Origin of the sequence: Novosphingobium aquae (assembly GCF_037572715.1) — a bacterium.
GTDB lineage: Bacteria > Pseudomonadota > Alphaproteobacteria > Sphingomonadales > Sphingomonadaceae > Novosphingobium > Novosphingobium aquae.
Genome location: NZ_JBBHJY010000003.1, coordinates 113,713 through 227,893, shown reverse-complemented (window position 1 = coordinate 227,893; position 114,181 = coordinate 113,713). Strand labels below are relative to the sequence as shown.

Sequence of the window (114,181 nt, the reverse complement as noted above, 5' to 3'; positions counted from 1 at the left end):
CGTCATCACGCCAGTCGGGCAGCAGCTCATCAAGCGCCTTGGGATCAACGACCGCACCCGAGAGGATGTGCGCGCCAACTTCGCTGCCCTTTTCCAGGATACAAACCGAAAGGTCAGCATTGACCTGTTTGAGGCGGATTGCCGCGGCCAGGCCAGCCGGCCCACCGCCTACAATCACCACGTCATAGGGCATCGATTCGCGTTCGATCATCGTCTTTTCCCGTATTCGTCCCGCAATCCGCGCGGTTCACGGCCTTGCGCCTTGATTGCTGCGCGCAGGCAGGTCAAGGGTCAAGGCGATGGTGGTGGGATCTCAACAGGTGCTCGCGGGCAATATCACGGCTGCAGTGGAGTGGTGGCGCGATGCCGGCGTCGATTGCGCCTTTGCCGATGAGGCGACCGCCTGGATCACCCCGGCCGAGCCGGAACCCGCACCCGGCCAAGATCGCCCGGCCCCGGTCGCGAAATTTGCCGCTCCGCCGCCCCCGCCCCCGCCCCGCCCGAAAATTGGCGGCGATCCGGCAGTCTGGCCGAAGGATCTCGATGCGTTTCGCCAGTGGTGGCTGGAAGAGCCGTCGCTTGATGGCGGGCAGCTTGCGCGCCGGATCGCACCATGCGGGGGCCCTGGCGCGCCGCTGATGGTGCTGGTCGAACAGCCCGAGCAAGAGGACGGTGATCAGCTCCTTTCTGGCAAGCAGGGCAAACTTCTCGCCGCAATGCTCGCCGCGATGGGGATTGATCGCAAATGTGTTTATCATGGGTCGGTACTCGTCCGCCACACACCGCTCCCCGATATACCGGCGTTGGCCGAGGCAGGGCTTGGGGAAGTGACCCGGCACCACGTCCATCTGGCCGCCCCACAGCGCCTGATTGTCTTCGGTGCGAACATCCTGCCGCTGCTTGGCAACGATCCGGCGCAAAGCGCTCAAAGTTTACGCTCCTTTAACCATGAGGGGCGGACAATTCCCTTGCTCGCGGTGCATGGCCTCGATGCAATGGTGCGCCCGACCGCGAAAGCGGCGTTCTGGCGCAAGTGGCTGGAGTGGGGCCAGTCGGAAGAGATCGGGAAACAATCGGCGTGACACAGTTCAGGACGATACTGCTGGCAGGCGTAGGCACCGCGATGGTGGCGGGTATTTCCGCGCCGGCACAGGCCAATTCCGCCGCGATCGAATATTTCCGGGGCCGGGCCGATCGCACCGCCGTGCCGAGCCTGCTCAGCGCTGACGAGCGTGCCTATTACAGCGACCTGTTCGGCGCGATCGACAAGGCCGACTGGGTCAAGGTCCAGACCATGCTGGCGCAAAAGCCCGATGGCCCTCTGCACCTTGTCGCCAAGTCCGAATATTTCCTCGACGCGCGCAGCCCGAAGATCGATCTTGCCGCGCTGGATGGCTGGCTGGCGCAGGGGACGCAGCTTCCCTCGGCCGAACAGATCGCCTCGCTCGCCGCCAAGCGCGGTTCGCTGTCGGTCCCTTCTCTGCCTGAGAGCCAGCGCTTCATCAGCCTGCAATCCAGCCCCAAGCGCCTGCGTCCGCGTGACACGAATGACGGGACGATGCCAGCATCGATATCTGCCGCGATCACCGCCAAGATCAAGGCCGACGATCCTGCCGCCGCGCGCCTGCTGCTGGACGGCATCGACAGCGCGCTCAGCCCCAATGCCCGCGCGGAATGGCGCACCAAGATTGCCTGGTCGTTCTATATCGAAAATCAGGATGGCAACGCCTTTGCCCTCGCCCGCACCGCCGCCGATGGCGCCGGTCCGTGGGTGGCGGAAGGCCACTGGACCACCGGGCTTGCCGCTTGGCGTCTGGGCGACTGCCAGGGCGCAATCGATGCCTTCACCAAGGCCGCCGACCTTGCCGAGAACAGCGAACTGAAAAGCGCCGCCTATTACTGGCAGAGCCGCGCTCATGTGCGGTGCCGCCAGCCGGAAAAGGCGAGCACGCCGCTGCGAATGGCCGCGGCGCGTGATGAGACCCTTTATGGAATGCTCGCCGCCGAATCGCTCGGCCTGAAGATTCCCGAAACCCATGCCGGCGCTGATTTCAGCCAGACTGACTGGCAGAAGCTGCGCGAAGTGCCCAACGTGCGCGCCGCAGTGGCGCTCGCCGAGATCGGCCGCGACGGCCTTGCCGATGAAGTGCTGCGCCATCAGGCTCGCATTGGCGAGCCTTCGCAGTATCAGCCGCTGACCCGGCTGGCGCGCGATCTTGGCCTGCCTTCAACCCAGCTGTGGATGGCGTTCAACGCGCCCAGCGGCGGCCAGCCCGAACGCGCCATCCGTTATCCGACGCCGAAGTGGACGCCCTCAACCGGATGGCGCGTCGATCCGGCGCTGGTCTATGCCCACGCCTTGCAGGAATCGGTATTCCGGACCCGGGCGATCAGCCCCGCTGGCGCCAAGGGCCTGATGCAGATCATGCCGGCAGCTGCAAAGGATCGCGGGCCTGAACTCGGCATTGCTGGCTCGGCGGCGGACCTCGCCAAGCCGGAAGTCAACCTCGCCTTCGGGCAGGCGCACCTTCAGGCGCTCAAGAACGCACCCGGCACGCAGGGCCTGCTGCCCAAGGTCATGGCCGCCTACAACGCCGGACCGCTGCCGATCTCCCGCTGGAACAGCGAAATCCGCGATGGCGGCGATCCGCTGCTGTGGGTTGAATCGATCCCCTATTGGGAGACGCGCGGCTACGTGAACATCGTGATGCGCAATTACTGGATGTATGAGCGGCAAGCCGGCGGACCATCGGAAAGCCGCATGGCGCTGGCGCAGGGGCTGTGGCCCACCTTCCCCGGCCTCACAGGCAGCGAAGGCATGCGCATGGCCGCCAACGGAACGCTTATTCGTGGCCGTTGACCCGTCGCGGCTGTTCAAGCCGATCAACATCGCCCTGCTCACCGTTTCGGACACGCGCACGCCCGAGACGGACACGTCCGGCGACATCCTGGCAGAACGGATCAAGGCCGCCGGGCACAACCTGGTGTTCCGCGCGATCGAGGTCGATGATGCGGCTCGTGTCGTCAGCCGGCTTAACAACTGGCTCGATGATCGTGCGGTTGACTGCATCGTCACCACCGGCGGCACCGGCCTGACCGGCCGCGATGTGACGCCCGAAGCGCTCGAACGCGTCAAGGCATCGAGCGAAGGCAAGGACATCCCCGGCTTCGGCGAACTGTTCCGCTGGATCAGCTATGGCACCATCGGCACCTCGGCCATCCAGAGCCGCGCCATGGCCATCGTCGCGCGTGGCAAGTACATCTTCGCCTTGCCCGGATCGAACGGCGCGGTGAAGGACGGCTGGGACGGCATCCTCGCCGAACAGCTCGACAGCCGGAACAGGCCCTGCAACTTCGTCGAACTGATGCCGAGACTGAAGGAAGTCTGAGCGCGCGGCGAGCCTACGTGGCTTGCCAATTTGTTCCGTTTATGTTCTGATACGGCGATGTCCCGCTTCGACATCACCCACGGTCGCGGTGCGCAGTCTGCGCAGGTGCCGCAGCGTTTCGGCCTTGCCGCGCGTGTGGCCGATGGTGACTGGCTTGATGAACGCGAAACCGTTGATGACGGTGCGCCGAAGCTGCGCACGACGGTTACCGAGGAAGCGGCGCGATCGATCATCAGCCGCAATACTTCGCCCGACATTCCCTTTGACCGCTCGATCAACGCCTATCGCGGCTGCGAGCATGGCTGCATCTATTGCTTTGCGCGCCCGACCCATGCCTATCATGACTTGTCGCCTGGGCTCGATTTCGAGACGAAGCTGTTCGCCAAGCCCAATGCGGCAGAGCTGCTGCGCGCGGAACTGGGGCGCAAGTCTTACCGCCCTGCCCCGATTGCCATGGGCACCAACACTGATCCGTACCAGCCAATCGAAGGGCGATACGGCATCACCCGCCAGATTCTCGAAGTCTGCCTTGAGGCGCGGCATCCGGTGACTATCACTACCAAGAGTGACCGGGTGCTGCGCGACATCGATCTGCTGGGTGAGATGGCGAAACTGACCCTCGTCGCGGTCGGCATTTCGGTTACGAGCCTTGATCCGCGCTTGTCCATGTTGCTCGAACCGCGTGCGTCATCTCCGGCCAAACGCATGTCAGCGCTCGGCAAGCTGGTTCAAGCGGGTGTGCCGGTGCACGTTTCCATTGCCCCCGTCATCCCGTCGATTACCGACGAATTCATCGAAGGCATCCTCGAAGGCGCGGCGGCCGTTGGCGTCACATCGGCCAGCTGGATCATGCTGCGCCTGCCGCACGAGGTCGCGCCGCTGTTCCGCGAATGGCTGGCGGCGCACTATCCGGACCGGGCGGGCAAGGTCATGTCGATCGTCCAGTCGGTGCGAAGCGGCAAGGATAACGACGCCAACTTCTTCAGTCGGATGAAACCGCAAGGAGTCTGGGCCGACCTGTTCCGCACCCGCTTCCGGCTTGCCACCCGGCGTTTGGGAATGAACGAAGCGCGGCTGGAGCTCGACAGCACGCAGTTTCGGCGGCCTGCGGTGGGCGGCCAGATGCAGCTATTCTAGGCCGGGCGGTAACGCACCAGCCGGCTGTCCTGCACCGCCGCCGTGCGGTGATCGACGACCTCGGCCTTGTATTCGGGGTCGGTCACCAGCGCGAGGAAAGCGCCGGCGGTGGGGAAGCCCATGACGAAGACCTTGTCCCATTCGAACTGTGCGGGGCCGGTAATCATGCTTTCGAAAGTGCCTTGCCATGCAATGCCCCCGCCGAGCCGCTCGATAAACGGCACTACGCGGGTGAAATATTCTTCGAATGCCCGCTCGCCGCTCCAGCCCAGACCAGCGCAGGGGTGGCCTTCGGAGTATAGGGCGGCCCCCCGAAAGCGGATCATGTTGAGCAGGTGCACCGGTTCATCGCGCGGAAGCGACTTGAACAGGTCGAAGTTCTCGCGGCTGGGATTGACCCAATCCATCGTGCTCAGGCCACCAGCCGCAGGTGCGCCGCGCCGCGCCGGGCGCTCAGCACGGGATTGCGCAGGCCGTCGATCATGGTCAGTCGGTCGACCAATTCGGAATCGAGCTGGAAGTCTGCGCCCAGGCGCATTGTCGGATCTTTCGACCCACCTGTACGCAGAACGGCGATCACTTCACCGGTTGCTTCGGCAGAGCGCGGCAACAGCATCGCGAGTTCGGTGATCGCCTCGATCCGGTCGATCTCCAGCCGCAGTTCCATGCGCGCCGCCTGCTTGGCTTCGGCGAGCGGCTGGGCGCTGCGCACGGTGATGCGCGGCGGTTCGTCCGGGCTGGGTGCGTCGAGTTCGACCTGCAGCAGAATACAGGTGCCGTCGCGCGCCCATTCGAGGAAGCTCGGCACCAGCGATTCCTCGAAGCACGAGGCGGAGAACTGGCCTGAGGAATCCGAGAAATCGGCCATGCAGAAGTCCTTGCCGCGCTTGGTCTTGCGCCGCTGTACGCCTTCGATCATCGCCGCCATCGTCGCCGGCAGTCGGCCGCCACCCGGCACGCCGCTCTGCATCAGGCTGGCATAGGTCCGCGCGCCGTTGGAATTGGCGATTGCGCGCCATTGTTCGACCGGGTGGGCGGCGAAGTAGAAGCCGAAATTCTCGCGCTCCTTGGCCATCTGTTCGGCGCGGCTCCACGGCGGCACATCGGCCAGCCGCAGCGCTGGTGCGGCATGATCATCCCCGCCGAACAGCGCGGCCTGCCCCGAATTGCGGCTGCGCTCGGCCTCGTCCGCCACTGCTAGCAGCATGTCGGCATTGGCCATGACCCGCGCGCGGTTGCTGTCGAGCGCGTCGAACGCCCCCGAGGCGGCGAGCCCTTCCAGCTGGCGGCGGTTCATCGAGCCATAGGGCGCGCGCTTGAACAGGTCTTCAAGGCTGGTGAACGGCCCGTTCGCCTCGCGCTCGGCAACGATGGCGTCCATCGCCTTTTCGCCGACATTGCGGATGCCAGCCATACCATAGCGCACCGCCAGCCCCTCGTCGGTCTGATCGACCGAGAATTCGGCCTCCGAATGGTTGATGTCCGGCCCGGCGAGCGTGAGGCCTGCGCGGCGCATGTCATCAACGTAGACCGCCAGCTTTTCCGACTGGTGCATGTCAAAGCACATCGATGCGGCATAGAATTCGTGCGGGTAATGCGTCTTCACCCAGGCCGTCTGATAGGCGAGCAGCGCATAGGCGGCGGCGTGCGACTTGTTGAAGCCATAGCCTGCGAACTTGTCGATCAAGTCGAACAGTTCGTTGGCCTTGGTCTTGTCGATGCCAGACAGTTCCTTGCAGCCATCGACGAAGCGTTGGCGCTGGGCGTCCATCTCCGCCTGAACCTTCTTGCCCATTGCGCGGCGCAGCAGGTCGGCATCGCCGAGCGAATAGCCGGCAAGGATCTGCGCGGCCTGCATGACCTGTTCCTGATAGACGAAGATGCCGTAGGTTTCCGCGAGGATGCCTTCGAGCTTTTCGTGCGGATATTCAATCGCTTCCAGGCCGTTCTTGCGGCGACCGAACAGCGGAATATTGTCCATCGGACCCGGGCGATAGAGCGAGACGAGCGCGATGATGTCACCGAAATTGGTCGGCTTCACCGCCGCAAGCGTGCGGCGCATGCCTTCCGATTCCAGCTGGAACACGCCGACCGTGTCACCGCGCTGGAGCAGCTGATAGACCTCGGCATCGTCCCATGACAGCAGGCCAAGATCGATCTCGATCCCGCGCCGGCGCATCAGCTGGATCGCCTTTTGCAGCACCGACAGTGTCTTCAGGCCAAGGAAGTCGAACTTGATCAGGCCCGTGTCCTCGACATATTTCATGTCGAACTGGGTCACCGGCATATCACCGCGCGGATCGCGGTAGAGCGGCACCAACTGGGCCAGCGGGCGGTCGCCGATCACCACACCGGCGGCATGGGTGGACGAGTTGCGCGGAAGGCCTTCGAGCTGCATGGCCAGATCGACGAGGCGTTTCACTTCCTCGTCATTCTCGTACTCGCGGCGGAATTCGGCGACACCGTTCAGCGCGCGCGGCAGCGTCCACGGATCGGTCGGATGGTTGGGCACCATCTTGCACAGCCGGTCGACCTGGCCATAGCTCATCTGCAGGATACGCCCAGTATCGCGCAGCACCGCGCGGGCCTTCATCTTGCCGAAGGTGATGATCTGGGCGACGTGATCGTGGCCGTACTTCTGCTGGACATAGCGGATCACCTCGCCGCGGCGGGTTTCGCAGAAGTCGATATCGAAGTCCGGCATCGACACGCGTTCCGGGTTGAGGAAGCGTTCGAACAGCAGGCCCAGTTTCAACGGATCAAGATCGGTGATCGTCAACGCCCAGGCGACCACCGAACCTGCGCCAGACCCACGCCCCGGCCCCACCGGAATGTCGTTATCCTTGGCCCACTTTATGAAGTCGGCAACGATCAGGAAGTAGCCGGCGAAACCCATGCCGTTGATGACGTTGGTTTCGAAATCGAGCCGGTCGAAATAGGTCTGGCGATCTGCCGGATCCATCTCGCCATAGGGCTCAAGCCGCGCTTCAAGGCCCTTGCGCGCATCAGCGATCAGCATCGCCGCTTCGCCTTCCTTGTCACCGGCAAGGCTGGGCAACAGCGGTTTGCGCTTGGGCGGCATGAAGGCGCAGCGCTGGGCGACAACGAGGGTGTTGGCCAGCGCTTCGGGCAGGTCGGCGAAGAGCTCGCGCATCATTGGCTCGCTCTTCACCCAGGCGTCACGGCTGGTGCGCGGGCGTTCGGCGGCGTCGATGTGAGTCGAGCTGGCGATGCAAAGCAAGGCATCGTGCGCGGCGGAGAAATGCGGCTCGGCGTAATTGGCGGGATTAGTCGCCAGCAGCGGAAGATCGCGGGCATAGGCGAGATCGATCAGCGCCTCTTCGGATGCTTCCTCGATCGGATCGTTGCGGCGCGCGATTTCGATATAGAGCCGGCCGGGGAACAGCGCTTCCAGGCGTTCGCACAGGTGCTCCGCCTCATCCTTGTGACCTTCCGCCAGCAGCCGCGCAAGCGCGCCCTCGCCAGCGCCCGCGAGCGCGATCAGGCCATCGGTGCGGCCTTCAAGGTCGGACCAAACGACATGCGGATCACGTTCCAGAGGGCGATCGAGATGCGCGCGGCTGACGAGGTGGCACAGGTTGTTCCAGCCGTGCTCGTTCTGGGCGAGCAGCGCCAGCCAGTCGATAATCTTGCCGTCCCCCCGGCACACGCCGAGGAAGGCGCCGATCAGCGGCTGGATGCCGATATCCTTGCAGGCCGAAGCAAACTGCATCGCGCCGTAGAGCCCGTTGCGATCGCACATGGCGATGGCGGGAAAGCCGCGTTCCTTCGCCAGCTTGGCGATCGCCTTCGGATCGATCGCGCCGTCCAGCATGGTATAGCTGGAGAACACGCGCAGCGGGACGAAGGGAACGTAAGCCATTCGGCTACTATGGTCGGCAGGACGCCGGGTTCAAGGGCAGATGCGCTGGCGTTGGGGAAAACCGGGCGACCCGCCTCAGAGAAGGGCCTCGATATCCGCCGCAATGGACTTCGGCTTGTCCGTCGGACCATATCGCCGCACGACCTTGCCATCGCGACCGATCAGGAACTTGGTGAAGTTCCACTTGATCTTCTTGGTGCCGAACAAGCCCGGAGCCTCCTGCTTCAGCCAATGATACAGCGGTGTTTCGCCATCGCCATTGACCTCAACCTTGCCCATCAGCGGGAAGCTGAGGCCAAAGTTGACCTTGCAGAATTGGTCGATTTCCTCCGCCGTGCCCGGCTCCTGCCCGCCGAACTGGTTGCACGGAAAGGCGACGACTTCAAACCCGCGCTCCCCGTATTGCTTCCACAGTTCCTCCAGCCCGTCATACTGCGGGGTAAATCCGCACTTGCTGGCGGTGTTGACCACCAGCAGGACCTTTCCCAGCTTGTCGGCCAGGCTGACTTCCTGACCATTCGGCAGGCGGGCGGAGAAATCGGCAATCGTCGTCATTCCAGCACCCCGTCATGCAGGCGGACCACGCGGTCCATCGCGTAGGCCATCCGTTCGTTGTGAGTCGCCACCACAGCCGCGCTGCCATTGTCGCGCACCAGCTTGATGAATTCGGCGAGGACCTTGTCGGCCGTGCCTTCATCGAGGTTGCCGGTGGGTTCATCCGCCAGCACCAGCGCCGGCTTGTTCGCCAGCGCCCGCGCCACGGCGACGCGCTGTTGCTCGCCGCCCGAAAGCTTGTTGGGCCGGTGGTCCAGCCGCTCGCCCAGCCCCAGCACGCCCAGCAATTCGCGCGCCCGGACGTCACAGTCGGCGCGCGGGGTGTCGGCGATCATCTGCGGGATGATCACATTCTCCAGCGCCGAGAAGTCGGCGAGCAGGTGGTGGAACTGATAGACGAAGCCGATGTGATCGCGCCGCAGCGTGGTGCGTTCGTCACCATCGAGCGCGGAGGCATCCTGCCCCGCAATCAGGATGCGCCCGCCGAATCCGCCTTCGAGCAGGCCGATGGCCTGCAGCATGGTCGACTTGCCCGAGCCTGACGGGCCGAGCAGTGCAACGATCTCGCCGGGGCGAACCTCAAGGTCCACGCCCTTGAGCACGTCGATGCGGACATCGCCTTGCTCGAAGCTGCGGGTCAGCTTGTCCAATTTGACGACGGGATCACTCATAACGCAGCACCTGCACAGGATCGGTGCTCGCCGCGCGGTAGGCGGGGTAGAGCGTGGCGAGGAAGCTCAGCCCGATCGCGAGCCCGACGATGCCGACCACCTCAATAGGATCGGTACGCGCCGGCAGTTCGGTCAGGAAGCGGATCTTCGGGTCCCACAGCGATTGCCCGGTGAGCAGCTCTATACCCGTCACGATCGGCTGACGGAAAATGAGGATGATGAAACCGAGCGCGAGGCCGGCGAGCGTTCCGGCCGTGCCGACCACCGTGCCGGCAGTCACGAAGGTCCGCAGCATCGATTTGCGCGTTGCGCCCATGGTCCGCATGATCGCAATGTCGCGCGACTTGGTGTGAACCATCATCGCCAGCGAGGAGAGGATGTTGAACGCCGCGACCAGCACGATCAGCGACAGCGCGAAGAACATGGCGACGCGTTCCACCTGCAGCGCCTCGAACAGGCCCGAATTGATCGTCTTCCAGTCGGACACCACCGCCTGCCCTTCCAGCTTCGCGGCAATCGGCGCGAGCGTTTCGGCAGCGGTATCGGCGTCGTCGGTCTTCACCTCGATCATGCCGATTGAATCGCCGGTCAGCAGCAGCGTCTGCGCGTCCGCCATCGGCATGACGACAAAGCGTTCGTCATAATCGTAGATGCCGATCTCGAAAATCGCGTCAACGCGGTAGGCAATCTCGCGCGGGACCGTACCGAATGGGGTCGAGCGGCCCTGCGGGTTGATGATCGTGATCGTATCGCCGACACGTGCGCCCAAGTTTTCCGCCAGCCGCGACCCGACCGCCACGGCGCCGGATTCTGGGACGAGGCCGGACAAGTCGCCATCGACGACTTTCGGCTTGATCTTGGCAATGTCTTCAGGGGTGTTGCCGCGCAGCAGGATCGCCTCCACCCGGCCGTTGAACGTGGTCAGCAGCGGCTGTTCGATCAGCGGGGCGGCCTCGGTCACGCCGTCGGTGGCCTTGATCTGCTTGAGAATGTCCTGCCAGTTTTCCAGCCGGCCACCGTAAGCCTGAACGATGGCATGGCCGTTGAGCCCGACGATCTTGTCGACCAGTTCGGCGCGAAAACCGTTCATCACGCTCATCACCACGATCAATAGCGCGACCGAGAGCATCACGACGATGACGCCGATCGAGGCAACCAGCGCGATCATCCGCTCCCCCTTGCCGGGCAGCATGTATCGCTTGGCGATCATCCATTCGAAGGGGGAAAGCAGCAAGAGGTCCAACTTCCTTTTCGCTGGCGGGCAGATTTTCGCAGCGCAACCGGCATTTAGGGCGCTCCCCCGCACAGGGCAATGGTGAAGCGCAAAGCGGTGCTTGCCTTTCCCCGGCAAGCGGGCCAAAGCGCGGGCCAGGCAAGGTCCGGTGCGAATCCCAATGAACCTCACTCATCCCTTTTTCGACGCAGATGGCGACAAGCTGCGCGAAGAATGCGGCATTTTCGGCGTTATCGGCGCCAAGGACGCGGCGTCCATCACGGCGCTGGGGCTTCACGCCCTGCAGCACCGCGGGCAGGAAGCCTGCGGTATCGTCAGCGTGGACGGTGCCGATTTCTATGCCCGCCGCGGTATCGGTCACGTGGCGCAGGTGTTTTCCGGCCCGGCCATGTTCGCCGAGCTGCCCGGCACCATGGCATCGGGCCACGTGCGTTATTCCACCACCGGCGGACAAGGCCTGCGCAATGTGCAGCCGCTCCACGCCGATCTGGCGCGCGGGGCGTTTTCCATCGCGCATAACGGCAACATTTCCAACGCGATGGCGCTCAAGCGCGAGCTGGTGAACAAGGGTTCGATCTTCCAGTCGACCTCTGACACCGAGGTCATCATTCACCTCATCGCTACCAGCCGCTATCCCACGCTGCTCGACAAGTTCGTCGATGCCCTGCGCATGGTTGAAGGCGCCTATTCACTGATCTGCACCACGCCCAAGCGCATGGTTGCCTGCCGCGATCCGCTGGGCATCCGTCCGCTGGTCATGGGCAAAATGGGCGATGCGACGATCTTCGCCAGCGAAACCGTGGCGCTCGATGTTATCGGTGCCGATTTCGTCCGCGAAGTTGAACCCGGCGAAATCGTCGAGGTCCGCATCGATGGCCGGGTCACCAGCCATCGCCCGTTCGGCAATCATGCAGCGCGCCCCTGCATTTTCGAGCACGTCTATTTCAGCCGCCCGGATTCAGTTACGGGTGACCGTTCGATCTACGAAGTGCGCAAACAGATCGGCGTCGAACTGGCCAAGGAAACCCCGGTCGAAGCCGATCTGGTAATCCCCGTGCCAGACAGCGGCGTACCGGCCGCCATCGGCTATGCGCAGCAATCGGGCATTCCCTTTGAACTTGGAATCATCCGGTCACACTATGTCGGGCGCACTTTCATTCAACCGGAAGACGGTGCCCGTCATGCCGATGTAAAGCGCAAGCACAATGCCAACCGCGCGCTCGTTGCGGGCAAGCGCATCGTGCTGATCGACGATTCAATCGTGCGCGGCACCACCAGCCTGAAGATCGTGCAGATGATGCGAGATGCCGGCGCTGCCGAAGTGCACATGCGCGTCGCCAGCCCGCCGACCAACAATTCGTGCTTCTACGGCGTCGATACGCCCGAACGCAGCAAGCTGCTTGCCGCGCGCATGGACATTCAGGGCATGGCGGAATTCATCCATGCCGATAGCCTCGCCTTCGTTTCGATCGACGGGCTTTACCGCGCAGTTGGTGAAGCCAAGCGCGATGCGGCAAAGCCCAGCTATTGCGATGCCTGTTTCACCGGCGATTATCCGACGCGTCTGACCGACCTGATCGAAAAGGAATCGCCCGACCAGCTTTCACTGGCGGTTGACGAACTGACATGAGCGATCTGCCATTTGCCGGCCAGCTCGCCCTCGTCACGGGATCGAGCCGGGGCATCGGTGCGGCCACTGCCGAAGCGCTTGCTGCTGCCGGGGCGCACGTTATCCTCACCGGACGCGATACCAAGGCGCTCGAAGCGGTCGAGGAACGCATTTTTGCCGCCGGCGGCCATGCCACCATCGCACCGGTTGATCTTGCCGAACCAGACGGGATCGCCCGCCTCGCCGCTGCCCTGCGCGGCCGTTGGCAGACGCTCGACATTCTCGTGCTCAACGCCGCGGTCCTGCCGCAGCTGATGGCTGTAACGCAGATCGAATCAGCCGGGTTCAACAAGGCGTTAACAACCAACGTCCTGGCCCAGCAGGCCCTGCTTGCCGCCTTCGATCCGATGCTCAAGGCCAGCAAGGATGCGCGGGTGATCGCGGTCACTTCCAGCGTGGCAACCAAGCCCCGCGCCTTCTGGGGCGCCTATGCCGCGAGCAAAGCCGCGTTCGAAACTCTGCTGCTTTGCTACGCCGAAGAAGTAAAGAATATCAGCAAGATACGGGTCACCATTGTTGATCCGGGCGCGACCCGCACTGCGATGCGCGCCAAGGCCTATCCGGGCGAAGACCCGCAGACGGTCAAGCTTCCCGCGGAAGTTGCTGAACAGGTTGTTGCGCTGCTTGGTAAACAATTTGCCACCGGCAGCCGCCAATCCGTTAACACTGCTTCATAAACTCCGCGCAACCGCAATCTGGGATAATGCTTGCAGCGGACGCAAAGGGTCGCGTGCGCTTGTTGTCCGGTTTCCCGCTTTCGGGAGGTCGGCCTGCCAACACCGGAGCACGGCAATGAGCACAGACTATCTCGCCCCAGATCGCTATCATATCGCGGCACAGGAAGATCGCTGCGCCCCGCGTACGCGCATCCAGATTCCCGGCAGCTTCCGCGCGTCGGGCATGCGCAGCTTCACCACGGTCGTGCATGACTTGTCACTGGGCGGCTTCTGCTGCTCGGCGATCAACCGCCTGCACCCCGGATCGGTCTGCTGGCTGACCCTGCCCGGACTCGAAGCCCTGCCCGCCCAGGTGGTGTGGTGGGACAACAGCCTGGCCGGCTGCGCCTTCGAAAATCTGCTCAGCCCGATCGTCCACGACAATATCCTCGCCCGCTGGCGCGGCGATTCCGTCTATCGGCCCATCCTGTAAGCGTCCAACGCCCGATTGCGGGCGAAGGCGTGGTCCACGATCCGATCTGGATAACCAGAGGGTCGCACCGTGGGATCGTGGATCACGTCATCCCTGAGCTTTGCCAGTTCGGGCACCCATTTGCGGATGTAGCCGGCGGCATCGAACTTCGGACTTTGCGTCAGCGGCGCCATGATCCGCACGAACATGTTGGCATCGACCCCGCTTCCGGCTGACCACTGCCAGTTCACCGAATTCTGCGCATAGTCGGCATCGACCAGCGTATCCCAGAACCACTCTTCGCCACGCTTCCAGTCGATCAGCAGATGCTTGATCAGAAAGCTGGCGGCAATCATCCGTACCCGGTTGTGCATCCACCCGGTCGCCCAAAGCTGGCGCATCCCCGCATCTACAATGGGATAGCCGGTACGCCCCTGTTGCCATGCCTTGAGGTCAGCCTCCGCTTCCGGGCCGCTGCGCCAGGTGAAGTTGTCAAACTCCGCCTTGTATGATTTCGCACCGTAATCCGGGAATTGCTGGACCACGTTCGTCGCATAGTCCCGCCAGCCGATCTCGCCGAGGAAGGTGCTGGTGCTGCCTTTGTGCGAAGCGACTGCATGCCAGATCGTGGCGGGCGAAATTTCCCCGAAATGCAGATGCGGAGACAGGCGTGATGTACCCTCGACCGATGGCAGGTTGCGCTGGTCGGCATAGCGGGAGACCTTATCGGTGAAGTCCTCCAACCGCTCTGCCGCGCCGGCCTCTCCGGGGTTCCATTCGCTGAGAAAACCGCCGGCCCAGTCGGGTTTGGTCGGGAGCAGGTTCCAGTCGGCAAGATCTTCCGACTTCGGCCAGCTTTCCGGGGCGGACAGCTTCCCCAGCGCGGGCAGCGGATCGGGGGGCGGCAGGGTCTCGCTCAGCGCTCGCCAGAAGGGCGTGAATATCTTGTAGGGCGTCCCGCCGCCGGTCAGCACCGATCCCGGCGGCGCGAGGTAATTGCCATGATGAAGGTGCAAGTCGAGCGCCTTGGCCACCGCTCGCTCGGCATTGCGCCACCACGGTTCGTAGTGATGCAGGCCGTGAACCTCGCGCGCGCCGGTCTCTGCCGCCAATTCCGCCAGCACATCGCCGCTCGCTCCCCGGCGCAGCAAAAGCCGCGATCCCAGCTTTCGCAAGTCCGCATCAAGGCTGGCGAGCGAATGGTGCAGCCACCAGCGCGAAGCTCCGCCCATTGCGCGATGCTTGGGCGTGTCGTCGTCGAGGACATAGACCGGAATCACCGGTGCGCCGCTTTCAGCCGCAGAATGGAACGCAGCCTGATCGGCAAGGCGAAGGTCCCGGCGCAGCCAGACGATTACGGGGGCGGTCATGGGTTTGGCTTTCGCAGGGTCACAGTGAATTGGCCAGACGCGGGTGAGCCAAGGAAGCGCTGGTCGCGTAGGATGATGTGATCATCGTGGAGTTCTGCAACCGGCATCCGGCTCCAGAACAGGAATGCCTTCGCGGCAGGGTCGCTCTTCGACCATTCGGTGATGCGGGGGTCGGACATGTTTGTGGGGCCAAAGTCTTTGTAGTCGGACCAGTGGCGCTCATCAGTAATTGAACTTTGAGCGGCCCCAAAGAATTCCGGCCGGTCAATAACGTACCTTTCTCCATCGTCACGCCATAGGACTTCTCTTCGCCAGAACGCGATTGGCACTGGATTGTAAACTTGGACATTGGGGCCATCATATCGGAGCCCTTTGAAGGCCCCGGTGGTTATCGCCATGTTCAGCAGAACGTAGGCGCATATCCCTATCAATGCGCGTTTCGCTGGTTTCCGCCACTGGTCGGCCCCAGCCCGCTCCCTGCGTCGGGACAGCCAGATCCCGGCCCCAAGCATTGCCAATATCCACGGATCAACGATGAAGAGCGCATCCCCGTAGAACCACTGGTGCGAGAACGGTTCAAGCAGGCGGATGCCGTAGCTGTTCAGCCAATCGAAGAACGGGTGCGTGAGGATGCCGATGTAGCACAGCGCGATCAGCCAGCCGGTGTGGACCGGAAGCCTACCCTCGGGCCTTTTCCCCCGCCTCGCCTGCCAGCGATCGAAGGCAATCAGCAGCCCCGCCAGCACCAGTGGCAGCAGCACCAGCGCAATCGGCCCGTGGGTAATACCCCGCCGCATCGCGAGCGATTCGACGCCGTAGAGCACGCAAGGCGCATCGATATCCGGCAGGTTCGCCGCGATGATCAGCGCCGGCATGGCCAGCCCCGTCTTGCGCTTGAGCCCCGCCTGACCGAGCGCCGCGCCGATCAGCGAATGGGTGAGATTATCCATCGCCCGTGGTTGGCAACATTGCCGCGCGCTTGCAACCTTTGGCGAACCAATGCCTTATTGCGGACATGGATACGCCGCTTCCCGCCGAAACTGTCATCCTGCCAAAACGCGGCTGGCAGATCGATTCCCGCCATGCGGTACTGGCGGGCGCGATGTGTTGGATCGCTTTCGCGCTGATCACTTGGCTCGTCCATTCGGGCCGGACGGGCGCCTTCGACGATGCTGGACTCCGGCTGTTCCGCGGCGATGGCGACCTTGCCTTGGCCGGCTCGCCTGCATGGGCCGAAGCGGTACGGGATATAACTGCGCTTGGCGGCGGCGTCCTGCGCACGATTGTCCAGCTTGGGGCCTTCGTCGCGCTGTTCTTCCTCCGGCTGCGGCGCGAGGCGGTGCTGATGGTGGTGACGATCCTCACCGGCCTCGCCATCGAACTGGCGATCAAGGACCTCGTCGGCCGCCCCCGCCCTTCCCTCGTGCCGCACTTGGTCGAAGCCGGCGGCATGAGCTTCCCGAGCGGACACAGTTTCAATTCGGCGCTGGGCTTCATTGCCATCGCGCTCGCTTTTGCGACCTACAGCGTGCGGCGGCGGGTGCGTTGGACGCTGATCGGCTCAGCTGCCGTCCTGTCAATGCTGGTCGCCTCAAGCCGGGTGGCTCTGGGCGTCCATTACCCCAGCGACGTCATCGCCGGCTGGCTGGGCGGCGCCGGCTGGGCCTTCCTTGCCGAGGCGCTGTTCTACCGCCCCGCAAAAGCCATTGCTGACGCCGTACCCGAAAGCCCCTAGAGGTCCGGCCCGGTCGGCTCCACCGTCCAGGTCTGGCCCTTGGCGAGCAACTTCGCGAGGTTTGCACTCTTGCCCTCGTTCATCCGCGCGTCCTGTTCGAGAACGGCGGTTTCATAAGTCGGGCGCGGATCGTCATAGATCACGCCGAGCGCCATCGGGTATGGCCCGAACGGCATTTCGACCAGCATGTGCGCGACCGAGCGGTTGGTGACGTCATGGACGATCACGCCCGCCGCCTGCCAATCGCCATCGACGATATCGACAACCTTGAGGTTCAGCGCATCGATATCGAGCGCAATGCCCTGCGTGCCGCCGTTGAACAGCATCGGTTCGCCGTTTCTCAGCCAGAGCTGGCGCGCCTCGGCACCCTTGGGAGCGGCGAAATCTTCGAATACGTCCTTGTTGTAGACGATGCAGTTCTGGAAGATCTCGATGAACGCTGCACCCTGATGGCGGTGAGCGGCCTTCAGCACTTCGGGCAGGTTCTTCGACACGTCAAACCCGCGCGCAATGAACCGCGCGCCGGCGCCGAGAGCGAAGGCGCAAGGCAGCATCGGCCGGTCAACCGAGCCGCCCGGAGTCGTCGGGCTGGTCGTGCCAGTGCGGCTGGTCGGCGAGTACTGGCCCTTGGTCAGACCGTAAATCTCGTTATTGAACAGCATGATCTGGCAGTTCAGGTTGCGCCGGATCATGTGCATCGTGTGGTTGCCGCCGATCGACATGCCGTCGCCGTCGCCGGTTACCAGCCAGACATCGAGGTTCGGATTGGCCAGCTTGATGCCGGTGGCGAACGCCGGCGCGCGGCCGTGGATCGTGTGGAAGCCATAGCTCGACATGTAATAGGGGAACCGGCTGGAGCAGCCGATGCCCGATACGAACACCGTGTTCGACGGGTTCGATCCGAGTTCAGGCAAGGTGCGCTGCACCGCTTTCAGGATCGCGTAGTCACCGCAACCGGGGCACCAGCGGACTTCCTGGTCCGATTCCCAGTCCTTGAGGGTGGTCGTGAAGGGGGTCATGTCGTTCATTCGTCGACTCCCACAGGGTTGGGAAGTTGCATGTCGTTCGGTTCCACTTCGTCGCCGCCGGCATTGCCGGGAACGCCGTCGAAGTAGGTCGCAATGGCGGCCTCGATCTCGGCAATGGCGAAGGGTTGGCCCGACACCTTGTTGAGCGGCTGGGCATCGACGAGGAACTGGTCGCGCAGCACAGTCTTGAACTGGCCGGTGTTCATTTCGGGCACCAGGATCTTGTCATAAGACTTGAGCAGTTCGCCAAGATTGGCGGGCAGCGGCCAGATGTGGCGCACGTGGATATGGCTGACGTCCATACCCTTGCTACGTGCACGGCGTACGGCCTGATGGATCGGGCCGAAGGTGGAACCCCAGCCGACCACGGCGAGCTTGCCGCCTTCCTTGCCGAGCGTCACTTCCTGCACGAGGATCGACTTGGCGACGCCATCGACCTTGTCCTTGCGGGCATCGGTCTGCAGCTGGTGCGTGGCGGGCGAATAGTCGAGATCACCGGTTTCAGGCGCCTTCTCGATCCCGCCGATGCGGTGCATCAGGCCCGGCGTGCCCGGCTTGATCCACGGGCGCACACCGCGTTCATCGCGCTTGTAGGGCAGCACCTTGCCATCAGGGCCGTTGGCCTCCTCAAGGAAAGTTACGGGGAACGGCTCGAACGAATCCGGGTCCGGCACGCGCCAAGGTTCAGCGGCATTGGCGATGTAGCCATCGGTCAGCAGCATGACCGGGGTCATGAAAGTCGTGGCGATGCGACACGCCTCGATCGCGCAGTCGAAGGCATCCGACGGCGAACGCGCGGCGATGACCGGCAGCGGGGTATCGCCGTTGCGGCCATAGACCGCCTGATAGAGGTCGCTCTGCTCGGTCTTGGTCGGCAGGCCGGTCGAAGGGCCGCCGCGCTGCGAGTTGATGATGACCAGCGGCAATTCGGTAATCACCGCAAGGCCCATCGCCTCACCCTTGAGCGCGATGCCCGGGCCCGAGGACGAGGTCACGCCCAGCTGGCCGGCATAAGATGCGCCGATCGCCGCGCAGATCGCGGCGATCTCGTCTTCCGCCTGGAAGGTGGTGACGCCGAATTCCTTGAGCTTGGCAAGGTTGTGCAGGATCGAACTGGCCGGCGTGATCGGATAGCCGCCGAAGAACATCTTCAGACCCGCAAGCTGCGCGCCGGCGACAAGGCCATAGGCAATCGCGTCCGCGCCGGTAACAGTGCGATAGAGGCCGGGCGTCGATGCCGCCGGATCAACGTGCACCTTCTTGACCTGCCCGCCGATTTCCGCCGTCTCGCCGTAAGCATGGCCGGCGTTGAGCGCGGCGATATTGGCATCGGCCAGCACCGGGTTCTTGGCGAACTTGCCCTTCAGCCATTCGATCAGCGGCGCGCGGTCACGGTCGAACATCCACAGCGCAAGGCCAAGCGTCCACATGTTCTTGCAGCGCAGCGCTTCCTTGTTGCCAAGGCCGAACGGCTTCACCGATTCCAGCGTGAGCGCGGAAATGTCGAAGGCCAGCAGGTTCCACTTGGACAGGCTGCCATCGTCAAGCGGGCTGACCTCGTACTTCGCCTTTTCGAGGTTGCGCTTGGTGAACTCGCCGCTGTCGGCAATGATGAGCCCGCCTTCTTTCAGCGCCTGAACGTTGGTCTTCAGCGCCGCCGGGTTCATCGCCACCAGCACGTCGGGCTGATCGCCCGCAGTTTCGATCGCGGTCGAGCCGAAGTTGATCTGGAATGCCGAAACACCGAACAGCGTGCCCTGCGGCGCGCGGATTTCGGCGGGAAAGTCCGGGAAGGTCGCAAGGTCGTTGCCGGCCAGCGCGGTCGACAGGGTGAACTGCCCGCCGGTAAGCTGCATGCCATCGCCGGAATCTCCGGCGAAACGGACCACTACTGCATCGGGTTGTGCTGCGCTTGGCGCGCTGCCTTGACTATCGCTGTCGGCCAATACTGTTGCCATGATCTTCCTCTGCTGGCGGCTTGCGCTTCCTGCCTGTGGGCCTGCCCTATGCTCTCCCGCCCGGCCGCGCACGACAGAAAATCTGTTCACCGCCAAAGCTTGTTCCTGCAAACTCCTGCAAAGCCTACTAGTCAAGCGTGGAATGGCCGCTTACCTGTCCATCCCCGGCACGCCCCGGCGTTTTTCCCCAATCGGAGCATTTGCATGACGGATTACAGCGCCCTTCCCTATCGCCCCTGCGTGGGGGTGATGCTGGTCAATGCAGAGGGCCAGGTCTTCGTCGGCAAGCGCATCGACACGCGCGGCCAGCCGGATGAGGGCGGCGTGTACTGGCAGATGCCGCAAGGCGGGATCGACGATGGCGAGGACCTGCACGCTGCCGCCCTGCGCGAGCTGTGGGAAGAGACCGGTGTTGGCGAACACCACGTCACCCTACTCGCCACAACCCGCGAGGAGCTGCTCTATGACTTGCCCGAGGAACTGCTCGGCAAGCTGTGGAAGGGCAAGTATCGCGGCCAGCGCCAGCATTGGATCCTCGCTCGTTTCACTGGTGCGGACGAGGACGTGAAGCTTGATGCCCACGATCCCGCGGAATTTGACGCGTGGCAGTGGATGGAGCCTGACCTGCTGCCCGAGGTGATCGTGCCGTTCAAGAAGCGGGTCTATCGCTCTGTGCTGGATGAATTCCGGGCGTTGATCTGATCAATTCTCACTGACCGTGGGCGAAGGCTTCACTGCCTCGGCGGTCAGCACGCGGGGGCTTGGGCCCTTGGCAATCGCGGCGGACAGCGACTGCACCTGCGAGCAGTCCTTGCCGCAAAGGCCCTGCAGCCGGGTCAGGTTGCGGCGTGCCTTTTCGACCGCGCCCTTTTCGACCAGTGCGGTGCCTTCTCCGGCAATCGCGTCAAGGTTCTGCGGATCGCTGACCAGCGCCTTGCGATAATAGTGCAGCGCCTTGCCCTGCAATCCCTGCCGGCGGGTGGCTTCGGCCAGATCAAGCGTGAGCAGCACAGAACCCGGCTGGACGGTCAGCGCGGCCTCAAACGCATCGATTGCGGCATCGATGTTACCAGCCGCCAGAGCCGATTTGCCTTCAGATTGCAGCGCTGCGGCGCGGGGTTCGAGCACCATCGGCGCGGCAGAATATAGCACGCTCGACGACAGGGCGAGAGCCAGCGACAGGGCCAGCGCGGCGGGAGTGTAACGCATCAAAATCTCTCCAACCCGGGGCCGGTGAACCGCAGGGGCATCATGGGGTTCAGCGGTGGTCATTGGGCAAAGGCTAACATGGCGAAGATAAACTGGCGATGAAAAATCCGTCGGTCCCGTCATGCTGCGGGGTCAGCCGCAGGCCCGGTCCGCGCGGACGTCCGGCGGGCAGATCGATCGGCTCGGAGCGCCAGCCGGGATGATCGGCTAGGAAATTGCCGACCTGCCCCGCACCTTCGCCGTCAAGCAGCGAGCAGGTGACATAGACCAGTCGCCCGCCCGGCCGCACCAGCTTGGCCCCGGCAGCAAGCAGCCGCGATTGTAGCGCCATCAGCCGGTCGAGTTCCTTCGTCGTCAGCCGCCAGCGCGCCTCGGGATTGCGTCGCCATGTGCCGGTGCCCGAACATGGAGCATCGACCAGCACGGCATCGGCGCGCCGCTGCCAGCTGTCGAGCGAGGCCAGTTCGCGGCCCGGATCGAGCAATTGCGTGGTGATGATGGTCGCCCCGGCCCGCTCGGCGCGCGGCGGCAACTGCGAGAGGCGGCGGCGATCTGTGTCGCAGGCGATGATCTCGCCCTGGTTCTCCATCGACGCGGCGAGCGACAGGGACTTGCCCCCGGCCCCGGCGCAAAGGTCGATAATCTTTTCCCCCGGCCGCGCCTGTACCGCATTGCAGGCAAGCTGCGAGCCGGCATCCTGCACTTCAATCGCGCCAGACAGGAAGGCATCCCACTTGTCGATCGGCAGGCCGGCGGGGAAGCGCAGGCCGTTTGGCGCGATGCTGGGTTCGCCCGGTTCGGGCAATTCCAAAGGCTCGGTCTTCAGCCGGTTGATCCGTACGTCCAGCGGCGCGCGGTCGAGCAGCGCTGCGATCTCTCCGCCGCCCAGATCGGACGCGGTCAGCGCCTGCGTCAGCCACTTGGGTGCCGCGCCGCCGCCCGCCATCGATTCACGAATGCCGATCGGTGCCGGACCATGCGGTGAACCGTCGAATAGCGCAGTCAGCTCGGGATTGCCCCAGGCCAGCCGCAGCATGGCCGAGCGCCCGGTCTGCGGCACATCACCGCAAGCGCGGATCGCCGAATAGACCAGCTCGCGCACCGCGCGGCGATCCTTGCTGCCGGCAAAGCGCCGCGTGCGGAACCATTCGCTGACGATGCGATCCGCCGGCGCGCCCCCCGTGCGAGCGGCGGCGATGACGAGATCGAGGATTTCGATTCCGGCCTGGACCCGTGCAGCCGGGGTCATGCTGAAAGATCAGCCACGAGTGGGATAGTTCGGCGCTTCTCGGGTGATCGTAACATCGTGGACATGGCTTTCGCGAAGGCCCGCGCCGGTGATCCGCACGAACTGCGCCTTGGTGCGCAGGTCATCGATCGTGGCGGAACCGGTGTAGCCCATCGCCGCCTTGATGCCGCCGACGAGCTGGTGAATGACGTCCTTGGCAGGTCCCTTGTAAGGCACCTGACCTTCGATTCCTTCAGGCACCAGCTTCATCTGGTCCTTGATATCGCCCTGGAAATAGCGGTCCGCCGATCCGCGCCCCATCGCCCCGACCGACCCCATGCCGCGGTACGACTTGTATGCGCGGCCCTGATAAAGGAACGTCTCGCCCGGTGCTTCCTCGGTGCCGGCCAGCATGGAGCCGACCATGATCGAGCTGGCCCCGGCGGCAATCGCCTTGGCCGCATCGCCCGATGTGCGCAGGCCGCCATCAGCGATCACCGGCACACCGCACTTGTTGGCTTCTTCGCAGGCATCCATGATCGCGGTGAGCTGCGGTACGCCGACACCGGCAACGATGCGCGTGGTGCAGATCGAACCGGGTCCGATGCCAACCTTGAGCGCATCTGCACCGGCATCGATCAGCGCACGCGCCGCTTCGCCCGTGGCAATGTTGCCGGCAACAACCTGTGCGGAATTGGAGAGCTTCTTTACGCGTTCAACGGCGCGGGCAACGTCCTTGTTATGGCCGTGCGCGGTATCGATGATGATCACGTCGCATTCGGCGGCGAGCAGTGCCTCGGTCCGTTCGAAGCCCTTGTCGCCCACCGTGGTCGCAGCGGCAACGCGCAGGCGGCCAGTGTCGTCCTTGGTGGCATTGGGATAGGTCACGGCCTTTTCCATGTCCTTCACCGTGACCAGACCGATGCAATGATAGGCATCGTCAACCACCAGCAGCTTTTCGATGCGGCGCTGGTGCAGCAGACGCTGGGCATCGACCTGGCTGACGCCGGGGCGCACCGTGGCGAGGTTCTCATGCGTCATCAGTTCGCGCACGGGCTGGCTGGGGTTCTGGGCAAAGCGCACGTCGCGGTTGGTCAGAATGCCGACCAGCTTGCCGCCCGCTTCCACCACCGGGATACCGCTGATGCGGTTCGCCGTCATGATCGCCTGCGCCTCGCCCAGCGTGGCATCCGGGCCGATGGTGATCGGATTGACCACCATGCCGCTCTCGAACCGCTTGACCGCGCGGACGGCGGCGCACTGTTCGTCGATCGTCAGGTTACGGTGCAAAACGCCGATGCCGCCCAGCTGCGCCATGACGATCGCCATGTCAGCCTCGGTCACGGTGTCCATGGCTGATGAAATCACCGGAATATTCAGCGATATCGACCGCGTCAGCTGCGTGCGGGTATCCGCCATCGATGGCAGGATATCGGACTCGGCCGGACGCAGCAGCACGTCGTCAAAGGTAAGGCCGAGGGGGATGTCGAGGTTTGCCACAGGTACCGTCCGCTGGGAGAATCGTGGCGGCCCATGTAACCAAGCGAGGCCATTTGGGCTAGTGGCTTTGCCGGACGTGTTTTTGGCGGGCGGAACGGGGGAAGCGCTGGACACGGAATGTCGGCTTGAATGCGTGGAGCGAGCGCGGGTTTTGCGTGTGGCCGCAAGGGGTTGCATGCCGGTTGTGGGTTTCGGAGTGTGACCTTTCGGATTCGTACGGCTTCGTTGACTTTGGGTGTCTGTTTGAATGGCAGGCGCGCCAAAGCCAGTTTCGCATGGCTTGGAGTTTGTAGGACAGCACGTTTCACCATCCCCATCGTCGCCCCCGCGCAGGCGGAGCCCATCCGCCGTCGCCTGTTGCCTATAGGTATTCGTTTGAACGGATAGCTCGGATGGGTCCCCGCCTTCGCGGGGAGGACCGATTTGGCTATTGATTCGACCAAGCGCTAACCGAACCACTCCACCCAAGCGCCATGCGCGTGAGCCTCGCCCAGCAGCGCTTCCTCCTCTCCACCCGGCCAGAAGCGGCAGCGCAGTTCGTGGCGGAAGGTCTGGCGGTTGGTTTCGACTGTCACCCATGCCAGGGGCCTTTCCGCCGTCGCCCGCGCGCCCGCCTGCGCCATCGCAGTCTCTATCCGGGCGCGGCCGTTCTCGGGGATATATTGCCAGACAATCGAATGAAACAGCACGCGGGTGACACCCTCGGCCTGCGGCTCAGCCAACCGCCGCTCCACCCAGTCGGCGGCGTCCATCTGATCCACATCGGGCGGCTGCTGCGCGGCGAGCGCGATGGCGGCGTCGATCCGTGCCAGCCGCTCGGGAGCGTCGGGCCAGACGTAGGATTTGAGCCGCAGCGCCTCCGCCGGATCGGCAAGGTCAATCGGCTGTATATCGCAGCCCCGGATCGAGACGATCTCCACCGGCGCGTCTGGCTGCGGCGGACCGCGCCATTCCGGGCGGATCAGCATCGGTGACCCTTCCACCCCCGCCATCACCCCGCAAAGGTCAAAGGCAAAGCGGTCCATCATCGTGTTGATCCCCGCGCTCGATCCGATTTCGTTCAGCTCGAATCGCGGGCCGAGCCGCCCGGAAAGCCAAAGCAATTGCGCCATGATGCCCGCCGAGCGCCCTGCCTCGTTCGTCTGCGGCGGCCCGGCGAACCATGCCGCCAGCGCCGCGTCATGGTCTGCAACAACCGCTGCGACCACAGCCTCGATCTCATCCGCGTCGGTCATTTCGCCGCGATAGACCAGACCCAGCCGCTGCTCCGCCCCCGTCAGGTGGAGGTAGTGAAGCCCGCCAGCCAGCCGCAGCGGCATCGCGTCTTCAAGGCTCAGCCCCGGCCATTCGCGCATCCGCTGGCCGACCTTGCTCGGCCCGGCCAGAAGCGGGATGAAGGCGCGGACCAGCCGCCCGGTGCACGGCGCGCCGTTGCGGGTGGCATGGTCGGCCTGCCATTCGAGCGTGCGCACGACATTCTGTTCTTCCATCACGATGTCATGAGTTGACCTGTCGGTATCTGGCATATGTTGCCCTTTCGCGCGGCTCGCCCTAAGGCGCGCGCCATGTCCAAGCCGCTTATCTTCGCCGTGCCCAAGGGGCGCATCCTCGACGAGGCGCTGCCGCTGATGGCGCGTGCCGGTGTGGTGCCCGAGGCCGAGTTCCATGACAAGAACAGCCGCGCGCTTTCCTTCGCCTGCGAAGCGCCCGACATGGCAGTCATCCGCGTGCGTGCTTTCGACGTGGCGACTTTTGTGGCGCACGGCGCGGCGCAAGCCGGTATCGTCGGATCTGACGTGGTAGAAGAGTTCGCCTTTTCCGACCTTTACGCGCCGGTCGACCTCGATATCGGGCACTGCCGCTTGTCAGTTGCCGAACCGGTTGGCCAGCAAGGCGGCGGACCTGTCAGCCACCTGCGCGTCGCCAGCAAATATCCCAACCTCACCCGTCGCCACTTCGAAGGCATGGGCATCCAGGCCGAAGTCGTGAAGCTGAACGGCGCGATGGAACTGGCGCCGGGGCTCGGCCTTGCCAGCCGGATCGTCGATCTGGTGTCCACGGGCCGTACGCTCAAGGACAACGGGCTTGAGGAAACCAGCGTAATCCTGCCGGTCTCCGCCCGCCTGATCGTCAACCGCGCCGCGCTCAAGACCGATGCCCGCGTCGGCGCGCTGGTCGATGCCTTCCGCGCTGCCATGGGCACAAGGGACGCGGCCTGATGCTGCGGCTGAATACCCGCGATGCTGGCTTTGAGCAGGCCTTTCGCCGGTTGGTCAATGACCGCCGCGAAAGCGACGACGATGTCGCGCGCGATGTGCAGATCATCCTCGATGACGTGCGCAACCGCGGCGATGAGGCATTGGCCGAACTGACCGAACGGTTCGACGGCCATGTCCTTGCCAGCGATACCGACTGGTCGATATCCTCCGAGGCCTGCCGCGAGGCTTTCGACATTCTCCAGCCGGACCTGCGCGCCGCGCTCGAACTCGCCGCCAAGCGCATCCGCACCTATCACGAAGCCCAGCTTCCAGCCGACCGCGACGAGACTGACAAGCACGGGGTTCGCCTTGGCGCACGGTGGAATGCGGTTGATGCCGCGGGCCTGTACGTTCCGGGTGGCCGCGCGGCCTATCCATCGTCGCTGTTGATGAACGCGATCCCGGCCAAGGTTGCCGGGGTGGAACGACTCGTCGTCGTTACCCCGACACCCAAGGGCCAGATCAACCCGCTCGTCCTCGCCGCTGCACACCTTGCCGGGGTGGACGAGGTGTGGCGCGTTGGCGGGGCGCAGGCTGTCGCCGCGCTGGCCTATGGCACCAAGCGGATCAAGCCGGTCGACGTCATCACCGGCCCCGGCAACGCCTGGGTGGCCGAAGCCAAGCGCCAGCTTTTCGGCGTTGTCGGCATCGACATGGTTGCCGGGCCAAGCGAAATCCTCGTCATCGCAGACGGCAAGAACGACGCCGACTGGATCGCCGCTGACCTGCTCAGCCAAGCCGAGCACGACCCCACCGCGCAGTCGATCCTGATCACCGACGATCCGCTGTTCGCCGATACCGTGGCTGACCGCGTGGGCGTCGAACTCGCCATGCTGCCCACCGCGCGCGTCGCGGCCGAGAGCTGGAAGACGCACGGCGTGATCATCGAAGTGGCTTCGCTGGACGAGGCCCCCGCCCTTGCCAACGCGCTTGCCGCCGAACACGTTGAAATCGCCACTGACGATCCCGAGGCGCTGTTCAGGCAGATCCGCCACGCCGGTTCGGTGTTCCTTGGCCGTCACACGCCCGAGGCCGTGGGTGACTATGTCGCCGGGCCAAACCACGTGCTGCCCACCGGGCGGCGCGCGCGCTTTTCATCGGGCCTTTCGGTGCTCGATTTCATGAAGCGCACCAGTTTCATCCAGTGCGATGCAAAGTCGCTCGGCAAGATCGGACCCGCAGCCATTGCGCTGGCCGATGCCGAGGGCCTACCCGCGCACGCCCGCTCCATTGAAGTGAGGCTCGGCATATGAGCAAGTCCCGTTCCGCCGCCCGCCTTGCCGCTGTGCAGGCGCTGTACCAGCACACCATGGAAGACACACGCCTGCCGCGCCTGCTCGATGAATTCCACCAGCACCGGCTGGGCGCGGAGATCGAGGACATGCAGTTCGAGGAAGCCGAAACGCAGTTCTTCGACGACATCGTCAGCGGCACGATCGCCCGCCGCGACGAAATCGACGCGCTGCTTTCCGAGCGCCTGGCCGAAGGCTGGTCACTGGCACGGCTCGACCGCACCATGCTGCAGATCCTGCGCGCTGGCTCCTACGAACTGATGGCCCGCGCGGACGTGCCCACCGGCAGCGTGATCAGCGAATACCTTGACGTCGCCCACGCCTTCTTCAACGCGCGCGAGGCGAAGTTCGTCAACGGCGTACTGGATGCCGTGGCAAAGGCTGTGCGCTGAGCGGCGAATTCGCCTTCATTGAAGCTTTGCGGGCGCTGGCTGTCCATCCCGGTGCGCGCGGGTTCAATGATGATGCTGCCGTGCTGGAACTGGGCGGCGAGACGATCGTGCTCACCCATGATGCGATGGTCGAGGGCGTACACTTCCTCTCGGGCCAAGACCCCGCCGATGTCGCGTGGAAGCTGGTTGCGACCAATGTGTCCGATCTTGCCGCCAAGGGTGCCGAACCGATTGGCGTGCTGCTGGGCTATCAACTTGCGCAGGATGACGCCCGTTTTGTTGCGGGCCTCGCCGAGGCGCTGGATCACTATGGCGCGAAGCTGCTCGGCGGGGACACCACCGGCGCGAACGGGCCGCAATCACTGGGCCTCACCGCAATCGGCCGCGCGACCTTTACGCCGGTGCCATCGCGCAGCGGTGCGCGGCCTGGCAATGCAATCTGGCTCACCGGATCGCTCGGCGGAGCCATGGCCGGGCTGGAGGCCCTGAACGCCTGCTCGGGCGACAGCGCCGCCTATCGCCGCCCGCAGGCCCGCCTTGCCGAAGGGCTGGCGCTCGCCCCGCAGGTTACCGCAATGATGGACGTTTCCGACGGCCTGCTGCTCGATGCCCTGCGGATGGCGACCGCCTCTGCCGTTACCTTCGCCATCGACAGTGCCGCCGTGCCCATCGCCGTGCCCGAACAGCGCCGCGACGAGGCCTTGCGCTGGGGCGACGATTACGAGCTGCTGTTCACTCTGCCCGCCGGAGTGCTGCCGGCCACCCCGGCCACGCAGATCGGCGAAGTGTTGCAACGGTCCGAAAACGCGCTGCTTCTGGACGGAAAGCTCCTTTCCCCGGGCGATCGGCCCGGTTTCGTCCACAGCTAAGGGAAAACCGGGCGATTTGGGCTTGCGCAGGCCCCGGTGCCACTTTAGCCCTCCGCCCCGGGTGACTCCAAAAATCAAAAACGGGTCGCTTTTCGAGAGGATTCTTAAACAGGAGGGGCAACACCGTGAGCCTAGTCACGATCTCCATTATCCTGGGTCTGGTCGCCGTAGCATACGGCGCGTTTACCAGTACCCAAGTGCTCGGCGCTTCTGCCGGCAACGCAAAAATGCAGGAAATTGCTGCGGCCATTCAGGAAGGCGCTCAAGCCTATCTGAAGCGCCAGTACACCACCATCGCCATCGTCGGCGTGATCGTGGCGGCAATCGTCGCTTTCGCCCTTGGTACGATTTCGGCCACCGGCTTCATCATCGGCGCAGTGCTTTCGGGCGTGGCGGGCTTCATCGGGATGAACATCTCGGTGCGCGCCAACGTGCGGACGGCGGCTGCGGCGCAGACCGGCTTGCAGCAGGGCCTGACGCTGGCGTTCCGCGCCGGTGCCATCACCGGCATGCTGGTCGCGGGGCTCGCGCTCCTCGCCATCGCCGGGTTCTACTGGTACCTGACTCAGGTGGCAGGCTATTCGGTGGGCGGCGATGACCGCACCGTGGTCGATGGCCTTGTCGCCCTCGCCTTTGGTGCCTCGCTGATCTCGATCTTCGCGCGTCTTGGCGGCGGTATCTTCACCAAGGCCGCGGACGTCGGCGCCGATCTCGTCGGCAAGGTCGAAGCAGGCATCCCCGAAGACGATCCACGCAACCCGGCTGTTATCGCCGATAACGTGGGCGACAACGTGGGCGACTGCGCCGGCATGGCTGCCGACCTGTTCGAAACCTATGTCGTCACCGTCGGTGCGACCATGGTTCTCACCGCGCTGCTGCTGAAGGGCGTTGCCAATCTGGAAGCGCTGATGGCGCTGCCGTTGCTGATCGGCGGCGTGTGCATCGTCACTTCGATCATCGGCACCTACTTCGTTCGCCTCGGTGGCGGCAAGAACATCATGGGCGCCATGTACAAGGGCTTCCTGGTGACGGCCGTGCTGTCGGTTCCCGCCATCTGGTGGGCGATTGGCTATGCGCTGGGCGGCATGGAAACGGTGATCAACCCGGGCGCGGCCCAGGAATTCACCGGGCGCACGCTATTCTATTGCTCGTTCCTGGGTCTGGTCATCACCGGCCTGATCATCTGGATCACCGAATACTACACCGGCACCAATTATCGCCCGGTGAAGTCGATCGCCAAGGCATCGGAAACGGGCCACGGCACCAACGTGATCCAGGGTCTGGCCATCAGCCTTGAAGCCACCGCCCTGCCGACCATCGTCATCTGCGGCGGCATCATCATCGCTTATCAGCTCGCCGGTCTCATGGGCATCGCCTATGCGGCAACCGCGATGCTGGCGTTGGCCGGCATGGTCGTGGCGCTCGACGCTTACGGCCCTGTCACCGACAACGCTGGCGGCATTGCCGAAATGGCCGGCCTCGACGATTCGGTCCGTGAAAAGACCGACGCGCTCGACGCCGTGGGCAACACCACCAAGGCCGTGACCAAGGGCTATGCCATCGGTTCGGCTGGTCTTGCCGCGCTGGTGCTGTTTGCTGCCTACACGACCGACCTCAAGGAGTTCTTCCCGAACCTTGAAGTCAACTTCAGCCTTGAAAATCCCTATGTCATCGTCGGGCTTCTGCTCGGCGCCCTGCTCCCGAACCTGTTCGGTTCGATGGGCATGACCGCCGTTGGCCGCGCTGCGGGTGACGTGGTCAAGGACGTGCGCGACCAGTTCAAGAACAACCCGGGCATCATGACCTATGAGACCAAGCCGGACTATGCCCGCACGGTCGATCTGGTCACCAAGGCGGCGATCAAGGAAATGATCGTTCCGTCGCTGCTGCCGGTGCTGGCCCCGATCGCGGTGTACTATGTGATCACCTGGGTGGCCGGCGATCAGGCGGCAGGCTTTGCCGCACTGGGTGCCATGCTGCTGGGCGTCATCGTTGGCGGCCTGTTCATCGCCGTTTCGATGACCTCGGGCGGCGGCGCATGGGACAATGCCAAGAAGTACATCGAAGACGGCCACCACGGCGGCAAGGGCTCTGAAGCCCACAAGGCTGCGGTGACCGGCGACACGGTCGGCGATCCCTACAAGGATACTGCCGGTCCTGCCGTGAACCCGATGATCAAGATCACCAACATCGTCGCGCTGCTTCTGCTCGCGGCGCTGGCGGCACACTGATCTGACATTTCCGCTTCGCGAAAAACAATGCCCCGTCCGGTTCGCCGGGCGGGGTTTTTGTTTGTCGAGTTCATGCAAAGAAAAGGTGAAGGGGTTCACGCAGAGGCGCAGAGGAAGAAGGGGAGACGCAGAGGGGCATCGCTCGCGGCTATGCCGCTTTCATTCTCTGACGGTACGGATCAAGTGAAAGCGGATTGATGAAGGTGCCTTGCGGCAAAGCGCGACATCTCTGCGCCTCAATTTTTTCTCTGCGCCTCTGCGTGAACCCCTTCTAAAACAACTCCGCAAAAGCCCCCGCCCCCATCGGCTTCGCACCAAGGAAGCCTTGCCAAGCCGAGCACCCCTCAGCCTCAACCGCCGCGCGCTGGGCCTCGTTCTCGATACCCTCGGCCAGCACGCCTAGGTCCAGCGCGCGCGCCATGGCGACGATGCCGCGCAGCACGGCCAGATCACGGGAATCTTCGGCGATCCCCTCGACCATCGTCCTGTCTAGCTTGAGCTTCTGCAGCGGCAGCAATTTCAGGTAACGGAAGTTGCAGAACCCCGCGCCGAAATCGTCGAGCGCCACGCCCATGCCCTGCCCGACCAGCGTGGTAAGCGAGCGGCGGGCCAGCGCAATGTCCCAGACCAGCGCCTGTTCGGTGACTTCGAGGACGATCCGATCCGCCGCCATGCCGCTGCGCGCGACGATGCCGGACAGGACTTCGGCGTAATTGTCCGCCGCCAGATCGGCCGCCGTCACGTTGATCGACAGGTGCAAATGATCCGGCCAGCTTGCCGCCAACTTGCAGGCCTTGGCCGCGATATGGTGCGAAAGCTGCGCCACGTGATCCGCCCGCTCGGCAATGGCGAACAGCGCGCCTGCACCGATCAAGCCAAGTTTGGGATGCTGCCACCGGGCCAGCGCTTCCGCCCCGATTAGCGCATCGCCCGGCAGCGCATATTGCGGCTGGAACAGGATCTCGATCTCGTCACGGTCAATCGCCTGCAGCAGGTCGGCATCAAGACGCGCGGCGCTGCGGCCCACGCCTGATACCTTGCCTCCCACCCAGCCGATCCGCTGTGATGATTTCTGCCCCAGCGCCGATTGCGCCTGCCCCAGCCGATCAAGTACTGATTCGGCATCCTCGCCCGGCGCCGCCCGCAGCAGGGCAAGTCGGGGTGAGAGCCGCATGTCACCCGCCTGCGCGCCGATGGGCCGCGCGACCGCCTCAGCCAGCCCCTCGGCGATGATCGCCCAGCGTTCACGGCTGCAGGCTTCGCGCGACGCCAGCAGGAAACTGCCACCGCCAATCCGGGCGGCGAACCACGCGGCGTCGATCTCGCTACCGGCGTAATGGGTCAGCCGCGTAGCAACCTCGGCCAGCGCGCCATCGCCGGCGCTCGCGCCCCAGGCGAGGTTGATCGCATCAAGCCGCGGGAAAGCGAGTAGCAGCGCGTGCACCGGCCCTTCATCCAGCCAGCGCCCCAACTGCTGGCGCGCGGCATCGGGGCCCATCAGGCCGGTCAGCGCGTCACGTTCAGCCAAGGCAAGCACATCCATGGTCCCGGCCATATCCCTAATGGTTTGCAAAATGTTCAAGACGCAGCGATTCGTTGCCAAATTCCGGGGCACCCGATACGAGGCACGCACCATGGGCAAGGACTTCAAACTGGCGCTGGTCGTATCCGATACGGCCAAGGCGCAGGAAGGCGCAGAAGCGCTGCGCGGCGCACATGACTGGGTGCGTGCGGACAAGGCCGACGCGCTGGTCGTACTGGGCGGCGATGGCTTCATGCTGCACGTGCTGCACCGGATGCTCGATCATGGCCGGGTGGTGCCGGTCTATGGCGTGAACCTGGGCACTGTCGGCTTCCTCATGAACCGCCATCGCGGCTCGCGGCCGATTGCCGAGCGGGTCGCCCGCGCCCGCGAAGTGGCTGTCGTGCCGCTGGAAATGCGAGCCCGAACCATCGGCGGGAAAGAGCACAAGTACTACGCCATCAACGAGGTGTCGCTGCTGCGCGAAACCCGCCAGACCGCGAAACTTGAGGTCAAAGTCAACGGCAAGGTCCGCATGGCCGAACTGGCGGGCGACGGCGTTCTGGTGGCAACGCCCGCCGGCTCCACCGCTTATAACCTCTCCGCCAACGGCCCGATCCTGCCGCTCGGTTGCGGCATGCTGGCGCTCACCCCGCTCAGCCCGTTCCGCCCGCGCCGCTGGAAGGGCGCGATTCTGCCTGACAGCGCCGAGGTGTGTTTCTGCGTGCGCGAACCGGACAAGCGCCCCGTCGCCGCCGTGGCCGACCAGAAGGAAGTGCGCAACGTCGCCGAAGTCCACATTTCCGTGGCGCGCCAGCACCAGCTGACCCTGCTTTTCGATCCCGGCAAGTCGCTTGAGGAAAGGATTTTCGCAGAACAGTTCCAAGTGTGAACTTACCCTGTTGCCAAACGTATCAGCGCTGCTATAGGCGCACCCCTGCCCCGGCATTGACCGCAGTTGCCGGGTTTGTTCCCTGATAGCTCAGCGGTAGAGCTCTCGACTGTTAATCGAGTGGCCGTAGGTTCGAATCCTACTCAGGGAGCCATTTTTCTTCATCGCAATCAGCCGCGGCGATTCCGCACCTTGGTCTGTCAAGCGATGTTCCCAGCAGCCTGTGATGCTGCCCATCGAAGATAGAGACCATGACTTTCAACACGACTTTCACGCTGCTGGGCGATGCCCTGACCGCCCGTGGCTATGCCGCGCCCACCGCCGTTCAGGCCGCCGTGCTCGAACCCGAAGCGGTCGGCCGCGATTTGCTGGTGTCCGCGCAGACCGGCTCGGGCAAGACCGTCGCATTCGGCCTCGCCATGGCACCGCAACTGCTCGACGATGGCGGCCGAGCGCGTTTCGCCATGGCGCCGCTGGCGCTGGTTGTTGCTCCGACCCGCGAACTTGCCCTGCAGGTCAGCCGCGAGCTTGACTGGCTGTTCACCGCTACCGGCGTACGCGTTGCCACCTGCGTTGGCGGCATGGACCCGTCGAAGGAACGCCGCGCGCTGAGCCAGGGCGCGCATATCGTCGTTGGCACCCCCGGGCGCCTACGCGATCACCTTGAGCGCGGCTCGCTCGACCTGCGCGAACTCTCGGTCGCCGTCCTCGACGAGGCCGACGAAATGCTCGACATGGGTTTCCGCGAAGACCTTGAGGAACTGCTCGACGCCACACCCGAAGGCCGCCGCACGCTGCTGTTCTCGGCAACGATGCCCAAGCCGATCGTCGCGCTCGCCAAGCGCTATCAGCAGGACGCGCTGCGCATCTCGACCGTTGATTCGGAACGCGGACACGGTGACATTGCCTATCAGGCGATGGCCGTTGCGCCGGCTGACATCGAAAACACCGTGGTCAACGTCCTGCGCCTGCACGAAGCCGAAACAGCGATGCTGTTCTGCGCCACGCGCGACAATGTCCGCCACCTTCACGCCAGCCTGACCGAGCGCGGCTTCGCTGCCGTCGCGCTTTCAGGCGAGCACAGTCAGAACGAACGCAACCACGCCCTTCAGGCCCTCCGCGACCGCCGTGCCCGCGTCTGCGTTGCCACTGACGTTGCCGCGCGCGGCATCGATCTTCCCACCTTGTCGCTGGTCGTCCACGTCGAAATCCCGCGCGATGCCGAAGTGCTCCAGCACCGTTCAGGCCGTACCGGACGTGCCGGCAAGAAGGGCACGGCGATTCTTATCGTGCCTTACCCGCGCCGCCGCCGGGTCGAATCCATGCTGCGCGATGCCCGCGTTCCGGCCGAGTGGATCAACGCACCGTCGGCTGCCGAAATCCGCGCGGCTGATAGCGAGCGCCTGCTTTCCGCCCTGCTCGCGCCGGTTGAGGCCGGCGAAGGCGACCGCGAACTCGCCGCGCGCCTGCTCACCGAGCGCAGCGCCGAAGATATCGCCGTGGCCCTCGTCCAGGCGCACCGCTCGCGTCTGCCCCAGCCCGAGGAACTGCTCGCTGCCGAGGCTTCCGCCCCGCAGCGCGGTCCGCGCCCGGGCTTCGAAGGCAGCTCGTGGTTCCGGCTCAACGTCGGCCGCCGCCAGAACGCTGATCCGCGCTGGATCCTGCCGCTGCTGTGCCGCCGCGGCCATGTCAGCCGCACCGATATCGGCGCGATTCGCCTCACGGCGGACGAGACACTGTTCGAGATTGCCGGCCCGATGGCTGCGCGCTTCCTCGATGCCGTGAAGCGCACCGCCGAAGAAGATCCCGATGTCGAGATCGTCGCCATCGAAGGCAAGCCGCGTGACGAAGCGCCGCGTTCGCACGAAGGCCGCCGTGACAATGCTCACGGTAATCGATCGTACCGCGATGGCCCCCGCAATCACGGTCCACGCGACAATGGCCCGCGGGGCGATGGTCCTCCCCGTTCCGGCCCAGGCGGCAGCGGCGGCAAGCACGCGCCGCGCGCACAGCGCAAGTTCGTCCACCGCAAGGGCCCCAAGACGCCCAAATGATCGCGATCCACGTCGATGCCGATGCCTGTCCGGTAAAGGAGGAGATCTACAAGGTCGCCTTCCGGCATGGCGTTCCGGTTACCGTGGTCAGCAACAGCCCGATCCGCGTGCCGCAGCACGAACTGATCAGCCGCATCGTTGTCAGCGATGGCTTTGACGCCGCGGATGACTGGATTGCCGAGCGCGCCGCCCCCGGTACCGTCTGCATCACCGCGGATATCCTGCTCGCCGACCGCTGCTTGAAAGCCGGTGGCACCGCGATTTCGCCCACCGGCAAGCCCTTCACGCTCAATTCCATCGGGAGCGCCATCGCCACCCGTGCGATCATGGCCGACTTGCGCGCGGGCGGTGACGTTATCGGCGGTCCGGCCCCGTTTTCAAAGACCGACCGCTCACGGTTTCTGTCCGCGCTGGATGAAGTCCTGGTTCGGCTGAAGCGCCGCGGCTAGGCCCCGTTCAGCAGCGACGCGATATGAGCGATGCCTGCGGGACTCGCGGCATGATCCTTCATGCTGTCCAGCACCGGATCGACCTTAACCCCGGGTGCCGTTTCCAGCACCGCCGGATTGCCGCCCCACCACTGCATCCGGCAGGATCGGCGCGCGATGCGCCAGCCTTCTGGGTGGCGGACCAGACGGTCCTCGTACCAGCCGGTCGATTCGAACATCGATCCACCTTGCGGGACAGTCCGGATGAAACGTCCGTGGACATAGCTGATCGATGAGGCGTCATTCCCCGAAACCGAAACGTGATGATTGGTCGTGACGTGCTGGGTTGAGGCAAAGGATTCATGGATCATGGCAAAGGCGGCTTTCAGGTCTGTCCGGCCTTTCCACACCGCCTGCCCACCAAAGTCCGCCGTGATATCTTCGGTGAAAACCTGGTCGAACAGGTCCCAGCACTGGCTATCGACGGCGATGGCGTAAAGGTTGAGGCAATTGACGATGGCAGAAATCTCGGTGGCTTCAGCCATTGTGCTTCTCCCGGTTCAGATGGTGACGACGATCTTGCCGATCTGCTGGTTGCTCTCCAGTCGGCGGTGCGCCTCGACAATGGCTTCAAGCGGATAGATGCTGTCGATCAGCGGGCCCAGCGAACCGCTCGCCAAGCGTGGCAACAGCCAATCGATCATCCTTGCCCGCGCGCCGGCATCGCGAACGATGCTGTCAGCAGAAAACCCCCGGACGGTCAGATTGGCGAGCATCATGGCCGGCAACGGCAGTTCCACCGTGTAGCCGGCAAGCATGCCATAGGCGATAACGATGCCGCCCGGTGCGACCGCCGGGATCATGGCCGCCAGCGGCGCGCCGCCCAGCGCATCGAACAGGATCCGGACTCCCTGCCCGCCGGTAAGGTCCAGCAAGCGCGTAGCCACATCTTCTTCATCGCTGGCAATAACGTGTGCCGCGCCGGCAGCCAGCAGCGCCTCCGCCTTCTCACGGCCGCGCGTGACGGCAATCGGAAAGGCCCCGCAAGCGTTGGCGAGCTGGATGGCGGCGATACCGACCGACGAAGAGGCCGCAGTTATCGCGACCACATCGCCCGGCGCGATGCTGCCCGCGGCAATGAGCGCCCAAGCGGTGCCGCATTGCATCCAGCTTGCCGCCGCCTCCTCGAAGGTTTGCGACTGTGGCACGGGCACCAGCATTTCGGCTGGATAGACAATCTCTTCCGCATGGGTGCCAAAGTCTTCCATCGACAGTCCGTAGAGTGTCGCAACCCGGTCGCCGACCTTCCAGTCGCTGACCCCTGCGCCGATTGCCGTGACAATTCCGGCGGCTTCATAGCCAATCCGGCTAGGAAACTGGACGGGGCCCATGGCGCCGCTGCGGAACAGGGCCTCCACACGGTTGAGGCCAAATGCCGCGACGGCAATCCTGACTTCACCCGGCCCGGGATCGCGGACTTCGGCTTCGTCAAGCGAGAGAACTTCCGCCCCGCCGAACGCATGAAACCTTACGACGCGGGCCATCAGAGCTTGAACCCGCCGCTGGCGTCGATCGTCTGCGCAGTGACCCAGCGGCCAAGCGGCGAAGCGAGGGCGAAGACAATGTCGGCAATCTCTTCGGGCGTGCCGAAGCGCCGCAGCGCCGTATTATCGGTAACCGCTCTGGCAGCGACCGGATCTTCAGTGACATGCAGGTTCGTCTCCCCCGCTGTAAATCCGGGCGCAACGCCGTTGACTGTGATGCCGCGCGGTCCAAGTTCGCCGGCAAGGACCCGCGTGAAGGCATCCAGCGCGGCCTTGGCCATCGTGTAGAGAATGATCCCCGGATCGGTCAGCCTCGCCCCGACAGAGGACAGATTGATCACTCTCCCGCCGTCTGCGATCCGCGGGTGCAGCGCCTGGGTAAGGAAAAATGCACCTCGCACATTGTTGCTGAAAACCTGATCGAACTGGCCTTCGTCAACATCCGTGATCCGGCCGTAATCCCCGCCTCCGATGTTGTTGACGAGGATATCCAGCTGGCCCGACCCCTTATGCTCGATCAGGGCGGCATCAAGGCCCGCAGCCAATTGCGCGGCACCGGCAGCACCGCCCAGCTTCGCCTGAACGGCAAAAGCCTTGCCGCCGGATGCCGCGATCAGATCGAGCGTCTCCTGCGCCGCCTTCGCATTTTCTGCGTAGTTGACAGCAACCAGCGCACCTTCGCTCGCCAGCTTCAGGGCAATCGACCTGCCCAGTCCGCGACTTGCCCCGGTGACCAGCGCGGTCTTACCGGCAAGCGCGGTCATGGCGTCGCGACCAGACGTCCAACGACGCCGCCGGCCTTGAGGCGGTCCAAACCCTGCGGAATTTCATCAAAGCCCAGCGCGTTTGCCTCGATCTCAAGCTCGCCCCGAGCCATATGTGCGATCACGGCCTCAGTCGCGCCGGGCATGGCACCGCCGCGCGATCCGCGCAGGGTGACCATCTTGCCGGTAAGTTCGGCGGTGTTGATCGTCGCTTCGGTCTTGCCGAGCCCGACCTGAACCACAGTGCCGCCGGGTTTCACTGCGCTGATGGCACCCGCAGTCGTCGTGCCGAAGCCAGCGAAGTCGACGATCAGATCACACTGAAACTGCGCCAGTTCGGACACGTCGGCCACGATTTCGCGAAGTCCCAGCGCCCTGGCCTTGTCCCACGTCTCGCGGCGCGGTTCCGCGGCATAGACCTCGCCGCCATTGACCACTGCGATGCGGGCGCCCGTCATGCCCAGGCCGCCAAGGCCGATGATACCGACTTTCTGTCCCGTCTGCATCTGTCCGCTGCCCATGATCGCGCCATAGCTTGTCATGCCGGCATCTGTTGCCGCGGCGCCTTGCATATAGCTGACCTCTGGAGGCAGCTTCACCAAGCCGGATGCCATGGCAAGGCACTTGGTTGCATAGCCGCCATCCACCCGCCAGCCGGCGGCAAATTCCTCGGGTCCGTTCAAAACCACGCGCTCGCCAACTTCATGGTCGGTGACACCATCACCCACGGCGCTGATCTCGCCGGCGACTTCATGGCCGAGGATCATCGGAAGGCCGGGCAACATCCAGGTCAAAGTTCCATCAAGGAACCCGCAGTCGCTGTGGCACAGGCCTGCTGCCTTTACATCAATCACCACCTGCCCCGGCCCGGGAACAGGGTCGGCACGATCGATCATCTGCAAAGGTTCGCCAACGCCGGTGAATAGCCAGGCCTTCATCGTCTTTCTCCCGCTGTGTCAGTGCGATCACTGTATCTCTTGCGTTTTTGATACATCGTGTATCATAGATCGCAACTGGAAGCTCGACCTGTTCCGATGCAGGCAAGTCGGATGATCGCCGCAAGCCATCTGGGAGACAAACGATGACAACACCCACATCGCAAATCATGACCGAGCTGGCCGACCGGGAGGCTATCCGCGAATGTCTGTATCGCTATGCCCGCGGCGTGGACCGGCTCGATGCTGAAATGATCCGCAGCGCCTACTGGCCCGATTGCGATGATCAACACCTGGCCTTTCGCGGAAATGCCGAGGAGTTCATCGACTGGGCCTTTCCGATCATGGGCCAGATGGACCAGACACTGCACATGATCGGCAACATACTGATCGCGATCGAAAGCCATCAGGCGTCGGTTGAATCCTATTTCTACGGCTACCACCGGATAACGGTTGATGGCGTGAAGCAGGACGTCATCGGAGCGGGGCGTTACCTCGATCGTTTTGAAATGCGCGGAGACGAATGGCGGATTGCCGAGCGGCTCGTTATGACGGACTGGTTCCGACACTATCCGGACTCGGCAGATTGGGATGCTGGCCTTCTGGGCATGCAATGTCCGATGGGCTCAAGAAGGCCTGACGATCCGAGCTATCGCACCTGTGGTCCCGCCCTGATCTAGATTCGCATTAGCGAATAATCATTCCCCTTTTCGATCTTTCTGGACAAGCGCGGTCTGCCCGTGGCATTTCTGTCGCCTGTCAGAACGTGTTTGGGAGAAGCCAGTGGTCGATACGTCGAAAGTCCAGTCCGTGCCGGGCACCGACCTCAGCCTGAAGGGTGAGGAGCACGTCCGGGTCTACCGTGAAACCAATGGCGAAACCGGCTATATCTGGAACGGGGTCACCACCCTGCTGCTGACCTTCACCGGCCGCAAGAGCAAGCAGAAGCGGACCATCGCGATCATCTATACGCAGGTCGGCGATGCGCCGGTGATCATCGCCAGCAAGGGCGGTTGGCCCGAACATCCGCAGTGGTATCTCAACCTGCTCGAAGACCCGGACTGTGAAGTCCAGATCAAGGACCGCGTGTTCAAGGCTCGCGCGCGCACCGCTGAATCCCCCGAACGCGAGGAAATCTGGGCGCAATGCGTGAAGAACTGGCCGAATTACGACATATACCAGTCGCGCACTGAGCGGCTGATACCGGTAGTCGTGCTTGATCCGGTGTAAGACTGGCCCCGGCCGAAACCGGGGCGCCTCATTTCATCAAGCAGCCGCCCCGTGGCAGTGCTTGTACTTCGCGCCTGAACCACACGGGCACGGCGCATTGCGCGACAGGCCCAGCGCTTCATAGGGATCCTTGCCCAGCGCGGCATGTTCCGCCGTCGGCGCTGCCGTGCCGAGCGTTGCCAGCATGGCTTCCGAACCGACCAGCGGCTTGTAGGCATCGTTCTCGCCGGTGAACGGATCGATGTGACCCGTCAGGAAGTCGGGCAGGTCGGGCAGCTCAGGCTGGGGTGCGAATTGCAGCTGGCTCGTCGACAGGATCTTGGTCACGTCCTCGCGGATCGCCTCAAGCATGCGCTCGAACAGGCTGAACGCTTCGCGCTTGTACTCATTGATCGGCTGCTTCTGCGCATAGGCGCGCAGGAAGACCACCTGGCGCAGCGCGTCGAGCGTGGCGAGGTGTTCCTTCCAGTAATGGTCGAGCCGTTCGAGCAGGACGCTCTTCTCGACCTGGCGCCAGATCTCCTGATTGTCGATCATCTTGGCATCCATCGCCTCGTCAGCGAGCCTGGACACGCGTTCCTCGACCTCTTCGGGATCGATGCCGTCTTCCTCGATCCATGCCTCGAAGGGAATTTCGATGCCCAGCACGTCGGCAAGGCGGTCTTTCAGGCCTGCCACGTCCCACTGTTCGGGATAGGACCCGGGAGGGCAGGCATCGCCGACCAGCGCGTTGACGGTATCGCGGCGCATGTCGACAACAACGTCATCCACAGCATCGGCGTCCATGATGTCGGCGCGCTGTTCGTAGATCACCTTGCGCTGGTCGTTCATCACGTCATCGTATTCGACGACCTGCTTGCGGATGTCGTAATTGCGCGCTTCGACCTTCTTCTGCGCGGTCTCGATCGCCTTCGACAGCCACTTGGAGCCGATCGCTTCGCCATCGGCAAGGTTCGAATTCATCATGCGGCTGAACAGCGTGTCGGGGCCGAAGATGCGCAGCAGGTCATCCTCGAGGCAGAGGTAGAACTTCGACATGCCCGGATCGCCCTGACGGCCCGAACGGCCTCGCAGCTGGTTATCGATACGGCGGCTTTCGTGGCGTTCGGTGCCGATCACGCAGAGCCCGCCTGCGGCCAGCACGGCCTCCTTTTCGGCGGCGACTTCGGCCTTGATGCGTTCGACCCCGGCATCATGCTTCTCGCCTTCCGGAAAGTCCCTGAGCTCATCATTGATGCGGAACTCGGCATTGCCGCCCAGCTGTATGTCGGTGCCGCGGCCGGCCATGTTGGTGGCCACGGTCACCGCACCGAGCCGTCCGGCCTGAGCGACGATGTGGGCTTCCATTTCGTGGAAGCGTGCGTTCAGAACCGCGTGCTTGACGCCCTCCTTGTTGAGGTAATCGGACAGCAGCTCGCTCTTCTCGATCGAGACCGTGCCGACCAGCACCGGCTGGCCGCTGTCGCTGCGTTCGCGGATCAGCTTGGCGATGGCGGCGAACTTGTCGGCCGTGTTCTTGTAGAACTCGTCCTCTTCGTCGATGCGCTTGACCGGGATGTTCGTCGGGATGGTGACGACATTCATCTTGTAGATGTCGAAGAATTCGGCCGCTTCGGTCGCCGCCGTGCCGGTCATGCCGCCCAGCTTGGGGTACATGCGGAAATAGTTCTGGAAGGTGATCGAGGCCATGGTCTGGTTCTCGGGCTCGATCTGGACGCCTTCCTTGGCCTCAACCGCCTGGTGCAGACCGTTCGACCAGCGGCGGCCGTCCATCTTGCGGCCGGTGAACTCGTCGATGATCACGATCTTGCCGTCTTCGACCACATAGTCGTCGTCACGCTTGAACATGATCACGGCGCGCAGCGCTTCGTTGAGGTGGTGGACGACCTGCGTGTTCTCGACGTCGTAAAGGTTCGACCCTTCGAGCAGCCCGGCGTTTTCCAGCTCACGCTCGGCCCATTCGACACCGTCTTCGGTCAGCGTGATCGACTTGGTCTTCTCGTCCTTTTCGTAGAGCTCCTCGGGCAGGCGCTTCACGATGGCGTCGACCGAGACGTAAAGGTCGCTCTTGTCGTCCGTCGGGCCGGAGATGATCAGCGGGGTGCGCGCTTCGTCGATCAGGATCGAGTCGACTTCATCGACGATGGCGAAGTTGAAGGGGCGGTGCACCATCTGCGACCGTTCATGCTTCATGTTGTCGCGCAGGTAATCGAAGCCAAGTTCGTTGTTCGTCGCGTAGGTAATGTCGGATTCGTAGGCGACGCGGCGCTCTTCCTCGACCAGGTTGGGCACGATCACGCCCACGGTCAGGCCGAGGAACTTGTAGATCTGGCCCATCCAGTCGGCGTCACGGCGGGCGAGGTAATCGTTGACCGTGACGACGTGGACGCCCTTGCCCTCGATCGCGTTGAGATAGACCGCCAGCGTTGCCACCAGCGTCTTGCCTTCACCCGTGCGCATTTCGGCGATTTCGCCGCGATGGAGCACGATGCCGCCGATCATCTGCACATCGAAATGGCGCATGCCGAGCACGCGCTTCGAAGCTTCGCGCACCGTGGCGAAGGCTTCGGGCAGGATATCGTCGAGGCTCTGGCCCTCTGCCAGCTGGGCGCGGAACTTATCAGTCTGGGCGCGCAGTTCGTCATCGGAAAGCGCCTCGAGCGTGGGCTCGAAGGCTGCAATTTGGCGGACGATCTTGTCGAGGGACTTTACATAACGGTCGTTGGATGAGCCGAAAATGCGCTTGGCAATGGCGCCGATCATAGGGATTTCCTGAATTTACGGGGGCGCCGTCGGGCGCGAAAATGCGATGGTATTGGAGAGGGCGTCAGGCGCAGACGCGCGCTGACTGGCATCCGTCAGAGCTGCACATCGGCGCTATTCGCGCGCGCGGTCGCTTCCGAGCTGGACTGCGGGGATATAGACCGGGCGCTTGCGCTCCGCCGCAGCGGGGGTGCAATCGCGATCTTTCCGGTCAGGCTTGGCGACAGCGGCGGCGCTGGGCGCCACTTGTGCGGTGAGCGCCTGCCGCTGGACGCGAACAGAAGAAACCGCTCCGACCTGCTCGCTCCCGACCCCGCACATGCGCGCCTGAACCGGCGCGCTTTGTGCGACGAGCCCCAGAAGGGCGAGAAAGGCGAGAATGATGCGCTTCATCGGTGGCTGCAAGATAGGACTTTGTATCGGCAAGGTCCAGCCCTGTCAGGTGGATTTGCCCCAAGGTCCATCGGGATACCCGGGAACCCGGTCAACGGCGCTTATCTACCGGGGCTATCACCGTCGTTTCGGTCATCCGCACCAGCGTGGGCACCAATTCACCGTTCGCCGCCGCGTAGCCGCGTTCGTAACGTTTGGGGCAGTCGTTCGTGCCGAGTTCGACCTGCGCGGCAATCGGCCCGGTAAGTTTTACGATACGGCAATCGCTGACCTTGCCGTCGGTTTCGACAATAACCTCGGTTACGCGCGTTCCTGCGATTGACAGTGTGTTGGTGCCGCGCCAAGTCCGCGGGGCCGGGGGGCGCGCATCGGTCCCTGTTGGCGCATTGGCGAGCGTGACCTGGTATTTCACCAGAACCCGCCGAGAAACGGGCTTGCCAGCGGAGTCCTTGAAGCTGCCGTCCATAATCTCGGCAGGGCAGGCCGAAGTTCCCGAACTCTCCACGCCATCCGTTTCTTTCACGCGGCAATTGGAAAGCGTTCCATCAGGGCCGACCACATAGCTTTGAGTTGAAGTCCCTGGCTCCGGCGGCAAGTCGAGCGGGATCATCCACCGCACATTGGTCGTATAATAGCCCGATGTCGGGTTGCCGCCCTCGTCCAGCGCCGGATTGAACCGCGCGCGCCGGACAATCAGCCTGCAAGTCGCCGCGTCGAGAACATTGGAACCGCTCGTCTCGATGACTTCGCAATCGCTGACCCGCCCGTCCGGTCCCACGATTGCGCGAAAACGGGCGACGCCAGAGATTTCATTGCGGAGCGCTGCCGAGGGGTAGTCATTGGTGGTCACCCAGGCTCCCGGATTTCCCTTTGGCGAAGGCGCCCGGACCTAGGGAGCAGGCGGCGGCGGCATTGTCAGGATCATCGGCGGCGGGCAAACGGCCAGCACATTCGGGAATTCCTTGGGAATCGGCACCCGCTTCGGCGCGGGTTTGCCCGCTACCGGTCCACTGACAATCGCTGCGCCAATTGCCGCGACCCACAGATAGCGCATTGAAATCCCCCCGAATTCCGTTCCGGCAATCTTGCTAACACACGCCGCGCCAAGGGCAATACTTGCTCAGCCTGCCAAGCATCAATAAGGGCTTGGCCCATGTCCGACGCCGTCTCCCCGCTCGCCTCGCCCTTCCCAGCCATGCCGCCGGTCGCCGGCGTCACGCTGCGCGTCGCCCGCGCCGGGTACAAGGACTGGGGACGCTGCGACCTAACCTTTGCCGAACTGGCCGAGGGCACGGCCGTGGCCGGAGTGTTCACGCGCAATGTCTGCTGTTCCAGCGAAGTCGAACTGGGCCGCGAGCAGATCAAGGCCGGACGCGCACGCGCGCTTGTGGTCAATGCCGGCAATTCCAACGCCTTCACCGGCTATCGCGGGCGCGAAGCGGTGGAGCAGATCATGGTGCAAGTTGCCGATGGCCTCGGCTGCGATGCGGGCCAGGTTTTCGTTTCTTCCACCGGCGTGATCGGCGTGCCCCTGCCCAAGGACAAGGCACGCGATGGCGTTGCGGCAGCGCTGGTGGCAGAGCCGTGCGGTTGGGAAGACGCCGCCCACACCATCGGTACGACCGACACCTTTGCCAAGGGCGCTACCGCGCAGGCCGTGGTCGATGGCCGCACGGTTACGCTCTGCGCCATCATCAAGGGCAGCGGCATGATCGCGCCTGATATGGCGACGATGCTTGGCTACATTTTCACCGATGCCGCCGTTTCGCCGGCGTTCCTGCAGGAATGCCTGTCAGCCGCGAATCGCGAGACATTCTCGTGCATCACGGTCGATAGCGACACCTCGACCAGCGACACCGTGCTCGCCTTCGCCACCGGCAAAGCGGGCAATGCACCGCTGACCGCGTTCGACAGCCCCGGCGCTGATGCCTTTGCAAGCGCACTGCAAGACGTCTGCAGGCAACTCGCACACCTCGTCGTCAAAGATGGCGAAGGTGCGCAGAAGTTCATCGCGATCAGCGTGAGCGGAGCAGTCAGCGATGCCAGCGCGCGTACGGTCGGACTCGCCATCGCCAACTCGCCGCTGGTGAAGACTGCCATCGCCGGTGAGGACGCCAACTGGGGCCGCGTTGTCATGGCCGTAGGCAAGGCGGGCGAGCCTGCCGACCGTGACAAACTCTCCATCGGCTTCGGCGGCACCTGGGCGGCACGCGATGGCCTGCCGCTCGCCGATTACGACGAGGCCCCGGTCGCGGCGCACCTCAAAGGGCGCGAAATTTCAATCGAGGTCGATCTCGGGCTTGGTGAGGGCCGCGCCACCGTGTGGACCTGCGATCTGACGCACGGCTACATCTCGATAAACGCGGACTACCGCTCTTGAGCGATGCCCTCACCCGCGAAGTTCGCCGGTTGATGGGCCTGGCGAACGAACGCGCAATCCTGCCGCGCTACCAGACGCTTTCCGCCGAGCAGATTGACGCCAAGGCGGCAGACGATGTTGTCACCATTGCCGATCACGAGGCCGAGGCGATTCTTGCCGAAGGTCTCGCGAAATTACTGCCCGAAGCGGCAATTGTCGGCGAGGAAGCCTGCCACGCCGATCCCTCGCTGATGGAGCGACTGTCCGACGACCTGTGCTGGATCATCGACCCCCTCGACGGGACCAACAATTTCGCCGCCGGTAAACCGCCGTTCGGCGTGCTGGTCGCGCTGGCTGAGCGCGGCGAGACCATTGGCGGGTGGATCTATGACTGCCTGTCGGGGCGCTTTTGCCATGCGCAGATCGGCAAGGGCGCTTACGTTGACGGGGAGCGAATTTATGCGCGGCCCAGCGGAGAAAATCCGCCAATTGCCGCGATTTCGCTGGTCTTTGCCGATCCTGACCGACGCGAGGCCCTGAAGACCGGGATCGCCCCGCATTACACCTGCGTCGACATTCCGCGCTGCGCTGCCGAGCAATGGCCGCGGCTTGCCCTCGGGATCAACGATGTCTCGATTTTCGAGCGCACCCTGGCCTGGGACCACGCCGCAGGGGTGCTGCTGCTTAACGAGTCTGGCGGCAAGGCGGCCCGGCCCGATGGCCGCGCCTACCGTGTTGAAGAGCATTTGCAGAAAGGCCTGATCGGCGCGTCCAGCCCTGCCTTGTGGGATGAACTGGCTGCGCGGATGGCGTTGATTTGACGTCGTAAAGTAACCGTCATCCCGGACCTCATCCGGGACCGATGGCCTCATCGAAGAAAGGTTGCATCCAGTCCAGCGGTCCCGGAACAAGTCCGGGACGAAGAGGAGGAGAAGCCCCGGGTCAACCCCGGGACGACACCAAATCAGATAACGCTTTCGATCCAGCTCTTGATCTGGCTCTTCGGCGCGGCGCCCAGCTTGTGCGCGACGACTTCGCCGTTCTTGATCAGCACCATCAGCGGGATCGACTGCACGCCGAACTTCGCGGCGACATCGGTGTTCTCCATGATGTCGACCTTGGCGATGGTCAGTTCGCCGGCCATTTCCTCGGAGATTTCCTCAAGGCTCGGGCCGATCATCTTGCACGGACCGCACCAGTCCGCCCAGAAATCGACGAGCACCGGCTTGTCGGACTTGAGCACATCGGCTTCGAAGCTGGCGTCGGTAACGGCGATAGTCGGCATGGAATGTCTCCTGAAATGTTGCAGCCAATTTAGGCACTCGGCGGGCGGACGCAACTCCCGGCCAGCGAAAGGTTTACTCGGGCGCGGACAAGCCGGGCTTGAACCGCGCCAGAAGGTCGGCCGGAATTTCAATCAGCGCCGGAACCGACGTGTAAAGGACCGCCGCGTTAATCTGCCGGCCCGGATAGGCGACTTCGAGCGCAGCGGCATAGGCGGCCATCTGCCGGATTACGGATTGCGGCACACCACCAAGGTCCTGCGGCGGGCGCCGGGCAGTCTTGAAATCGACCAGCCGGATGCGGCCGGGTTCAACCAGCAGCCGGTCGATCGTGCCGGCAACCACCTGATCACCGACCAGCGCGGCAATCGGCACTTCGGCCAGTGCCTCAGGCCCGAACAGGTCGGCCCAGGCCGCCTCACCTAGAACACGGATGGCGGCATCGACCATTTCGCCGCGCAAGTTCTCCGCCAGATCGGCAGCATTGCGCGCCAGCCAGGCCATGGCCCCCGACGAACGATCCGCCGGGGCAAGTTCGGGCAGCCGTTCGAGCAGGCGGTGAATCAGCACCCCGCGCCGCGCGGCTTCCACCCCCGTGCCCGGAGGCCACGGCGGATCGGAGGCCCGCTCCTCACCCAGCGCACTTGGCGCGAGCGGGCGCGGCGGGCGAGGCTCTTCGGCAATTGCGCGTTCGGCCCACGGCGGATTGAGCGCGAGCGGCTGCATAACCGCGACGTCGCCAGAACCGAACGGCATCGGCGGTAGCGAGCCATATTCAAGGCGGCGGCCCCACAACGGATCGTCGAGCGCGCGCTCGTCCCCCATGACTTCGGCCAACCGCGCGTACCAGCTATCTGGGGCGAGCTCCTTTTCGTTGCTCGCCAGCGCGCCGGTAACAAACAGCGCTTCCTCGGCGCGGGTCATTGCCACATAGAGCAGCCGCCAGTGCTCTTCGCGCTCCTCGGCCTTGACGCGGGCTTCCTCGTTTTCAAGCCGGCCGCGCTTCTCTTCGGCGCGCAGCCCCGGCAGCGGGATGCGCCGCGCCTTGTCCAGCGGATCGCTCAGTTCGAGCGGCGATGCCAGCGAGCGGTCGGGATTGTCGGCCGCATCGGCGAGGATGACGATTGGCGCCTGCAGACCTTTCGATCCGTGGACCGTCATCACCCGCACCAACCCGCCGCTGCCCTCGGCCTCGCGCTTCAGTTCACCGTCGCCGGCATCGAACCAGTGGAGGAGCCCGACGAGGCTGGGCACATCGGTCATCGCATAGGCGTGGGCGGCGTTGACCAGTTCGTCGATCGGATCGTTGGCCTCGCTACCCAGCCGCGCAACCAGCTTTTCGCGCCCGCGCCACGGGCCGACCAGCAACCAATGCAGCAACGCTTGCGGGGTCTCGTAGTCGGCGAGGCGCAGCAGATCGAGCAATTGCTCCATCGCCGCCAGCACGACGGGTTCACGCGATTGGCGCAGGTGCGCCCATAGCCGCACCCGTTCACCGCGATAGCCATGTTCAAGCAGCTGTTCCTGGCTCCAGCCCACCAGCGGCGAAACCAGCAGTGCGGCCAGATTGAGGTCGTCGAGCGGCTGCACGGCAAAGCGCAACGCGGCGACCAGATCCTTCACCGCCAGCGGGGCGCCAAGCCGCAAACGGTCGACACCCGCCACCGGCACGCCCGCCGCATGGAGCCGCGCGACGATTAGGCCAGCAAGGTCCTTGCGCTTGCGCACCAGCACCATGATGTCGCCCGCCTTGGCCAGCCGGTGCTGTCCCTTTTTCAGCGGGAAGGAACTGCCACCGTGCAGCCATGCTTTGACCTGCTTGGCGATCTTCTCAGCCAATTGCCGATCCGGCTTGGCGATCCAGCCTTCCTCACCTTCATCGCCGTCACCGCTGTCCGCGCTTTCGCCGTCGGTCAGGCCCACCGGCTGCCACAGAGTGACAAGACCTTCGCGCTCCTCCCCGACGTGGCGTTCGGGCAGTTCCTGCAGGCCGAACCGGTCCGGTCCGATCTGATCAATCGCACGATCGACGAATTCAAGGATCGGCCGCGCCGTGCGAAACGACTGGCCAAGACCGAGGTCCCGGAACCCGCGTACCGACTGCGAACTGCGCAGCTTGATGACGTTGTCCGCCACATCTTCCAGATAACCGCGCACACGTTCCTTGGCGCGCTGGAAGTTCTCCGGGCTGGTGCCCTGAAAGCGGAAGATCGCCTGTTTGTAATCGCCCACGACGAACAGGGTGCGCAGCTTCTCACCGTGCTGCCCCTCGCCCGAGAAGAAATCCCCGGTCAGCGCGTTGATGATCTCCCACTGCGCGGCATTGGTATCCTGCGCCTCGTCGATCAACACGTGATCGAATTGCCGGTCGAGCTTGTAGCGGATCCAGTCAGCCACATCGCGGCGATTGAGCAATTCGGCGGCCTGCCGGATCTGGTCGTCGAAATCGATCAGGCCTTCGCGCTTCTTCGCCTCATCCCAGGCATGGGCAAACGCGCGGCCCAGCGTGAGTGCGGGGACGATGTAGTCGGCTGCAGCGAGCAGTCCGCGCATGTCCCGCACGCGCAGCATGGCTTCGAGCACGCGCCCTGCCGCATCGCCGAAGTGCGTCTCAAACTTTTCGAGCGAAGGGACGTCCTTGATCGTGTCTTTCTGCGTGAACAGCACGGCGAAAAGCTGGGCAAAGCTCTCAAGCCGGTCAGCCGGATCGCCAGCGAGCCATGCGGCTATGACTTCGCGGCCGGCCATGCCCTTTTTGCCGTTCCATTGTCGGTATGCGGACAGGCACAATTCCAGCGCATCGCATTCGAATTCGGCGTCGCTGCACAGTTCGATCAGACTGTGCTCGCCCGCATCCTCCGGCAACCCCAACAGCCGCATAACGCGCGGTCGCAGGTCGCCGAGTTCCCACGAACCGGGGCCAAACCACGCCGAATGGGCCGAGGCGCAGCGCAGGAGGAACTGCTCCACCTCGCCGCTATCCTTCATCCGCACCGCCAGCGTGGAAAGCGCCGCCATGAAGGCATGATCACCGCGCGCTTCGGCCTCGACCAGCAAGTTGCCAAGCACGTCGCGCAGCAGCAGGATGCGGTCGCGGTCCTCCATCGGGCGCGTACCGGGGGACAGCCCCGCCTCTTCCGGGAAACCCGCGAGCAGCCACTGCGAAAAGGCGTGGATCGTATCGATCCGCAGCCCGCCGCCCGGGCAATCGAGCACCGAGGCGAAGAGGGTTCGGGCACGGTCACGCGATTCCGGATCGACCGGCGCGCCGATGTTTTCCATCTCGCGGTAGAGCTGCGTGTCGGGCATGCGCACCCAGTTCGCCAGCACCTCGTTCACGCGCACGGCCATTTCGGCGGCGCCTGCCTTGGTGAAAGTCAGGCACAGCAATTGCGACGGGCTGACCCCGGGCTGCAGCAGCAGGCGCAGCACGCGGGCGGACAGCACCTGCGTCTTGCCGGTGCCGGCCGAGGCCGAGAGCCAGACCGTATCCGCCGGATCGACCGCCAGCCGCTGGTTGCCTTCAAGCGGGAAGACCTTGCTCACTGGTCTTCTCCTTCGCGGCCCTGCCACTCATCGAGCCGCATCAGCTGGTCGTAATCGGCATAGCCCGGATAGGCCGGGTTGAGCCGCGCGGTGAAGGCATCGCTGCCCTTGATCCAGCGGTCGATTGCATCGCCAAGGAAGCGTTCGGTTTCCGAGAGAAACTCGCCGCGCGGAATGCCCGACTTTTTCGCGCCTTCAAGGATCGGCTCGCTGAGTTCGCCAAACCCGGTCGCACTCTTGCTGTTCTTCCGCAGCGACCAGTATTCAAAACGGGTCGGCTCGCCCGCAACCCCGGCAAAGGCGCCATCGCGCGCCATCAGTCCGATCAGGCCAAGCTGCAGCGCAAACCCTTCCTGCACTCGGCGCGCGGTTGGCGGCCCGCCGGTCTTGTAATCGACAACCGCCAGAGTGCCGTCCGCCAGCGCATCGATCCGGTCGGCGCGGCCCTTGATCGTCACGCCCTTGAAGGTGATGCTGCCCTTGATCTCGCTGGCGAGGACGCGCCGGCCCTGCCCGTCCTGCGCGGCGATCTGTTCCTCGATCCATTGCAACCCGGCGATCAGGCGCGGCCACCACAGGCCTCGCACCAGCGGGTGCGCGCTCATCTTGTCGAGCTCGTCGCTGGCGATGGCGCCCAGCGAACCGCCTTCCTTGTGCCAGCGTTCGAGGATCTGGTGCACCGCTGTGCCCTTCCACGCCGCGGTGGGCTCGGCATCAAGCGCGTCGAGCGCGCGCAGGCGCAGGATATCGCAGGCGTAGAACTGGTAAGGATCGCCGCGCAGCCGGTCGAGGCCGGTCACGGCAATCGGCACGTCGCGCTGTTCGGGCGAGGGCATCGGCTGCGGCCGGGGATGCGCCGCCTTGCGTGCCGGCTCGTTCAGCCGCCGCGCGAGCGCCGGGGTCTCACGGTCGAGATGGCGGTCGAGCAAATCTGCGCCAAGCATGGCGCGCACGCGCAGCACGAAGCGCGAGGGGATCGCCGGGCCAGACGTATCGCGCCGCGCATAGCTCAGCACCACCTCGGGCGCACCCAGCGCGGCGGCAAGGTCATGCGCGGCAAGGCCGATACGGAAATCCGCCCCCGGCACGCCGAGCGCGCGCAGCACCGGCGCGGCGAGCAGGGCATCGGGCGACGGCGCTGCCGGCCAGGTGCCCTCGGTCAGCCCGCCGCAGATCACCATGTCGGCGCGGCTCATCCGCGCCTCGATCAAGCCATAGATGGCAACGCGCGGATGGCCGCCCCACGGCTTGCGCACGGCAACGCGCTCCATCGCATCGCGCAAAGCGACGGCGAGCCCGTCGCGCTCGATCCGCGTTCCGGCAGCGCGGGCCGCATCGCGCAGGTCCTCGACAAAGCTGGAGAGCGAACGACCATCCGCTTCGCCCCAGATGCGCCCGCCGCTGATCGCCTCGCCCGCCGCGATCAGCGCGTCGAGCGCGGCGGCGAGCGGCATGTCTTCGCCATCGCCGAGTAGCGGTGTGAGCAGATCTTCGACCACGCCCCACCAATCCGCAAACCCGCGCACATGCTTGTCGCGTTCCTCGGCCAGAGCGCGAAGCGGTGCCAATCCCGGCCCGGGTCGCGGACCGCGCAGCGCCAGATCGAGCGCTCGAACGTGGTCCAGCCAGTCAGGGCGTCCGAACGTCTCACCCGAATAGGGGTGACCAAGCAGCGCCAGCAGCGGCACCGGCGCGGCATTGCTGGCGGCAACTTCGGCGAGCAGCAGCAGCAATCGGCCCGCCGGGGTCAGCGGCAAAGGCTCGCCTGCTGTATCGTCGGCCTCGACATTCCAGCGGCGGAGGTGCGAGATCACGCGCGCGGCCAGCGCACGGTCAGGCGTGATCAGCGCGACACGCTTCCCAGGCACTTCCAGCGCCTCGCGGATCTTGAGCGCGATGGCCTGCGCCTCATGCCCCGGATGGTCGCTGACCATCAGAGTCACTCCGGTGAGACGCCGCTGTTCTGCGGCCAGAGCGACCCAACGCGCGCTGGCGGCGGGCGGCAGGAACAGGTTGGAGATTGCCTTGCTGCGTTCCGGCGGGGCAGCGGCCATGCCGGCGCGGTGCCACGGCTGCACTTCGCCGCGCTGCACGCCCATGCGGTTGAGCAGCAGCTTGAGATGGTATTGAGGATGGGTGACCGCATCTTCGCGTGCAAAGGGCGGATCGTCAGGGCTTTCGCCCACCCCCGCCCGGCCCAGCGCCGCCCAGGTCTCGGCATCGAGGCTGAGATCGAGATCGGGCAGGATCACCGCTCCGCGCGGCAATTCACTGACCACCCGCAGCAGGCGGGCCAGAGAAGGCGAGGCGCTGGTCACGCCTGCCGCAACGATTGGTGTGGCCGGAGCCTGCGCCGCCCATTTCGCCGCCGCCCGATCAAACAGGCGATTGCGCCTCGCCGGGGCATCGACCAATCCTGCGCTTTCCAGTTCCGACAGCCAGCGCAATTGCACGCGCGCGAAAGTCAGCGTCGAACGTTTCCAGTGTTCCGCAAGCTCACCAACAACGTCGACGACACGCGGTTCGAGCAGTTCCTCGGGACGAATGCCTTCGACCAGCAGGCGGTCCATCGTGCGGCCCAGATCAAAGGCCTGCCGCAGCAGCGCGGGGCCTTTGGGGGCGCGGTCGCCCAGTTCCTCGGCGAGCAGGACCGCCAACCGCAGCCAGCGCTGTGTCGGTTCGACCGCCGGGGGGATGTCATTGCCCGCGCCGAGCGGATCGAGCAGCGGCCCGAGGGTTTCGTCGATGTCGAGATCGCCCACCGCCGCCATGCGCGGCAGCAGCAGCCCGCGCAATTCGCGGGTCCCTGAAAGCCGCACGAAAGCCTCGGTTACGGTCCTGATCGCGCGCTGGCTGGGGAGCAGAAGAGTCAGCCGCGCCAGGCCAAGCTGGTCATCACCGTAACGCGGCAGCAGTCCAGCTACCAGTGCATCGGCAAAACCCCGGTGCGCGGCAATCGAATAGACCTGCGGTCCTTTTTCCGTGGTTTCGCGCTCAGCCGGCATAGCCGAGCGCTGCCTCCGTCATGTCGATCGCCTCGGGATAACCGACATCGAACCACTGGCCTTCGTGGACCAGTCCGTGACAGCGCTCGGCGGTAATCGCGCGGTCCCAGAACAGGTTGGTCGAAAAGACGTCCTCGGGCGCGTCGGCGATCAGGTGCTTCGACAGCATCTGGATCCCTGTCCAGACATAGGGCCGCGCCCGTTTTCCGCCTTCGCGGGTCAGGCGGCCGTCGTCCTCAAGGTCGAAATCGCCTTGCCCCTGCGTATTGCCCGCTCGCTCGAACGGAACGACGAGCATCAGCACGTCCATCCTGTCGCCGTCCCAGGCTGCCGCGAGCCGGCGAAAGGCATTCTCGCCTTCGTCAGTCCACCAGTTGTCGGCATTGACGCAGATGAACGGATCGCCGGCGATCAGCGGCTTGGCGCGCACCAGCCCGCCGCCGGTATCGAGCAGCAGGTCGCGCTCGTTCGAGATGGTCACGGCGAAATCCTGCGCATGATCCGCCAGATGCGCCTCTATCTGGTCGGGGAAGTAATGCACGTTGACGACGATCCGCCCCACCCCGGCATTCCGCAAATGGACCAGCACATGATCGAGCAGGGTCGTACCGGCGACGCGGACCAGCGGCTTGGGCCGGTCCTTGGTCAACGGCATCATGCGGGTGCCCTTGCCCGCGGCCATGACCATCGCGGTTTCGGGCATCTTGAATGTCATGCCTGCCAGTCGCCGCCCTGCGCCTCGCGGAGTTCGGCGGGGATATTGGCATCGAACCAGCGCGCCACCGGGGCAAGCGCCGGATGGGCAAGGTCACGCTCCATCTGCGCCCAGACACGCGGAATCATCGAGAGGTAGCGCGGCTTGCCGTCACGCTTCCAAAGCCGCACGAAAATCCCCACAATCTTGGCGTTCCGCTGCGCCCCGAGCATCGCGTAATCGGCGAGGAAAGCGGCGCGGTTCCCCGCATAGCCTTCAAGGTAACGATCCAGCATTTTCGCTTCGAGTTCAAGGCTGACATCGCGCCGCGCATCCTGCAGCAATGACACCAGATCGTAAGCCGCATGACCAATCAACGCGTCCTGAAAATCGAGCAGGCCCTGCTTGTCGAGGCTGCTGAGCAGCATGATGTTTTCGGCGTGGTAATCGCGCAAGACCGTCACGCCCGGGCGCTGGTTGGGCATCAGCGCGGCGAAAGCCTCCTGCCAGGCCGCCGCCCAGCCGCGGCTGTCCACGTAAAGCGCGCGCGCAGGCACGTACCAATCGATGAACAGCTGCGCCTCGCGCTGGTATTCAGTCAGGCTGTAACTGACGAACGGCCCGGGCGGCAGGCGGTGCAGCGCCGTCAGCGCATCGACCGCACCGGCATAGACTTCTTCCTCGTCCGCCGGCCAATCATCAAGGTAATCGCGCATTCGCGTCTCGCCGAAGTCTTCCAGCAGGACGAGGCCGCGATCCGGTTCGGCATGAAGGATACGCGGCGCGCGCATGCCGTTTTCGTCCAACCAGCGCGCGGCGCGCAGGAACGGACCCGGATCCTCGTTCGGCGGCGGCGCATCCATCAGCATCGCCGTCTTCTCGCCCATGCGGAGACGGAAATAGCGGCGGAACGAGGCGTCGCCCGGCAGCGGTTCGATCACCGCGTTCGGCCAGCCGGCATCGGCGAGAAAGCCATCAAGGCCTTCGGGCAGGGTCACTTCCATGGCTCACGCCCTAGCCAATCGGACCCGGCACTTACAATGGCAATCCGCCCCGTTTCCGCAGTTTCCAGCGTAATTTCAAGGCAGGCCGGCTCGGATGCGAATCCACCGGCGTGATCGGGCCATTCCGCTATCAACGCGGCGCCCTCTCGGTAATCGTCAAGACCCAGCTCTTCCGCTTCGCGCGGATGCTCCAGCCGGTAGAAATCGGCGTGAACCAGCGGCAGGCGCACGGCGGGCGGATCATAGGTTTCGATGATCGCAAAGCTGGGGCTTGGCACCTCGCCTTCGTGACCCAGCCCGGCGATGATCCCGCGGGCCAGCGTGGTCTTCCCCGCGCCCAGCCCACCGGACAGCGCAACCACGTCCCCGGCGCGCAAGACCCTGGCAATGGCGCGGCCAAAGCGGTCCATCGCGGCGAGGTCCGGCAGGTCGATCGTCACGGCAGTTCGATGAGCGCGGCGGTGCCCTGCCCCGGCTCCGACACCAGTTCGAGGCTGCCGCCGTGCGCGCTGATCAGCTGGCGGGCGAGCGGCAAGCCGAGCCCTTGCCGGCGTTCCAGCGCCGTCCCCACCGCGCCGACCTTCACCCCGCCAATCGCGCGGGCAAGCGCGGCGGGGTCCATGCCCGGGCCATTGTCCGAAATGACGATCCGCGCGCGCCCGTTCTTGAGCCGCGCCAGTTCAATGAGGATGCGTCCGCCGCGCGGCGTTGCGGCAATCGCGTTGTCGATGAGGTGCCCGATCGCCCGGCCAAGCCGCCGGCGGTCTGCCGTGACCCGTCCGGCACCCTTGTCACCGCGCAGGTCAAGCTGCAGATCAGACTGCTTGAAGCGATCGCGCCGCTCTTCCACCACGGCGGTGATGAAGGGCAGCAGCTCCAGTTCCTCCATCGCCAACGGGAGCAACCCCGCCTCGCTTTGCGACAGATCGAGGACCGATTCGATCTGCTCGCCCAGACGCGCCACCGAGGTCAGGATATCGCCGACATATTCGCGGCCCTGGTCGTTAAGATCGCCGCCAATGCCCGCCTGCAGCAGTTCGGCAAAGCCACCGATAGCGTTCAGCGGATTGCGGAATTCATAGGACATCGAGGCGAGGAAGCGGGTCTTGACCTCATCCGCCTCAAGCAGTGCGGCATTGCGTTCGCGCAGCGCCGTTTCCGCCTTCTGGCTGTCGGTAATGTCGAGCACCGTCAGCAGCCCGTTGCCATCTGGCAGCGGCACCCCGGCGAACTCGAGCGTCCGCCCATCGGCCAGACTCACCCGCCCGCCAGTCTGCTTGCGATCCAGCGTGGCGGCACGAACGACCTCGCCCACGGCCTTGGCCTGCGCCGGCCGCTTGAGCCGCGCGCCGATGCGTTCGAGCAGGGTGTCGATCTTCGGGTGAGTATCGAGGAAATCGCTGTCGAGCCCCCAGTCCGCGGCAAAGCGCCGGTTCCACTGTTGCATCCGGCCATCGGGGGCGAAGACCGAGACCGATTCGAACAGGCTGTCGAAGGTCGCCGTGCGGGTGCGCAGCAGTGTATCTCGCGCGGAGGACAACTGGAGCTGTTCGGTGCGATCCTCGACAATCAGCAGCAGGCCGCCATCGGGCATCGGGTGCGCAACGACGCGCAAATGCGTGCCATCGCCGAGCGGCCACGCCTCTTCCTGCGCCTCGCCCTTGTGGAACCAGCCGGCCTTTTCCTTGCGCCAAGCTGGAAAATCGCGCGCCTCAGGTACGCGGCCAGCGTCGTGCGCCAGATCAAGCAGGCGTTCAAACGGCGGCGGATCAAGCATGGCGGCGGGCTTGAGCGCGAAAATGCGCTGGAACGGCTGGTTGGCGAAGGACAGGTTATGCTTTGCATCAAACTGCGCGACCCCGGCGGACAACTGGTCAAGCAGCGAGCGCTGCGCCTTGCGGAAGGCATCGAACGAGCGTGACAGCTCCTCCATATCTTCGACGTCGACCGCGTATCCGGCCACACCGTCATCGCCCAGCGGCAAGTCGGTGACCTTGAGTGTGCGGCGTTGCCCGCCGATGGTCGCCGCAACCATGCGTTCGATCGACCGCTTGCGCGACAGCGCCTGCAGCGCGACTTTCGAGGCGCTGACTCCGTCGACCGCTTCGACCAGTTCGGTCCCGGCATCGGCCACTTCGACCGCATCCTCGCCGCCCACGGCGGTCACATAGGCCTGGTTGACGAGCCGTAATTTGCCATCGCTGGACCGGAACCACATCGGCATCGGCGCGGCTTCGATCAGGCCGACCAGCGCGGCAAAATCTTCACGTGCGCGGGCGGCATCAGCACGCAGTTGCACAAGCTCGCTCTCGCTGTCGGAAAAGTCGAAGATCCACACCAACGCCGCACCACCGGGGGAGACCTGCGGATCCGCGAGCACACCGCGCAAGGCGAGACTGCGGCGCGATCCCACCGGAGTGGCGACCATGTGGAACGGCGCGCCGGTCTTCTGTGTGCGCAAAACCGCTTCGTTCAGCGCGGCCAGTTGTTCGGGCGGCAGGCCCCGGCCCTCTTCGGACAGCTCGGTAAGGAACTGCGGCACGCCATCGAGCCCCAGCCAGCCGGCCAGCTTGGGCGCCGCCTCGATCTTGCCGTCAGTCCTTACCAGCAACGGCAAGGCCGGCGATTCCTCGACCATCCGCGCCATGCGCCGGGCAGCGCGCTGGCTAGCCTCAGCCCGCTTGAGCCGCCGCCGCGCGGCAAGAAACGCCCACGCTGCCAGCGCGGTCCAAGCCGCGAGCAACAGGCCGATCAGAACAAGCGCGGTCTGGTTGAACACCATGCTGCTTCGCTATGCGGGCGACGGGCGGATGGCAAGGCAGGCGCAGGAATGATCCGCGCGATTTTTGCCCTGCTCATGCGGCTCAAACAAAAAAGGGCGGAGCCATCGCCCCGCCCTTTCCTTCATTCCTGAACCGTCAGCTCAATAGCGGTAGTGATCCGGCTTGAACGGGCCTTCGGTCGGCACGCCGATGTAGTCGGCCTGGCGCTGGCTCAGCTTGCTCAGCTTCACGCCGAGCTTTTCGAGGTGCAGCGCGGCGACCTTTTCGTCGAGGTGCTTGGGCAGGACATAGACTTCGTTCTTGTACTGCGCCGGGTTGGTGAACAGTTCGATCTGCGCGAGCGTCTGGTTGGTGAAGCTCGACGACATGACGAAGCTGGGGTGGCCGGTGGCGCAGCCCAGGTTCACCAGGCGACCCTTGGCGAGCATGATGATCTGCTTGCCGTCGGGGAATTCGACGAGGTCGGTGCCAGGCTTCACTTCGGTCCACTTGAAGTTCTGCAGCGCGGCGACCTGGATCTCGCTGTCGAAGTGGCCGATGTTGCAGACGATGCTCATCGGCTTCATTGCACGCATGTGATCGACGGTGATGACGCCTTCGTTGCCGGTGGCGGTGACGAAGATGTCGCAGCGAGTGACGGCTTCTTCCATCGTCACGACTTCATAGCCTTCCATCGCCGCCTGCAATGCGCAGATCGGATCGACTTCGGTGACCATGACGCGCGCGCCGCCCTGGCGGAGCGAAGCGGCCGAACCCTTGCCGACATCGCCGAAGCCGGCAACGCAGGCAACCTTGCCGGCGAGCATGACGTCGGTGGCGCGGCGGATCGCGTCAACCAGCGATTCCTTGCAGCCATAGAGGTTGTCGAACTTCGACTTGGTGACCGAATCGTTCACGTTGATCGCGGGGAACGGCAGCTTGCCGTCCTTGGCAATCTGGTAAAGGCGGTGTACGCCGGTGGTGGTTTCTTCCGACACGCCCTTGATGTGCGCGACCGACATGGTGAGGTAGCCCGGCTTGGCCTTGAGGAAGGCGTTCAGCGCGCGGACGAATTCGATCTCTTCCTCGTTCGAAGGCTCGAACAGCGTCTCGCCTGCTTCAACGCGGGCGCCCCACAGGGCGAACATCGTGGCGTCGCCGCCATCGTCGAGGATCATGTTCGCGGTCTTGCCCGAACCGTCCTTGTCCCAATCGAAGATCGAACCGACGTAGTCCCAGTAATCGGCGAGGCTTTCACCCTTGATTGCGAAAACCGGGATGCCGGCAGCGGCGATGGCGGCTGCGGCGTGGTCCTGAGTCGAGAAGATGTTGCAGGTCGCCCAGCGCACTTCGGCGCCAAGGGCAACAAGGGTCTCGATCAGCACGGCGGTCTGGATCGTCATGTGCAGCGAACCGGTGATCCGCGCGCCCTTGAGGGGCTGCGAGGCGCCGAATTCCGAGCGCAGAGCCATCAGGCCGGGCATTTCGGTTTCGGCGATATTGATCTCGGCGCGGCCGAAGTCGGCAAGGCCGATATCGGCGATCACATAGTCGTTCTGGGCGCTCGACACTTGGTAGTCTCCTGATTGCGGGCGCCGGAAAAGCAAAGGACGGCACCAAAGAATGGAGCCGCCCTTAGCCTCTCGCGTCAGGAATATAAAGATGTCTTTATATGTTCATTTGCGGATCAGCGCCGCACCCATGTCAGCTGGGCCGGACTGCCGCTGCCAGCGAGCAGTTGATCGGCCGCTTCGATCAGCGCTTCGGTGCCCTGCATCTGCGCCAGGCTCCGTGCGACAATCTTGAGTTCGCCGCACTCCAGCCAGGGGTGCCCCGCGCCGTACTGGTTGGCCATGACCGTGCTCATCCGGTCAAGAGCGCGTTCGGCACCATTCGCGCCGTGGCTGGCTTCGAAGCCATCGCGCAGCTGAGCCGCCGCACTGTTGAGCGCCGGCAAGTGCGCCGCCTCAAAGTTCTGGAAATCGGCCTGGAAATCGTGCGCTCCGTTGCGGCAGCGCAGCCCCGTAACCATCAGCATGATGTCCAGTCGGCGCAGCTTTTCAGCGGTGCCGCCAGTTGATGCTTGTGACGGCGTTGCCAAAAGCAAACCGCTGGCGGCCAAGCTGAACGCCGCTTTCCTGATAAATGATTTCATGACCCCGTTGCTCCCACAAGCAAGTTGTACCGTCCCGTCTCCCCACCAGACTCCGCCAAGTCCTTTACCGCCCGCTGAAAGAGCGCGGTAAAGCGGATTTAACCATGGATGACTGGTGCAATGGCGTGTTGCGATTCGCTCGCAATCCGGCCTATGGATCGCAGCGAAGCGGCCAATCCCGGCCCTGACAGGAGCCACCCCATGACCATCGCAACAGGCGACCAGATCCCCGACGTCAAGCTCACTAAGGTAGGTGCCGAAGGCCCCGAACCGGTGCAGACCGGCGAATATTTCAAGGGCCGTAAGGTCGCGATCTTCTCGGTCCCCGGTGCATTCACGCCGACCTGCTCGGCCAAGCACTTGCCGGGCTTCGTGGAAAAGGCTGCCGACTTGAAGGCCAAGGGCATCGACGAAATCGCCTGCACTGCCGTCAACGACGCCTTCGTGCTGGGCGCATGGAATCAGCGCGACGGTTCGGGCGATGTCACCATGCTGGCCGACGGCAATGGCGATTTCGCGCAGGCACTGGGCCTGACCATGGATGGCACGGGCTTCGGCATGGGCCAGCGCGGCAGCCGCTGGTCGGCCGTGATCAACGACGGCAAGGTTGAACAGCTTAACGTCGAAGGTCCGGGCGAATTCAAGGTGAGCTCGGCCGACTACATGCTCGACCAGCTTTGAGTTTTTCCTGATGTGGGGGCAGCTGGCAGCGAAGGCCGTAATTTCCGGCCTGATCGTGGCGGCTGCCTCCGAAATTGCGCGGCGCAATCCCGGCTGGGGCGGCCTTGTCGCCTCGTTGCCGATGACTTCCATGCTGGCCCTGCTGTGGCTGTGGCGGGAGAGCCCTGACCCGTTCCGTGCCGCCGATTTCCTGCTGGGCTCGACGCTCTACGTCATCGCCTCGCTTCCCGCCTTCGTCCTGATGGCATTGCTGCTTCGCCGCGGTGTGGGCATCGTGCCCGCGTTGGTTGGTGGCGCGGTTCTTGCCATTGCCGGCTATGTGCTCTTGGGGTGGCTCGGCCGCCGTGCGGGCTGGCCGGTATGAGTCAATGGACGAGCACAAGGGCTACCCGGACCCCCAGACTGCACTGATGATCACCATCGCCGCCCTCACGGCGGTGCTTCTGGTCACGCTCGATTCGACCATAGCCACCATCGCGCTGGGCCGCATCCAATCCAACCTTGCCGCCAGCCCCGAACAGATCACCTGGGTGCTGACCAGCTACCTGATCGCCGCTGCCGTCATGACGCCACTGGCCGGCTGGCTGGCGGACCGCTTTGGCCGCCTGCGCACGATGCGAACCTCAGTGTTCTTCTTCACGCTCAGTTCGCTGGGCTGCGGGCTGGCGCCCAACCTTGAAACGTTGACCCTGTTCCGCTTCATCCAGGGCGCATCGGGGGCAAGCCTGGTGCCGCTCAGTCAGGTCCTGCTGCTCGATATCTGGCCAGAGGAAAAGCACGGAACGGCGATCTCCGCCTTCGGTGTCGGCACGTTGATGGGCCCGATGCTCGGCCCGACGCTGGGCGCGTGGCTTATCGAATATATCTCGTGGCGCTGGATCTTCCTGATCAACGTGCCGATTGGCGTGCTGTCGCTGACCGGCTTCGCGGTCTTCGCTGCGGGCCATGACAAGCTGCGCGAAGTGAAGTTTGACATGCGCGGGTTCATTTACGTGTCGGTGGCGCTCACCGCCTTCCAGCTGATGCTTGACCGGGGGCAACTGCTCGACTGGTTCTCCTCCACCGAAGTGGCAATTGAAGCCGCGATTGCCGCCCTGTTCGGCTATCTCGCGGTGGTCCACGTGTTCACCACCGCGGACCCGTTCATCAAGCCGGCGATCTTCAAGGACCGCAATTTCGCACTGGGTACGGCCTTCATGATGGGGGTCGGCATTTTCATGGTCGGCGCGATCCCGATCATTACCACGATGATGCAGCAACTGATGGGCTATCCGGTCATGCTCACCGGCGTGGTCTCGCTGCCGCGCGCGATCGGCAACATCCTGACCGTGGTGATTGCCGGACAACTGATAGGCAAAGTGGATTCGCGGCTGCTGATGATCATCGGGCTGAGCGGCATGATCGGGGGGTTCTACATCCTGTCCGGCGTCACGCTGGAAACGGACCCCTGGACCATGGCGCTGGTCTCGTTCGTGCAGGGGCTTGGCTCGGGACTGATGTTCCTGCCGCTGATGATGATGGTGTTCACCACCCTGCCCGACAAGTTCAAGAACGAAGGTGCAACCCTGACCGCGCTGATGCGCAATCTGGGCGGCGCGGTGGGCATTTCGGTGATCCAGACACTCACCCTTCGGGACCTTACCGCATCGCAGTCACGCCTTGCGGAGAAAGTGACGCCGGACAATCCGCTGGTCGGTTGGCGTTATGGCGATGTGGACTTCACCGACCCTCTCGACGTCGCCGCGCGCAGCGGCGAAGTGGCGCGACAGGGGCTCATCCTGGCCTATCATCACACCTTCGAGATGATGTTTGTGCTGTCGATGGTGATGGTAGTGATCTGCCTGCTGATGAAGCGGAAAAAAGAAACCGGCGCGAGCCGCAAGCCGGCGCCGGTTTTCATGGACTGACAGGAAACGTTGGGCGGTCGCCCGCTCAATAACCCATCAGGCTGAGCACTTCCTTGCGGCTGCGCGAATCCTCAAGGAAGCAGCCGAGCAGCCGGCTGGTGACCATGCCCACGCCCGGCGTCTTTACGCCGCGCCCGGTCATGCAGCCATGCTGCGCCTCGATCACCACGGCCACGCCGTGCGGATTGAGGTTTTCCCAGATGCACTGCGCCACTTCGGCGGTCAGGCGTTCCTGGATCTGCAAGCGCTGGGCAAAGCCGTGGAGCACGCGGGCGAGCTTGGAAATGCCGACCACGCTGTCACGGGGCATATAGGCGATGGCCGCCTTGCCGGTGATCGGTGCCATGTGATGTTCGCAGTGCGACTGGAACGGAATGTCCTTGAGCAGGACGAGTTCGTTATAACCGCCCACTTCCTGGAACTGGCGCGACAGGTGCGCGGCCGGATCGGTGCCATTGCCCTGGCAATATTCCTTCCATGCACGGGCAACACGCTTGGGGGTATCGATCAGGCCTTCGCGCTGCGGATCATCGCCCGACCAGCGCAGCAGGGTGCGGATCGCTTCCTGCACCTCTTCGGGAACAATGACCTTGCCACTGTCGTCCAGTTCGTCGTGATCGTGGCCACAGGCCATGGCAGGGTCTCCTTACTTCGGTCGGCGCAGCAGGCTGCCCAGCCGGAACAGGCCGCGACGACGGCCCATGGGTTCGAACAACTCACCCGGGCGTTCCGGATCGAGCAATGCGGTGTCAGCAATTGCCTTTTCCGTTTCGCTTAAGGGCCGCAAGTGAAAACGTTCCAAGCGCTTACCCTTTTTCGCCTCGGCGTCGTCGATGCGCGCTTCGATCAGCGCTGTCATTGATCCATATTTCTCGATCATGCGGCCGACATGTTGCGGTTCAATCGCGGAATGTTCAGCAATCAGGCGATAACGAATGCGGCGGATCGCCTCACGCACCTCGTCGCGGTCATTGGCCGGGCGGGCGCAGTCGATATAGGCATCCGCCTCGGTATCGAGCCCCATCGAACGGTTGTTCATGTTCGCCGAGCCGATGCGCAGTATCTCGTCATCGACGATCATCATCTTGGAATGGATATAGATCGGCGTACCGCCGGTGGTGACCGGGATATAGATGCGGAAACGCCGGTCCGGGTCCTTCTGGGCGATCGCATGACACAGCCGCACCCGCGCGCCGTCCATCGCGGTCTGTTCCAGCCAGCCATCGGCATTGCGCGGGTTGATCAGCACCACTTCGGGCGGGTTTGGCTGCGACAGCCGCTCGGCCAGCGCCTCGGCAACCCGGCGCGAGGCGAAGTACTGGCTTTCGGCGTAGATGAACTTTTTTGCGCGACGGATATGTTCGGCAAAAAGCTCCTCAATCTCGTTGATCCCCGCCGCTCCGTCATAGGCCGCCTGGGTACGCGCGATGCCGAGTTCAACGTCGCGGAACTCGGCGCGCAGCTTGGCTGGCCAGGGGCTGTCATCCTGCGGCGCGCAGGGCTCCATCGGCTCGCCCCCTGCGCGTTCCCAGCGCATCCGGCCAAGTAGGCCAAGCTGCGCTGCTGCATCGCCTTCGACCAGCAAGGTCATGTCGTGCCAGGGACCATAAGGCTTGCGCCCCGGCGCCATGCGGCGCGGATCATCCTCGATATGTTCGGGCGTGTCCCAGCGCTGGCTGGTCATGTCGATGCCGCCGCAGACTGCGAACTGGTCGTCGATGACCACGATCTTCTGATGATGGCTGGAGCCGAACGGATGAGCGGAATCGAACTTGAAATCGATCGACCGATTGAGCCACCAGCGCCACAGATCGAGGATCATCGAGCCGCGGAAGACGAATTTCAGCGCGCCGAAATTCCACTTGAGTACGCGCACCTGCAGGCCTGGGCGGCGGCGCACCAGCCACACCACGAATGCACCCAGCCGCGCCGGGTTCGTGCGCCGGGTCGGCCGGTTCCACCAGCGCCGCCCCGGCCCCAGCCGCACCCGCGTGTCGAAATCCCAACCGATCAGGTGAATGCGCTGCTGCGCCTGCAGCATGGCCTGCTGCATGACCGAGAAATAGGCCGCCGCATCGATGACGACATGCGCACGGCTGGCCATGGCAAATCGCCACGTCGATGGGCTGCAGCCCTCGGCAGCGTCCTGATCCGCGTCTTCTGTCATTGGCATCCCCGCTGTGCGTTCAGGCAAACGCTTCATTCAACATCGGGTTCCCAGGCCCGTTTCGCAAGAACTCCTTGCGAAACAGGATAGATCAAAAGTTGAACTGGTTAGTCCAATCCGCTATGCCGCGCCGCATAGCCGCCGCGCGTTGTGGTGAGCTTGACGAAGAGGATGCCCCCGATGTTTCGCAAAGTCCTGCTTGCCGGTCTGCTGGCCGTAACTTCCGTTCCCGCCATGGCTGCCGGCGCGCCTTACACTACTGCCGACACCACCATCGGCACGCTGGTCGACGATGCCGCCGCCAAGGCCGTTATCGACAAGCACATGCCGGGCTTCTCGACCAACCCGCAGCTGGAAATGGCCAAGGCGATGACGCTGAAGCAGATTCAGGGTTTTGCGCCCGACATGATCAAGGACGAAGTGCTCGCCAAGATCGACGTCGATCTCGCCAAGCTGCCTGCCAAGCCGTAATTCGCCGCCCTTGTGGCAAGACAGCGCTCGGCCCGCCATCTGGCAGGCCGGGCGTTTCTGTTATTGGCGGACCGCGTCTGTTATTGGCGGACCGCGCCGATCGCCTCAGGCGCGAGGTAGCGCGTCGTGGAAATCCCGCCATCGACCGCGATCGTCTGCCCGTTCACCATCGCCGCTTCATCGCTGGCGAGGAAGGCGACCATATTGGCCACATCCTGCGCCGAACATTCGCGGGCCAGCGGCGTCAGTTCGTGATTGGTCCGGCGGAAGAAATCGAGGTCCCAGTAGGCGTCGGTCATCTCGGTACGGACGACCGTTGGCGCGACGTAGTTCGAACGCACGCCCTTAGGCCCATATTCCGCCGCCATCGTCTGCATCAGGCCGATCTGCCCGGCTTTCACCGTGGAATAGGCGCCGCCGCCTGGCGTGCCGTAAAGCCCCCAGGTCGATCCGATGAACACGATCGAACTGCCTTCCCTCATATGGACCAACGCCTCGCGGCACAGGCGGAAAGGCGCGCGCAGGGATATGCCGAACACCTCGTCGAGCATGTCGTCCGTCGTCGCGTGAACCGGGCCGAAGTTGAACGATCCGGCGTTGTTGACCAGCGCATCGAGCCGGCCGAACTTCGCCATGGCCGCATCGACGATGGCCTTCGGAGCGTCATCGGCCTGAATGTCGGCGGCGTGGAATTCGAACTCCATCGATCCGCCCAGCGCATCTTTCAGCGCCTGCAGCTTGCCCGCATTGCGTCCGGTGCCGAGCACTCGAAAACCTTTCTCGCCCAGCTTGCGGACGATCGCCTCGCCAATACCTCCAGCGGCACCGGTGACGATGGCTACCTTCTTTTCACTCACGAACTTCTCCCGAAAAATCTTACTTGGCGCGCTGGTTGCCCGAGCGCTCTGCAATGTCGTTGGCAGCGATAAAGCCGAAGGTCATGGCCGGGCCGATGGTCCCGCCCGCACCAGGATAACAATCGCCGAAGGGGTTGCCTGAGCAGTTGCCAGCGGCATAGAGACCCTCGATCGGCTTGCCGTTCACATCGATCACTCGCGCCCGTGCATCGGTGCGGATGCCACCCTTGGTGCCAAGATCGCCGTTGTTGATCGGCACGGCATAGAACGGCGGCTTGTCGATCGGGCCAAGGTTGGGGTTGGGTGCCACAGTCGGATCGCCGAAGAACTGGTCATAGATGTTACCGCCGCGCCCGAATTCCGGATCGACGCCGGTCTTCGCGTAGTGGTTCATGTTGTTCACCGACTGGCGCAAAGCATCGACCGGCACGGTAATCTTCGCCGCCAATTCCTCGACGGTATCGGCGCGGAAGATGTAGTTGTCCCACCAGTCCGCCGGTACCTTGTGTTCAGGCGTATGCGCCCAGGGCATCAGCCCGCCGGCACTAAATTTGGCGCGGAACTTGGCGTCGAACACCAACCAGCACGGGCAATTCGCCCCGGTTTTTTCCTGATCGGCGACCATGGCCTGCCCGAAAGAATCATAACCCGTCGCCTCGTCCACAAATCGCACACCGTTGCGGTTGACGCAGACCGACCACGGGCGGCCGACATCGAACGCCGCCTGATGGATCTCGTGATAATTGGATGCCTTAGGCATCGGCAGGGTCATTGTGGGGATCCACCAGCCTTCGCCGGTGTGCTCGGTATCGGCGCCCAGCTTTTCGGCGGCGATCAACGCCTCACCCCGGTTGGCATCTTCGGGCGAGGAGGAGTGCCGGGTCAGCCCCGGCACCTTGAAAAAGCGGTCGCGCAGTTCCTGGTTCCATTCGAAACCGCCAGCCGCCAGCACGACCCCGTGCCGTGCGCCGATGGTCGAGGTGCGGCCGAAGCTGGAAACTTCGACTCCGGTCACCTGCCCGCCGGCATCGACCACCATATTCTCAAGCTTTGTCCCGGTCCGCAGCTTCACGCCCGCCTTGAATACCGCCTCATAAGTCGCGCCCATCAGCGCCGCGCCTTGCGTAAAGCGCCGGTCGCGCGCGGATACCTTGCGGGTTGAACGGTCCATCCAGTAGCGCCGGATGATATTCGCCGCGACCCGGCGCCAACCCTTCTGCTGCATCATAAGGGCAAAGGTTTCAGTTAGATCCATCGCATAGCGGTGAAATAGCTTGAAGCGGTTGAACTGCTCGCGCATCAGCGGATAGCGATCATCGCCCAGCCGCCGACCGTCATAGGTCGGGCAGATCAGCGACCGGTCGGCTCGCGCTCCGGGCTTGTCAGGGAAATAGTCCGGCCACGGCGAGACAATCAGTTCCACACCGGCGGCCTTCAGGTATTTCGCCATCTGCGGTGCTTGATCGACATAGGCGGCCAGCTTTTCCGGGTTCACCGGGCCGGAGGTCACGCTGGCGAGGTATTCCATCACCTGCTCGCGGCTGTCACCCTCGCCGCCGAGCCCGTGGTTGGGAATCCACATGACCCCGCCAGACGTGGCGCTGGTGCCGCCGAACTTGTGCGCCTTTTCGACGATCAGCACCGAAAGGCCCTGCTCCGCCGCGCGCAAGGCCGCCATTGCCCCCGCCGCGCCCGAACCGATCACCACGACATCGTAAGTCTCGCCGCTTGCCACGGATTTCTCCCAAAACTCCGCGCGCAGGTGTCGCGGTTCCGGCCAGACTATCGGGCGTGCGATGCTGCGGTGAAATGACTTGGCCGGTATGACAAATTGCTTGCGCCCGCCCTTGCCCGCAACCACGGATTGCGGCAGCCCCCCGCAGCCTTCAAGGAGCCATCGATAATGCCGATGGAAACACCATGACCGATACCGTCTTCACCGCCGCCGCCGCCGTCTCCGATGTGCCGCCGGGAACCAAGAAATTGGTCACGGTGAACGGCGTCGACGTGCTGCTGTGCAACTCCAACGACCGAGTCTTCGCGGTCGAGAACCTGTGCAGCCATGCGGAGGAAAAGCTCGATTGCGGGCGGATGCGCTCAGGCTGGATCGCCTGCCCGGTCCACGGCGCGCGGTTCGATCTTGCCACTGGCGAAGCGATGAACCCGCCCGCCACCCAGCCTATCCAGACCTTTGCTGTGCGCATCACCGGCGACATCATCGAAGTCGCCGTCTGATGCTGCCGCGCTGGCTTTCCCCGTTCCCGGTCGTGCCGGAACGCTGGGAAAGCCTGGATGCGGACTGGTTTACAAAGGCGCTGGGGCGCGATCACCCCGGTGCCAGGGTCAGCGCCGCGCGGCTGATCCAGTCAGACGACGGCACCAACCGCCGCGCGCGGTTCGCGCTGGAATACTCAGCAGGCAGCGGGCCGGCACAACTCTTCCTCAAGGCCCATTCGCCCCACCACCGCTGGGTTCACCTGCGCAACGGCAACCTTTTTCTCGAATCGCGGCTGTTCGCGGGGAACACGCCGCTGCCGCTCGAGCACCCGCACGTGTACCTCGCCGTGCCCGACTATCCTCGGCTCGATTTCCTGCTGGTTATGGAAGACCTGACGCTGCGCGGAGCCGATCCGCGCGATGCCCTGCGGCCCTTGACGCCCGCGCAGGTCGCCAGCGGCCTCGCCGGTCTGGCCGCACTACACGGACACTACTGGGGCATGACCGCGCGCAGCCACCGGGGGCTTGGCTGGATCAGGCAGTGGGCACCCTCGCAGGGTTGGCAGGTCGGCTTGCGCAAACGCGTTCCGACTGGACTTTCCCGTTCTGGCAATGAGTTACCGGATGAAGTTCGTGCCCTTTCGGCAGATCGTGTGGTGGACCTGTGGGCGGCGAATGTCACAACGCTCGTCTCTGGCCACCAGACCCTGCTCCACGGCGATGCCCATGTTGGCAACACCTATGTCATACCGGATGACAGCACCGGCTTTCTCGACTGGCAGGTGGTGCGGCGGGGGAACTGGATTCAGGATGTCGGCTATTTTCTCGTCGGGGCGCTGACGGTGGACGACCGGCGCCTGCATGAACGCGACCTGCTGCGCGGTTATCTGGATGCGCTCGGCCTGCCGGATGCCCAGCGTCCATCGTGGGACGAGGCGTGGCACCGCTATCGCCAGTCACCCGCCTATGGTCTCGCCATCTGGCTTTCCACACTTGGCACTGACGGCTGGCAGCCCCACGCGATCAGCCGCGCGCTGACCGAGCGGTATGGCGCGGCCTTTGGCGATCACGGCACGGCGGCCCTGCTCGCCTGACTCGCTTGGGCGATATTGCCTTGGCCCCCCTTCCCCATGATCGCGGCGCAAGGCATGACGCTGCCCGTGACTGACCAAGCATCCCTCGACACGCTGCGCAGCGACCTGCGCACCTGGCTCGCCGCCAACAAGCCGCAGGGCTGGCGCGACATCACCGATCACAAGGCCTTCGCCGAAAGCCAACGCCAGTGGTTCCTGAAACTTGTGGAAGCCGGCTATGCCGTGCCGCACTGGCCCGCTGAATGGCCCGGCGGCGGCCGCGGTCTGACAGAACAGAAGGTGATCTACGAAGAGCTGGCCGCAGCCGATGCACCGCGCCTCCTGCTCTCGTTCCTTTCAACCTACCACGCCTATGCCACGCTGCACGAATGCGCGAATGCCGAGCAGAAGGCCCGGTACCTTCCCGCTATCCTTGAAGGAGAAACCTGGTGCCAAGGCTTTTCCGAGCCGGGCGCCGGATCGGACCTCGCTGGCATCAAGTGCAAGGCAGAGCGTGTTTCACGGCCCGAAGGCGACGTCTATGTGGTCAACGGCCAGAAGGTCTGGTCGACCATGGCGCAATACGCGGACATGTGCCTGCTTCTGGTTCGAACATCGACCGAAAAGGCGAAGCAGGCGGGCATCACCTACCTGTTGATGGACATGAAGACCCCGGGGGTCACCGTACGCCCGATTGAGCAGATACAGGGGGACGAGGAATTCGCCGAGATCTTCCTCGACAATGTCGAAGTCCCCGTCTCGCAGCGCGTCGGTGAGGAAGGCGCGGGCTGGGCCGTTGCCCAGGCGACCCTATCCTCCGAACGCGGTCTGACCCTGCTCGAACTGTCGAACCGCATGCACAGCGCTCTTGCCCGCGTGAGCGAGCTGATCCGCGCCCATGGCCACGGCGACGATCGCGGCGTTCTGCGCGATTTCGGCGCGCTGGTTACGCAGGTCGACGCCGTCTGCGCGCTGGCCGACCGCTTCCTCGAAAACCGCATCGCCGGTATCGAGCGCGTGGGCGACGCCTCGATCGTCAAGAACGCCTACAGCCGCGCGCTGCGCGCCTATTCCGCGCTGGGTGTGCGGCTGGGCGGGATAGCTGAGCAATACCGCGCGCCGATCACTTTCGGTGATCTCAACACCGGCAACTGGATGGCCGATTTCATGAACTCCTATGCCTGGACCATCGCAGGCGGCAGTGAGGAAATCCAGCGCAACATCATCGCCGAACGCATGCTCGAAATGCCGCGCGAACCCAAGGGGTGGACCCTGTGATCGAACTTTCGGAACTCCGCGACTCCGCCACAAAGGCTTTTCCGGCGGGCGCAATCTTGCCGAACCGGGAAGAAAGCTGGCAGCTGGCCGCCGAAATGGGCTGGCTGCTGGTCGACCTGCCCGAAGACCTCGGCGGCCTTGGCCTGGGCCGCGACGCAGCGGGCGCGATCGTGCAGGAACTGGGCAAGGTGCTCTGCACCGCCCCGCTGATTCCAGCGCTGCTGGCCCTGCGCGGCTTAGCCTCGGCCCCCGATTTTGACGGCAAGGCCGAGCTGATCGAGCGTATCTGCGGCGGCGAATATGTGCCGCTCAACATGCTGTCCGCCAAGGTGAGCGCCAACGGAACCACGCTCAGCGGCACGGTTTCAGGCCTGTTTGATGCCGACATGGCCGGACAGGTTCTCGTCGGTAGCAGCGAGGGTTATCACCTCGTCGATCTGGCTGCACCCGGCGTGCAACTGGTCGAAAGGCCGCTGTGGGACGAGAGCCGCAAGCTCTACGATCTTGAGCTGAACGGCGCCGAAGCGAGGCTGATCGCCGGCGGCAACCAGTCCGCGATCCTGCACGACGAAATCGCCCGCACCGCCCACGTGCTGGTCGCCGCGGACAGTCTTGGCGGGGCTTCGGCGACGCTCGATCTGACGGTCGAATACCTCAAGGTCCGCAAGCAGTTCGACCGCCCGCTGGCAATGTTCCAGGCACTCAAGCACCGCTGCGCCGACCTGCGCATCGCGCTCACCGTGGCCGAGGCGCTCTACGAAGCGCGCGCCGCTGCGGCAGACAGCGCGCCGGTCGTCGATCTCGGCGCAATGAAGGGTCTTGCGACCGACACCTACCGCTTGATCACCGAAGACGCGATCCAGCTGCATGGCGGCATCGGGCTAACACAGGAATATCCGGTCCATCACTATATGAAGCGCGCGATGCTCAACCTGCAGCTCTGCGGCAGCCTTGACCACTGGCGCGAACAGGCGGGGCGTGCGGCGCTGGCGGCATGACGTCGTCCCGGGCCCGACCTGGGACCGCTGGCGTTAAGTAGCAAGGCTGGACAATCCGGCCACCGGTCCCGGATCAGGTCCGGGACTACGGACCTTCCTTCAAACGCGCAGCCGCCTTTTCGCGGATGTCGCTGGCCTTGGCCTTGCCGCTGCCGGTGACTGCGAAATCCTCGTCGGTGAACATGAGGACCCGGCGCGGCACCTTGAAGCTGGCGAGGTCGCGCTTGAGGAAGGAGATCAGTTCCTGCTCGTCGATGGCGCAGCCCTCGACCGGGACGAGGCAGGTCACCACCATTTCACCGAGCAACTCGTCAGCCACGCCCACGGTCTGCGTCCGCTTCACCCCGGGGAAGCGCGCAACCGCCGCATCGACTTCCTCAGGTGCGACATTGGCCCCGCCGGTCTTGATCATGTCGGTCAGGCGGCCTTCCCAGAAGAAGCGGCCATCGGCATCGACATAGCCGCCATCCCCGGTGCAGTAATAACCATCATTATCAAGGCATTGATCAGGCTTTTTCCCAAGATAGGTCATCATCAGGGTCGGCCCCTTGATGCACATCTCCCCCCGCTCCCCAACCGGCACCAGCGCGCCGGTGAGTGGATTGACGATCTTGAGCCAATTGCCTGGCAGGGGCGGCCCGCAGGAGCCTTGATAGTGCTCGGCCGAAACATCGCGGCCGAACGAAGTGCAGATCGTCATCGTCTCGGTTGTGCCGAACGACATCGGCTCTTCCCAGTCGAACCGGGCGGTCGGATGGCGCCTCAGGATCTCTCCCCGGGTGACGTAACGCAGGCTGGAAAGGTCCGCTCCCGCCCAGCCCTTCGCCGCTTCCAGCCGCGCCCACTGGTGCGGACGGCCGGCGAGGAAGGTCACCCGTTCTTCGCCGATCAGCCGTAGGGCTTCTTCCTCCTCGAACCACGGTTGCAGCACCACCGCCCCGCCGCTCGAAAAGGCGGTGCCGACGATCATCGAAACATTGCCCGACCAGAAAAAGCCGTTCCCCGTCCAGCTACGCACCGGCTCGCGCATCGCGAAAACGCGCGGCCAGCGCCACCACTGGATGGCAAAGGCCTTGTGCGAATGGACGATGCCCTTGGGCAGGCTGGTCGTGCCCGAGGAGAAGAAGATTCCGCCGATATCCTCAGGGCTGACGGCATCGGCGCGGGACAGGACCTGCGTGTCGCTTACCCCGTCGCCGCGCGCCACAAACTCGGCGAAGGACGCGCCCAGCGCGACCGCTTCGCGCAGATCAGGCCACCTGTACGCGTCCGGTGCTTGCCCCAAAATGGCAGCAAAGTTTTTGCCGGCCACGCGAGCCTCATAGATCACCACTTCAACCTGCGATGCAGTCAGCAAATGATCGAGTTCGCTCTCTGTCGAAAAGGTACTCAGCGCCACCGGCACGCAACCGGCCAGCGCCGCTCCGAACAGCGTGCCCAGGAATTCCGGGCGGTTGCTCATCAGGATGCCGATCCGTGCGCCGGGGTGGAGATCGCTGGCAATCAGCGCCTTCGCAAAGTCCAGCGAACGCGTCAGCAGATCGTCATAGGACCAGCTGATCCGCTGCCCATCGCCCTGGAAAACCAGTGCTTCGGCTCCGCCATGCCGCGCGGCGACGTCACGCAAGTAGCCGCCAATTGTCAGCGCGCCCATCAGCGGTTCGCTTTCCAGCGACCCGCCATACACGACAGAAAGTTCAGCCTCGCCCATGGCGTGAGGAATACTCTCCCCGCCGGCACGATCAAAGCCTCGGGAGGCCACCGCGAGGCGCCAGTCACATTGACAAGCCGCCGCAGACAAGCACCTTGCCGCCAAAGGGAGTTTGGACATGAAAGCCGCCACTATCGTCGAAGGCCAGGGCATCGATGCCATCGAATTGCGCGATGTTGATGTGGCGCCCCCTGCCCCCGGCGAAGCGCAAGTGCGGCTGCACTGCGCGACGATCAACTTCCGCGATCTGATCGTCGCCAAGGGCCTGCTGATCCCGTCGATGGGCGGCATCACCGGCGGCGGCACCCGTATTCCCATGTCCTGCGCCGCTGGCGTTGTCACCGCTGTTGGCGAAGGCGTGAGCCGCGTGAAACCGGGCGACCGCGTCAGCCCGATCTTCGCACAAAGCTGGTTTCACGGACGCGACCCGACGATGGACATGCTGGGCGGCATGGCGGACGGTGTCGCGCGGCAGATCGCCAATTTCAGCGCCGAGGGGCTGGTCCATAATCCCGACGAACTCGGCGATCTTGAGGCGGCAACCTTCGCCTGTGCCGGCCTGACCGCTTGGAACGCGTTGTTCCTCGCCCGTCCGCTGCAGCACGGCGAATGGGTGCTATGCCACGGCACCGGCGGGGTGAGCCTGGCCGCGTTGCAATTCGCCAAGGCGCACGGCGCGAATGTCATCCTCACCTCATCAAGCGATGCCAAGCTGCGGCGCGGCAAGGCGCTGGGCGCGGATGTGACGCTCAATTATCGCACCGATCCGGACTGGGCGGCAAAAGCGCGCAATGCTTCGGGCGGCGTGCACGTCGTGATCGACGTGGCGGGCGCTGAGCAGCTGGATGATAATGTCTCGGCGCTCGCCCCGGACGGCCTGATCTCCGCCATCGGCATGCTGGGCAGCGCCTTTTCGTGGACCCGCATCGGGCAGGTTCAAGCGCAGATCGTGCCGGTCAACGTCGGAAACCGCGACGAACACGAGGCGATGGTGGCCTTTGCCGCGAAGCACGGCATTCGCCCGGTGGTCGACGTGGTCTATGATCTGACCCGCATCCACGATGCGTTTCGCCACGCAGAAAGCGGGCAGTTCTTCGGCAAGGTTGGCATCAATCTCTATTGATGCCTGTCTGCACGGTATGACCCGCCACACCTATCTTATCCACACGTTCACCATGGCCGCGGACGGCTGGCGGACTATTTCGTCCCGCTTATGGCACAGCGCGCGGAAAAGGCCGTGGCCGGCCCGATTCCCAGCGGACTTGTGCTGGACATCGAGCAGGAAAAGCTGCGGATGGAACGCGACAGCAATCCGCAGGCCCCGGTTGAGACCGTGCCCGATGCCCGGCCATGGCTGTGCAAGACGATCCACATGTGCGACCGCGAAGAAGGCGGTGTGCAACTGACCTTTACCGACGAGGCCTCGATCGACGCTTACCTGATTCTCGACGAGCAATCGCTTCGCGCCACGCTCGACGTGTTCCTGATCTCCTACCGTGCGCTTGAGTGGGGCGAGCAGGTCTTTCCGGACTGGGTCGCCGCGCGGGGGAACGCACCGGTGGTGGAGCGCGGGACGCTCAACTGATCAGATCGAATTATCCACTCCGGCGGCGTGCTTGGCAGCGATGTAGCCAAAGGTCATCGACGGCCCCACACTGGCACCCGCGCCCGGGTAGACCCCGCCCATGATCGACGCGGTGGAGACGCCGCAGGCATAGAGCCCCGGTACCGGCGTACCATCGGCCTTGATCACCCGTGCGCGCGCATCGATCAGCGCGCCGCCATAGGTAGAAACGTCACCGGGAATGATGTCGATGGCGAAGAACGGGCCCTTGTCAATCCGGGCCAGCGCCGGATTGCCGTCCTTGAACGGATCGCCCAGCCACTTGTCGTACTCGCGCCCGCCGCGGCCGAAATCCTCGTCCACGCCCTTGTCGACGAAGCCGTTCCAACGCTCGAGAGTGCCGCGCAGGGTAGCCGGATCGACCTTGATCTGGGCGGCAAGGTCCTCGATCGTTTCTCCGACCTTTAGGTAGCCGCAATCGACCAGATCCTTGCGGACTTCCGGCTTGCCCAGCCACTTGTTCAGCACCTTGTAGTTCTCGGCATAGTTCTGGTCGAACACCGCCCAGCTGGGCACGGCGGGAACCGTGCGGTTCCGTTCGAGCATGTTCTGACAGTAGAGTTCGTAGGACCCGCCCTCGTTCATGTAGCGCACGCCTGACTGGTCGACGAGGATGCAACCTGGCTTGCCGGTGATGCCCTGCCCGCCCGGCTTGACGAAATCCTTGTCGAAACCGGGGGCGTATGACGTCTGGTAGCCGACCATCTGGTCCATCTGTGCCAGCACGCCGCCGACGCGTTCCATTTCGCCAAACAGGTCGCCGGTGTCACCGGGCGGTGTGTTCGACCATGCCGCCTTAGTGCCCGGCATATACTTGTCGCGCATGGCCTGATTCTGGGCAAAACCGCCTGCGTTGACGAGCACGCCAAGGTTCGCGCCGATGCGTCGGGACTGGCCGTTCACTTCGGCGATCACGCCCACGACCTTGCCTTCCTCGACAATGAATTCCTTCACCGGGGTCTGCGTGCGGATATCCACGCTATCGGCTAGCGCCGCCTTGAGCATCCGCCCCTGCAGCGCCGCGCCAGCGGTGGTGAAATGCTTGCCGGTGAGCTTTGCACCAACCACGCGGAAGGCGATTTTCAGGAACTTGAGCTTGATGCCCCAACTCTTGTGCATGAAGTTGGTCACCTTCATGCCGTCGTCCAGCTTCGCCGGGAACGGCGCGAAACCGGGGGCGAGTTTGGTGCGCCATTCGCCCAGTTCGTTGGTATTGAAGAACTTTGCAGTAACGCAGCGAGAGGTTTTGCAGCCGCCGGGCAGGTCATCGTAATAGTCCGGCCAGAAATCGGTGGCGCGCTCCATCTCCACGCCTTTGCTGATGATATATTCGAGCATCTTGGGCGCTTCGGTGACATAGGTCAGCCGTTTTTCATGGCTGGTGCCGGGCGCACTAGAGCCATCATCGCAGACAGCATCGAGGTAGGTGATCCCCTTTTCCGCGCTTTCGCCCGGCTCCTCTGCGCGGATGAAACGGTTGTTCGGGATCCACATGACCCCGCCCGATTTCGCCGTAGTGCCGCCGACGTAGGGCATCTTTTCGAGGATCACGACCGATTTACCGGCATCGCGCATGACCATGGCCGAAGACATCGATCCGGCCCCGCTGCCGACCACTACCCAATCGAAAGTCTCGTCAAAACCGGACATCGCATACCTCTCCTCATTGCCGCCAATTGAGCCCGGAAGCGTGCGGCGATCAAGGGCTTGGGGGGCCTATATCGCAGGGGCGCGGATTGGCGGATTGCCGAGGCGCACGGCGGTGCTAGACAGGCCCGATGAGCGAAGTTCCCCAGTTCGAAACCGTCCAGCTCGTCCGCAAGGGACGCCGGCTCGACATCGTCCTCAACCGGCCAGACGCGATGAACGCGGTCAATCTGCAGTTGCACGACGAGCTTGCAGAGGCGCTGCACTTCGCGCGCATCGATGCTGCATCCGACGTGATCGTGCTGACCGGCGCTGGCCGGGCATTTTCGGCGGGCGGCGACCTCGACCACATCCTGAAAAACGCAACGACGCCTGCGCTGTTCGACCATGAGGCGGAAGTCGCCAAGCGCATCGTCTATACCCTGCTCGATATCGACAAGCCGGTGGTCTGCCGCCTGAATGGTCACGCGGTCGGCCTCGGCGCGACGCTGGCGCTGTTCGCGGACGTCATCTTCGCATCGGAGAAGGCCAAGATCGGCGATCCCCACGTGCACCTCGGCCTTGTCGCCGGCGATGGCGGCGCGGTGATCTGGGCGGCGCGGATCGGGCTGGGCCGGGCGAAGGAATACCTGCTCTCGGGCGACCTGCTAACGGCGCAGAAGGCTGCCGAAATCGGCCTCGTCAATCACTGCCTGCCAGCGGAAGAGCTCGACGGCGCGGTCGATGCCTTCTGCGACAAGCTGCTCACCGGCGCGCAATATGCCATCCGAGCGACCAAGGTGCTGGCCAACATGGAGCTCAAGCGCGTTGCCCATTCGCTGATGGAAGCGGGCATCGCGATGGAATCGGTCAGCGTCCGCAGCGCCGATCACATGGAAGGCGTGATGGCGCTGCGGGAAAAGCGGGCTCCGAAGTTCGGGGGCTGATCAGCCCTCCACCCGCTCGCCGAATTCCTCGAACACCACGGTATAGGCATTGGCGCTGTCTGCCGCGTCGCACGGCGTCATTTTGCCTGAGGCCGATGCCGCGCCGATCGCGCCCAGTGTCTGGCGGATGTCATCGCATTCGATGTCGTAGATCGCCAGGTAGGGCCGCTCGTCATAGCCCTGCAGCGGCGCTGCCAGCTTGTAGCGCTGGGCGCCGGTAACGCCCGGCATGGCGCAGAGTTCGACCAGGTGGACGTTCTGGTACCAGTCGTTGAATTCCTCATCGCGGCCTTCGACCGGACGTGTCAGCGCGATCATCTTGTAGCGGGGCATGTGGGTTCCTCTCTCCCGGTTTCTGCGGCGAGACTACGCTGCGCCGGTCAATCGGCAAGCCGCTCCATGAGCGCTGCCGCGTGTTCCCGCCAGCGCGATACACCGGCCTCCTTGACCTCACCGAATCCGGCGACTTCGCGCGGGGATGAAGCAAGTTCGACCGCCAAGACCAGTTTTGCCGGGGACAGCGAGGCAATCGCCGCGTGAAGCATCGCGAGATATTCCCCGGCCAGCGCCCGTTCCATGCGCCGCTCCGCCGTGTGGCCGAACGGATCGCACCAACGTCCGCGCAGGCCCTTCATCGCCGCGAGAACACGGAAAACCGGGAATATCCAGCCGCCGAAAGCAATCTTGCGCGGCCTGCCCGTGCGCGCGTCCTTGCCGAGCGGCAATAGCGGCGGGGCGAGCCAGACCTTCAGCTTCGGCGCGCCACCAAAGCGGTCGCCCAGCGCGGCGCTGAATTCCGGCGCTGTGTAGAGCCGGGCGACTTCGTATTCGTCCTTGTAGGCGATCAGCCGGGCAAGATGGCGCGCGGCTTCGATCAGGAACGGCTCGCGGTCGGCGATGCCTTTTGCCGCCAGCGATGCGTCCAGTTCCTCGATGTCCAGGCGGTAGCGCGCCGCCACCTCCGCATTCTGCCACACGGTCAAGTGTCGCACCCGGCTCTCAAGCATGGCAGCAAGCGACTTTGGCTCGCCCGCAGGCTCCAACCCATCACCCGCCAGCGCGAACAGCGCCTGCGGATCGACCGCCGCCAGCCGGCCCATGGCGAAAGCATCGAGATTGTCCTGAACCTTGACGCCGTTAAGCCCGATTGCCGCCTCTACCGCCTCGATTCCGACCGGTAGAAGTCCCTGCTGTGCCGCGAAGCCCAGCATCATCAGGTTGGTGTAGATCGAATCGCCGCACAGCCGCGTCGCCAGTGATGATGCACGCAGGGTAGAAATGCCCTCGGGCGTGATGCGTTTGCCGATAGCGGCAAGAAAGCGCGCCGCCGACAGATCGAGATCGCGGTTGGTCTGGAATTCGCCGGTTGGCTGGACATCGGCATTGGCCAGCAGCCGCGTATCGCCCCGCGCCATGGCCAGCACGTCGGGCGCGGATGCGACGACAAGGTCGCAGCCGATGACGAGGTCCGCTTGGCCCGCGCGCAGCCGTGCCGAGGGTATGGCCTCCGCCGAAGTCGCGATCCGGACGTGGCTGGTCACCGCCCCGCCCTTTTGCGCCATGCCGGTCATGTCGAGCACCTTGGCCGTCTTGCCCTCCAGCTGCGCCGCCATGGCAATCAGCGCACCCACGGTCAGCACCCCGGTGCCGCCAATTCCGGTAACAAGCATGGCATGCGGCCGCGCGCTGGTGTCCATCACCGGCGGCACCGGCAGTCCAATCACCCGGCGCGCCAGTTCATCACGGTCGAAACCGTGGCGCGCAATCTTTCCTCCGCGCACCGAAACGAAGCTGGGGCAAAAGCCCTTGAGGCAGGAATAGTCCTTGTTGCAGCTGGACTGGTCGATCGCGCGCTTGCGGCCGAATTCGGTCTCGACCGGCTCGATCGACAGACAGTTCGACTGGATGGAGCAATCGCCGCAGCCTTCGCAGACAGCCGGATTGATGAACAGGCGGTGGTCGGGATCAGGGGTCAGCCCGCGCTTGCGGCGGCGGCGCTTTTCGTTGGCGCAGACCTGATCGTAGACGATGGCCGAAGTGCCGGGAACTTCGCGCAGTTCGCGCTGCACTTCGTCAAGATGGTCGCGGTGCAGCACGCGCTGGCCAGGAGGCAGATCGGCCGCCTTGAACCGTTCCGGATCGTCGCTCACCAGCACCACCGGATGCACGCCCTCAACCACCAGTTCGCGCACGATCTGCTCTGGCGTCAGCGCGCCTTCCGCGGGCTGGCCACCGGTCATGGCAACGGCATCGTTGTAAAGGATCTTGTAGGTCAGCCGGCTCTTCGCCGCGACCGAGGCGCGGATCGCCAGCAGGCCCGAATGGGTATAGGTGCCGTCGCCCAGGTTCTGGAACATGTGGGGCGCATCGACGAAATGCTGCGCGGCAAGCCAGGGCATCCCCTCGCCGCCCATGCCCACGGTCTGCATCGTGTTTCGCGACGGCATGTAATGCGCGAGGCCGTGGCACCCCGTGGCACCCATCGCCTGCGAGCCTTCGGGCACCAGTGTCGAGATGTTGTGCGGGCAGCCCGAGCAGAAATAGGCCGGACGACTGGCGGTGATCGACAGGCCCTTGGCGCCGTCCTCCAGCGCGGTGAGCGCAGCGTGGCGGGCGCGGAGATCGGCATCGGCCATGCCCAATGCTTCGAGCCTCTGGAACAGCGCGCGGCGCACCGATCCGGGGTCAAGCACGCCGACCGAGGAAAGCAGCGGCCTGGCCGCACCATCGGTCTTGCCGGTCAGGCGCGGGATTTTGGCCTCGCCATAGAATGTGCGCGCGAGTTGCTCCTCGATCATCGGGCGTTTTTCTTCGACCGCGAAGACTTCTTCCGCGCCAAGGCAGGCCTCGCGCGCGAAGTGGGGTTCCAGCGGCCAGACCATGCCGAATTTCGCTACGGCCAAGCCCAGCGCCTCGCACCGCGCCGCGTCCAGCCCGAGATCGTCGAGCGCCTGGGACACGTCGAGCCACGCCTTGCCCGCCGTCGCGATCACCAGCCGCGCGCCGGCCCGGCCATGCGACATCCGGTCAGTCCGGTTGGCACGCGCAAAAGCCTGCGCCATTGGCAGGCGGCAATCGACCACGATCGCTTCCTGCTGCAGGGCCGTCATGCCCTGCCACAGGTTGAGCCGTACGCCGGGCGGCGCATCGGGCATGATGATCGGAAAATCGGTTCCCGGCAGCGTTACCGTACTCGTCAGGTCGAGCGTATCGGTCACCGCCTTGATGCCGATATATAGCCCGCTGGCGCGCGACATGGCGAAGGCCAACTGGCCAAGGCGCAGCAGGTCCTCGGTCGTCGCGGGGTAAAGCACCGGCACGAAACCGGCGATTAAAGTGTGTTCGCTCTGGTGCGCGGTCAGCGAGCTTTTCGCCGCGTGGTCGTCGCCGGCAAGGATCAGCCCGCCGCCCTTCACTGCGGTGCCTTCGAAGTTGGCCTGCTTGATCGCCTCGCATGCGCGGTCGACGCCGACGCCCTTGGCGTACCAGAGCGAAAATACGCCATCGACGCGGGGCTTGCCGTACCAGTCGATCTGCTGCGTGCCGCGCAGCGCCGTGGCTGCAAGTTCCTCGTTCAGGCCGGGCTCGAAACGGATATCGTGCGCGGTGAGCAGCTTTTCCGCCGCCCACAATTGCGCGTCGAGCGTGGTGATCGGTGAACCGCGATAGCCGGTGACATAGCCCGCCGTCTTCAACCCCGCCGAGGCATCGCGCCGCGACTGATCGAGCAGCAGACGCACGACCGCCTGCAGCGAGGACAGGGTTACCTGCCCTTCGCCCTGCAGAAACTTGTCGTCGAGCGAAACGACATGCTTGGTCATTTAGATCGCATCAGGGAAGCGCGATGCCGGTTTCATCATGCTCGGCGTCATTGTCCGCAAGCCCGCGGTATTCGCGTGGATTCTTGTTGAACACGCGCTTGAACATGCGGCTGAAATGCGCCGGGCTCTTGAAGCCGACGCCATAGGCGATCTCGCTGATCGATATGTCGCGGGCATCGGTGGCGGTGAGCCACGAGCGCGCCTTTTCCAGCCGCTGTTCCCAAACCAGTTCGGAAAAGCTGGTGCCCTTGAGCCGCAGCAGGAACGACAGGTAGCGCGGCGAAATCCCGCAGCCACGCGCGACCATCGTAGTGGACAATTGCGGGTCGGAGAGGTGGACCTCGATGAAGCGCAGGACTTCCTCCAGCCGTCGGTCAGCGATGGTCTGGCGTGTGGCAATGCCATCGCTGTCCGCCTTCACCGCATTGCCGATAATTTGCAGCGCGCAATCGACCAGCGCGCGGGCGCTGTCTGGCGTCAGGTTGCCGTCATCCTCGAACACGTCAGTGAACAGGTTCTCGGCAATCGCCATTTCCGGCCGCTCGCAATGCAGGAACAGCCCGGTGTCGAAATCGCGGGTGATGTGCGCGCGTAGGATGTGGGTGGGCACGGTAACGTGCAGCGTCTGGTTCACGCCTTCCTCGTCAACGTTGCATTCGATGAGGAACGGCGACATCGACCGGGTGATCGCGAAGTCGCCGGGATGGGCCACCTTGTTGCCGCACTGGTTGGACAGGCCCAGGCTGCCGCGCTTGACGAACCACAGCACCGCCAGATCGGTCGCATCCTCGCGGATGTGCTGACGGGTCCGGCGGAAATAGCTCTTGGGGCTGGTCGTCATGCGGATGATCGAGATCGGCCCGACCGACTTGCGCTCGGCCTTGACCTCTACCGAAGGGCCTTCGTCCAGCCAGTAATCGCCCAGGTAGTATTCCTGGGACCGTTCGCCGCGAAACAGTTTCTGACATTCGCGGACGTTGCGTCGATCGAGTGAAAACAGTGTTTCTGCCATGTGCCCTCTCCCAAAGGCGCCCTCTCCCAAAGGCGGTTTCAGTGCTTATCCCTTGCGACCCTTCATCGAGAGTCGCCATTCGGGCGGATAATTGAGGTCGTTGTTCTTCACGACCTTGCCGATGCCCTGCTCAAAGGTCGCATCCTTGCCGAGGTTGACGTCGTTCGCGCCGTCATCCTTCATCAGCGGCAACATGCCTTCGAGCCAGCCGGTGAGCAGGCTGCCGAAGTATTCGCCGCGGTACTGCTTGTAGGCCTCAATAAAGGTCTTCTGCGCCACGACGACATCGGTTGGCCGGGTGATCGAGCAGGCATTGGCGTACTTGGCCGTCTCCGCCTCAAGGCTCTCGCGCGATACCACCGAATTGACGAAGCGGTTGCAGGTGAACATTTCGGCCGCGGTGAACGGCCGGCCGGTGAACAGCATCTCCGAAAAGGCGCGCAGGCCCACGGTTTCCAGCCATTGCCACATGCGCGGGCCCCAGCCGGCATAGCGGAAGCTCGGGTGGCCAAACAACGCATCGTCCGAGGCGACAATGATGTCGGCATCGGCGCACTGGTAGAAGTGCCAGCCATAGCAATAGCCCTTGGCCTCGATGATCGAGATCTTCTTGAACTCCTGCAGCGGCCGGTTGCCCGAGCGCGCCTTGGCATAATAGTCGGTCAGCCCGTGGAGGTACCGGTACGATCCCGGCGGCGGGTATTTCACGTCCTCATCGTCGATTTCGAGGTCGGTGAGGAAGCCGTCGCCTGGCTTGGGATTGAGATAGAGATCGCCATGCTCGTCGAGATCGCCGCCCGAACCCAGGTGATCACCCTCGCCCCGGATCACGAGGACCTTCACGTCATCGTCGATGTTCGCCTTGTGCACCAGTTCGCCAAACCGGGCGCGCATGCCGATGGTGGCCGTGTTGTGCTTGTCGATCCGGCTGAAGGTGATCGTCGCGATGCGAGTCGCCTTGTCCTTGACGTAAAGGACGTGCTTTTCAGCTTCGCGCTTGTGATCGGCGATCGTCTTCATGGCGTCTGGCTCTCCCTCCGGGACTATGTTTTCTTGGACAGTGGTGTGCCACAGGGCGAAAGGCAATCACCTGCAGTTCGCGCAAGCCAATCGATAGGAAACGCAGGACATGCTGGACACCGCCCCCGCGCGTGGTAGCTTTCACCCATAACGAATTGAGTTCCCCGCGCAGACGGGGACTCGGGAGTGGGTGATGCCGGACGAACCGTTTTTCAGTATCGATGGTCCGCTGGACGTCTCGCCGGCGAGCGGACAGGTGCGCGCGGCCAACTTCGCCGGGCTAGCGCAGCTTACCCGCACGCTTGGCCGCGATGCGCGCGGGATCATGGAACGCCACGGCATGGAAGCCCGCGTGCTCTCCGACCCGGAAAGCCACATCGGCGCGCAGCAGCTGGCCGACGTCTTCGAATACTGCAGCGCGGCCTTTGACGACAGCCTGTTCGGTCTGCACTTCGCGCAGAACCAGGACCCGGACGTGTTCGGCTGCATCACCGCCCTCGCCCGCGCTGCGCCGACCGTGCGCGAGGGGCTGGGCGCTTTCGTCGAATATATGCCAGTGGTCCACTCGCCCGATAGCGAAGTCCTGCTGATTGAGGACAAGGAAACTGCCGAGTTCTGCTGGCAGGTCAACACCGACCTCGGCATCAACGATCAGGCGCATTATCAGGCGGCCATGCTCAACGTGAAGCTGCTGCAGATGCTCGGCGGGCCGAACTTTCGTCCCACATGGGTCAGCCTGTCCGCCGAACCGCGCGCCGCCGACCTGCCCGAGATGGAGCGTCTGCTCGGCTGCCGCGTCCACGCGCGGCGCAACCGCAATTCGATCGCCTTCCCGCTCCACACGCTCGATCAGCCGCTGGCGACCTCGAACCGGCTGCTTTACCGCCTGCTCGGCGGCTATCTGGAACGCGTGCGTGATACGCAGAAGGTTGGGCTGGCGGAAAAGGTGGAGAGCTATGTGCGCGGCGCGCTACCGGCGGGCAATTGCTCGGTCGAACGCTGCGCCGCCAAGCTGGGACTGTCCGTGCGGACGCTGCAATCGCGGCTGGCTGAACAGGGCCTGCGCTTTTCGGAACTGGTTGAAGGTCAACGCGAAGCCATCGCCCGCGATTTCCTGCGCGCCTCTGTGCTGTCGCTGGACGAGATTGCGGAACGGCTGGGTTACGGCGACCAGACCAGCTTTGGCCGCGCATTCAAGCGCTGGACGGGGATGACCCCGCAGGCGTTCCGGGTGATGGACGCGTCGTCCCAGACTTGATCCGGGACCGGTGGCCAGATCGATCCGAGCTTGCGTCCAGTCTCCAGCGGTCCCGGATCAAGTCCGGGACGACGGTCACCCCATCTCCAGCACAACCCTCCCAGCCGCCTTGCCCGAAAAGGCCAGTTCCATCGCCGCGACATAGTCCTCTAACGGGAACTTCGCAGCAATCGCCGGGTGGAAATGCCCCTGTGCCGCCAGTTCCATAACCTTCACCCGGTTCGACGCCGCTTCCTCGGGCCGGTTAAGCGCATGGCCGCGCATCTGCACGCCGACGAGGCTGGCGCATTTTAGCAGGGGCAGGTTGGTCTTGAGCGCGGTGAGCCCGCCCGTAAAACCAATCACCAGATGCCGCCCGCCATAACCGAGCGTTCGGAATGCAAGATCCGTCGCCTCGCCGCCGACCGGATCGAACACGATATCCACGTCCTTGCCGCCGTTCGCCGCCTTCACCTGATCGCGCCAGTCCGCCGCGCCCGTCGTCACCACGGCATCGGCGCCGCCAGCTTTTGCCGCCGCCTGCTTTTCCGGGCTGGAGGCCGAGGCGATGACGTGGAGGCCAAGGTACTTGCCCACCTCTACCGCCGCATAGCCCGTACCGCCCGCCGCGCCGAGCACCAGCAGACTCTCGCCCGGCTTGGCAGCCGCGCGGTCAACCAGCGCGTGCCATGCGGTCTGGTAATTGACGGGAAAGACTGCTGCTTCTGCAAAGCCCATGCCCGCCGGGATCTTGCTGACGTTGGCGGCATTGAACAGCGCGGCTTCGGCAAAGATGCCGCCAAGGCCTGATCCGAACACCCGGTCGCCCGGTGCGAAGCCCGTGACGCCCGGACCAACGGCCTCAACCACGCCGGCATATTCGCTGCCCGGAATATACGGCAGCGGCGGCTTGAACTGGTATTCCCCGCGCGCGGTCAGCACATCGACGAAGGAGACGCCGGCGGCCTTGATGGCGACACGAAGCTGGCCTTCGCCGGGCTGGCCGGGGTCGTATTCCCTGAGCGCATAAGTGTCAGGCGGGCCGAACTGGTCGGCGATTACGGCGCGGGGCATCAGTGCTGGCCCCCGTCACACCGTATCAGCGCGCCGGTCACATTCACCGAGGCCGGGCTGGCGAGGAACAACGCAGCGGTGACGATGTCCGACGGATCAGCCGCCACCCCGCGCGGGGTCGGGATCGGCCCTTCGCCCTTGTCGGGCCACGCCTGCACGATGTCGGTCTTAAATGCCCCAGGCGAGAGCGTGTTCACCCGCACGTGCGGCGCATACTCGTGAGCGAAGCTTTCCGACATGGCGTTTAGCGCCGCCTTCGACGATCCGTAAGGCACCACCTGTGGCAGTGGCATCAGCGAACCGGAGGAGGTGACGTTGATGATGCACCCCCCTCCTTCTCCCTTGGCCCCGGCATCATACATCCGCTTGCCAATCTGGCTGGCGAGGCGGAACGGGCCCTTGAAATTGAGGTTCACCACCGAATCGAACAGCGCCTCGCTTACCTCGTGGCTGGGCGCCCGCGGGCTCATACCGGCGTTATTCACAAGGATATCCACACGCCCGAAGGCGGCATAGGCCCCCTCGACCAGCCGGTCGCAGTCGGGCCACTTGCCGACATGGGCGGAGATCGCCAGCGCCCTGACTCCCAGCGCGCGGCATTCCTCGGCCACCGCCTCGCAGTTTTCCAGCTTGCGGCTGGCGATGATCACGTCCGCGCCGCGCTCAGCAAAGGCCTTGACCATCTGATAGCCCAGCCCGCGCGAACCGCCCGTGACGAGCGCCACCTTGCCAGTGAAATCGAACAGCGGGTCCATCACAGATTCCTTTTTCACAGCCGACCCTGCCCGGGCACGCCCTCAGGCCGGGCATCGGGATAGCGTTCCAGCGCGGCCTTGAGCCGGGTGGGGATATGTTCGGAAGGGAACATGCCCTCGACCGCCTTGGCCTTCTTGAGATAGGCCCGCGCCAGCTGGCTCTTGTGCGCATCGGTCGGCCCATCGGCAAAGGCAAGGCCCATGCCGCCGCCGAACCAGTTGGCCAGCGGCATGTCGAGGCTGATGCCCAGTGAGCCGTGGATTTCCAGCGCCTTGCCGATCACGCTCATCCAGACATTGGCCATTGCGACCTTGCACATGCCGATGTGGTTGCGCGGGGTGCCGTGGGGCATCCGTCCCGCCTCGGTCTCGTCGATCAGCCATGCGGTCTTGAGCGTGAGCAGGCGGAACTGTTCAAGCTCGATTACGCTTTCAGCGATCTTGGCTTGCACCATCTGGTGATCGCCCAGCTTGCGCCCGCGGGTGACACGGGAAACCGCGCGCTCCAGCATCATGTCGAGCGCCCGCTGGCATTTGCCGACCGTGCGCATGGCGTGGTGGATGCGTCCGCCGCCGAGCCGCGCCTGCGCCACCTTGAAGCCCTCACCCGGCCTGCCGAGGATATGGTCGGCGGGGATGCGCACCTGATTGTAGCGCACGTGACCGTGAGCGCCCTCCTCATACGGATTTTCGCCGGCAATCGCGACATTGCGGATAATTTCGATGCCCGGAGTTTCCGCCGGAACGACGAACATCGACATCCGCTCAGTAAGTGGCGCGCCTTCGCTGGTGACGGCGATGACAAGGAAGAACGTAGCGAAGCGCGCGTTGGAGGAGAACCACTTCTCGCCCTCGATCACCCATTCATCGCCGTCCAGAGTAGCCTTGCAGGTGAACACGCCCGGATCCGCCCCTCCCTGCGGCTCGGTCATGGAAAAGCATGAAACGATGTCGCCGGCCATCAGCGGTCCGAGGTAGCGCTGCTTCTGCTCGGGCGTGCCGAACAGCGCGAGGATTTCGGCGTTCCCCGTGTCAGGCGCCGCGCAGCCGAAGACCACCGGTGCCCAGTTGGACCGCCCGATGATCTCGTTCATCAGCGCCAGCTTGACCTGCCCGTATCCCGGCCCGCCAAGATTTGCGCCAAGGTGGCAAGCCCATAGCCCTTGCGCCTTGACCTGATCCTGCAGCGGCTTGGCATGGTCACGCGCCGATTTCAGCGATGGATCGAATTGGCAGCCCTGTTCCGGCCACAACAAGTCCATCGTCTCGCACTCCTCGCGGACGAATTTCGCCATCCAGTCGAGCTTGGCCTGAAATTCGGGTTCAACGGAAAAGTCGATCATTGTCATACTCCGCGGGGCAAATGCCCCAATCATCCTATTCGTCATCACCGCGCAGGCGGGGATGACGGGTGTTTATGTCCGTCGCTATTTCAACCGCCGCACCTGGGCCGCGGTTTCGCGGAAACAATTCTCGCTGATGCGGGCAAAGAAGCGGCCGACATCCTTGGGCAGGTGCCCTGCCTCGGCCGCAGCAACCTTGTACTCAAGCAAGCAGCCCGATTTGAACTTGGCGAGGACCGAGAGGTATTCGAAATCGCGGAAATCGCGGCCCGTCCCTGCGCAGTAATAGCGGGCGAGTTCCTGCTTGGTGGGGAACAGGTTCGGGTCCTGCAGCGCGGTCGGGAATTCTTTCTCCGGATCGTCCTCGTCGCGCAGGCCGCCAGTGAACCAGCCCATGTCGATCATCGGATCGCCGATGGTCGAAAGCTCCCAGTCGATCATCGCGGCAAGGCGCGGCGGCGGGCCGTGGTGAAACATCATGTTGGGCGTGCCGACATCGCCGTGGATGATGCCGGTCGATTCCTTCGCTGGGATATTCGCCCGCAGCCATTCCTCGGTCTCGGCAAAGCCTGCGAATGCTCGTGCTTCGTAACCGGCGTACTTTTCCGGATAGCTCCTGAGCTGCCCAACCCAGCGATCGACCTGCCGTTCGAGGAACTTGCCCGGCTTGCCATAATCGCCAAGGCCAATGGCTTCGTGATCGACATTGGCCAGCTTGATCAGCCCGTCGACGATGGCGAAGGGGATGCCGTAGATATAGGGCATCCGGTCAAACGGTGGTTCGTTGAAGATCTTTTCGTCACGCAGGTTGGGCGCCCAGCCCTTGACCATTTCCATGACGTAGAAGCGCCCGCCGATCACCTCTGGATCGTCGCAGGAGCCGTAACAGCGCGGGTGCGGCACGTCGGTCTGGCCCAGCGCAGTCAGGATGCGCGCCTCACGCAGCACGCCCTTTTCCGCGCCGGGCGGCGGCACGGCGGGCGGGCGGCGCAGGACCATCGGCCCCTCGCCCCGGTCGAGCGTGAGCACCACGTTGGACGTGCCGCCCGACAGGATCGCGGTCTGCAGCGGTCCCTTGCCGAGTTCGGGGACATTGGCATTGAGCCAGTCGGTCAGCGGACCGATTGGCGCGAGTTCGTCCAGATTGTGCTCGATCTTGCTCATTCGAGGAATCCCAGCCCTTCGACGTTCGGCGCATAGCCCGGCTGCGCGGGTTCGCGGTGCGCGGCGATGATCGCCTGATGGCGCCGCTCCACTAGCGGCGCGTGATCGGGGTGCGACATGACGTAAGGCTCGTTTGCCTCGACCGCGCGCACCACGGCGCGGCCCAGCCAGATCGGCTCCATCATGTTGGCGCTGAACGCGTCCCACGATGCATCGTCCATGCCGAGTTCGTCCTTCATCGCCATCGACATGCGGCTGCGGGTGAGGCCGGGGAACAGCACGGTGACGCCGACGCCGCTGTCCTCAACCTCCTGCCGCAGCGAATCCGACAGGCCGAGCACGGCGAACTTGCTCGCGCAATAGGCGGCGAAAGTACCGTGCGGCAGCAGGCCGTTGGTCGAGCTAGTGTTGACCACGTGGCCGCTTCTCCGCGCCTTCATCGCCGGAAGATAAGTGAGCACGCCGTTGAACACGCCGCGCACGTTGACCGCCATGACCCGGTCAAACCCCTCGGGCGAAAGCTGCTCAAGCGGTTCGAACTTGGTCGCGATCCCGGCGTTGTTGCACAGGATATCGAGGTCGCCCGTCACCGCCTTCGCCGCCGCCCAGCTGCTGAGCGAAGTGACGTCAAGCGCGATGGCTGTTGCCCCGATCCGGGCGGCGGTTTCCTCAGCCAGCCCGGCATCGATATCCGCTACGAAAACCCGCGCGCCCGCTTCGGCAAAAGCCTCAGCCAGACCTCCGCCAATACCTCCGCCACCGCCAGTGACGAGGACGGTTTTGCCCGCGACCTTCACTTGCTAGCCAGCATCGCGCGGGACAGCGCCAGAATCGCGTTCAGGTCGTCCTGCGCCGAAGGCAGCGCCTTGCGGAAGGTGGCGAAGCCGTGGATCGTGCCCTTGGCCTCGTAATAGCTCACCGGCACGCCCGACTGCGCCAGCTTGGCGGCAAAGGCGCGGCCGCCGTCGCGCAGCGGGTCGAACCCTGCGGTGGCGAGGACGGTCGGCGGCAGGCCATGCAGGTCCGCCAGCAACGACGAATGGCGCGGGCTGTTGACGTCGGCCGCAAAGGCCTTGCCGTAGTAGTCCATGTCCGCTTGCGGCAGTCCGAAATCGCCAGAAAAGGCCTGCATCGAAGGATAGGGCTTCGACGCATCGGTCATCGGGTAAAGCGGGATCATAAGCTTCACCGGCGCGGCGGCGGGCTTGTCACGCAGAGCGAGAGCAGTGAGGAGGGTCAGCGTGCCACCGGCGCTGTCTCCGGTTAGCACCAGCCCGTTGACCTCGCGGCCCAGCGCCTTGCCATTGGCGGCGACCCAGCGTGCGGCAGCCTCGGCATCATCGGGCGCGGCGGGCCATTTGTGTTCAGGCGCGAGGCGGTATTCGACCGAAACCACCGGCAGGTCGAGCTGGCGCGACATTTCCGCTGCCAGCGCCGCGTGCGTGCCGATCGAGCCGACAACGAAGCCGCCGCCGTGATAGAACACCACCACTGGGCCGGGGCCGCGATCCGCACGGGAATCGAACAAGCGAAGGTCCATCGTTCCGCCCGGTCCCGGCATGGTCAGCTTGCGGTCGACCGCCAGCGTGCCCAGCGGCACTTCGGACGCGCCCATCATCTGTTCGATCATCTGCGGCGGGATCTTGCGGATCTGCGCGATCATCGCATCGCTCATTGCAGGACGCGGGGTCTTCTTCAGGTTATCGAGGTAGGCCTTGGCATCGGATCGCAGGACTTGGCCCTGGTCCACCTTCACGGCGGCCGCGTCCTTGGCGATAGCGGCGGGGATCGCCACGGGCGCAAGTGCGATAGCAACGGCGGCAAGCAGGCTGGCGGTAATGCGCTTCATCAAGTGTCTCCCTTGGGTCGGGCCGCATCGGCCCCGCCCGCGCGCAATTGCGCTTCGAGCTGCTGGCGGAAAGCTCGCAGGCCATCGCTCAGCCTGCAAGCGGCATCGAGATCGAGCCCGGCAGAGAGCGCTTCGGCGATGGCAGCGGCGCGCGCGTCGGCCTGGCGCTTGAGCGCGGTGCCGACCGCGGTTGCGGTGAGCAGCGGCGCGCGCTTGTGATCCGGATTGGGCGCGGTTTCGATCAGGCCCGCTGCAACCAGCGCATTGGCCGCGCGCTGGACGATCTGGCGCGGCTGGCCGAGCGACCGGCCGATCTGCGACACGGTCGGCGCGCGTTCACCCTCAACCACGGCGGTGAGGACGAGCATTTCGGATTCGCCCAGGTCAACGCCGCGCCGCGCCTCGGCAAAGGCGCTTTTCAGGCGGCCGCCAAGGCGATGGAACTCATCCATCAGGCCAATCAGGGGGTGGCGCGAATCGAAACGTCCGGACATGACCCGAACGTGTCATTTTGACATGATCGTGTCAAATTATCTCGGCGTGACCTCTAGCGCCGCGACCACAGCATTGCCGCCCTGCCCGCTGAAATCGAGCTTGAGCACGCCGCCCTTCACCGTCACAGAGAAGCTCTTCGCCAGCCCCTTGAGCGGGCCGCCAGCCTCCTTGCCGATAGCGAAGGGCGCGAGGCCCGGCTTTCCATTGGCGGTAATTGCCATCGTCGCGCTGCTATCTGCCAGAGCGGCATCCGGCTGGAATGTGTGCACGGTCACGGTCCAGTTGCCGTCGGCTACCGGCAGGGCATAGGAAAAGGCCTCACCTTCGCGCCAGTAAGCGTAGTGCTCGGGCCGTTCGGCAATGACCTTCTTCGAAGGGGCGCGATTGGAACCGAAGCCGCCCATCGACAGAGGCACGGTGCGGCCGCCGGTGACGAAGGCATCCGACCCGAACGGCTTGCCAGCCACGACCTGTCCAGCAAGATCGCCGGCATCAAGCGCCAGCCCGCGCGCAGTGTCCGGGCCAGTCCACACCGCTTCGTCACGCAGCATCTTGCTGCCATGGCTCGCGGATACCACCACGCGGTTCTCACCCTTCGCCAAGGCAACGCTGGGCCACAGGCAGATGCGGTCCGCGCAGGCGACCTCACCCAGATCGCGCCCGTTGATGCTGAGCGAAGCGCGCTCCGCGTTGGAATAGGCTTTCACCTCGGCGGTCGGATAGGGCCGCAAGGCATGGCGCTTACCGGTGATCCACACCATCGGTTCGGGGTTCCAGTTGGCCTTCAGGAAGTAGAACGCATCCTTGCGCAGCTTGCGGTCATACGTGACCACGCCCTTGGTGTTGACGTCCACCGCGTCGCCTTCGCCGCGCAGGTCGCTGGCAAAGTCGAACATGTTCCACAGCCAGGTGGCGTAAAGGTACTTGCGGTCCTTCATCGCCAGCCAGTTCTGCTCGATGGCGTAGGACTGGTATTCTTCGGGTTGCGGACGGCCGATAAAGTTGAGGAAACCCGATTTCACGTCGTCACTATGCTGCGTCGTCGCCCCGCCCGCGCCCCATTCTGAGATCGAGATCGGCAGCGTCGGATGCTTGGCGTGGAGGCGATCGAACTCCGCCCCGGCCTGCGCGCGCGCTTCCAGATGCTTCGGCATGTACCAGCCGAAATAGCGGTTGTAGCCAATGAGGTCCGCAGCGCCCGCAAGCATGCTGCTGCCGTCCATGCCCAGGATCTGCAGACCCTCGCAGCAATCGGCAAAGGTGGTCGGGCGGCTGGGGTCTTCTACCTTCGCAATGGCGTTCAGGTGCTTGAGCAGGGGCAGCGGATCGCCTGCCGCCTTGCCGAAGCCCTTGGCCGAATCAACCTCGTTGCCCACTGACCACATTACTATCGAGGGGTGGTTGTAGTTCTGACGGATCAGCTCCTTCAGTTGCTGTTCGGCATTGGCCCACAGCTCCGGGCTGCCCTTGCCGCCGGCAAGTCCGGGAGAGGTGACATAGGGCAGTTCGGCCCAGACGATCATCCCCGCCTTGTCCGCCTCGTCCGACCATTCATCGGCGTGCTGGTAGTGGGCGTGACGTACGGTGTTGGCGCCCAGCTCCTTCATCAGTGCCATGTCCTCGGCATGGTCAGCTGCGGTCAGCGCCGCGCCTTTGCCCTGCTTGTCCTGATGGCGCGAGACGCCGTGGAGCCGGACGTAGCCCGAGCCGGGAACCATCGGGTGCGGGTTGAGGAAGAAGCCCTCGTTGGCATCGACGCGGAAATCGCGGATGCCAAAGGTCTGGGTCACACTGTCGATCAGCTTGCCCTTTTTCCGCACTTCGACCGTGGCGGTGTAGAGGTAGGGATCGCGCGTGCCGTCCCAGTAGCGCGGCGAGGTCAGGGCAATCCTGCCGTCGGCGGTGCCAATCTCGTCGCCCGTCATCACGGCAGCATCATACTTGGCCGGCATCGGCGCGCGGTCAGCCACCACAGCACCTGCGGCATCGCGGATCGTAACCGAAACCCTGGTCCTGCCGTTGCGGCGCGGTTCGCGCAGGCGCGCTGTAACATCGAGCACGGCTTCATCGGGCAGCCCCGATTTGCGCACGATGCTGGCCGTGCGCACGAACACGCCGGGCGAGCCATAGTCCAGCAGGTCGATCCCGGCTGCGTTTGCCGTGATCAGCTGTACCTGCCGGTACAGCCCGCCGTAAACGAAGAAGTCGCCTGCCAGCGGAATCGTCTCACCTGTCGGTTTGCCCGCCTCAGGCTTCGAATTGTCGGCGCGAACGGCGATCAGGTTCGCCTGTCCAGGCTTCCAGTGCTTCGTCACTTCAAAGCGGAAGCGGCCATAGGCGCCGCGGTGTTCGCCGACGAATTGCCCGTTGACCCAGACCCGCGCGATCTTCCCGACCGCTGCGAAATCGAGGTATTGCCGCCGGCCCTTGGCTGCGGGCGGCGCGTTGTAGGTCAGGCGATACCAGCCGATGCCCTGCCGGTTGTCCGTGCTGGAATCCCGGGTGGTGCCGTAATTGCCGACCTTGTTCCAGGTGTGCGGGACCGAGACCTTATCCCACCCAGCATCATCGAAACCGGCCTGCGCGGGGGCATCGCCCACATCGCCGAACTGGAAGTGCCACCCTTCGGACAACGAAGTCACTTCGCGCGGAGACGGTTCCGCCGCAAGCGCAGGCGCACCGAGGCTGAACAGGGCGATGGTCAGCAGAACAAGCCGGTGGAGCATGGATCAGGCCTTCAGGCGCGAGAGGAAGGTGAAGCCCTTGGCAGCGGCATCGATGCGCGGCATGGTGAACGGCGGTTCCTGCTCAAGGTAGAAATGCTCGACACCGGCGGCGCGGGCTGCGGGCAGAATTCGCGCCCAGTCCTGCTTGCCTGAGCCGACTTCGGTCGGGTCCATCGACAGCACAAAATTGGTCTGGGTGCTCGCCTTCACATCCTTGATGTGCATCCACCGGCAGCGCCCGGTGTGCTTGCGGAAGAAAGCTACAGGATCGAGCCCAGCGGCGGTGACCCAGCCAACATCGACTTCGAAATGTACCAGCTTGGGATCGGTCTCGCTGACCAGCACGTCCCAGCCGGTGGTGCCATCAACCGGCGCGAATTCGATGTTATGGTTGTGATAGCCGATCACGATGCCGAACGGCCTGAGCGCGGCGGCGCGCTCGTTCAGCGTGGCGGCGGTGCGCTGCCAGTGGCCCTTGCCGGCGGCGGCAAAGCTGCGGCCGATGGCGGCTTTCATGTCCTCACCGTGTTGCGGGCGGAAGTTCACGGGGAATGGCGCAATTGGCGCAACGCCCTGGAAGATACCGAGCGCGCCAAGATCGTCGGCAATGCGTTGCGGATCGCTCATGAGAGAGAGGCTACCGCCTCCCGGCATGCCCTGAAACGGCAAGTGGATCGAACTGAAACGCAGCCCTGCCCGGTCAGCCGCGGCTTTCAGCGCGGCCGGCGTCTTGCCCAGCAGTCCCGGAAGCTCGAGATCGCGGTAACCGATCTGCGAGAGCCGCGCGAAAGTGGCGTCGATGTCCTTACCGGCCTCGTCACCCAGCGTATAGATCTGGATGCCGATGGGCTTGCCGATGCGGTCAAAAAAACCGCGCCGTCCGGCGGCGAGCGCAGATCCGCCCAGCACTATCCCTGCGGCACCGGCCGAAAGTCCTGACAGGAATTGGCGGCGACCAAGTGCAGGTGCTTCAAAAAGGTTGAGTGACATGCGCGCCTGATCCTCTCCACGGAAACTGGTTTGACCAGTTGGCGCATTAGGGGATGAGTCGCAAGCCTGCTCTTCAGGCCATCGATCCCGCTTAGAGCGTTACCTCGATCAATGACGGCCCCGGCTCACCGCAGGACCGGACCAGAGCGGCATAAAAATCTTCCGCCGTATCGACCCGCGTTCCGGGAACGCCCATCCCCTTGGCCAGCGCGACAAAGCCCAATGTTGGCCGATCAATCTCCATCATTTCCGCCGCGCGCGGCCCCGGCGTGCCGAAGCCCATGTTGGCATATTCAGCTTCGAGGATCTTGTATTTGCGGTTGGCGAAGACGATCGTCGTCACGTCGAGGCTTTCGCGCGCCTGCGTCCACAGCGATTGCAGGGTATACATCATCGAGCCATCGCCCTCGAGGCAGAACACCCGCCGCCCCGGGCTGGCCATGGCCGCACCCGTGGCCACGGGGGTACCGAAGCCGATCGAACCGCCCATGTTCTGCAGCGTATCGTGCGGCATCGCCCCTGCCGTCAGCGCCATCGACGAGCGCCCGGTGGTGAGCGATTCGTCGACCAGGATACAGTTCTCCGGCATCGCGGCGGCCAGCGCATGGGCAATCGACACGGGATCGAGAGGTCCGCTGGGTGCCGGCGTTTCGATCCGTTCCTGCCAAACTGGTTTCGTCGATGACGCGCCCAGCGCATCAGCCAGCATTTCCAGCGCGGCGGTTCCGTCCTCTCCCGGCAGGGCGAGAGAGTGGACCTGCGCCTCGGGATGCTTGAGCAGGCTTGGCCAGCCGGGATAGGCGAAAAACGCGATCGGCTCGCCGGTTTCCACCGTGACGATGTGGCGGAACGGTTTGAGCCATTCGACCGCCGCTTCGACGAAATAGGGAATACGCTCAAGCGTCACCCGGCCTGCGCCGCGCTCGATACGGTTGGTGAAGAACTGCGTGGCGATACGGCAGCCGGTGGAAGCAGCGACTTTTCCGGCGAGTTCCGGCCCGCGCCCCCGGCAGGTCCGATCGGCAAGGATAAGCAGGACCGGACCGTCGGCTTTACGGATCATCCGCGCCACGTGATCGATGCGATCCGCCGGTGCCGCAGCGCGGACCGGATTGGCAGCGGGACTGGCGCAAACCTCGCCCGCATCACCCCATGAGGCATCACCCGGCAGGACTAGCGTGGCGATCTGGCAATCGCGCGCCGCCGCTACCGCCTGCGCCGCATCATGCGCCAGCGTATGCGCGCCGTCGGTCGTGCGCAGCCAGTGGCTCAGCGGGCGGGCGATGCCTTCCAGGTCGGAGGTCAGCGGCGCATCGTATTGCAGGTGCGTGGTCACGTGATCGCCGACCACGTTGACAATGCCCGAGCGCGCCCGCCGCGCGTTATGGAGATTTGCCAGCCCATTGGCGAGGCCGGGGCCGAGGTGGAGCAGGGTCGCTGCCGGGCTTTCCTTCATCCGGAAATAGCCGTCCGCCGCCCCGGTAGCCACGCCTTCGAACAGGCACAGCACGCTTTTCATCGCCGGATTGTCGAGCGCGGAAAGGAAGTGCATCTCCGAAGTGCCGGGATTGGCAAAGCAGGTATCGACACCCCCGGCGATCAGCGTCGAGACAAGGGCTTCCGCGCCGTTCATGACAAAATCCGTTTCATCTGGAACCACATTGCCCGAGCCATAGCGGCGCGTTGGTCGATGCTGCAAGCGCGGACTGGTAGCCGGGTCGAGTGGTTTGTTACCGTCCGCACATATTTGTATCGACCAGTTACAAAAAACTGATTGTCGCCAAGGCGCAATCCGGGCCATGAACGCCCTCGAATTTCAGGAGGGTCTATGTCCTACAAGAAGCTTATCGTGCTCGCCGCCGTTGCCGGCAGCCTTGGCCTTGGTGCCGTGACCATGGCCGCATCGCCGCAGCAGACGATTTCCGAACGCCAGGCCAATTTCAAGGTCATCGGCAAGTCGTTCAAGGCCATGCTCGATGAAGGCCGCAAGCCTGCGCCCAGCATCGCTGTCTACCGCGTTAATGCCGACGCGGTGGCCAAGGCTGCAGCCAAGGTCTCGGGTCACTTCCCCAAGGGCACCGGCTCCGAAGCCGGCGTGAAGACCGCCGCCCTGCCCGCGATCTGGCAGAAGAACGTCGAATTCAAGGGTGCCGCCGCCAAGCTGGTTGCAGCTTCGAGGAAGCTCAGCGCCGCTGCCAAGTCCGGCAATGTCGACGCTACCAAGGCAGCGGTGATGGGCCTTGGCCCGACGTGCAAGGGCTGCCACGATCCGTTCAAGGCGAAAGATTGATGCAGGCGCCGCTGCGCAAGACACGGCTATGGGACCTGCCAATCCGGCTGGTCCACTGGTCACTGGTGGTGCTGTTGCCGGCGATGTGGTGGACGGCGGAGAACGACAACCTCAGCCTGCACATGACGCTGGGCTATGTCGTGCTCGCCATCGTGGCGTTCAGGATCATCTGGGGCTTCGTCGGTTCGTCAAACGCGCGTTTCAGCCAGTTCCTGAAGGGCCCGGGCGCGGTTGCCGGCTATCTGCGCGGCTTTTTTTCCGGCGGTCCGGCCAAGGCCCACGCCGGCCACAATCCGGCCGGCGGCTGGAGCGTGCTCATCCTGCTGGCGCTTCTGGCCGCTCAGGTCGGGCTGGGGCTCTTTGCCCTTGATGAAGACAATGTCGGCAGCCCGCTGACGAGCATGGTCGAATATGACACTGCCCGCTCACTGGCCGAAATCCATGAGCTGGGCTTCAACCTGATCCTGGCCTTTGTCGTGATCCACATTGCCGCGGTGCTTTACTATTCGCTGGTCAAGAAGGACCGGATCGTTCCGCCGATGGTGACCGGATCGCGCGATCTGCCTGACGATGTCGAAGCTCCGCGGATTGCGCCGCTGTGGAAGGCTGCCGTTGTTCTGGTGATCACCGGGGCCTTTGCCTGGTGGATATCCAAGGGCGCGCCGACCAGCCTTGAACAGCTCAACCAGCCGCCGCCGGCCAGCATGGAAGATTTCATGTAACCGTGCCGCAGGATTGGTCATGCCAATTTTGCCTGTTCAGCATCCCGAAAGTGCATTAAGTCCATTCCGGCGATCAAAGCCGATCCGAACTGGAGTCCCCCTCCCGATGATTACCCGTTTCTTTGCCGTTTCCCTTGCTCTCATCGCCGGTGCCACTGCCCTTCCCGCTGCGGCTCAGGCCGGCGATCCGGGCGAAGCCGCGTTCAATATGCGCTGCAAGGCCTGCCACACGGTCGCCCCCGGCGGCGCATCGACGGCGCTGGCCCCTAACCTGCGCGGCGTGGTTGGCCGCAAGGCTGGCGCGAGCACCTACAAGAACTATTCGCCTGCACTTAAGGCTGCGCCGATCACCTGGAATGCCGCCTCGCTGGACAAGTTCCTCGCCACCCCGACCAAGGTCGTGCCGGGCACCCGCATGGTCATGGCAGTGAGCGATGCGAACCAGCGCAAGGCGATCATCGCCTGGCTCACCAAACAGCGCTGATTTCCGATTTTCGATCGATGGACGGCCCTGCGATTGCGGGGCCGTTTTTCGTTGGGCCATCTTCCTTAAGACGGGCGCTCAGGTGAATTCCTCGGTGTCGATCGTCTTCTGCATATTTGCAGGATAGCGGGGTCCTGACACCGTCTGCTGGTTGATCAGCGCGCCGACTTCATCGAGCAACGCTGCATCGGGCTGCCAGTCCTGCCGCGCCATGTTCTCAGCCAAGTGCGCGATGTTGGTGGTGCCGGGGATGACATGCACATTGTCCCCGCGAGACAGCACCCACGCCAGCGCCAGTTGCGCCGGCATCACGCCTTCACGCCGGGCGACAGCATTGAACCCATCGATCAGCGCGAGATTACGGGGCCAGTTGTCCGCGTCAAAGCGCGGGTGCGAATAGCGGATATCGCTTTCGAGCAGGGTCGAAGTATCGCGGATACCCTCCGCCAACGCACCGCGCCCAAGCGGCGAAAAGGCAACGAGAGCAATACCCAGCTCAGCGCAGGTATCGCGCACCGCGATCTCGACGTTGCGGGTCCACAGCGAATATTCGGTCTGCACCGCCGCCACTGGATGGACCGCATGAGCTTCGCGGATATGCGCGGCGGACCATTCCGACACGCCGTAGGACAGGATCTTGCCCGCCTCCATTGCACGGACCAGTGCGCCAATCGAATCCGCGATCGGCACCGACGCATCGAAGCGGTGCAGGTAGAACAGATCGAGATGATCGGTCTTGAGTCGCGCCAGGCTCTCGTCGAGCGACTTCAGCACGGCATCAGGGTGGCAGTTCGTCCCGCGCTTCGGCCCATCGAACATTATGCCGGTTTTCGACGCGAGAAAGAACTCATCGCGCCGGTGCGCCAGCGTATTGCCGATCAGCGTCTCGCAGCGGCCGGCGCCATAGATGTTCGCCGTATCGAAATGATCGACGCCCAGATCGAGCGCGGCCTCGAGCACTTTTGCCGCATCTTCCGGCGCGGGCGGCACGCCATAGCCATGGGTCAGCCCCATGCAGCCGAGGCCGAAGGGATTGACTTGCCGCCCCGCCAGAAGCCGCTTCACGACCAGCCGTCCTGCGCCTCAAGGCTGGTGGCGAGCTCGCCGATCACGCGGTAGCAATCGAGCACCTGCGACACGCTCGAATTCGGCTCGCGCCCTTCGCGGATCGCCGCGACGAATTCGCGGTCCTGCAGTTCGATGCCGTTGTTGCTCACCGTAACGCCGGTCAGATCGATGGGCTCTTCCTTGCCATTCACCAGATCATCGTAACGCGCGATGTAGGTCGCGGTGTCACCGATGTAGCGGAAGAATGTGCCCAGCGGGCCGTCGTTGTTGAACGACAGCGACAGCGTGCAGATCGCGCCGCTTTCGCTTTTCAACTGGATCGACATGTCCATCGCGATGCCGAGTTCGGTATGCTTGGGCCCTTGCATGGCATGGGCCGAAACGATCTTGCCTGCCTGATAGGCGAACAGGTCAATCGTGTGCGCGGCGTGGTGCCACAGCAGGTGGTCAGTCCACGACCGCGGCTGGCCCTTGGCGTTCATGTTCTTGCGGCGGAAGAAGTAGGTCTGGACGTCCATCTGCTGGATGTTCAGCTCGCCCGCGACGATCTTGTTATGCACGTACTGGTGCGAGGGATTGAAGCGGCGGGTGTGGCCGACCATGCAGGTAAGACCGGTTTCCCTGGCCTTGGCGACAACAGCCTCGGCATCGGCCCAGGTATCGCACAGCGGGATTTCCACCTGCACGTGCTTGCCGGCGTTCATGCAGGCAATCGCCTGTTCGGCGTGCATCTGGGTCGGCGTGCAGAGGATCACCGCATCGACGTCATCGCGCGCAAGAGCGTCGGCAAGCTCGGTCGATGAATGCCTCGCCCCGTACTTTTCGGCAACGGCAGCAGCTTGTTCGGCGGTGCGGCTGATGATCGAGACGATTTCAACGCCGTCGATATTCTTCAGGCCATCTAGGTGCTTTTCGCCGAATGCGCCGGCACCGGCCAGAGCGATGCGGAGGGGTTGGGTCATAGTTCAGGCTCCAGAACGAGATGGCCGATGGCCGTATTGCTGCAAGGGATGTGATAGTGGCGGTGGAGCGTTTTCACGCGCTTGCCGAGCGCGCCGCGCATGATCAGCCACATCACCATTTCAATGCCTTCGCTGCCGGTTTCTCGCAGATACTCGATATGCGGGATATGGCGCGCGTCGTCGGTGTCGCTTTCCAGCATGTCCATGAAGCGGTTATCCCACTCCCGGTTGAGCAGCCCGGCGCGCGGCCCCTGAAGCTGATGGCTCATGCCGCCAGTGCCCCAGATCTGCACGTCGAGATCTTCGGGGAAGCTGTCCACCGCGCGGGCAATGGCCTCGCCAAGCGCCCAGCAGCGGTTGCCCGATGGCACCGGATAGGTGACGACATTGACCGCGAGCGGAATGACCTTTGCGGGCCACTTCTCGGGCTGGCCGAACATCATTGACAGCGGCACTGTCAGGCCGTGATCGACGTCCATCTCGTTGATGATCGTCATATCGAAATCGTCGAGGATCAGGCTCTGCGCGATATGCCAGGCAAGCTCCGGCGCGCCTTCGACATCGGGCACCGGGCGCGGCCCCCAGCCCTCATCGGCCGGCTTGTAGCTTTCGCCGCAGCCGATCGCGAAGGTCGGGATGATACTGGCGTCGAAGGCCGAGGCGTGATCGTTGTAGACGAGGATGATGACGTCAGGCCTCTCAGCCTTTTCCCACTCGCGCGTCCACTCATAGCCCTTGAAGATCGGGCCGAAATAATCGTCCTGCCACTTGCCCTGATCGACCGCGACGCCGAGCAGCGGCACATGGCTGGAGCCAACCCCGGCGGTAATGCGCGCCATGTCAGTAAGACTCCTTGCTGTCCGTGGCGCCTTCGGCGGCACGGTTGGCTTTAATAGACCGATTGCCCTCAGGCGAACGGCCGCCATCGAGCATCATTTGGCGGTATTCAGGGAAAGTCATGTCGGTCATGGTTGAGCAGGCCTCGGCAAAGGGAATCCCGTCAGTCGAGAATATCTTCGACAGGAAATAGATGTTCCCGCCCAATTCCAGCATGCGGTTGTAATCGCGGGCCAGCACGGCCTGCTTCTGGTCTTCGGACAGTTTCCATTCGTCGAGGTAGGCGCGCTCGTCCGCTTTCCACCGCTCGCGGTTGTCCGGCTTCATCAGGCTCATGGCGAACTGGTTGAGGTGATAGCCCTGCCGCGCGCGCATCGCCGTGAAGACGCGCGTGCCGGGAATATCGTCGAACTCGGCCAGGTAATCGTGGATCGAGACGGGGCCGCTCATGGGACAAGTCCTTCGCTCTCGCGCTTCATCGCCCGGGTTATGATCTGGCGCGACCTGACGCCGCCTTCGTCGATCTCGTATGCCATCAGCCGCAGGCCGGGGTTGTCGTCGATCGACTTTTGCTGTGCCTCGAGAATGGCTAGGTCTTCAGCAAAAACGCCGCCCTGCTGGCGCTTCATCCGCGCGGTCAGGCCGACATCGTCGATGTCAAAATTGCGCGCCATGCCCCAGAAGTAATGATGGCTGTTTTCGGTTTCGGGGGTCATGAAATCGACCACCATGCCGCGCACGCCGCTATCATGCTCCTCGATTGTCGCGCCGGCCTCAACCGGAGCCACGCCAACGTCGATCATCACCGCAGAAGGCAGGAGGAAGCGGCAGACCTGCCAGCGATCGACCGCGCCTTCCTTGCCCAGTGCGCTGCGCCAGAACGGCGGCGCATCGACGCCCGGCATCCAGCGCGTGACATAAACGTCCTCGCCCTCAACCCGCGTGGCAATCGGCGCCTCAAGGATCTCGGGCTGGCCGATCGAGCCGACATGGACATAGGTTTCGTGCGTCAGGTCCATCAGGTTGTCGATCATCAGCCGGTAATCGCAGGCGATGTGGTAATAGTCGCCGTCAAACACCCAGCCCTCGGCCGAGCATGGCCACAGATCGGGGATGAGCGCCGGATCTGCCTTGTCGCGGTCGCCAATCCACACCCAGACGAAGCGGTGCCGTTCGTGCGTGACATAGGCTTCGGCGCAGACCCGGCGGTTCACCGGCGCGTCCTTCAGCGGCATTTCCAGCGCCGCGCCATCAGGTCCGATCAGCAGGCCGTGGTACTTGCAGCGCAGCGAATCGCCTTCCTTGAAGCCCATCGACAGCGGCAGAAGCCGGTGCGGACAAGCATCGCGCAGAGCGACAACCGAGCGGTCGAGCTTGCGGTAGAACAGCATCGGCACACCGCAGATGGTGCGAGCCAGCGGCGCGGAATCGATGTCGCTATCCCACCCGGCGACGTACCAGGCATTGGTCAGCCAGGTGCTCACAGTCCGCGCTCCTTCAGTTGGGCGTCAAGCCGCGGGAAAACCCGCCGCGCGTTGCCTTCAAAAATCGCGTGACGCTCGGCATCGGAGATATCCAGCGCGTCGACATAGCGCTTGGTATCGTCAAAATAGAACCCCGTCGTCGGGTCGATCCCACGCACCGCGCCGACCATCTCGCTGCCGAACAGGATGTTCTTGTTGTCGATCACGTCGGCCAGCAGGTTCACCCCCGGCTGGTGATAGACGCAGGTATCGAAGAACACGTTGTTCATCAGGTGGCCCGAAAGGTCGGGCTTCTTGAGCATGTCGGCGAGGCCGCGATAGCGTCCCCAATGGTAAGGCACCGCGCCGCCGCCGTGCGGGATGATGAAGCGCAGGTTCGGGAAACGGCTGAACAGATCGCCTTCAAGAAGCTGCATGAAAGCGATGGTATCGGCGGCGATGTAATAGGCGCCAGTCGCGTGCATCGCCGGGTTGCACGAACCCGAAACGTGGATCATCGCCGGTACGTCCAGCTCGCACATCGCCTCGTAGAACGGGAACCAGAATTCATCCGTCAGCGGCGGATGCTTGAAGTGGCCGCCGCCCGGATCGGGATTGAGGTTGCAGCCGATAAAACCCTTGTCGACGCAGCGGCGCAGTTCGGCAATCGAACTCGTCATGTCCGCCTCGGGCGACTGCGGCAGCATGCAGACGCCGGCGAACACTTGGGGATAGAGGCCGACAACGCGGGCGATAAGATCGTTGCACACCTGCGCCCATTTCACCGCGACCGACTGGTCGCCGACATGCGGGGCCATGGCAGACGCGCGCGGGGAGAAGATCGTCATGTCCGCGCCGCGTTCCTTGATCAGGCGCAACTGGTTCGATTCGATGGTTTCGCGAATCTCGACGTCCGAAATGTCGGGATAGGGCGGCGCGGCCTCCCCTGCTTTGAAAGCCGCCTTCTGCGCCTCGCGCCAGTCATCGTGGGCCTTGGGCACCACGGTGTAATGGCCGTGGCAGTCGATGATCATGGTCACGTGGTCGAGCTCCTCTTGATCGGTTTTCCGGCCTGTTCACGCTGGCGGCGCACAGTGCCGGCGGTCATCACCGGCTCCACGCCCAGCCCTTGCAGGGTCTTGGCCGATTCTTCCATTTCAGCGGCGCGGCGCAAGCCGTGAGTGACCATGCGCTCGATGTTGTATTCGGCGCGCTCGCGCCAGGGGCGCGGCTTTTCGCTGGCATCGAGCGAGGCGAGCACTTCGTCCGCCACCCCGGCCTGTTCGGCAGCCAGCATCATTTCGGCGGTCAGCGCCTCGATGCCCTTGACCATGACCGAGCGGATCATCTTGATCGCTGAGGCCCTGCCGACCGCATCGCCAACCACGCGAACATTGGTGAAGCCCGCCGCCCGCAACGCCACCTCAGCCTCAGGCGCGGCCTTTCCGGCGAGCAGCAACGGAACCGCCAGCCGCGCCGGTTCGACCGGAGCCAGCACAGCAACGTCGACATACCGTCCGCCCGCTGCCTCAACCAACTTTGCCGCCGCCCGCTTCGTGTCAGGCGCAACGGAATTCATATCGCACCAGATTGCGCCGGGCTTGAGCATTGGCGCAAAATCGTTCGCCGCAGCCAGCGCCTGATCTGCAGTCACGAGACACAGAACCAACTCGGCCTGTTCGAGCGCGGCGCGCGCATCGGCGCAAGCGGTAATCCCGGCCCCGGCCATCGCGGCGCGGCGCTCTGCAAGCAGATCAAACCCACGCGCACCTTCGCCCCACTGCCCTGCGGTAGCGAACGTCGATCCAGCCTCTCCGAAGCCGACAAGTGCAAGCCCTTGCGTCATGGCAAGCGGACTGCGCCCTGTCCGCTTGCCGAGCAAATTCTTTGTGACCAAGCGCTATTAGATCAGGCTAAGCGGGTTCCGAACGCCGTGCGTCCGCCGTGTTCTTGACCTCGATCAACCCGCCCCGCCTCCGCCGCGCTAGGCAGGGCCATCGGATACCCGTTCGAGGAGCTTCAGCCATGACTATCACAGCGATGACCGGCGAACCCGGCAAGCCGATCCCCGGCACCCACCTGTTCGATGGCGATGCGGCGCAAAAGGGATATGCCCTCAACGCCATGTGCTATTCGTTCAACCGCGCCGAAAACCGCGAGGCTTTCCGCCGGGACGAAGCCGAATATTGCGCCCGGTTCAACCTCACCCCGGATCAGGTGAAGGCCGTGGCAGACCGCGACATCCTCGGCATGATCGCGGCTGGCGGCAACATCTATTACCTCGCCAAGCTCGCGGGAATATTCGGCCTGAACGTTCAGGATGTCGGCGCGAGGCAGACCGGCCTGAGCGTCGAAGCCTTCAAGCAACGCCTGCTTGATCAGGCATAAGGAGAAGCGAAATGGCCGAAATCGTTGGTGCCTATTTCACCAGCCACGTACCCGCTATCGGCGGCGCGATCCATCGCGGCGCGCAGGAGGAACCGTACTGGAAACCGTTCTTCGACGGCTTCCCGAAAGTCCGCGAATGGCTGGCCGAAGTGAAGCCCGATGTCGCGGTCTGCTTTTCGAACGACCACGGACTGAACTTCTTCCTCGACAAGATGCCGACCTTCGCGGTTGGTGCGGCCGAGCAATATGCCAACGCCGATGAAGGCTGGGGCCTGCCGATCTACAAGACGATGCAGGGCCATGCGCCGCTGTCCTGGCATATCATCGAACAGATGGTGGAGGACGAATTCGACCCCGTCACCTGTCAGGACATGCTGGTCGATCATGCCTTGTCGATCCCATTCGAGCTGGCATGGCCGGGTGCGGAGGAATGGCCGGTGCGTGTTGTGCCGATTGGTATCAACACGGTGCAGCACCCCCTACCCTCTGCCAAACGCTGCCTTGCACTCGGCCGTTCAGTCCACTGCGCGCTGCAAAGCTGGCAGGGTGCGGAGCGCATCGTCATCATCGGCACCGGCGGCCTGTCACACCAGCTAGACGGCGAGCGAGCAGGTTTCATGAACCGAGATTACGACATGTTTTGTCTCGATAATCTCACCAGTGATCCCGATGCCCTGACCCGCGATTCCATCCATGAAATCGTGCGCCTAGCCGGCACGCAGGGAGTCGAAGTGCTCAACTGGATCGCCGCGCGCGGCGCACTGGGGCCGGCAGCGCGGGAGATTCACCGGAACTACCACATCCCGATTTCGAACACGGCAGCGGCAACCCTCTTGCTCGAAGCAGCCTAACCGGCAGTCACCGCGTCCAGATCGTGCAGGAACTCGAGCTGGATGGCGGTCGGCCGCCACGAAGCGCGCGTGGTGACCGCTATGGTGCGGTCGAGATCGTTTGGCAGGTCGGCGATCCGGTCGACCCAGCCTGCCTCAAGCTCAACCGCAATCTGATCAGGCGAAAGCAGGGTCAGGAGATCGCTCTCGATGAGCAACTGGCGGATGGTCATGACCGACCCGGATTCGACCGGGACCGGCGGCAGGGCAACGCCTGCCCGGGCGAACAGCTGTTCCCATATCAGTCGCAACGGCGCTCCCGGCGACGGCACGACCCATGGATAGGCGGCGAGCGCGCGGGCGTCTGGCGTGGAGCCGGAAAGCGGATGTCCCTTGCGCCCGATCACGACGAGATGGTCGCGGAACAGGCCCTTCTGGACGAGGTCAGGCTCCAGCAGCGGCTCGCGGCTCGCGCCGATCATCAGGTCGATCGCTCCGTTGCGTAGCGGATCGACGAGTTCGGCGCGCGAGCCCTCAATGATCGTCACGCGCACCTGCGGATTGCGCTTGAGGAACCGCGTCACGGCGGCCGGTAAAACCCGCGCGCGCGACAGCGGCATGGCGCCAATCGAGATGCGCCGCGTTTCATGCCCGCGCGCAGCGGCGAGTTCAGACAGGCCGGTCTCGATCTCTACCCGGGCGAGCCGGAAGGAGCGCGCCATCGCCTCGCCCGCGTCGGTCAGGATAACAATCTTGCCGCGCCGTTCGGCCAGCGAGCGCCGGGTGGCCAGCGCCAGATCGCTCACCGCGCGGTGCAGCGAGGGGAGCGACAGTCCCGTCACCATGCCCGCCCCTGAATAGCTGCCCGAATCCGCCAGCGCGAGCAGGGCGCGCATCCGGCTCATCGTCACGTGCGGGCTGGCGATATGGTCAAGCGCAGCGGCGATGCGCGGCACGAACAGGTCTGCCGCAGGCGTGGTGGCCATGCCGTTATGGCGCCGCTCAAACAGCGTTGCGCCGAGCATTCCCTCGATCCGGCTGAGCGCCTGCGTTATCGCCGGCTGGGTGAGATTCACCGCCTGCGCCGCGGCATTCATCGTGCCGAGTTCCGCGATTTTCACGATCGCGCGCAGGTGCCGCAGGTTGAAATCCCAGATTTCCATGGCAGCCATCTTAGCGAAATCTAATCACGATGCCAGACTTGTGCTTTCACCTGTCCCCCGCGAGGACTAAGCCTCAATCCAAAGCCGGACTTGCCGAGGAGAGATGCCGTGAGTGGAATTGTCGTGCAGAACATCGAGCGCGCGCCCATCGACGTGGTCAACGGCTTGGCCGAATGCGGTGTTGCCACTGTCCACGAAGCGCAGGGCCGCACCGGCCTGCTCGCCAGCTACATGCGCCCGATCTATTCCGGCGCGCGGATCGCCGCTTCGGCAGTGACGATCTCCGCCGCACCGGGTGACAACTGGATGGTCCATGTCGCCATCGAACAATTGCAGGACGGTGACATCCTGCTGCTCGCGCCAACCTCTCCTTGCGAAGACGGCTATTTCGGCGACCTCCTCGCCACATCGGCGCAGGTGCGCGGGTGCCGGGGGCTGATCATCGACGCCGGGGTGCGCGACGTGCGCGATCTCACTGAAATGCAGTTCCCTGTGTGGTCGAAGGCGGTCTTCGCGCAAGGCACGGTCAAGAACACGCTGGGATCGGTCAACGTGCCGGTGGTCTGCGCTGGAGCGCTGGTCAATCCGGGTGACGTGATCGTTGCCGACGATGACGGCGTCTGCGTCGTCCCGCGCCAGAACGCCACAAAAGTTCTCGAAGCCGCCCGCGCTCGCGAAGCCAATGAGGCGGACAAGCGCGCCCGGCTGGCTGCCGGAGAGCTGGGGCTCGACATGTACAAGATGCGCGAGCGGCTGGAGGCGGAAGGGCTGAAATATGTCTAAGCCCCATTCCGCCCCGTGCATGTGGATGCGCGGCGGTACTTCGAAGGGCGGTTACTTCCTCAAGTTGGACCTGCCCGCTGATACTGCCGAGCGCGATGCTTTCCTGCTCGCCGTGATGGGCTCTCCCGACCCGCGCCAGATTGACGGCATGGGCGGCGGCGACCCGCTGACCAGCAAGGTCGCGGTGGTCTCGAAGTCGGCCCGCGAAGGGATCGATGTCGATTACCTGTTCCTGCAGGTCTTCGTCGATCAGGCCATCGTCACCGACGCCCAGAACTGCGGCAATATTCTCGCCGGCGTCGGGCCATTCGCCATCGAGCGCGGACTGGTGGCGGCGACGGGCGACGAAACGCGCGTGTCGATCTTCATGGAGAACACCGGTCAGGTAGCCGTTGCCACGGTGCAGACGCCGGGGGGCGTAGTGACCTATGCCGGAGACGCCGCCATCGATGGCGTTCCTGGAACCCATGCCCCCGTGCCGACCCTGTTCAAGGATACCGCCGGCTCCTCCTGCGGCGCGCTGCTGCCCAGTGGCAATGCGGTCGATGTGGTGAACGGCGTGCCGGTCACGCTGATCGACAACGGCATGCCCTGCGTCGTGATGAAGGCCGCCGATGTCGGCATCACCGGCTATGAGGAGCGCGACTGGCTCGACGCCAATCCCGAGCTTAAGGCGCAGATCGAAGCGATCCGGCTGGCAGTGGGCGAAAGGATGAACCTTGGCGACGTGCGCGAGAAATCGGTGCCCAAGATGATGCTTGTCGCCCCGCCGAAGGATGGCGGCGCAATCTGCGTGCGCAGTTTCATCCCACACCGCGCCCATGCGACGATCGGCGTACTCGGCGCGGTCAGCGTGGCGACGGCCTGCCTGATCGAAGGATCGCCTGCTGCGGAAGTGGCCGTGGTTCCGGAGGGGCCCACCAAGACGCTTTCGGTCGAGCACCCGACCGGCGAAATGAGCTGTGTGCTTGAAGTCAACGAGGCGGGCGACGTTGTCTCCGCCGCCCTGCTGCGCACCGCGCGCAAGCTGATGGATGGAGTGGTTTTCGCATGACCGACCGGATCGTTTCCTGGCACGCCAATCCCAGCAAGCCGCGCTACACGCCGCCACCGGGCGCGGTAGATGCGCACTGCCACGTGTTCGGCCCGATGGCGCAGTTCCCGTTCAGCGCCAAGGCCAAGTACCTGCCCGAAGACGCCGGGCCGGACATGCTTTTCGCCCTGCGCGACCACCTGGGGTTCGCGCGGAATGTCATCGTTCAGGCGAGCTGCCACGGCACGGACAATTCTGCCACGCTTGATGCCATTGCCAAGTCGAACGGAAAGGCACGCGGCGTGGCCGTGGTCGACCCCGCGATCAGTGAGGCCGAACTGGCCGCGCTGCACGACGGCGGCATCCGGGGCATCCGCTTCAACTTCCTCAAGCGCCTCGTCGATGACGCGCCGAAGGACAAGTTTCTCGAAGTCGCAAAGCGCCTGCCCAAGGGCTGGCACGTGGTCATCTATTTCGAAGCCGACATCCTCGAAGAACTGCGCCCCTTCATGGACGCGATCCCGGTGCCGCTGGTGATCGACCACATGGGCCGTCCAGACGTGCGGCAGGGACCGGACGGGCCGGACATGAAGGCCTTCCGCGCCTTCCTCGATGCCCGCGACGATGTGTGGTTCAAGGCTACCTGCCCCGACCGGCTCGACGCGATCAAGGAAGGCGGCGCTGGCGACCCGTGGAACGCCTTTGCCGACGCCGTCGCGCCGCTGGTCGCCGACTATTCGGACCGCGTGCTCTGGGGCACGGATTGGCCGCATCCCAACATGGATAACGAGATCCCAGACGACGGCCATCTCGTCGACATGATCCCCCGCATCGCGCCAACTGTGGAGCTTCAGCACAAGATGCTGGTCACCAATCCGATGGCGCTATATTGGTATGACGCATAGTAAAAACTGGAGAGTGAAATGACTGCACGCCCATTCCGCGCCGATCATGTCGGAAGCTTCCTGCGACCCAAAGCGCTGCTAGATGCGCGAGAGGCTTTCAAGGCCGGAACCATCGAAAAGGCGGCGCTTCGCATTGCCGAAGATGCGGCGATTGCCGACGTGGTGAAGATGCAGGAAGACCTTGGTTTCAAGGGCGTAACCGACGGCGAATTCCGCCGCACTTTCTTCCACACCGACTTCCTGCTCCAGCTGGACGGCGTCGACGAAGCCGGCGGCACGCAGGTCCATTTCCACCGCCATGACGGGCACGAGCTGGAATATGCCCCGCCGGTCATGACCATCACCGGGCCTTTGCGTCACGCGCGTGATATCCAGCGGGCCGATTACGAATACCTCGCCTCTTGCGCCACGCAGACGCCGAAGGTGACGATCCCTTCGCCGACGATGCTGCACTTTCGCGGCGGGCGTGAAGCCATCGATGCCGGGGCCTATCCCGACCTCGACCAGTTCTATGAGGACCTGTCCGCCGCATACCGCGCCGAGATCGCCAGTCTGGCCGATGCCGGGTGCCGCTATCTCCAGCTCGACGATACCAACCTGGCCTATCTCTGCGACGATACCCAGCGCGAAAACGCGCGCCGCCGCGGCATGGACCCGGACGATCTGCCGCGGCTCTACGCCAAGGTCATCAACGATTCGATCCGGGACCGGCCAGCCGACATGACCGTTTGCGTCCACCTCTGCCGCGGCAATTACCGGTCAAGCTGGGCGGCTGAAGGCGGTTACGAACCGGTGGCAGAAGTGCTGCTTAACGAGCTGGCCGTCGACGGTTATTTCCTGGAATATGACGATGCCCGTTCTGGCGATTTCGCCCCTCTGCGCTTCCTGCCCAAAGGCAAGCGCGTCGTGCTTGGCCTCATCACCACCAAGCTTGGCGAGCTGGAAGACCCGGCCAGCATCAAGGCGCGGATTGACGATGCGGCGAAGTTTGCACCACTCGATCAGCTGGCGCTCAGCCCGCAGTGCGGCTTTTCGTCGACTGTCCATGGCAACGAGGTCAGCTTCGCGCAGCAAAGCGCCAAGTTGCAACTGGTGATGAACGTGGCACAGGACGTCTGGGGCGAGGTCTGACCCCAGCCCCGCGTGGGCCTGACCTTAGACCGGCAGGCCCACGTAATTCTCGGCAATAGCGGCCTGCGCGGCGACGCTTGAGGCGATGTATTCAAGCTCGGCGACCTGCATCTTGCGTTCGAACGGACCGTCTTCGGGGAAGCGGTGCATCAGCTTGGTCAACGACCATGAGAAGCGTTCGGACTTCCAGACACGGGCGAGCGCGCGCTCCGAATAGCCGGCCACGGCATCGGCGTCATTGCGCTTGAACCAGCCTGCAAGCGCCTCGCAAGCATAGTGCACGTCACTTGCGGCGAGGTTGAGGCCCTTGGCCCCCGTCGGCGGCACGATATGCGCGGCATCTCCGCAGAGCAGCAGGCTGCCATGGCGCATCGGTTCGAAGACGTATGACCGCAAAGGGGCGATCGATTTTTCCAGCGCCGGCCCGCGCGTCATGTTGGCGGCGGCATCGGGGCCGAGGCGGATCGCCAGTTCATCCCACAGGCGGTCGTCGCTCCAGTCCTCGACCTTTTCGGTGAGCGGCACGTCGATGTAATAGCGGCTGCGGGTGTGGCTGCGCATCGATGCGAGCGCGAAGCCGCGTTCGTGGTTGGCGTAGATCAGTTCATCATGGCACGGCGGTACATCGGCGAGGATGCCGAGCCAGCCGAACGGATAGACCCGCTCAAATTCGCGCGCGGCGCTCGCCGGGATTGCCTTGCGGCTGGGGCCGTGGAAGCCGTCGCAGCCGATGATGAAGCGCGCATCAATGCGGCCGGCGCTGCCGTCCTTCGTCCATGTGACATAGGGCGCATCGCTTTCGATGTCGTGCACTGCCACGTCGCCGACGCCGTAGATCACTTCCAGTCCGCGAGAGGGGGCGGCTTCCATCAGGTCGCGGGTGATTTCGGTCTGGCCATAGACGACCACGGTCTTGCCGGTGAGGCCCTGACAATCGATGCGGATCAAGCGTTCGCCATCGGCCAGGTTGAATCCGCCCTCGACCAGTCCCTCGGCCTTGAGCCGGGCATCAAGGCCGAGCCGTTCCATGAGGCCGACGGTCACCTGTTCGAGCACCCCGGCGCGGATCCGCGACAGCACGTGATCCGGGGTCTGCCGTTCGATCACGACGCAGTCGATGCCTTCGGCCTTGAGCAAGTGGCCGAGGAACAAGCCTGCCGGTCCTGCACCGATGATGGCAACCTGGGTCTTCATGGCAAACTCCCGTCCGCTGCTGGCGCGCGCCGCAGCCTGTCATGCTTTCCAACAGCAAGGCGGCGGCAAAGTCACGGCTATTAGGCATAGCCTTCGCAGTTCTTATCGAGCCTCTTGCCCGGCACCGCTCCCGACGTTACAAGAATACAAATTCTATTTATAAATGGGAGAGTGCGATGTTGCGTTTTTCACGCCAGCTTGATTACGGCCAGCCCGCGCCGGACTTCGCCCTTCCCGACACCGATGGCCGCATCCGCACTCTCGCCGAATTCGCAGGCAAGAAGGCGCTGCTGGTGGCCTTCATCTGCAACCATTGCCCGGTGGTGCTGCACATGCTGCCCAGCCTGTGCGACTTTGCCCGCGAATATGCACCCAAGGGGCTGCAGGTGATCGCCATCTCGTCAAACTGGCCGGATGAGTTCCCGGAAGACGATTACCCGCACATGCAGGCCTTCGCGAAGGAGTGGGACCTGCCCTTCCCCTACCTCTACGACGAGAGCCAGGACGTTGCCTTGGCCTACAACGCCATCTGTACGCCCGACTTCTTCCTCTACGATGGCGACCGCAACCTGTCCTATGCAGGACAGTACTGCCCTTCCCGGCCGAAGCTGCCGCACCCGCCGCTGCCCGGTGTACCGCCGATGCGTACGGACCTGCCGGTGACAGGCGAAGACATGCGCCGCGCGGTGGACGCCGTGCTGGCGGGCAGATCGATCCCGGTCGAGGACCAGACGCCCAGTTCCGGTTGTTCGATGAAATGGCAACCCGGCAAGGACCCTTGGTGGGGTTGAGGCCATGACCATCGTCGCGCGCCACTGGGTTCCCTCCGCCGCCGCCGTCCCGCAGGAGCGGGGCAGCGAATTCCTCGCCGCGGTTGACGGGGCCGAGTGGTCCGAAGGCGTCGGCTTTCACCGGGGTTTCTTCTCCACCTTCCGTATCCGTGCGGGCAAGGCCGTGTGGTTCCATTTTCCGCTGCCAACCCCAGTCGAAATGGGCGGAAAGCCGCTCTATCTCGCCGAAGTTTCGCTGCTCTGGGAATGCCTCGATGGCGCCAAGATCGGCTGGATGTGCCTGCAGCACGGCGGCATGGAGCGGATCGAACTGACGCCGCGCCTCACTGAGCCGGCCTCCGTTCCCATCCTCCACGAAGTGCCCGAGGAATGGCGCGCCTATCACCCGACAGGCGATCGCCGCCTGACAGAGATCACCCTGCCCGCGCCGCTGGCGCTGCGCTTTGGCGTGCAGCTTTGCGTGATGATCACCGCTGATGAAGCCGACTCAACGGTCCGCTTCTATGGCGCCGGCGCGGCATTTTCCGACCAATCCTGATTCCGCATAAAAAATCGGGCCCCGAAAGGGACCCGTCAGTTGCAGGAAATCGTTTCTGGAAAACGAGGGGACAGCGCCGAAGCGCCGCCCCCTGCCCCCATCGCGATCAGAAATCTACGCCGACGCGGATGCCGTAGGTACGCGGCGTGCCGAACTGCCAGTTGAAGATGTCATCCGGACCGGCCGAGACGAAGCTGCCATAAGTCAGCGGACGGGTGTCTTCGATGTTCTTCACATAGGCAGTCACGCTGAAGCGGCCATTCTCCGGCTTGTAGACGAGGCTGGCATCGGTCTGCGTGAAGGCCTTCTGCTCGCCGTCGCGGTAATTGTAGAAGTCAGTGAAGTAGCTGCTCTTGAACGTGGTGTTCACGCTGGCGGTAACGCTGCCGGCGCTGCCAAGCTGGAAGACGTGGTCATAACCGGCGGTGATGATGAACGAAGGCGAGAAGGCTGGACGGTTGCCCGCAAAGTTCGGCTGCTGCACGCC

106 protein-coding genes and 1 tRNA gene (2 of these 107 running past the window's edge) are annotated in these 114,181 nt (G+C 64.2%); 45 read left to right on the top strand and 62 right to left on the bottom strand.

The genetic code is table 11. The features are described from left to right. Positions 1-211, bottom strand: partial view of an electron transfer flavoprotein-ubiquinone oxidoreductase gene (locus tag WG900_RS08475; RefSeq protein ID WP_339966285.1) — the 5' portion only. 1,439 nt of this gene lie to the left of the window's left edge; only the first 211 of its 1,650 coding nucleotides appear in the window; it begins with the start codon at positions 209-211; its stop codon lies beyond the left edge, outside the window. 88 nt (positions 212-299) lie between these two features. On the opposite strand from WG900_RS08475, the gene WG900_RS08470 reads away from it, so the two are divergent. Genes WG900_RS08470 through WG900_RS08455 form a run of 4 tightly spaced genes read left to right on the top strand, consistent with a single transcriptional unit; the run spans position 300 to position 4,526 of the window. Then, the gene (locus WG900_RS08470; RefSeq protein ID WP_339966284.1) at positions 300-1,082 is read left to right on the top strand and encodes a uracil-DNA glycosylase family protein; all 783 of its coding nucleotides are present in this window, start codon (positions 300-302) and stop codon (positions 1,080-1,082) included. Positions 1,083-1,123: 41 nt separating this feature from the next. Then, on the top strand, positions 1,124-2,860 hold the full coding sequence (locus WG900_RS08465) for a lytic transglycosylase domain-containing protein (protein ID WP_339966519.1): 1,737 nt from the start codon (positions 1,124-1,126) through the stop codon (positions 2,858-2,860). Continuing rightward, a complete protein-coding gene (locus WG900_RS08460; protein WP_339966283.1) occupies positions 2,850-3,389 on the top strand; it encodes a molybdenum cofactor synthesis domain-containing protein in 540 nt (179 codons plus the stop codon). Before WG900_RS08465 ends, WG900_RS08460 begins: the two co-directional genes overlap by 11 nt. 57 nt (positions 3,390-3,446) lie before the next feature. Beyond that, positions 3,447-4,526, top strand: a complete 1,080-nt coding sequence (locus WG900_RS08455) for a PA0069 family radical SAM protein (RefSeq protein ID WP_339966282.1) — start codon at positions 3,447-3,449, stop codon at positions 4,524-4,526. Here WG900_RS08455 and WG900_RS08450 read toward each other — a convergent pair. The 5 genes from WG900_RS08450 to WG900_RS08430 all read right to left on the bottom strand — a co-directional run bounded on the left by WG900_RS08450 (position 4,523) and on the right by WG900_RS08430 (position 10,869). Beyond that, entirely contained in the window at positions 4,523-4,933 is a 411-nt protein-coding gene (locus WG900_RS08450; RefSeq protein ID WP_339966280.1) for a DUF1330 domain-containing protein, read from the bottom strand. The genes WG900_RS08455 and WG900_RS08450 overlap by 4 nt on opposite strands. Positions 4,934-4,938: 5 nt before the next feature. After that, positions 4,939-8,409 (bottom strand): DNA polymerase III subunit alpha, encoded by a 3,471-nt coding sequence (gene dnaE, locus WG900_RS08445; protein WP_339966278.1) that lies wholly within the window; start codon positions 8,407-8,409, stop codon positions 4,939-4,941. 75 nt (positions 8,410-8,484) lie between these two features. Next, complete coding sequence (locus tag WG900_RS08440; protein ID WP_339966277.1) at positions 8,485-8,964, bottom strand: glutathione peroxidase; 480 nt, start codon at positions 8,962-8,964, stop codon at positions 8,485-8,487. Then, entirely contained in the window at positions 8,961-9,635 is a 675-nt protein-coding gene (locus tag WG900_RS08435; RefSeq protein ID WP_339966275.1) for an ABC transporter ATP-binding protein, read from the bottom strand. The genes WG900_RS08440 and WG900_RS08435 overlap by 4 nt, the downstream gene beginning before the upstream one ends. Next, the gene (locus tag WG900_RS08430) at positions 9,628-10,869 is read right to left on the bottom strand and encodes a lipoprotein-releasing ABC transporter permease subunit (RefSeq protein WP_339966517.1); all 1,242 of its coding nucleotides are present in this window, start codon (positions 10,867-10,869) and stop codon (positions 9,628-9,630) included. Before WG900_RS08430 ends, WG900_RS08435 begins: the two co-directional genes overlap by 8 nt. 160 nt (positions 10,870-11,029) lie before the next feature. Here WG900_RS08430 and purF point away from each other — a divergent pair, with 160 nt between their 5' ends. From purF to WG900_RS08415, 3 genes are all read left to right on the top strand, one after another. Next, positions 11,030-12,499, top strand: coding sequence for an amidophosphoribosyltransferase (gene purF / locus WG900_RS08425; protein ID WP_339966273.1), 1,470 nt, complete (start codon positions 11,030-11,032; stop codon positions 12,497-12,499). Beyond that, complete coding sequence (locus WG900_RS08420) at positions 12,496-13,215, top strand: SDR family NAD(P)-dependent oxidoreductase (protein WP_339966271.1); 720 nt, start codon at positions 12,496-12,498, stop codon at positions 13,213-13,215. The genes purF and WG900_RS08420 overlap by 4 nt, the downstream gene beginning before the upstream one ends. A gap of 115 nt (positions 13,216-13,330) precedes the next feature. After that, entirely contained in the window at positions 13,331-13,687 is a 357-nt protein-coding gene (locus WG900_RS08415; RefSeq protein WP_310531880.1) for a PilZ domain-containing protein, read from the top strand. Here the strand turns inward: WG900_RS08415 and WG900_RS08410 are convergent. Next, positions 13,669-15,036 (bottom strand): cryptochrome/photolyase family protein, encoded by a 1,368-nt coding sequence (locus WG900_RS08410; RefSeq protein WP_339966269.1) that lies wholly within the window; start codon positions 15,034-15,036, stop codon positions 13,669-13,671. The two genes, WG900_RS08415 and WG900_RS08410, sit on opposite strands and share 19 nt — an antisense overlap. Next, positions 15,033-15,986 carry a metal-dependent hydrolase gene (locus tag WG900_RS08405; RefSeq protein ID WP_339966267.1) on the bottom strand — a complete coding sequence of 318 codons (954 nt, stop codon included), beginning with the start codon at positions 15,984-15,986 and terminating at the stop codon, positions 15,033-15,035. Before WG900_RS08405 ends, WG900_RS08410 begins: the two co-directional genes overlap by 4 nt. Positions 15,987-16,051: 65 nt before the next feature. Between WG900_RS08405 and WG900_RS08400 the strand changes: the two genes are divergently transcribed. Beyond that, the gene (locus tag WG900_RS08400; protein WP_339966265.1) at positions 16,052-16,771 is read left to right on the top strand and encodes a phosphatase PAP2 family protein; all 720 of its coding nucleotides are present in this window, start codon (positions 16,052-16,054) and stop codon (positions 16,769-16,771) included. Here WG900_RS08400 and WG900_RS08395 read toward each other — a convergent pair. Both WG900_RS08395 and WG900_RS08390 read right to left on the bottom strand, forming a co-directional pair. After that, positions 16,768-17,799 (bottom strand): 2-oxoacid:ferredoxin oxidoreductase subunit beta, encoded by a 1,032-nt coding sequence (locus WG900_RS08395; protein ID WP_339966263.1) that lies wholly within the window; start codon positions 17,797-17,799, stop codon positions 16,768-16,770. The genes WG900_RS08400 and WG900_RS08395 overlap by 4 nt on opposite strands. Further along, a complete protein-coding gene (locus tag WG900_RS08390; RefSeq protein WP_339966262.1) occupies positions 17,796-19,757 on the bottom strand; it encodes a 2-oxoacid:acceptor oxidoreductase subunit alpha in 1,962 nt (653 codons plus the stop codon). The genes WG900_RS08395 and WG900_RS08390 overlap by 4 nt, the downstream gene beginning before the upstream one ends. A gap of 204 nt (positions 19,758-19,961) precedes the next feature. Between WG900_RS08390 and WG900_RS08385 the strand changes: the two genes are divergently transcribed. Continuing rightward, positions 19,962-20,459: an RNA pyrophosphohydrolase gene (locus WG900_RS08385; RefSeq protein ID WP_339966261.1), complete on the top strand. Its 498-nt coding sequence runs from the start codon at positions 19,962-19,964 to the stop codon at positions 20,457-20,459. Here the strand turns inward: WG900_RS08385 and WG900_RS08380 are convergent, their stop codons facing one another. The 4 genes from WG900_RS08380 to WG900_RS08365 form a co-directional block, all read right to left on the bottom strand. Beyond that, positions 20,460-20,966 (bottom strand): tetratricopeptide repeat protein, encoded by a 507-nt coding sequence (locus WG900_RS08380; RefSeq protein ID WP_339966260.1) that lies wholly within the window; start codon positions 20,964-20,966, stop codon positions 20,460-20,462. Between the two features lie 73 nt (positions 20,967-21,039). Further along, positions 21,040-22,215, bottom strand: a complete 1,176-nt coding sequence (locus WG900_RS08375) for an RsmB/NOP family class I SAM-dependent RNA methyltransferase (RefSeq protein ID WP_339966259.1) — start codon at positions 22,213-22,215, stop codon at positions 21,040-21,042. Between the two features lie 9 nt (positions 22,216-22,224). Beyond that, positions 22,225-23,694, bottom strand: a complete 1,470-nt coding sequence (gene guaB, locus WG900_RS08370) for an IMP dehydrogenase (RefSeq protein ID WP_339966258.1) — start codon at positions 23,692-23,694, stop codon at positions 22,225-22,227. A 446-nt stretch (positions 23,695-24,140) separates the two neighbouring features. Then, positions 24,141-25,220, bottom strand: coding sequence for a DUF2332 domain-containing protein (locus WG900_RS08365; protein WP_339966257.1), 1,080 nt, complete (start codon positions 25,218-25,220; stop codon positions 24,141-24,143). Between the two features lie 39 nt (positions 25,221-25,259). Between WG900_RS08365 and hisG the strand changes: the two genes are divergently transcribed. From hisG to WG900_RS08340, 5 genes are all read left to right on the top strand, one after another. Continuing rightward, positions 25,260-25,913: an ATP phosphoribosyltransferase gene (gene hisG, locus WG900_RS08360; RefSeq protein ID WP_339966256.1), complete on the top strand. Its 654-nt coding sequence runs from the start codon at positions 25,260-25,262 to the stop codon at positions 25,911-25,913. Beyond that, positions 25,913-27,205 (top strand): histidinol dehydrogenase, encoded by a 1,293-nt coding sequence (gene hisD / locus WG900_RS08355; RefSeq protein ID WP_339966254.1) that lies wholly within the window; start codon positions 25,913-25,915, stop codon positions 27,203-27,205. The genes hisG and hisD overlap by 1 nt, the downstream gene beginning before the upstream one ends. Beyond that, entirely contained in the window at positions 27,202-27,636 is a 435-nt protein-coding gene (gene nusB, locus WG900_RS08350; protein WP_339966253.1) for a transcription antitermination factor NusB, read from the top strand. The genes hisD and nusB overlap by 4 nt, the downstream gene beginning before the upstream one ends. Beyond that, the gene (gene thiL, locus WG900_RS08345) at positions 27,633-28,505 is read left to right on the top strand and encodes a thiamine-phosphate kinase (protein ID WP_339966516.1); all 873 of its coding nucleotides are present in this window, start codon (positions 27,633-27,635) and stop codon (positions 28,503-28,505) included. The genes nusB and thiL overlap by 4 nt, the downstream gene beginning before the upstream one ends. A gap of 125 nt (positions 28,506-28,630) precedes the next feature. Then, positions 28,631-30,736 (top strand): sodium-translocating pyrophosphatase, encoded by a 2,106-nt coding sequence (locus WG900_RS08340; RefSeq protein WP_339966252.1) that lies wholly within the window; start codon positions 28,631-28,633, stop codon positions 30,734-30,736. A 271-nt stretch (positions 30,737-31,007) separates the two neighbouring features. Here the strand turns inward: WG900_RS08340 and WG900_RS08335 are convergent, their stop codons facing one another. After that, on the bottom strand, positions 31,008-32,279 hold the full coding sequence (locus WG900_RS08335; RefSeq protein WP_339966251.1) for a bifunctional diguanylate cyclase/phosphodiesterase: 1,272 nt from the start codon (positions 32,277-32,279) through the stop codon (positions 31,008-31,010). 91 nt (positions 32,280-32,370) lie between these two features. Between WG900_RS08335 and WG900_RS08330 the strand changes: the two genes are divergently transcribed. The 4 genes from WG900_RS08330 to WG900_RS08315 all read left to right on the top strand — a co-directional run bounded on the left by WG900_RS08330 (position 32,371) and on the right by WG900_RS08315 (position 35,653). After that, positions 32,371-33,150 (top strand): NAD kinase, encoded by a 780-nt coding sequence (locus WG900_RS08330; protein WP_339966514.1) that lies wholly within the window; start codon positions 32,371-32,373, stop codon positions 33,148-33,150. Between the two features lie 79 nt (positions 33,151-33,229). After that, a tRNA-Asn gene (locus tag WG900_RS08325) sits at positions 33,230-33,304 on the top strand. A gap of 97 nt (positions 33,305-33,401) precedes the next feature. Next, entirely contained in the window at positions 33,402-35,204 is a 1,803-nt protein-coding gene (locus WG900_RS08320) for a DEAD/DEAH box helicase (RefSeq protein ID WP_339966249.1), read from the top strand. Further along, complete coding sequence (locus WG900_RS08315) at positions 35,201-35,653, top strand: YaiI/YqxD family protein (RefSeq protein WP_417597283.1); 453 nt, start codon at positions 35,201-35,203, stop codon at positions 35,651-35,653. Before WG900_RS08320 ends, WG900_RS08315 begins: the two co-directional genes overlap by 4 nt. On the opposite strand, the gene WG900_RS08310 is transcribed toward WG900_RS08315, so the two are convergent. Genes WG900_RS08310 through WG900_RS08295 form a run of 4 tightly spaced genes read right to left on the bottom strand, consistent with a single transcriptional unit; the run spans position 35,650 to position 38,878 of the window. Beyond that, complete coding sequence (locus WG900_RS08310; protein ID WP_339966248.1) at positions 35,650-36,177, bottom strand: nuclear transport factor 2 family protein; 528 nt, start codon at positions 36,175-36,177, stop codon at positions 35,650-35,652. The genes WG900_RS08315 and WG900_RS08310 overlap by 4 nt on opposite strands. Positions 36,178-36,192: 15 nt before the next feature. Beyond that, complete coding sequence (locus tag WG900_RS08305) at positions 36,193-37,176, bottom strand: zinc-dependent alcohol dehydrogenase family protein (RefSeq protein ID WP_339966247.1); 984 nt, start codon at positions 37,174-37,176, stop codon at positions 36,193-36,195. Then, a complete protein-coding gene (locus tag WG900_RS08300) occupies positions 37,176-37,940 on the bottom strand; it encodes an SDR family NAD(P)-dependent oxidoreductase (protein ID WP_339966246.1) in 765 nt (254 codons plus the stop codon). Before WG900_RS08300 ends, WG900_RS08305 begins: the two co-directional genes overlap by 1 nt. After that, positions 37,937-38,878, bottom strand: coding sequence for an alcohol dehydrogenase catalytic domain-containing protein (locus WG900_RS08295; RefSeq protein WP_339966245.1), 942 nt, complete (start codon positions 38,876-38,878; stop codon positions 37,937-37,939). The genes WG900_RS08300 and WG900_RS08295 overlap by 4 nt, the downstream gene beginning before the upstream one ends. A 167-nt stretch (positions 38,879-39,045) precedes the next feature. On the opposite strand from WG900_RS08295, the gene WG900_RS08290 reads away from it, so the two are divergent. Both WG900_RS08290 and WG900_RS08285 read left to right on the top strand, forming a co-directional pair. Continuing rightward, positions 39,046-39,555 carry a nuclear transport factor 2 family protein gene (locus WG900_RS08290; protein ID WP_339966244.1) on the top strand — a complete coding sequence of 170 codons (510 nt, stop codon included), beginning with the start codon at positions 39,046-39,048 and terminating at the stop codon, positions 39,553-39,555. 103 nt (positions 39,556-39,658) lie between these two features. After that, positions 39,659-40,105: a nitroreductase family deazaflavin-dependent oxidoreductase gene (locus WG900_RS08285; protein ID WP_339966242.1), complete on the top strand. Its 447-nt coding sequence runs from the start codon at positions 39,659-39,661 to the stop codon at positions 40,103-40,105. 36 nt (positions 40,106-40,141) lie between these two features. Here WG900_RS08285 and secA read toward each other — a convergent pair whose 3' ends face one another. From secA to WG900_RS08265, 4 genes are all read right to left on the bottom strand, one after another. Further along, the gene (gene secA / locus WG900_RS08280; protein WP_339966240.1) at positions 40,142-42,868 is read right to left on the bottom strand and encodes a preprotein translocase subunit SecA; all 2,727 of its coding nucleotides are present in this window, start codon (positions 42,866-42,868) and stop codon (positions 40,142-40,144) included. Between the two features lie 114 nt (positions 42,869-42,982). Then, on the bottom strand, positions 42,983-43,261 hold the full coding sequence (locus WG900_RS08275) for a hypothetical protein (RefSeq protein WP_339966238.1): 279 nt from the start codon (positions 43,259-43,261) through the stop codon (positions 42,983-42,985). A gap of 91 nt (positions 43,262-43,352) precedes the next feature. Continuing rightward, entirely contained in the window at positions 43,353-44,111 is a 759-nt protein-coding gene (locus tag WG900_RS08270; protein ID WP_339966237.1) for an energy transducer TonB, read from the bottom strand. A 39-nt stretch (positions 44,112-44,150) separates the two neighbouring features. Continuing rightward, on the bottom strand, positions 44,151-44,315 hold the full coding sequence (locus WG900_RS08265; RefSeq protein WP_339966235.1) for a hypothetical protein: 165 nt from the start codon (positions 44,313-44,315) through the stop codon (positions 44,151-44,153). A gap of 99 nt (positions 44,316-44,414) precedes the next feature. Between WG900_RS08265 and argJ the strand changes: the two genes are divergently transcribed. Together argJ and WG900_RS08255 are read left to right on the top strand one after the other, a co-directional pair. After that, positions 44,415-45,641 (top strand): bifunctional glutamate N-acetyltransferase/amino-acid acetyltransferase ArgJ, encoded by a 1,227-nt coding sequence (gene argJ, locus WG900_RS08260; protein ID WP_339966233.1) that lies wholly within the window; start codon positions 44,415-44,417, stop codon positions 45,639-45,641. Between the two features lie 32 nt (positions 45,642-45,673). Then, positions 45,674-46,441 (top strand): inositol monophosphatase family protein, encoded by a 768-nt coding sequence (locus tag WG900_RS08255; protein WP_339966510.1) that lies wholly within the window; start codon positions 45,674-45,676, stop codon positions 46,439-46,441. Between the two features lie 143 nt (positions 46,442-46,584). On the opposite strand, the gene trxA is transcribed toward WG900_RS08255, so the two are convergent. From trxA to WG900_RS08210, 9 genes are all read right to left on the bottom strand, one after another. After that, on the bottom strand, positions 46,585-46,905 hold the full coding sequence (gene trxA, locus WG900_RS08250; protein ID WP_339966232.1) for a thioredoxin: 321 nt from the start codon (positions 46,903-46,905) through the stop codon (positions 46,585-46,587). Between the two features lie 73 nt (positions 46,906-46,978). After that, positions 46,979-50,476: a double-strand break repair helicase AddA gene (gene addA, locus WG900_RS08245; RefSeq protein WP_417597275.1), complete on the bottom strand. Its 3,498-nt coding sequence runs from the start codon at positions 50,474-50,476 to the stop codon at positions 46,979-46,981. Beyond that, positions 50,446-53,454: a PD-(D/E)XK nuclease family protein gene (locus WG900_RS08240; RefSeq protein WP_339966230.1), complete on the bottom strand. Its 3,009-nt coding sequence runs from the start codon at positions 53,452-53,454 to the stop codon at positions 50,446-50,448. The genes addA and WG900_RS08240 overlap by 31 nt, the downstream gene beginning before the upstream one ends. Beyond that, on the bottom strand, positions 53,444-54,169 hold the full coding sequence (locus tag WG900_RS08235) for a nucleotidyltransferase family protein (protein ID WP_339966229.1): 726 nt from the start codon (positions 54,167-54,169) through the stop codon (positions 53,444-53,446). Before WG900_RS08235 ends, WG900_RS08240 begins: the two co-directional genes overlap by 11 nt. Next, positions 54,166-55,152 (bottom strand): aminoglycoside phosphotransferase family protein, encoded by a 987-nt coding sequence (locus tag WG900_RS08230; RefSeq protein ID WP_339966228.1) that lies wholly within the window; start codon positions 55,150-55,152, stop codon positions 54,166-54,168. Before WG900_RS08230 ends, WG900_RS08235 begins: the two co-directional genes overlap by 4 nt. Continuing rightward, entirely contained in the window at positions 55,143-55,592 is a 450-nt protein-coding gene (tsaE, locus tag WG900_RS08225; protein ID WP_339966227.1) for a tRNA (adenosine(37)-N6)-threonylcarbamoyltransferase complex ATPase subunit type 1 TsaE, read from the bottom strand. Before tsaE ends, WG900_RS08230 begins: the two co-directional genes overlap by 10 nt. After that, positions 55,589-57,934, bottom strand: a complete 2,346-nt coding sequence (locus WG900_RS08220; RefSeq protein ID WP_339966225.1) for a sensor histidine kinase — start codon at positions 57,932-57,934, stop codon at positions 55,589-55,591. Before WG900_RS08220 ends, tsaE begins: the two co-directional genes overlap by 4 nt. A gap of 141 nt (positions 57,935-58,075) precedes the next feature. Next, positions 58,076-59,485: an adenosylhomocysteinase gene (gene ahcY, locus WG900_RS08215; RefSeq protein ID WP_339966224.1), complete on the bottom strand. Its 1,410-nt coding sequence runs from the start codon at positions 59,483-59,485 to the stop codon at positions 58,076-58,078. Positions 59,486-59,601: 116 nt separating this feature from the next. Then, entirely contained in the window at positions 59,602-60,069 is a 468-nt protein-coding gene (locus tag WG900_RS08210) for an S-adenosyl-L-homocysteine hydrolase (RefSeq protein ID WP_339966223.1), read from the bottom strand. A 201-nt stretch (positions 60,070-60,270) separates the two neighbouring features. On the opposite strand from WG900_RS08210, the gene WG900_RS08205 reads away from it, so the two are divergent. The 3 genes from WG900_RS08205 to WG900_RS08195 are packed head-to-tail and all read left to right on the top strand — an operon-like array spanning position 60,271 to position 62,657. Next, the gene (locus WG900_RS08205) at positions 60,271-60,750 is read left to right on the top strand and encodes a peroxiredoxin (RefSeq protein ID WP_339966222.1); all 480 of its coding nucleotides are present in this window, start codon (positions 60,271-60,273) and stop codon (positions 60,748-60,750) included. 10 nt (positions 60,751-60,760) lie between these two features. Then, positions 60,761-61,114 (top strand): DUF3147 family protein, encoded by a 354-nt coding sequence (locus tag WG900_RS08200; RefSeq protein WP_339966221.1) that lies wholly within the window; start codon positions 60,761-60,763, stop codon positions 61,112-61,114. A gap of 4 nt (positions 61,115-61,118) precedes the next feature. Next, the gene (locus tag WG900_RS08195) at positions 61,119-62,657 is read left to right on the top strand and encodes a DHA2 family efflux MFS transporter permease subunit (RefSeq protein WP_339966219.1); all 1,539 of its coding nucleotides are present in this window, start codon (positions 61,119-61,121) and stop codon (positions 62,655-62,657) included. A 25-nt stretch (positions 62,658-62,682) separates the two neighbouring features. On the opposite strand, the gene folE is transcribed toward WG900_RS08195, so the two are convergent. Further along, the gene (folE, locus tag WG900_RS08190) at positions 62,683-63,291 is read right to left on the bottom strand and encodes a GTP cyclohydrolase I FolE (protein ID WP_339966218.1); all 609 of its coding nucleotides are present in this window, start codon (positions 63,289-63,291) and stop codon (positions 62,683-62,685) included. A 12-nt stretch (positions 63,292-63,303) separates the two neighbouring features. Next, entirely contained in the window at positions 63,304-64,824 is a 1,521-nt protein-coding gene (locus tag WG900_RS08185; RefSeq protein ID WP_339966216.1) for a phospholipase D-like domain-containing protein, read from the bottom strand. A gap of 180 nt (positions 64,825-65,004) precedes the next feature. Between WG900_RS08185 and WG900_RS08180 the strand changes: the two genes are divergently transcribed. Further along, on the top strand, positions 65,005-65,295 hold the full coding sequence (locus WG900_RS08180) for a hypothetical protein (RefSeq protein ID WP_339966215.1): 291 nt from the start codon (positions 65,005-65,007) through the stop codon (positions 65,293-65,295). An 80-nt stretch (positions 65,296-65,375) separates the two neighbouring features. Here the strand turns inward: WG900_RS08180 and WG900_RS08175 are convergent, their stop codons facing one another. Beyond that, on the bottom strand, positions 65,376-66,152 hold the full coding sequence (locus WG900_RS08175; RefSeq protein ID WP_339966214.1) for an SDR family NAD(P)-dependent oxidoreductase: 777 nt from the start codon (positions 66,150-66,152) through the stop codon (positions 65,376-65,378). A 19-nt stretch (positions 66,153-66,171) separates the two neighbouring features. Further along, on the bottom strand, positions 66,172-67,887 hold the full coding sequence (locus WG900_RS08170) for an FAD-dependent oxidoreductase (RefSeq protein ID WP_339966212.1): 1,716 nt from the start codon (positions 67,885-67,887) through the stop codon (positions 66,172-66,174). Positions 67,888-68,072: 185 nt separating this feature from the next. Here WG900_RS08170 and WG900_RS08165 point away from each other — a divergent pair, with 185 nt between their 5' ends. Genes WG900_RS08165 through WG900_RS08150 form a run of 4 tightly spaced genes read left to right on the top strand, consistent with a single transcriptional unit; the run spans position 68,073 to position 71,718 of the window. Next, on the top strand, positions 68,073-68,387 hold the full coding sequence (locus WG900_RS08165) for a Rieske (2Fe-2S) protein (protein ID WP_339966211.1): 315 nt from the start codon (positions 68,073-68,075) through the stop codon (positions 68,385-68,387). Then, positions 68,387-69,463, top strand: coding sequence for an aminoglycoside phosphotransferase family protein (locus tag WG900_RS08160; protein WP_339966210.1), 1,077 nt, complete (start codon positions 68,387-68,389; stop codon positions 69,461-69,463). The genes WG900_RS08165 and WG900_RS08160 overlap by 1 nt, the downstream gene beginning before the upstream one ends. Positions 69,464-69,517: 54 nt before the next feature. Further along, positions 69,518-70,720 carry an acyl-CoA dehydrogenase family protein gene (locus WG900_RS08155; RefSeq protein ID WP_339966208.1) on the top strand — a complete coding sequence of 401 codons (1,203 nt, stop codon included), beginning with the start codon at positions 69,518-69,520 and terminating at the stop codon, positions 70,718-70,720. After that, positions 70,717-71,718: an acyl-CoA dehydrogenase family protein gene (locus WG900_RS08150; RefSeq protein WP_339966207.1), complete on the top strand. Its 1,002-nt coding sequence runs from the start codon at positions 70,717-70,719 to the stop codon at positions 71,716-71,718. The genes WG900_RS08155 and WG900_RS08150 overlap by 4 nt, the downstream gene beginning before the upstream one ends. Positions 71,719-71,803: 85 nt before the next feature. Here WG900_RS08150 and WG900_RS08145 read toward each other — a convergent pair whose 3' ends face one another. Then, positions 71,804-73,429: a class I adenylate-forming enzyme family protein gene (locus WG900_RS08145; protein ID WP_339966206.1), complete on the bottom strand. Its 1,626-nt coding sequence runs from the start codon at positions 73,427-73,429 to the stop codon at positions 71,804-71,806. Positions 73,430-73,547: 118 nt separating this feature from the next. On the opposite strand from WG900_RS08145, the gene WG900_RS08140 reads away from it, so the two are divergent. Both WG900_RS08140 and WG900_RS08135 read left to right on the top strand, forming a co-directional pair. Then, positions 73,548-74,552 carry a zinc-dependent alcohol dehydrogenase family protein gene (locus WG900_RS08140; RefSeq protein ID WP_339966205.1) on the top strand — a complete coding sequence of 335 codons (1,005 nt, stop codon included), beginning with the start codon at positions 73,548-73,550 and terminating at the stop codon, positions 74,550-74,552. Positions 74,553-74,642: 90 nt separating this feature from the next. Beyond that, complete coding sequence (locus WG900_RS08135; protein ID WP_339966203.1) at positions 74,643-75,014, top strand: hypothetical protein; 372 nt, start codon at positions 74,643-74,645, stop codon at positions 75,012-75,014. Here the strand turns inward: WG900_RS08135 and WG900_RS08130 are convergent, their stop codons facing one another. Beyond that, complete coding sequence (locus WG900_RS08130) at positions 75,015-76,703, bottom strand: FAD-dependent oxidoreductase (protein WP_339966202.1); 1,689 nt, start codon at positions 76,701-76,703, stop codon at positions 75,015-75,017. Between the two features lie 128 nt (positions 76,704-76,831). Here WG900_RS08130 and WG900_RS08125 point away from each other — a divergent pair, with 128 nt between their 5' ends. Further along, on the top strand, positions 76,832-77,626 hold the full coding sequence (locus WG900_RS08125) for an enoyl-CoA hydratase/isomerase family protein (RefSeq protein WP_339966201.1): 795 nt from the start codon (positions 76,832-76,834) through the stop codon (positions 77,624-77,626). Here the strand turns inward: WG900_RS08125 and WG900_RS08120 are convergent, their stop codons facing one another. From WG900_RS08120 to WG900_RS08105, 4 genes are read right to left on the bottom strand one after another with little or no spacing between them, the layout of a single operon-like run. After that, positions 77,627-77,959: a hypothetical protein gene (locus tag WG900_RS08120; RefSeq protein WP_339966200.1), complete on the bottom strand. Its 333-nt coding sequence runs from the start codon at positions 77,957-77,959 to the stop codon at positions 77,627-77,629. It abuts the gene before it with no gap. 47 nt (positions 77,960-78,006) lie between these two features. After that, on the bottom strand, positions 78,007-81,447 hold the full coding sequence (locus tag WG900_RS08115) for an indolepyruvate ferredoxin oxidoreductase family protein (RefSeq protein ID WP_339966198.1): 3,441 nt from the start codon (positions 81,445-81,447) through the stop codon (positions 78,007-78,009). 10 nt (positions 81,448-81,457) lie between these two features. Beyond that, entirely contained in the window at positions 81,458-82,459 is a 1,002-nt protein-coding gene (locus WG900_RS08110; RefSeq protein WP_339966197.1) for an AraC family transcriptional regulator, read from the bottom strand. Positions 82,460-82,504: 45 nt separating this feature from the next. Beyond that, positions 82,505-83,479 (bottom strand): enoyl-CoA hydratase/isomerase family protein, encoded by a 975-nt coding sequence (locus tag WG900_RS08105; protein ID WP_339966196.1) that lies wholly within the window; start codon positions 83,477-83,479, stop codon positions 82,505-82,507. Between the two features lie 193 nt (positions 83,480-83,672). On the opposite strand from WG900_RS08105, the gene WG900_RS08100 reads away from it, so the two are divergent. After that, complete coding sequence (locus WG900_RS08100; RefSeq protein WP_339966195.1) at positions 83,673-84,737, top strand: AraC family transcriptional regulator; 1,065 nt, start codon at positions 83,673-83,675, stop codon at positions 84,735-84,737. Positions 84,738-84,812: 75 nt separating this feature from the next. On the opposite strand, the gene WG900_RS08095 is transcribed toward WG900_RS08100, so the two are convergent. From WG900_RS08095 to WG900_RS08050, 10 genes are all read right to left on the bottom strand, one after another. Then, a complete protein-coding gene (locus WG900_RS08095; protein WP_339966193.1) occupies positions 84,813-85,790 on the bottom strand; it encodes an NADPH:quinone oxidoreductase family protein in 978 nt (325 codons plus the stop codon). Next, positions 85,790-86,545, bottom strand: coding sequence for an SDR family NAD(P)-dependent oxidoreductase (locus WG900_RS08090; RefSeq protein WP_339966192.1), 756 nt, complete (start codon positions 86,543-86,545; stop codon positions 85,790-85,792). The genes WG900_RS08095 and WG900_RS08090 overlap by 1 nt, the downstream gene beginning before the upstream one ends. Positions 86,546-86,559: 14 nt before the next feature. Beyond that, the gene (locus WG900_RS08085) at positions 86,560-87,888 is read right to left on the bottom strand and encodes an acyl-CoA dehydrogenase family protein (protein ID WP_339966191.1); all 1,329 of its coding nucleotides are present in this window, start codon (positions 87,886-87,888) and stop codon (positions 86,560-86,562) included. Positions 87,889-87,972: 84 nt separating this feature from the next. Next, positions 87,973-89,052 (bottom strand): phosphotransferase family protein, encoded by a 1,080-nt coding sequence (locus tag WG900_RS08080; protein ID WP_339966190.1) that lies wholly within the window; start codon positions 89,050-89,052, stop codon positions 87,973-87,975. Then, positions 89,049-89,849 carry an SDR family oxidoreductase gene (locus WG900_RS08075; protein ID WP_339966189.1) on the bottom strand — a complete coding sequence of 267 codons (801 nt, stop codon included), beginning with the start codon at positions 89,847-89,849 and terminating at the stop codon, positions 89,049-89,051. Before WG900_RS08075 ends, WG900_RS08080 begins: the two co-directional genes overlap by 4 nt. Continuing rightward, positions 89,846-90,901: an alpha/beta hydrolase gene (locus WG900_RS08070; protein WP_339966188.1), complete on the bottom strand. Its 1,056-nt coding sequence runs from the start codon at positions 90,899-90,901 to the stop codon at positions 89,846-89,848. Before WG900_RS08070 ends, WG900_RS08075 begins: the two co-directional genes overlap by 4 nt. Beyond that, positions 90,901-91,395 (bottom strand): MarR family winged helix-turn-helix transcriptional regulator, encoded by a 495-nt coding sequence (locus tag WG900_RS08065; protein WP_339966187.1) that lies wholly within the window; start codon positions 91,393-91,395, stop codon positions 90,901-90,903. Before WG900_RS08065 ends, WG900_RS08070 begins: the two co-directional genes overlap by 1 nt. A gap of 36 nt (positions 91,396-91,431) precedes the next feature. Beyond that, complete coding sequence (locus WG900_RS08060) at positions 91,432-94,122, bottom strand: glycoside hydrolase family 2 TIM barrel-domain containing protein (protein ID WP_339966186.1); 2,691 nt, start codon at positions 94,120-94,122, stop codon at positions 91,432-91,434. Positions 94,123-94,125: 3 nt separating this feature from the next. Continuing rightward, the gene (locus WG900_RS08055) at positions 94,126-95,112 is read right to left on the bottom strand and encodes a sugar phosphate isomerase/epimerase family protein (RefSeq protein WP_339966185.1); all 987 of its coding nucleotides are present in this window, start codon (positions 95,110-95,112) and stop codon (positions 94,126-94,128) included. 91 nt (positions 95,113-95,203) lie between these two features. Continuing rightward, positions 95,204-96,745 (bottom strand): acetolactate synthase large subunit, encoded by a 1,542-nt coding sequence (locus tag WG900_RS08050; protein ID WP_339966184.1) that lies wholly within the window; start codon positions 96,743-96,745, stop codon positions 95,204-95,206. A gap of 195 nt (positions 96,746-96,940) precedes the next feature. On the opposite strand from WG900_RS08050, the gene WG900_RS08045 reads away from it, so the two are divergent. From WG900_RS08045 to WG900_RS08035, 3 genes are all read left to right on the top strand, one after another. After that, positions 96,941-97,402, top strand: a complete 462-nt coding sequence (locus WG900_RS08045; RefSeq protein ID WP_339966183.1) for a c-type cytochrome — start codon at positions 96,941-96,943, stop codon at positions 97,400-97,402. After that, entirely contained in the window at positions 97,402-98,124 is a 723-nt protein-coding gene (locus WG900_RS08040) for a cytochrome b/b6 domain-containing protein (RefSeq protein WP_339966182.1), read from the top strand. Before WG900_RS08045 ends, WG900_RS08040 begins: the two co-directional genes overlap by 1 nt. Before the next feature lie 106 nt (positions 98,125-98,230). After that, complete coding sequence (locus WG900_RS08035) at positions 98,231-98,608, top strand: c-type cytochrome (protein WP_339966180.1); 378 nt, start codon at positions 98,231-98,233, stop codon at positions 98,606-98,608. A gap of 78 nt (positions 98,609-98,686) precedes the next feature. Here WG900_RS08035 and WG900_RS08030 read toward each other — a convergent pair whose 3' ends face one another. From WG900_RS08030 to WG900_RS08000, 7 genes are read right to left on the bottom strand one after another with little or no spacing between them, the layout of a single operon-like run. Next, positions 98,687-99,673, bottom strand: a complete 987-nt coding sequence (locus tag WG900_RS08030; protein WP_339966179.1) for an aldo/keto reductase — start codon at positions 99,671-99,673, stop codon at positions 98,687-98,689. After that, positions 99,670-100,638, bottom strand: a complete 969-nt coding sequence (locus WG900_RS08025) for a Gfo/Idh/MocA family oxidoreductase (RefSeq protein ID WP_339966178.1) — start codon at positions 100,636-100,638, stop codon at positions 99,670-99,672. The genes WG900_RS08030 and WG900_RS08025 overlap by 4 nt, the downstream gene beginning before the upstream one ends. Further along, on the bottom strand, positions 100,635-101,477 hold the full coding sequence (locus WG900_RS08020) for a class III extradiol dioxygenase subunit beta (RefSeq protein ID WP_339966177.1): 843 nt from the start codon (positions 101,475-101,477) through the stop codon (positions 100,635-100,637). Before WG900_RS08020 ends, WG900_RS08025 begins: the two co-directional genes overlap by 4 nt. Position 101,478: 1 nt before the next feature. Continuing rightward, entirely contained in the window at positions 101,479-101,925 is a 447-nt protein-coding gene (gene ligA, locus WG900_RS08015; protein WP_339966176.1) for a protocatechuate 4,5-dioxygenase subunit alpha, read from the bottom strand. Continuing rightward, entirely contained in the window at positions 101,922-102,959 is a 1,038-nt protein-coding gene (locus WG900_RS08010) for an aromatic ring-hydroxylating dioxygenase subunit alpha (RefSeq protein WP_339966174.1), read from the bottom strand. Before WG900_RS08010 ends, ligA begins: the two co-directional genes overlap by 4 nt. Then, on the bottom strand, positions 102,956-103,978 hold the full coding sequence (locus WG900_RS08005) for an amidohydrolase family protein (RefSeq protein WP_339966173.1): 1,023 nt from the start codon (positions 103,976-103,978) through the stop codon (positions 102,956-102,958). Before WG900_RS08005 ends, WG900_RS08010 begins: the two co-directional genes overlap by 4 nt. Beyond that, on the bottom strand, positions 103,975-104,784 hold the full coding sequence (locus WG900_RS08000; RefSeq protein ID WP_339966172.1) for an NAD(P)-dependent oxidoreductase: 810 nt from the start codon (positions 104,782-104,784) through the stop codon (positions 103,975-103,977). Before WG900_RS08000 ends, WG900_RS08005 begins: the two co-directional genes overlap by 4 nt. A gap of 179 nt (positions 104,785-104,963) precedes the next feature. Between WG900_RS08000 and WG900_RS07995 the strand changes: the two genes are divergently transcribed. Beyond that, positions 104,964-105,326: a protocatechuate 4,5-dioxygenase subunit alpha gene (locus WG900_RS07995; RefSeq protein ID WP_339966170.1), complete on the top strand. Its 363-nt coding sequence runs from the start codon at positions 104,964-104,966 to the stop codon at positions 105,324-105,326. Between the two features lie 11 nt (positions 105,327-105,337). Next, the gene (locus tag WG900_RS07990) at positions 105,338-106,177 is read left to right on the top strand and encodes a class III extradiol dioxygenase family protein (protein WP_339966169.1); all 840 of its coding nucleotides are present in this window, start codon (positions 105,338-105,340) and stop codon (positions 106,175-106,177) included. Here WG900_RS07990 and WG900_RS07985 read toward each other — a convergent pair. Further along, the gene (locus WG900_RS07985; RefSeq protein WP_339966168.1) at positions 106,174-107,319 is read right to left on the bottom strand and encodes a LysR family transcriptional regulator; all 1,146 of its coding nucleotides are present in this window, start codon (positions 107,317-107,319) and stop codon (positions 106,174-106,176) included. The genes WG900_RS07990 and WG900_RS07985 overlap by 4 nt on opposite strands. A 108-nt stretch (positions 107,320-107,427) precedes the next feature. Between WG900_RS07985 and ligK the strand changes: the two genes are divergently transcribed. From ligK to WG900_RS07965, 4 genes are read left to right on the top strand one after another with little or no spacing between them, the layout of a single operon-like run. Beyond that, positions 107,428-108,102, top strand: a complete 675-nt coding sequence (gene ligK, locus WG900_RS07980) for a 4-carboxy-4-hydroxy-2-oxoadipate aldolase/oxaloacetate decarboxylase (RefSeq protein ID WP_339966166.1) — start codon at positions 107,428-107,430, stop codon at positions 108,100-108,102. Further along, positions 108,095-109,156, top strand: coding sequence for a 4-oxalomesaconate tautomerase (locus tag WG900_RS07975; protein WP_339966165.1), 1,062 nt, complete (start codon positions 108,095-108,097; stop codon positions 109,154-109,156). The genes ligK and WG900_RS07975 overlap by 8 nt, the downstream gene beginning before the upstream one ends. Further along, positions 109,153-110,040 (top strand): amidohydrolase family protein, encoded by an 888-nt coding sequence (locus WG900_RS07970; RefSeq protein ID WP_339966164.1) that lies wholly within the window; start codon positions 109,153-109,155, stop codon positions 110,038-110,040. Before WG900_RS07975 ends, WG900_RS07970 begins: the two co-directional genes overlap by 4 nt. 18 nt (positions 110,041-110,058) lie before the next feature. Beyond that, positions 110,059-111,171, top strand: coding sequence for a 5-methyltetrahydropteroyltriglutamate--homocysteine S-methyltransferase (locus tag WG900_RS07965; RefSeq protein WP_339966163.1), 1,113 nt, complete (start codon positions 110,059-110,061; stop codon positions 111,169-111,171). A gap of 24 nt (positions 111,172-111,195) precedes the next feature. Here WG900_RS07965 and pobA read toward each other — a convergent pair whose 3' ends face one another. After that, positions 111,196-112,365, bottom strand: coding sequence for a 4-hydroxybenzoate 3-monooxygenase (pobA, locus tag WG900_RS07960; protein ID WP_339966162.1), 1,170 nt, complete (start codon positions 112,363-112,365; stop codon positions 111,196-111,198). 176 nt (positions 112,366-112,541) lie between these two features. Between pobA and WG900_RS07955 the strand changes: the two genes are divergently transcribed. Together WG900_RS07955 and WG900_RS07950 are read left to right on the top strand one after the other, a co-directional pair. After that, positions 112,542-113,156, top strand: coding sequence for a thioredoxin family protein (locus tag WG900_RS07955; protein ID WP_339966161.1), 615 nt, complete (start codon positions 112,542-112,544; stop codon positions 113,154-113,156). A 4-nt stretch (positions 113,157-113,160) separates the two neighbouring features. Then, positions 113,161-113,694: a hypothetical protein gene (locus WG900_RS07950; RefSeq protein WP_339966160.1), complete on the top strand. Its 534-nt coding sequence runs from the start codon at positions 113,161-113,163 to the stop codon at positions 113,692-113,694. A gap of 106 nt (positions 113,695-113,800) precedes the next feature. Here the strand turns inward: WG900_RS07950 and WG900_RS07945 are convergent, their stop codons facing one another. Then, positions 113,801-114,181, bottom strand: partial view of a TonB-dependent receptor gene (locus tag WG900_RS07945; RefSeq protein WP_339966159.1) — the 3' portion only. Its footprint extends 1,989 nt past the window's final position; only the last 381 of its 2,370 coding nucleotides appear in the window; its start codon lies off the right edge, out of view; it ends in the stop codon at positions 113,801-113,803.

Bases quoted from the DNA above. Each gene is read 5' to 3' on its own strand.
- WG900_RS08410 (WP_339966269.1), bottom strand. From the start codon at position 15,036: ATGACCGCCCCCGTAATCGTCTGGCTGCGCCGGGACCTTCGCCTTGCC.
- WG900_RS08365 (WP_339966257.1), bottom strand. From the start codon at position 25,220: ATGCCAGATACCGACAGGTCAACTCATGACATCGTGATGGAAGAACAG.
- WG900_RS08205 (WP_339966222.1), top strand. From the start codon at position 60,271: ATGACCATCGCAACAGGCGACCAGATCCCCGACGTCAAGCTCACTAAG.
- WG900_RS08130 (WP_339966202.1), bottom strand. From the start codon at position 76,703: ATGTCCGGTTTTGACGAGACTTTCGATTGGGTAGTGGTCGGCAGCGGG.
- WG900_RS08055 (WP_339966185.1), bottom strand. From the start codon at position 95,112: ATGTCACTCAACCTTTTTGAAGCACCTGCACTTGGTCGCCGCCAATTC.
- WG900_RS08050 (WP_339966184.1), bottom strand. From the start codon at position 96,745: ATGAACGGCGCGGAAGCCCTTGTCTCGACGCTGATCGCCGGGGGTGTC.
- WG900_RS08435 (WP_339966275.1), bottom strand. From the start codon at position 9,635: ATGAGTGATCCCGTCGTCAAATTGGACAAGCTGACCCGCAGCTTCGAG.
- hisD (WP_339966254.1), top strand. From the start codon at position 25,913: ATGCTGCGGCTGAATACCCGCGATGCTGGCTTTGAGCAGGCCTTTCGC.
- WG900_RS08110 (WP_339966197.1), bottom strand. From the start codon at position 82,459: ATGGCAGAAACACTGTTTTCACTCGATCGACGCAACGTCCGCGAATGT.
- pobA (WP_339966162.1), bottom strand. From the start codon at position 112,365: ATGAAGACCCAGGTTGCCATCATCGGTGCAGGACCGGCAGGCTTGTTC.
- WG900_RS08155 (WP_339966208.1), top strand. From the start codon at position 69,518: ATGACGCTGCCCGTGACTGACCAAGCATCCCTCGACACGCTGCGCAGC.
- WG900_RS08330 (WP_339966514.1), top strand. From the start codon at position 32,371: ATGGGCAAGGACTTCAAACTGGCGCTGGTCGTATCCGATACGGCCAAG.
- WG900_RS08405 (WP_339966267.1), bottom strand. From the start codon at position 15,986: ATGGATAATCTCACCCATTCGCTGATCGGCGCGGCGCTCGGTCAGGCG.
- WG900_RS08380 (WP_339966260.1), bottom strand. From the start codon at position 20,966: ATGCGTTACACTCCCGCCGCGCTGGCCCTGTCGCTGGCTCTCGCCCTG.
- WG900_RS08000 (WP_339966172.1), bottom strand. From the start codon at position 104,784: ATGACGCAAGGGCTTGCACTTGTCGGCTTCGGAGAGGCTGGATCGACG.
- WG900_RS08315 (WP_417597283.1), top strand. From the start codon at position 35,201: ATGATCGCGATCCACGTCGATGCCGATGCCTGTCCGGTAAAGGAGGAG.
- purF (WP_339966273.1), top strand. From the start codon at position 11,030: ATGAACCTCACTCATCCCTTTTTCGACGCAGATGGCGACAAGCTGCGC.
- WG900_RS08060 (WP_339966186.1), bottom strand. From the start codon at position 94,122: ATGCTCCACCGGCTTGTTCTGCTGACCATCGCCCTGTTCAGCCTCGGT.
- WG900_RS08100 (WP_339966195.1), top strand. From the start codon at position 83,673: ATGCCGGACGAACCGTTTTTCAGTATCGATGGTCCGCTGGACGTCTCG.
- WG900_RS08375 (WP_339966259.1), bottom strand. From the start codon at position 22,215: ATGACCCCGGCTGCACGGGTCCAGGCCGGAATCGAAATCCTCGATCTC.
- WG900_RS08235 (WP_339966229.1), bottom strand. From the start codon at position 54,169: ATGACATTCAAGATGCCCGAAACCGCGATGGTCATGGCCGCGGGCAAG.
- WG900_RS08045 (WP_339966183.1), top strand. From the start codon at position 96,941: ATGTCCTACAAGAAGCTTATCGTGCTCGCCGCCGTTGCCGGCAGCCTT.
- WG900_RS08465 (WP_339966519.1), top strand. From the start codon at position 1,124: ATGGTGGCGGGTATTTCCGCGCCGGCACAGGCCAATTCCGCCGCGATC.
- nusB (WP_339966253.1), top strand. From the start codon at position 27,202: ATGAGCAAGTCCCGTTCCGCCGCCCGCCTTGCCGCTGTGCAGGCGCTG.
- secA (WP_339966240.1), bottom strand. From the start codon at position 42,868: ATGATCGGCGCCATTGCCAAGCGCATTTTCGGCTCATCCAACGACCGT.
- WG900_RS08120 (WP_339966200.1), bottom strand. From the start codon at position 77,959: ATGCCCCGCTACAAGATGATCGCGCTGACACGTCCGGTCGAAGGCCGC.
- WG900_RS07950 (WP_339966160.1), top strand. From the start codon at position 113,161: ATGACCATCGTCGCGCGCCACTGGGTTCCCTCCGCCGCCGCCGTCCCG.
- WG900_RS08290 (WP_339966244.1), top strand. From the start codon at position 39,046: ATGACCGAGCTGGCCGACCGGGAGGCTATCCGCGAATGTCTGTATCGC.
- WG900_RS08145 (WP_339966206.1), bottom strand. From the start codon at position 73,429: ATGGGCGAGGCTGAACTTTCTGTCGTGTATGGCGGGTCGCTGGAAAGC.
- argJ (WP_339966233.1), top strand. From the start codon at position 44,415: ATGTCCGACGCCGTCTCCCCGCTCGCCTCGCCCTTCCCAGCCATGCCG.
- WG900_RS08385 (WP_339966261.1), top strand. From the start codon at position 19,962: ATGACGGATTACAGCGCCCTTCCCTATCGCCCCTGCGTGGGGGTGATG.
- WG900_RS08065 (WP_339966187.1), bottom strand. From the start codon at position 91,395: ATGTCCGGACGTTTCGATTCGCGCCACCCCCTGATTGGCCTGATGGAT.
- WG900_RS08210 (WP_339966223.1), bottom strand. From the start codon at position 60,069: ATGAAATCATTTATCAGGAAAGCGGCGTTCAGCTTGGCCGCCAGCGGT.
- WG900_RS08255 (WP_339966510.1), top strand. From the start codon at position 45,674: ATGGGCCTGGCGAACGAACGCGCAATCCTGCCGCGCTACCAGACGCTT.
- WG900_RS08440 (WP_339966277.1), bottom strand. From the start codon at position 8,964: ATGACGACGATTGCCGATTTCTCCGCCCGCCTGCCGAATGGTCAGGAA.
- WG900_RS08180 (WP_339966215.1), top strand. From the start codon at position 65,005: ATGTTTCGCAAAGTCCTGCTTGCCGGTCTGCTGGCCGTAACTTCCGTT.
- folE (WP_339966218.1), bottom strand. From the start codon at position 63,291: ATGGCCTGTGGCCACGATCACGACGAACTGGACGACAGTGGCAAGGTC.
- hisG (WP_339966256.1), top strand. From the start codon at position 25,260: ATGTCCAAGCCGCTTATCTTCGCCGTGCCCAAGGGGCGCATCCTCGAC.
- WG900_RS08035 (WP_339966180.1), top strand. From the start codon at position 98,231: ATGATTACCCGTTTCTTTGCCGTTTCCCTTGCTCTCATCGCCGGTGCC.
- WG900_RS08265 (WP_339966235.1), bottom strand. From the start codon at position 44,315: ATGCGCTATCTGTGGGTCGCGGCAATTGGCGCAGCGATTGTCAGTGGA.
- WG900_RS08300 (WP_339966246.1), bottom strand. From the start codon at position 37,940: ATGACCGCGCTTGCCGGTAAGACCGCGCTGGTCACCGGGGCAAGTCGC.
- WG900_RS08135 (WP_339966203.1), top strand. From the start codon at position 74,643: ATGGCACAGCGCGCGGAAAAGGCCGTGGCCGGCCCGATTCCCAGCGGA.
- WG900_RS08040 (WP_339966182.1), top strand. From the start codon at position 97,402: ATGCAGGCGCCGCTGCGCAAGACACGGCTATGGGACCTGCCAATCCGG.
- WG900_RS08025 (WP_339966178.1), bottom strand. From the start codon at position 100,638: ATGACCCAACCCCTCCGCATCGCTCTGGCCGGTGCCGGCGCATTCGGC.
- WG900_RS08185 (WP_339966216.1), bottom strand. From the start codon at position 64,824: ATGACAGAAGACGCGGATCAGGACGCTGCCGAGGGCTGCAGCCCATCG.
- WG900_RS08420 (WP_339966271.1), top strand. From the start codon at position 12,496: ATGAGCGATCTGCCATTTGCCGGCCAGCTCGCCCTCGTCACGGGATCG.
- WG900_RS08020 (WP_339966177.1), bottom strand. From the start codon at position 101,477: ATGGCGCGCATTACCGCCGGGGTTGGCTCCAGCCATGTGCCGCTGCTC.
- WG900_RS08230 (WP_339966228.1), bottom strand. From the start codon at position 55,152: ATGGAAGTGACCCTGCCCGAAGGCCTTGATGGCTTTCTCGCCGATGCC.
- WG900_RS08070 (WP_339966188.1), bottom strand. From the start codon at position 90,901: ATGAAGCGCATTACCGCCAGCCTGCTTGCCGCCGTTGCTATCGCACTT.
- WG900_RS07970 (WP_339966164.1), top strand. From the start codon at position 109,153: ATGACCGACCGGATCGTTTCCTGGCACGCCAATCCCAGCAAGCCGCGC.
- WG900_RS08295 (WP_339966245.1), bottom strand. From the start codon at position 38,878: ATGAAGGCCTGGCTATTCACCGGCGTTGGCGAACCTTTGCAGATGATC.
- WG900_RS08125 (WP_339966201.1), top strand. From the start codon at position 76,832: ATGAGCGAAGTTCCCCAGTTCGAAACCGTCCAGCTCGTCCGCAAGGGA.
- WG900_RS08085 (WP_339966191.1), bottom strand. From the start codon at position 87,888: ATGATCGACTTTTCCGTTGAACCCGAATTTCAGGCCAAGCTCGACTGG.
- ligA (WP_339966176.1), bottom strand. From the start codon at position 101,925: ATGAGCGGCCCCGTCTCGATCCACGATTACCTGGCCGAGTTCGACGAT.
- WG900_RS08140 (WP_339966205.1), top strand. From the start codon at position 73,548: ATGAAAGCCGCCACTATCGTCGAAGGCCAGGGCATCGATGCCATCGAA.
- WG900_RS07990 (WP_339966169.1), top strand. From the start codon at position 105,338: ATGGCCGAAATCGTTGGTGCCTATTTCACCAGCCACGTACCCGCTATC.
- WG900_RS08305 (WP_339966247.1), bottom strand. From the start codon at position 37,176: ATGGCCCGCGTCGTAAGGTTTCATGCGTTCGGCGGGGCGGAAGTTCTC.
- WG900_RS08195 (WP_339966219.1), top strand. From the start codon at position 61,119: ATGGACGAGCACAAGGGCTACCCGGACCCCCAGACTGCACTGATGATC.
- WG900_RS08095 (WP_339966193.1), bottom strand. From the start codon at position 85,790: ATGCCCCGCGCCGTAATCGCCGACCAGTTCGGCCCGCCTGACACTTAT.
- WG900_RS08090 (WP_339966192.1), bottom strand. From the start codon at position 86,545: ATGGACCCGCTGTTCGATTTCACTGGCAAGGTGGCGCTCGTCACGGGC.
- WG900_RS08240 (WP_339966230.1), bottom strand. From the start codon at position 53,454: ATGCCGGCTGAGCGCGAAACCACGGAAAAAGGACCGCAGGTCTATTCG.
- WG900_RS08450 (WP_339966280.1), bottom strand. From the start codon at position 4,933: ATGGATTGGGTCAATCCCAGCCGCGAGAACTTCGACCTGTTCAAGTCG.
- WG900_RS08455 (WP_339966282.1), top strand. From the start codon at position 3,447: ATGTCCCGCTTCGACATCACCCACGGTCGCGGTGCGCAGTCTGCGCAG.
- trxA (WP_339966232.1), bottom strand. From the start codon at position 46,905: ATGCCGACTATCGCCGTTACCGACGCCAGCTTCGAAGCCGATGTGCTC.
- dnaE (WP_339966278.1), bottom strand. From the start codon at position 8,409: ATGGCTTACGTTCCCTTCGTCCCGCTGCGCGTGTTCTCCAGCTATACC.
- WG900_RS07975 (WP_339966165.1), top strand. From the start codon at position 108,095: ATGTCTAAGCCCCATTCCGCCCCGTGCATGTGGATGCGCGGCGGTACT.
- WG900_RS08320 (WP_339966249.1), top strand. From the start codon at position 33,402: ATGACTTTCAACACGACTTTCACGCTGCTGGGCGATGCCCTGACCGCC.
- WG900_RS08395 (WP_339966263.1), bottom strand. From the start codon at position 17,799: ATGAACGACATGACCCCCTTCACGACCACCCTCAAGGACTGGGAATCG.
- WG900_RS07965 (WP_339966163.1), top strand. From the start codon at position 110,059: ATGACTGCACGCCCATTCCGCGCCGATCATGTCGGAAGCTTCCTGCGA.
- WG900_RS08200 (WP_339966221.1), top strand. From the start codon at position 60,761: ATGTGGGGGCAGCTGGCAGCGAAGGCCGTAATTTCCGGCCTGATCGTG.
- WG900_RS08400 (WP_339966265.1), top strand. From the start codon at position 16,052: ATGGATACGCCGCTTCCCGCCGAAACTGTCATCCTGCCAAAACGCGGC.
- WG900_RS08275 (WP_339966238.1), bottom strand. From the start codon at position 43,261: ATGAAGCGCATCATTCTCGCCTTTCTCGCCCTTCTGGGGCTCGTCGCA.
- WG900_RS08335 (WP_339966251.1), bottom strand. From the start codon at position 32,279: ATGGATGTGCTTGCCTTGGCTGAACGTGACGCGCTGACCGGCCTGATG.
- WG900_RS08080 (WP_339966190.1), bottom strand. From the start codon at position 89,052: ATGAGCAAGATCGAGCACAATCTGGACGAACTCGCGCCAATCGGTCCG.
- WG900_RS08220 (WP_339966225.1), bottom strand. From the start codon at position 57,934: ATGGTGTTCAACCAGACCGCGCTTGTTCTGATCGGCCTGTTGCTCGCG.
- WG900_RS08415 (WP_310531880.1), top strand. From the start codon at position 13,331: ATGAGCACAGACTATCTCGCCCCAGATCGCTATCATATCGCGGCACAG.
- WG900_RS07955 (WP_339966161.1), top strand. From the start codon at position 112,542: ATGTTGCGTTTTTCACGCCAGCTTGATTACGGCCAGCCCGCGCCGGAC.
- WG900_RS08310 (WP_339966248.1), bottom strand. From the start codon at position 36,177: ATGGCTGAAGCCACCGAGATTTCTGCCATCGTCAATTGCCTCAACCTT.
- WG900_RS08160 (WP_339966210.1), top strand. From the start codon at position 68,387: ATGCTGCCGCGCTGGCTTTCCCCGTTCCCGGTCGTGCCGGAACGCTGG.
- WG900_RS08165 (WP_339966211.1), top strand. From the start codon at position 68,073: ATGACCGATACCGTCTTCACCGCCGCCGCCGCCGTCTCCGATGTGCCG.
- WG900_RS08390 (WP_339966262.1), bottom strand. From the start codon at position 19,757: ATGGCAACAGTATTGGCCGACAGCGATAGTCAAGGCAGCGCGCCAAGC.
- WG900_RS07985 (WP_339966168.1), bottom strand. From the start codon at position 107,319: ATGGAAATCTGGGATTTCAACCTGCGGCACCTGCGCGCGATCGTGAAA.
- WG900_RS08115 (WP_339966198.1), bottom strand. From the start codon at position 81,447: ATGACCAAGCATGTCGTTTCGCTCGACGACAAGTTTCTGCAGGGCGAA.
- WG900_RS08470 (WP_339966284.1), top strand. From the start codon at position 300: ATGGTGGTGGGATCTCAACAGGTGCTCGCGGGCAATATCACGGCTGCA.
- WG900_RS08105 (WP_339966196.1), bottom strand. From the start codon at position 83,479: ATGAAGACGATCGCCGATCACAAGCGCGAAGCTGAAAAGCACGTCCTT.
- WG900_RS07995 (WP_339966170.1), top strand. From the start codon at position 104,964: ATGACTATCACAGCGATGACCGGCGAACCCGGCAAGCCGATCCCCGGC.